This window comes from Mycobacterium sp. IDUB_28, assembly GCF_055419285.1.
On record NZ_JBVAXK010000012.1, the window covers coordinates 77,172 to 170,721 of the forward strand.

Annotated in this window: 82 protein-coding genes, 4 tRNA genes and 3 pseudogenes; 51 read left to right on the plus strand and 38 right to left on the minus strand. The window is 66.8% G+C overall.

The features are described from left to right. Positions 1 to 216: 216 nt before the first annotated feature. The gene (locus ACZYZ9_RS22170; protein ID WP_463828430.1) at positions 217 to 1,128 is read right to left on the minus strand and encodes an alpha/beta hydrolase-fold protein; all 912 of its coding nucleotides are present in this window, start codon (positions 1,126 to 1,128) and stop codon (positions 217 to 219) included. Between the two features lie 55 nt (positions 1,129 to 1,183). On the opposite strand from ACZYZ9_RS22170, the gene ACZYZ9_RS22175 reads away from it, so the two are divergent. Next, positions 1,184 to 1,849 (plus strand): TetR/AcrR family transcriptional regulator, encoded by a 666-nt coding sequence (locus ACZYZ9_RS22175; protein WP_463828431.1) that lies wholly within the window; start codon positions 1,184 to 1,186, stop codon positions 1,847 to 1,849. On the opposite strand, the gene ACZYZ9_RS22180 is transcribed toward ACZYZ9_RS22175, so the two are convergent. Beyond that, positions 1,803 to 2,558 carry a DUF429 domain-containing protein gene (locus ACZYZ9_RS22180; RefSeq protein ID WP_463828432.1) on the minus strand — a complete coding sequence of 252 codons (756 nt, stop codon included), beginning with the start codon at positions 2,556 to 2,558 and terminating at the stop codon, positions 1,803 to 1,805. The genes ACZYZ9_RS22175 and ACZYZ9_RS22180 overlap by 47 nt on opposite strands. A gap of 180 nt (positions 2,559 to 2,738) precedes the next feature. Between ACZYZ9_RS22180 and purB the strand changes: the two genes are divergently transcribed. The 6 genes from purB to ACZYZ9_RS22210 all read left to right on the plus strand — a co-directional run bounded on the left by purB (position 2,739) and on the right by ACZYZ9_RS22210 (position 14,192). Beyond that, positions 2,739 to 4,157 carry an adenylosuccinate lyase gene (gene purB / locus ACZYZ9_RS22185; protein WP_463828433.1) on the plus strand — a complete coding sequence of 473 codons (1,419 nt, stop codon included), beginning with the start codon at positions 2,739 to 2,741 and terminating at the stop codon, positions 4,155 to 4,157. Beyond that, the gene (locus ACZYZ9_RS22190; RefSeq protein WP_463828434.1) at positions 4,154 to 5,404 is read left to right on the plus strand and encodes a cytochrome P450; all 1,251 of its coding nucleotides are present in this window, start codon (positions 4,154 to 4,156) and stop codon (positions 5,402 to 5,404) included. Before purB ends, ACZYZ9_RS22190 begins: the two co-directional genes overlap by 4 nt. A gap of 195 nt (positions 5,405 to 5,599) precedes the next feature. Continuing rightward, entirely contained in the window at positions 5,600 to 7,849 is a 2,250-nt protein-coding gene (locus ACZYZ9_RS22195; protein WP_463828435.1) for a serine/threonine-protein kinase, read from the plus strand. Between the two features lie 119 nt (positions 7,850 to 7,968). Beyond that, positions 7,969 to 9,738 carry a fatty acyl-AMP ligase gene (locus tag ACZYZ9_RS22200; RefSeq protein ID WP_463828436.1) on the plus strand — a complete coding sequence of 590 codons (1,770 nt, stop codon included), beginning with the start codon at positions 7,969 to 7,971 and terminating at the stop codon, positions 9,736 to 9,738. Positions 9,739 to 9,750: 12 nt separating this feature from the next. Beyond that, on the plus strand, positions 9,751 to 10,026 hold the full coding sequence (locus ACZYZ9_RS22205) for an acyl carrier protein (RefSeq protein WP_463828437.1): 276 nt from the start codon (positions 9,751 to 9,753) through the stop codon (positions 10,024 to 10,026). Then, positions 10,026 to 14,192, plus strand: coding sequence for an aminotransferase class I/II-fold pyridoxal phosphate-dependent enzyme (locus tag ACZYZ9_RS22210; RefSeq protein ID WP_463828438.1), 4,167 nt, complete (start codon positions 10,026 to 10,028; stop codon positions 14,190 to 14,192). Before ACZYZ9_RS22205 ends, ACZYZ9_RS22210 begins: the two co-directional genes overlap by 1 nt. 4 nt (positions 14,193 to 14,196) lie before the next feature. Here ACZYZ9_RS22210 and ACZYZ9_RS22215 read toward each other — a convergent pair whose 3' ends face one another. Further along, positions 14,197 to 14,814 carry a hypothetical protein gene (locus ACZYZ9_RS22215; protein WP_463828439.1) on the minus strand — a complete coding sequence of 206 codons (618 nt, stop codon included), beginning with the start codon at positions 14,812 to 14,814 and terminating at the stop codon, positions 14,197 to 14,199. A 95-nt stretch (positions 14,815 to 14,909) separates the two neighbouring features. On the opposite strand from ACZYZ9_RS22215, the gene ACZYZ9_RS22220 reads away from it, so the two are divergent. Both ACZYZ9_RS22220 and ACZYZ9_RS22225 read left to right on the plus strand, forming a co-directional pair. Next, positions 14,910 to 15,803: a phosphoribosylaminoimidazolesuccinocarboxamide synthase gene (locus tag ACZYZ9_RS22220; RefSeq protein WP_463828440.1), complete on the plus strand. Its 894-nt coding sequence runs from the start codon at positions 14,910 to 14,912 to the stop codon at positions 15,801 to 15,803. Next, positions 15,800 to 17,923 (plus strand): S9 family peptidase, encoded by a 2,124-nt coding sequence (locus ACZYZ9_RS22225; RefSeq protein WP_463828441.1) that lies wholly within the window; start codon positions 15,800 to 15,802, stop codon positions 17,921 to 17,923. Before ACZYZ9_RS22220 ends, ACZYZ9_RS22225 begins: the two co-directional genes overlap by 4 nt. Here the strand turns inward: ACZYZ9_RS22225 and ACZYZ9_RS22230 are convergent. Continuing rightward, the gene (locus ACZYZ9_RS22230) at positions 17,892 to 19,490 is read right to left on the minus strand and encodes a DHA2 family efflux MFS transporter permease subunit (RefSeq protein WP_463828442.1); all 1,599 of its coding nucleotides are present in this window, start codon (positions 19,488 to 19,490) and stop codon (positions 17,892 to 17,894) included. The genes ACZYZ9_RS22225 and ACZYZ9_RS22230 overlap by 32 nt on opposite strands. 94 nt (positions 19,491 to 19,584) lie before the next feature. On the opposite strand from ACZYZ9_RS22230, the gene ACZYZ9_RS22235 reads away from it, so the two are divergent. Together ACZYZ9_RS22235 and ACZYZ9_RS22240 are read left to right on the plus strand one after the other, a co-directional pair. Further along, on the plus strand, positions 19,585 to 20,289 hold the full coding sequence (locus ACZYZ9_RS22235; RefSeq protein WP_463828443.1) for a DUF2334 domain-containing protein: 705 nt from the start codon (positions 19,585 to 19,587) through the stop codon (positions 20,287 to 20,289). A gap of 23 nt (positions 20,290 to 20,312) precedes the next feature. After that, complete coding sequence (locus ACZYZ9_RS22240) at positions 20,313 to 22,007, plus strand: FAD-binding dehydrogenase (protein ID WP_463828444.1); 1,695 nt, start codon at positions 20,313 to 20,315, stop codon at positions 22,005 to 22,007. Positions 22,008 to 22,025: 18 nt separating this feature from the next. On the opposite strand, the gene ACZYZ9_RS22245 is transcribed toward ACZYZ9_RS22240, so the two are convergent. Further along, positions 22,026 to 22,664: an MBL fold metallo-hydrolase gene (locus ACZYZ9_RS22245; RefSeq protein ID WP_463828445.1), complete on the minus strand. Its 639-nt coding sequence runs from the start codon at positions 22,662 to 22,664 to the stop codon at positions 22,026 to 22,028. Here ACZYZ9_RS22245 and ACZYZ9_RS22250 point away from each other — a divergent pair. The 4 genes from ACZYZ9_RS22250 to purQ all read left to right on the plus strand — a co-directional run bounded on the left by ACZYZ9_RS22250 (position 22,641) and on the right by purQ (position 25,136). Next, positions 22,641 to 23,369 carry an ATPase gene (locus ACZYZ9_RS22250; RefSeq protein WP_463828446.1) on the plus strand — a complete coding sequence of 243 codons (729 nt, stop codon included), beginning with the start codon at positions 22,641 to 22,643 and terminating at the stop codon, positions 23,367 to 23,369. The two genes, ACZYZ9_RS22245 and ACZYZ9_RS22250, sit on opposite strands and share 24 nt — an antisense overlap. Positions 23,370 to 23,416: 47 nt before the next feature. Continuing rightward, positions 23,417 to 24,163 carry an LLM class flavin-dependent oxidoreductase gene (locus ACZYZ9_RS22255; RefSeq protein WP_463828447.1) on the plus strand — a complete coding sequence of 249 codons (747 nt, stop codon included), beginning with the start codon at positions 23,417 to 23,419 and terminating at the stop codon, positions 24,161 to 24,163. Positions 24,164 to 24,225: 62 nt separating this feature from the next. Further along, the gene (purS, locus tag ACZYZ9_RS22260) at positions 24,226 to 24,465 is read left to right on the plus strand and encodes a phosphoribosylformylglycinamidine synthase subunit PurS (protein WP_463828448.1); all 240 of its coding nucleotides are present in this window, start codon (positions 24,226 to 24,228) and stop codon (positions 24,463 to 24,465) included. Further along, positions 24,462 to 25,136 (plus strand): phosphoribosylformylglycinamidine synthase subunit PurQ, encoded by a 675-nt coding sequence (gene purQ, locus ACZYZ9_RS22265; RefSeq protein ID WP_463828449.1) that lies wholly within the window; start codon positions 24,462 to 24,464, stop codon positions 25,134 to 25,136. The genes purS and purQ overlap by 4 nt, the downstream gene beginning before the upstream one ends. Positions 25,137 to 25,138: 2 nt before the next feature. Here the strand turns inward: purQ and ACZYZ9_RS22270 are convergent, their stop codons facing one another. Together ACZYZ9_RS22270 and ACZYZ9_RS22275 are read right to left on the minus strand one after the other, a co-directional pair. Next, the gene (locus ACZYZ9_RS22270) at positions 25,139 to 26,530 is read right to left on the minus strand and encodes a WS/DGAT/MGAT family O-acyltransferase (RefSeq protein ID WP_463828450.1); all 1,392 of its coding nucleotides are present in this window, start codon (positions 26,528 to 26,530) and stop codon (positions 25,139 to 25,141) included. A gap of 14 nt (positions 26,531 to 26,544) precedes the next feature. Beyond that, positions 26,545 to 27,360, minus strand: coding sequence for a lysophospholipid acyltransferase family protein (locus tag ACZYZ9_RS22275; RefSeq protein WP_463828451.1), 816 nt, complete (start codon positions 27,358 to 27,360; stop codon positions 26,545 to 26,547). A gap of 156 nt (positions 27,361 to 27,516) precedes the next feature. On the opposite strand from ACZYZ9_RS22275, the gene ACZYZ9_RS22280 reads away from it, so the two are divergent. Continuing rightward, on the plus strand, positions 27,517 to 28,608 hold the full coding sequence (locus tag ACZYZ9_RS22280) for an NAD-dependent epimerase/dehydratase family protein (RefSeq protein WP_463828452.1): 1,092 nt from the start codon (positions 27,517 to 27,519) through the stop codon (positions 28,606 to 28,608). Between the two features lie 7 nt (positions 28,609 to 28,615). Here the strand turns inward: ACZYZ9_RS22280 and ACZYZ9_RS22285 are convergent, their stop codons facing one another. The 4 genes from ACZYZ9_RS22285 to ACZYZ9_RS22300 form a co-directional block, all read right to left on the minus strand. Continuing rightward, a complete protein-coding gene (locus ACZYZ9_RS22285) occupies positions 28,616 to 29,074 on the minus strand; it encodes a YbjN domain-containing protein (RefSeq protein WP_463828453.1) in 459 nt (152 codons plus the stop codon). A 95-nt stretch (positions 29,075 to 29,169) separates the two neighbouring features. Then, a complete protein-coding gene (locus tag ACZYZ9_RS22290) occupies positions 29,170 to 30,627 on the minus strand; it encodes a dihydrolipoyl dehydrogenase family protein (protein WP_463828454.1) in 1,458 nt (485 codons plus the stop codon). Between the two features lie 80 nt (positions 30,628 to 30,707). Further along, positions 30,708 to 31,511 (minus strand): family 1 encapsulin nanocompartment shell protein, encoded by an 804-nt coding sequence (locus tag ACZYZ9_RS22295; protein WP_463828455.1) that lies wholly within the window; start codon positions 31,509 to 31,511, stop codon positions 30,708 to 30,710. After that, on the minus strand, positions 31,508 to 32,524 hold the full coding sequence (locus ACZYZ9_RS22300) for a Dyp-type peroxidase (protein WP_463828456.1): 1,017 nt from the start codon (positions 32,522 to 32,524) through the stop codon (positions 31,508 to 31,510). Before ACZYZ9_RS22300 ends, ACZYZ9_RS22295 begins: the two co-directional genes overlap by 4 nt. A 61-nt stretch (positions 32,525 to 32,585) precedes the next feature. Between ACZYZ9_RS22300 and ACZYZ9_RS22305 the strand changes: the two genes are divergently transcribed. Then, positions 32,586 to 33,848 carry a M18 family aminopeptidase gene (locus ACZYZ9_RS22305; RefSeq protein WP_463828506.1) on the plus strand — a complete coding sequence of 421 codons (1,263 nt, stop codon included), beginning with the start codon at positions 32,586 to 32,588 and terminating at the stop codon, positions 33,846 to 33,848. Positions 33,849 to 33,925: 77 nt separating this feature from the next. After that, positions 33,926 to 36,190 carry a phosphoribosylformylglycinamidine synthase subunit PurL gene (gene purL / locus ACZYZ9_RS22310; protein ID WP_463828507.1) on the plus strand — a complete coding sequence of 755 codons (2,265 nt, stop codon included), beginning with the start codon at positions 33,926 to 33,928 and terminating at the stop codon, positions 36,188 to 36,190. Positions 36,191 to 36,193: 3 nt separating this feature from the next. Here purL and ACZYZ9_RS22315 read toward each other — a convergent pair whose 3' ends face one another. Beyond that, complete coding sequence (locus tag ACZYZ9_RS22315) at positions 36,194 to 37,405, minus strand: MCE family protein (RefSeq protein WP_463828457.1); 1,212 nt, start codon at positions 37,403 to 37,405, stop codon at positions 36,194 to 36,196. A gap of 19 nt (positions 37,406 to 37,424) precedes the next feature. On the opposite strand from ACZYZ9_RS22315, the gene ACZYZ9_RS22320 reads away from it, so the two are divergent. The 3 genes from ACZYZ9_RS22320 to purM all read left to right on the plus strand — a co-directional run bounded on the left by ACZYZ9_RS22320 (position 37,425) and on the right by purM (position 40,616). Beyond that, positions 37,425 to 37,823, plus strand: coding sequence for a sterol carrier family protein (locus ACZYZ9_RS22320; protein WP_463828458.1), 399 nt, complete (start codon positions 37,425 to 37,427; stop codon positions 37,821 to 37,823). Between the two features lie 119 nt (positions 37,824 to 37,942). Next, positions 37,943 to 39,478: an amidophosphoribosyltransferase gene (purF, locus tag ACZYZ9_RS22325; RefSeq protein ID WP_463828459.1), complete on the plus strand. Its 1,536-nt coding sequence runs from the start codon at positions 37,943 to 37,945 to the stop codon at positions 39,476 to 39,478. 73 nt (positions 39,479 to 39,551) lie between these two features. Then, positions 39,552 to 40,616 (plus strand): phosphoribosylformylglycinamidine cyclo-ligase, encoded by a 1,065-nt coding sequence (gene purM / locus ACZYZ9_RS22330; protein ID WP_463828460.1) that lies wholly within the window; start codon positions 39,552 to 39,554, stop codon positions 40,614 to 40,616. A gap of 61 nt (positions 40,617 to 40,677) precedes the next feature. Here the strand turns inward: purM and ACZYZ9_RS22335 are convergent, their stop codons facing one another. Both ACZYZ9_RS22335 and ygfZ read right to left on the minus strand, forming a co-directional pair. Continuing rightward, positions 40,678 to 40,851, minus strand: a complete 174-nt coding sequence (locus ACZYZ9_RS22335) for a DUF3073 domain-containing protein (protein WP_463828461.1) — start codon at positions 40,849 to 40,851, stop codon at positions 40,678 to 40,680. Positions 40,852 to 41,020: 169 nt separating this feature from the next. Further along, on the minus strand, positions 41,021 to 42,118 hold the full coding sequence (ygfZ, locus tag ACZYZ9_RS22340) for a CAF17-like 4Fe-4S cluster assembly/insertion protein YgfZ (protein WP_463828462.1): 1,098 nt from the start codon (positions 42,116 to 42,118) through the stop codon (positions 41,021 to 41,023). A 129-nt stretch (positions 42,119 to 42,247) separates the two neighbouring features. Here ygfZ and ACZYZ9_RS22345 point away from each other — a divergent pair, with 129 nt between their 5' ends. Next, complete coding sequence (locus ACZYZ9_RS22345) at positions 42,248 to 43,111, plus strand: aminodeoxychorismate lyase (protein WP_463828508.1); 864 nt, start codon at positions 42,248 to 42,250, stop codon at positions 43,109 to 43,111. 270 nt (positions 43,112 to 43,381) lie between these two features. On the opposite strand, the gene ACZYZ9_RS22350 is transcribed toward ACZYZ9_RS22345, so the two are convergent. The 6 genes from ACZYZ9_RS22350 to lmeA form a co-directional block, all read right to left on the minus strand. Then, a complete protein-coding gene (locus ACZYZ9_RS22350) occupies positions 43,382 to 44,890 on the minus strand; it encodes a sensor domain-containing protein (RefSeq protein WP_463828463.1) in 1,509 nt (502 codons plus the stop codon). Positions 44,891 to 45,028: 138 nt separating this feature from the next. Then, positions 45,029 to 47,398, minus strand: a complete 2,370-nt coding sequence (locus ACZYZ9_RS22355) for a hypothetical protein (protein WP_463828464.1) — start codon at positions 47,396 to 47,398, stop codon at positions 45,029 to 45,031. Positions 47,399 to 47,401: 3 nt separating this feature from the next. Beyond that, positions 47,402 to 48,070: a heme-binding beta-barrel domain-containing protein gene (locus ACZYZ9_RS22360; protein WP_463828465.1), complete on the minus strand. Its 669-nt coding sequence runs from the start codon at positions 48,068 to 48,070 to the stop codon at positions 47,402 to 47,404. A 138-nt stretch (positions 48,071 to 48,208) separates the two neighbouring features. Then, positions 48,209 to 48,511 (minus strand): DUF1416 domain-containing protein, encoded by a 303-nt coding sequence (locus ACZYZ9_RS22365; protein ID WP_463828466.1) that lies wholly within the window; start codon positions 48,509 to 48,511, stop codon positions 48,209 to 48,211. A 1-nt stretch (position 48,512) separates the two neighbouring features. After that, complete coding sequence (locus tag ACZYZ9_RS22370; protein ID WP_463828467.1) at positions 48,513 to 49,346, minus strand: sulfurtransferase; 834 nt, start codon at positions 49,344 to 49,346, stop codon at positions 48,513 to 48,515. A 342-nt stretch (positions 49,347 to 49,688) separates the two neighbouring features. Then, a complete protein-coding gene (lmeA, locus tag ACZYZ9_RS22375) occupies positions 49,689 to 50,501 on the minus strand; it encodes a mannan chain length control protein LmeA (protein WP_463828468.1) in 813 nt (270 codons plus the stop codon). A gap of 205 nt (positions 50,502 to 50,706) precedes the next feature. Here lmeA and ACZYZ9_RS22380 point away from each other — a divergent pair, with 205 nt between their 5' ends. From ACZYZ9_RS22380 to pstB, 5 genes are read left to right on the plus strand one after another with little or no spacing between them, the layout of a single operon-like run. Then, on the plus strand, positions 50,707 to 51,465 hold the full coding sequence (locus ACZYZ9_RS22380) for a winged helix-turn-helix transcriptional regulator (protein ID WP_463828469.1): 759 nt from the start codon (positions 50,707 to 50,709) through the stop codon (positions 51,463 to 51,465). Continuing rightward, positions 51,462 to 52,391 carry a mycothiol synthase gene (gene mshD / locus ACZYZ9_RS22385; RefSeq protein ID WP_463828470.1) on the plus strand — a complete coding sequence of 310 codons (930 nt, stop codon included), beginning with the start codon at positions 51,462 to 51,464 and terminating at the stop codon, positions 52,389 to 52,391. The genes ACZYZ9_RS22380 and mshD overlap by 4 nt, the downstream gene beginning before the upstream one ends. An 8-nt stretch (positions 52,392 to 52,399) precedes the next feature. Further along, the gene (pstC, locus tag ACZYZ9_RS22390) at positions 52,400 to 53,434 is read left to right on the plus strand and encodes a phosphate ABC transporter permease subunit PstC (protein ID WP_463828471.1); all 1,035 of its coding nucleotides are present in this window, start codon (positions 52,400 to 52,402) and stop codon (positions 53,432 to 53,434) included. After that, positions 53,431 to 54,345, plus strand: coding sequence for a phosphate ABC transporter permease PstA (gene pstA, locus ACZYZ9_RS22395; RefSeq protein ID WP_463828472.1), 915 nt, complete (start codon positions 53,431 to 53,433; stop codon positions 54,343 to 54,345). Before pstC ends, pstA begins: the two co-directional genes overlap by 4 nt. Before the next feature lie 32 nt (positions 54,346 to 54,377). Then, positions 54,378 to 55,154 carry a phosphate ABC transporter ATP-binding protein PstB gene (pstB, locus tag ACZYZ9_RS22400; protein WP_463828473.1) on the plus strand — a complete coding sequence of 259 codons (777 nt, stop codon included), beginning with the start codon at positions 54,378 to 54,380 and terminating at the stop codon, positions 55,152 to 55,154. Positions 55,155 to 55,160: 6 nt separating this feature from the next. On the opposite strand, the gene phoU is transcribed toward pstB, so the two are convergent. From phoU to ACZYZ9_RS22425, 5 genes are all read right to left on the minus strand, one after another. Continuing rightward, positions 55,161 to 55,799 (minus strand): phosphate signaling complex protein PhoU, encoded by a 639-nt coding sequence (phoU, locus tag ACZYZ9_RS22405; protein ID WP_463828474.1) that lies wholly within the window; start codon positions 55,797 to 55,799, stop codon positions 55,161 to 55,163. Between the two features lie 54 nt (positions 55,800 to 55,853). Beyond that, complete coding sequence (locus ACZYZ9_RS22410) at positions 55,854 to 57,974, minus strand: LCP family protein (protein ID WP_463828509.1); 2,121 nt, start codon at positions 57,972 to 57,974, stop codon at positions 55,854 to 55,856. Between the two features lie 227 nt (positions 57,975 to 58,201). Continuing rightward, a complete protein-coding gene (gene dusB, locus ACZYZ9_RS22415) occupies positions 58,202 to 59,335 on the minus strand; it encodes a tRNA dihydrouridine synthase DusB (RefSeq protein WP_463828475.1) in 1,134 nt (377 codons plus the stop codon). 5 nt (positions 59,336 to 59,340) lie between these two features. Continuing rightward, entirely contained in the window at positions 59,341 to 60,363 is a 1,023-nt protein-coding gene (locus ACZYZ9_RS22420; protein WP_463828476.1) for an acyl-ACP desaturase, read from the minus strand. Between the two features lie 132 nt (positions 60,364 to 60,495). Beyond that, positions 60,496 to 61,122, minus strand: a complete 627-nt coding sequence (locus tag ACZYZ9_RS22425) for a TetR/AcrR family transcriptional regulator (protein WP_463828477.1) — start codon at positions 61,120 to 61,122, stop codon at positions 60,496 to 60,498. A gap of 68 nt (positions 61,123 to 61,190) precedes the next feature. On the opposite strand from ACZYZ9_RS22425, the gene ACZYZ9_RS22430 reads away from it, so the two are divergent. Next, positions 61,191 to 62,207 (plus strand): oxygenase MpaB family protein, encoded by a 1,017-nt coding sequence (locus ACZYZ9_RS22430; protein WP_463828478.1) that lies wholly within the window; start codon positions 61,191 to 61,193, stop codon positions 62,205 to 62,207. A gap of 10 nt (positions 62,208 to 62,217) precedes the next feature. On the opposite strand, the gene ACZYZ9_RS22435 is transcribed toward ACZYZ9_RS22430, so the two are convergent. Next, the gene (locus ACZYZ9_RS22435) at positions 62,218 to 62,715 is read right to left on the minus strand and encodes a nucleoside deaminase (RefSeq protein WP_463828479.1); all 498 of its coding nucleotides are present in this window, start codon (positions 62,713 to 62,715) and stop codon (positions 62,218 to 62,220) included. A 145-nt stretch (positions 62,716 to 62,860) separates the two neighbouring features. On the opposite strand from ACZYZ9_RS22435, the gene ACZYZ9_RS22440 reads away from it, so the two are divergent. Further along, positions 62,861 to 63,700: an SAM-dependent methyltransferase gene (locus ACZYZ9_RS22440; RefSeq protein ID WP_463828510.1), complete on the plus strand. Its 840-nt coding sequence runs from the start codon at positions 62,861 to 62,863 to the stop codon at positions 63,698 to 63,700. A gap of 4 nt (positions 63,701 to 63,704) precedes the next feature. Here ACZYZ9_RS22440 and ACZYZ9_RS22445 read toward each other — a convergent pair whose 3' ends face one another. Both ACZYZ9_RS22445 and ACZYZ9_RS22450 read right to left on the minus strand, forming a co-directional pair. Further along, positions 63,705 to 64,526, minus strand: coding sequence for a TIGR04255 family protein (locus ACZYZ9_RS22445; RefSeq protein WP_463828480.1), 822 nt, complete (start codon positions 64,524 to 64,526; stop codon positions 63,705 to 63,707). Between the two features lie 83 nt (positions 64,527 to 64,609). Then, positions 64,610 to 64,682, minus strand: a tRNA-Lys gene (locus ACZYZ9_RS22450). A 124-nt stretch (positions 64,683 to 64,806) separates the two neighbouring features. Between ACZYZ9_RS22450 and ACZYZ9_RS22455 the strand changes: the two genes are divergently transcribed. From ACZYZ9_RS22455 to ACZYZ9_RS22465, 3 genes are all read left to right on the plus strand, one after another. After that, positions 64,807 to 64,879 (plus strand) — tRNA-Glu (locus ACZYZ9_RS22455). Positions 64,880 to 64,911: 32 nt separating this feature from the next. Next, positions 64,912 to 64,988 (plus strand) — tRNA-Asp (locus ACZYZ9_RS22460). 33 nt (positions 64,989 to 65,021) lie between these two features. Continuing rightward, positions 65,022 to 65,095: transfer RNA gene (locus ACZYZ9_RS22465), tRNA-Phe, on the plus strand. A gap of 141 nt (positions 65,096 to 65,236) precedes the next feature. Here the strand turns inward: ACZYZ9_RS22465 and ACZYZ9_RS22470 are convergent. Both ACZYZ9_RS22470 and ACZYZ9_RS22475 read right to left on the minus strand, forming a co-directional pair. Beyond that, positions 65,237 to 66,754, minus strand: a complete 1,518-nt coding sequence (locus ACZYZ9_RS22470; RefSeq protein ID WP_463828481.1) for a MutS-related protein — start codon at positions 66,752 to 66,754, stop codon at positions 65,237 to 65,239. Next, positions 66,751 to 68,268 carry a MutS-related protein gene (locus tag ACZYZ9_RS22475; protein WP_463828482.1) on the minus strand — a complete coding sequence of 506 codons (1,518 nt, stop codon included), beginning with the start codon at positions 68,266 to 68,268 and terminating at the stop codon, positions 66,751 to 66,753. The genes ACZYZ9_RS22470 and ACZYZ9_RS22475 overlap by 4 nt, the downstream gene beginning before the upstream one ends. Before the next feature lie 483 nt (positions 68,269 to 68,751). Here ACZYZ9_RS22475 and ACZYZ9_RS22480 point away from each other — a divergent pair, with 483 nt between their 5' ends. Next, entirely contained in the window at positions 68,752 to 69,036 is a 285-nt protein-coding gene (locus ACZYZ9_RS22480; protein ID WP_463828483.1) for a GlsB/YeaQ/YmgE family stress response membrane protein, read from the plus strand. 114 nt (positions 69,037 to 69,150) lie between these two features. Here the strand turns inward: ACZYZ9_RS22480 and ACZYZ9_RS22485 are convergent, their stop codons facing one another. Continuing rightward, positions 69,151 to 69,801, minus strand: a complete 651-nt coding sequence (locus ACZYZ9_RS22485; protein WP_463828484.1) for a biliverdin-producing heme oxygenase — start codon at positions 69,799 to 69,801, stop codon at positions 69,151 to 69,153. A gap of 93 nt (positions 69,802 to 69,894) precedes the next feature. Then, positions 69,895 to 70,461 carry a TetR/AcrR family transcriptional regulator gene (locus ACZYZ9_RS22490; RefSeq protein WP_463828485.1) on the minus strand — a complete coding sequence of 189 codons (567 nt, stop codon included), beginning with the start codon at positions 70,459 to 70,461 and terminating at the stop codon, positions 69,895 to 69,897. Between the two features lie 142 nt (positions 70,462 to 70,603). Between ACZYZ9_RS22490 and ACZYZ9_RS22495 the strand changes: the two genes are divergently transcribed. Genes ACZYZ9_RS22495 through ACZYZ9_RS22505 form a run of 3 tightly spaced genes read left to right on the plus strand, consistent with a single transcriptional unit; the run spans position 70,604 to position 72,810 of the window. Beyond that, entirely contained in the window at positions 70,604 to 71,197 is a 594-nt protein-coding gene (locus tag ACZYZ9_RS22495) for a sensor domain-containing protein (RefSeq protein ID WP_463828511.1), read from the plus strand. Positions 71,198 to 71,250: 53 nt separating this feature from the next. Next, positions 71,251 to 71,985 carry a M15 family metallopeptidase gene (locus ACZYZ9_RS22500; protein ID WP_463828486.1) on the plus strand — a complete coding sequence of 245 codons (735 nt, stop codon included), beginning with the start codon at positions 71,251 to 71,253 and terminating at the stop codon, positions 71,983 to 71,985. 12 nt (positions 71,986 to 71,997) lie between these two features. Beyond that, positions 71,998 to 72,810, plus strand: a complete 813-nt coding sequence (locus ACZYZ9_RS22505; protein WP_463828487.1) for a class I SAM-dependent methyltransferase — start codon at positions 71,998 to 72,000, stop codon at positions 72,808 to 72,810. A 15-nt stretch (positions 72,811 to 72,825) separates the two neighbouring features. Here the strand turns inward: ACZYZ9_RS22505 and ACZYZ9_RS22510 are convergent, their stop codons facing one another. Further along, complete coding sequence (locus ACZYZ9_RS22510) at positions 72,826 to 73,506, minus strand: cutinase family protein (protein ID WP_463828488.1); 681 nt, start codon at positions 73,504 to 73,506, stop codon at positions 72,826 to 72,828. A 462-nt stretch (positions 73,507 to 73,968) separates the two neighbouring features. Here ACZYZ9_RS22510 and ACZYZ9_RS22515 point away from each other — a divergent pair, with 462 nt between their 5' ends. The 4 genes from ACZYZ9_RS22515 to ACZYZ9_RS22530 are packed head-to-tail and all read left to right on the plus strand — an operon-like array spanning position 73,969 to position 77,962. Beyond that, positions 73,969 to 75,546, plus strand: coding sequence for a methylmalonyl-CoA mutase family protein (locus ACZYZ9_RS22515; protein WP_463828489.1), 1,578 nt, complete (start codon positions 73,969 to 73,971; stop codon positions 75,544 to 75,546). Next, a complete protein-coding gene (locus tag ACZYZ9_RS22520) occupies positions 75,547 to 75,984 on the plus strand; it encodes a cobalamin-dependent protein (RefSeq protein ID WP_463828490.1) in 438 nt (145 codons plus the stop codon). Then, a complete protein-coding gene (locus ACZYZ9_RS22525; protein ID WP_463828491.1) occupies positions 75,969 to 76,925 on the plus strand; it encodes an LLM class F420-dependent oxidoreductase in 957 nt (318 codons plus the stop codon). Before ACZYZ9_RS22520 ends, ACZYZ9_RS22525 begins: the two co-directional genes overlap by 16 nt. Beyond that, entirely contained in the window at positions 76,922 to 77,962 is a 1,041-nt protein-coding gene (locus tag ACZYZ9_RS22530; RefSeq protein ID WP_463828492.1) for a CaiB/BaiF CoA transferase family protein, read from the plus strand. Before ACZYZ9_RS22525 ends, ACZYZ9_RS22530 begins: the two co-directional genes overlap by 4 nt. Before the next feature lie 112 nt (positions 77,963 to 78,074). Here ACZYZ9_RS22530 and ACZYZ9_RS22535 read toward each other — a convergent pair. Continuing rightward, positions 78,075 to 79,000 (minus strand): annotated as a pseudogene (locus ACZYZ9_RS22535) (IS1634 family transposase); the annotation flags it as partial. Between ACZYZ9_RS22535 and ACZYZ9_RS22540 the strand changes: the two are divergent. Then, a complete protein-coding gene (locus tag ACZYZ9_RS22540; protein ID WP_463828514.1) occupies positions 78,915 to 79,283 on the plus strand; it encodes a hypothetical protein in 369 nt (122 codons plus the stop codon). The pseudogene ACZYZ9_RS22535 and the gene ACZYZ9_RS22540 overlap by 86 nt on opposite strands. Before the next feature lie 857 nt (positions 79,284 to 80,140). Continuing rightward, a pseudogene (locus ACZYZ9_RS22545) lies at positions 80,141 to 80,257 on the plus strand (helix-turn-helix domain-containing protein); the annotation flags it as partial. A gap of 565 nt (positions 80,258 to 80,822) precedes the next feature. Here ACZYZ9_RS22545 and ACZYZ9_RS22550 read toward each other — a convergent pair. Then, on the minus strand, positions 80,823 to 81,137 hold the full coding sequence (locus ACZYZ9_RS22550; protein ID WP_463828493.1) for a hypothetical protein: 315 nt from the start codon (positions 81,135 to 81,137) through the stop codon (positions 80,823 to 80,825). Between the two features lie 18 nt (positions 81,138 to 81,155). Continuing rightward, positions 81,156 to 81,422, minus strand: coding sequence for a 2Fe-2S iron-sulfur cluster-binding protein (locus ACZYZ9_RS22555; protein WP_463828512.1), 267 nt, complete (start codon positions 81,420 to 81,422; stop codon positions 81,156 to 81,158). A gap of 106 nt (positions 81,423 to 81,528) precedes the next feature. Here ACZYZ9_RS22555 and ACZYZ9_RS22560 point away from each other — a divergent pair, with 106 nt between their 5' ends. From ACZYZ9_RS22560 to ACZYZ9_RS22575, 4 genes are read left to right on the plus strand one after another with little or no spacing between them, the layout of a single operon-like run. After that, complete coding sequence (locus tag ACZYZ9_RS22560) at positions 81,529 to 82,941, plus strand: class I adenylate-forming enzyme family protein (protein ID WP_463828494.1); 1,413 nt, start codon at positions 81,529 to 81,531, stop codon at positions 82,939 to 82,941. Then, on the plus strand, positions 82,919 to 83,824 hold the full coding sequence (locus ACZYZ9_RS22565) for an acyl-CoA dehydrogenase family protein (RefSeq protein WP_463828495.1): 906 nt from the start codon (positions 82,919 to 82,921) through the stop codon (positions 83,822 to 83,824). Before ACZYZ9_RS22560 ends, ACZYZ9_RS22565 begins: the two co-directional genes overlap by 23 nt. Beyond that, entirely contained in the window at positions 83,811 to 84,899 is a 1,089-nt protein-coding gene (locus ACZYZ9_RS22570) for an acyl-CoA dehydrogenase family protein (RefSeq protein ID WP_463828496.1), read from the plus strand. The genes ACZYZ9_RS22565 and ACZYZ9_RS22570 overlap by 14 nt, the downstream gene beginning before the upstream one ends. A gap of 1 nt (position 84,900) precedes the next feature. Then, positions 84,901 to 85,668 carry an enoyl-CoA hydratase/isomerase family protein gene (locus ACZYZ9_RS22575; RefSeq protein ID WP_463828497.1) on the plus strand — a complete coding sequence of 256 codons (768 nt, stop codon included), beginning with the start codon at positions 84,901 to 84,903 and terminating at the stop codon, positions 85,666 to 85,668. Here ACZYZ9_RS22575 and ACZYZ9_RS22580 read toward each other — a convergent pair. Together ACZYZ9_RS22580 and ACZYZ9_RS22585 are read right to left on the minus strand one after the other, a co-directional pair. Then, positions 85,665 to 86,471, minus strand: coding sequence for a transglutaminase-like domain-containing protein (locus ACZYZ9_RS22580; protein WP_463828498.1), 807 nt, complete (start codon positions 86,469 to 86,471; stop codon positions 85,665 to 85,667). The two genes, ACZYZ9_RS22575 and ACZYZ9_RS22580, sit on opposite strands and share 4 nt — an antisense overlap. 107 nt (positions 86,472 to 86,578) lie before the next feature. After that, complete coding sequence (locus tag ACZYZ9_RS22585; RefSeq protein WP_463828499.1) at positions 86,579 to 87,454, minus strand: proline iminopeptidase-family hydrolase; 876 nt, start codon at positions 87,452 to 87,454, stop codon at positions 86,579 to 86,581. Positions 87,455 to 87,589: 135 nt separating this feature from the next. Here ACZYZ9_RS22585 and meaB point away from each other — a divergent pair, with 135 nt between their 5' ends. The 5 genes and pseudogenes from meaB to ACZYZ9_RS22610 all read left to right on the plus strand — a co-directional run. Next, positions 87,590 to 88,465, plus strand: coding sequence for a methylmalonyl Co-A mutase-associated GTPase MeaB (gene meaB / locus ACZYZ9_RS22590; RefSeq protein ID WP_463828500.1), 876 nt, complete (start codon positions 87,590 to 87,592; stop codon positions 88,463 to 88,465). Between the two features lie 229 nt (positions 88,466 to 88,694). Continuing rightward, a complete protein-coding gene (locus tag ACZYZ9_RS22595) occupies positions 88,695 to 89,807 on the plus strand; it encodes a PPE family protein (RefSeq protein ID WP_463828501.1) in 1,113 nt (370 codons plus the stop codon). Positions 89,808 to 89,900: 93 nt separating this feature from the next. Then, positions 89,901 to 91,418 carry a glycosyltransferase gene (locus tag ACZYZ9_RS22600; RefSeq protein ID WP_463828502.1) on the plus strand — a complete coding sequence of 506 codons (1,518 nt, stop codon included), beginning with the start codon at positions 89,901 to 89,903 and terminating at the stop codon, positions 91,416 to 91,418. A 97-nt stretch (positions 91,419 to 91,515) separates the two neighbouring features. Further along, on the plus strand, positions 91,516 to 92,757 hold the full coding sequence (locus tag ACZYZ9_RS22605; protein ID WP_463828513.1) for an MFS transporter: 1,242 nt from the start codon (positions 91,516 to 91,518) through the stop codon (positions 92,755 to 92,757). A gap of 13 nt (positions 92,758 to 92,770) precedes the next feature. Continuing rightward, positions 92,771 to 93,550 (plus strand): annotated as a pseudogene (locus ACZYZ9_RS22610) (sensor histidine kinase); the annotation flags it as partial.

Below are 93,550 nucleotides of genomic sequence, written 5' to 3' on the forward strand. Positions count from 1 at the left end.
ACGCTGGCGTGACGGCTGGGCGATCGGCGAGGGTGGCGGCGCCGAGTGTCACGCTGGCGTGGCATTCACCGCCGAGTGTCACGCTGGCGTGACGGCTGGGCGATCGGCGAGGGTGGCGGCGCCGAGTGTCACGCTGGCGTGGCATTCACCGCCGAGTGCCACGCTGGCGTGACAGACAAAAGAGTCAGTCAGGTAGCCCGCGGCGTACCCAACCCATTACGCCGTCAGCAGCGGCGCCATCCACGTCAATTCGGCCGGCAACTGCGAGCTCCAGAATCCGCCGTTGTGCCCGCCCGGCGAGAAACCGCCTGCCGGCGGGTTGGGCAACTGGGCGATGAACTGCTTGGTCGCCGCATAGAACTGGTCGCTGTCGCCGCAGTCGATCCGGATCGGGATCGACGCCAGCGCCGGCATGCCCCACACCGAATTGGCCGCGTAATCCTCGGGTCCGTCGAACGCGCCCGGCGCGGCCGCCCCCGGCGAGGTCCATAAGGCCGGGCTCACCGCACAAATCGCCGCGGTGCGCCCCGCTCCCAATCGCCCGCCGAGCAACAGCGCGCCGTAGCCGCCCATGGACCACCCCAGGAATCCCACCCGCGAGGTGTCCAGTCCCTGCGCGTCCAGAATCGGCATCAGCTCGTTGAGGACCATCGCCCCGGCATCCTCGCCGGAGGCCCGCTTGTGCCAGTAGCCACCGCCGCCGTCGACCGCGACCACCGCAAACGGCGGCAGGCCGGCGTTGACCGCCTGCGCCACGCCCTGCTCGACGCCTCCGGCCATCACCGTGGCGGCGTCGTTGCCCTTGCCGTGCAAAGCGATGATCGGCCGCAGCGGCTTGGTCTGGCCCGGCGGCCGGGCGATCGCCCAATTCGTGGACACCCCACCGCGCGCGGCCGACACGAACGACCCGGTCGTCATCGTCGGAGCCACCTGTCCGGACGGCGCCGGATCCAGCGGCCGTGCCGGGGCCAATGGAACGTTTGTCCCAGTCTGGGCCATCGGTGCAGCCGCGGACTCACGGGCCTGAAACAGCATGTCGAACGCATATGCGCCGACTGCGCCGCCTACCGCGCTGACGCCGAGGCCCAACACGGTCCGACGGCTGATGTCAGGCATGCGGGCCATCATGCCATGTCCGTTTCGCGAAAATGGCAATGCAGTACCACTTTGACTGGCAGCATGGGTGGACGTGACAGCAGCAGTTACTCCAAAAGGAGAACGTCGGCGGTACGCGCTGGTGAGCGCTGCCGCCGAGCTGCTCGGCGAGGGCGGGTTCGAAGCGGTACGTCACCGGGCTGTCGCCCGGCGGGCGGGCCTGCCGTTGGCGTCCACCACTTACTACTTCTCCTCGCTGGATGATTTGATCGCCCGCGCGGTCGAACACATCGGGATGATCGAGGTGGCGCAACTGCGCGCCAGGGTCAACGCCCTGTCGCGGCGCCGCCGGGGGCCCGAGACCACCGCCGAAGTGCTGGTTGACCTGTTGGTGGGTGATGTGTCCGGCCCGGGACTCGCGGAGCAGCTGATTTCCCGGTACGAGCGTCATATCGCCTGCACCCGCCTGCCCGCGCTGCGGGAAAGCATGCGCCGCAGCCTGCGGCAGCGCGCTGAGGCGGTCGCCGAAGCAATCGAGCGGTCCGGCCGGTCGGTGCAGATCGAGCTGGTGTGCACGTTGATCTGTGCGGTCGACGGGTCGGTGGTCTCCGCGCTGGTCGAGGGTCGCGACCCGCGAGCGGCGGCATCGGCGACGGTGATCGACCTGATCGACGTGCTCGCACCGGTCGACCAGCCGCCGGTGCGGATCAGCCTCGCGGCCCCGGAGCCAAATCCGCCGGTAGCGACGGCGTAACGATGTGCCCGGTGGCCGCGTCCCCGTAGATGGTGATGTCGGCCGGGCGCCGGCTGGCATACAACGCCACATAGGCACAGACGACGGCGTCCACCGGATCCTCGGCCCGCCGTAGTTCGCTTTTGCGTTCGGCCGCAATGACTCCGCGTCGCAATGAGGTCCACTCGACGTTGCCGGTGACGTGCAGCGGCACCGGCGCGGTCGCCAGCGACTCGACGGCGTCCATCAGCCGCAGCAGTTCGGACTTCAGACCCTCGACGTCGCGCCCGGGCTTTGCCTTGTACTTCAGCGTCCGCGTCAGCCGAAACAACGCCACTGTCGCCGCGTGCGGGTAGACCTCGATCGCACGCCGGGCAGCTGTTGAGTACGGATCCAGGTCCAGCTGCAGCGCCCCGGCCAGGCGCGCCGCGCGCGGACCGTTGGAGAACTCCGGCTTTCCGGTGTTAGCCGGATGCGCACCCGCCTCGAACCTGCGGAAATCCCGGTTGAGTGCGGTCTCGGCGGGGCGCTGGCCCGTCGGGTTGGTCACCACCAGGGGCGCGTCGAAACCGACCAGGCAGTCGGCCTGAACACAGCGCCCCAGCGCCGCCAGCACCTGCGCGTCGTCGCGGACAGCACCGACGCTCAGCAGGACACCATCGTCATCCAGCACCGCCACACCGGTCGGGTTGCGGCCCGCCCAGGCCAGGTCCACGCCGGCGAAGAACATGGTTAGAGGTAACTAGCACGCGTTGGCGCTGCGTTCAGGGTGGCGCTTACTCGAACTTTTGCGCCACCAGCGCAGAGTCAGCCACGAGGCCGAGCGGCCGGCGCCATCAGCGCAGGGTCAACCCCGCACGCGCCACCAGCGCAGCGTCAACCGGGCAAGCGAACCGTAAGCTGTGTGCCTGTGAGCATTCCGAATGTGCTGGCCAGCCGCTATGCCAGCGCCGATATGGTGGCGATCTGGTCGCCGGAAGCCAAGGTGGTCGCGGAGCGGCGCCTGTGGTTGGCCGTGCTGCAGGCCCAGGCCGAGCTGGGGGTGGAGGTTCCCGCCGAAGCGATCGCCGATTACCAGCGGGTGCTCGAGGTCGTAGATCTCGTCTCCATCGCGGAGCGCGAACGGGTGCTGCGCCACGACGTCAAGGCCCGCATCGAGGAATTCAACGCGCTGGCCGGTCATCAGCAGGTGCACAAGGGGATGACCAGCCGCGACCTGACCGAGAACGTGGAGCAGATGCAGATCCGGCAATCGCTGGAACTGGTGTTCGCCCACGGGGTGGCGGTGGCGGCCCGGCTCGCGGAGAAGGCGGTGTCCTACCGCGACCTGGTCATGGCAGGGCGCAGCCACAACGTCGCCGCCCAGGCCACCACGCTGGGCAAGCGGTTCGCCTCGGCCGCGCAGGAGACGCTGATCGCGCTGACCAGACTGCGGGAGCTGATCGACCGCTACCCGTTGCGGGGCATCAAAGGGCCGATGGGCACCGCGCAGGACATGCTCGACCTGCTCGACGGCGACGCGGCCAAGCTCGCCGAACTGGAACGGTCCGTCGCCGCATTTCTCGGCTTCTCGACCGTGCTGACCAGCGTCGGGCAGGTCTATCCGCGTTCGCTGGACCACGACGTGGTCTCCGCGCTGGTGCAACTGGGTGCCGGACCGTCGTCGTTCGCGCACACCATCCGGTTGATGGCCGGCCACGAGCTGGTCACCGAAGGCTTCGCCGAGGGCCAGGTCGGCTCCTCGGCAATGCCGCACAAGATGAACACCCGCAGTTGCGAGCGGGTCAACGGACTGCAGGTGGTGCTGCGCGGTTATGCGTCCATGGCCGCCGAGCTGGCCGGCGCACAGTGGAACGAAGGGGACGTGTTCTGCTCGGTGGTGCGCCGAGTCACCCTGCCGGACAGCTTTTTTGCTGTCGACGGCCAGATCGAGACGTTCCTGACGGTGTTGGACGAGTTCGGTGCCTACCCCGCGGTGATCCAGCGTGAGCTGGACCGGTATCTGCCGTTCCTGGCCACCACGAAAGTGTTGATCGCGGCGGTACGCGCCGGGATGGGCCGCGAGTCGGCCCACCACGTGATCCGCGAACATGCGGTGGCCACAGCGCTGGCCATGCGCGAACGCGGCGCCGAACCCGACCTGCTCGACCGCTTGGCGGCGGACCCCCGACTACCGCTGGACCGGCCCGCGCTCGACGCGGCGCTGGCCGACCGGAACGCATTCACCGGTGCCGCCGCTGACCAGGTCGACGAGGTCGCCGGACTGGTGGACCAACTGGTCGGGCGTTATCCGGAGGCGGCCAAGTACACGCCGGGGGCAATTCTGTGACTGCTACTCGTGCCGACGCGCTGTCCGCGATCGATTTCACCGATCTGGACAACTTCGCCCACGGGTTCCCGCACGAATTGTTCGTCGTACACCGCCGCGAGGCGCCGGTGTACTGGCACGAGCCGACCGATAACACCCCGGACGGCGAAGGCTTCTGGTCGGTGGCCACCTACCCGGAAACCCTTGAGGTGCTGCGAGATCCAGCCACCTACTCGTCAGTGACGGGTGGTGACCGGCCATTCGGCGGCACGTTGTTGCAAGACCTGGCCATCGCCGGCCAGGTGCTCAACATGATGGACGATCCGCGGCATGGGCAAATCCGCCGGCTCGTCAGTTCCGGACTGACGCCGCGGATGATCAGGCGCGTCGAGGACGACCTGCGCGCCCGGACCCGGCGACTGCTCGACGCGGTAGTGCCGGGTGAGCCGCTCGACTTCGTCGTCGAAATCGCCGCCGAACTGCCGATGCAGATGATCTGCATATTGCTGGGAGTGCCGGAGTCCGAACGTCATTGGCTGTTCGAGGCGATCGAGCCGCAGTTCGACTTCGGTGCGTCGCGCAAGGCGTCGCTGGCGCAGCTCTCGCTCGAGGAAGCCGGGACGCGGATGTTCACCTACGGACAGGAGTTGATCGCCGCCAAACGCGCTGAGCCCACCGACGACATGTTGTCGGTGGTCGCCAACGCGACGGCAGCCGACGCCGATACCCCGGTCATGACCGATCTGGAGTTGTACCTGTTCTTCAGCCTGTTGTTCAGTGCCGGCGCTGAGACAACCCGCAACGCGATCGCGGGCGGGCTGTTGGCGCTGGCCGAGCATCCTGACCAATTCCATTCGCTGCGTTCAGATTTCGACCAGTTGCCGACGGCGATCGAAGAGATGGTCAGGTGGACCTCGCCGTCGCCGTCCAAGCGGCGCACCGCCACGCACGACGTCACCCTGGGCGGGCAGGTCGTCTCGGCGGGACAGAAGGTGCAGATCTGGGAAGGCTCGGCCAATCGCGACGACAACGTCTTCGACGCCGCCGACGTGTTCGATATCGGCCGAAAGCCTAATCCGCACTTGGGTTTCGGGCAGGGCGTGCACTACTGCCTGGGGGCGAATCTGGCCCGTTTGGAATTGCGGGTGCTGTACGAGGAACTGTTGTCGCGGTTCGCCGCCGTGCGGATCGTCGAACCCGTGGAATGGACCCGCAGCAACCGGCACACCGGCATCCGGCACCTGGTCGTGGAACTGCACGGGGCCTGATCCGGCTCGCGGTATCGAGTCCGGCACCGGAGCATGACCGGGACCGGCAACCAGATTTTCAGCCCGTGACCCGGCTAATAACGCCTTTGCCGGTTTAGGATGCCACTGCGGCGTGGGCACGGTGGTGGTGCGTGCGCCGTCGAGAAGTCGCCGGGGCTGGTGGCCGGCGAGCGGTGCCCGGTAGCAGGAGCAGCGATGGACGAGACACGGTTAGAAGCCGGTACGCAATTCGGCCCGTATCTGCTCAAGCGGGTGATCGGCAGCGGCGGTATGGGGACTGTGTACGAAGCACAGGACACCACCATGGACCGAGTTGTTGCGCTGAAACTCATTTCGGGTCCCTACGCCCAGGATTCGGCTTACCGGCAGCGGCTACAGCGGGAGGCCCGCATCGCCGGACGGCTGCAGGACCCGCATGTGGTGCCGATCCACTCGACCGGCGAGATCGACGGGCAACTCTATGTCGACATGCGGCTGATCAACGGCACCGACCTGGACACCCTGTTGCAGCGTTCCGGTCCGTTGCCGCCGCACAAAGCGGTGTCAATCGTGCGCCAGATCGCCTCGGCACTGGATGCCGCCCACGCCGCCGGAGTGCTGCACCGCGACGTGAAACCGGGAAACATTCTGATCACCGCCGACGATTTCGCGTATCTGGTGGACTTCGGTATCGCCAACGCGGCCACCGAAACCAAGCTGACCCAGATGGGTGACGTGCTGGGCACGTGGACATACATGGCGCCGGAAAGGTTCCGCGGCGACGGGAGCGCAGTCACCCCGCGATCCGATACCTACGCGCTGGCGTGCGTTCTGGTCGAGGCGCTCACCGGGAACCCGCCGTTCTCCGGCGATACCGCGACGCTGGTCGGGGCGCACTTGACCGAACCGCCACCCCGGGTGAGTTCCCGCATGGGACTGCCCCCGGCGCTGGACGAGGTGATTTCGCGCGCCCTGGCCAAGAACCCCGACGACCGATACGCCACCAGCGGCGAGTTCGCCCGCGCGGCGGAGGAGGCTCTCGCCAGCCTGGGCAGCGCGACGGCGACCTTCACCATTCCGGGTAGTTCCGCACCCACGGTGCAGACCACACCCGGACAGCAAACATCATCCACGCAACCGCCGGTTCAGCAACCCTGGGCACAGCCGACTCCCCAGTATTATCCGCCCGGCCCCGCCGGGCCCGGCGGCCCATCGACCTTCGGGCCACAGGCGCTGTCGGGCAAGCGTAATCGATGGCTGCCGATCGCAGCTGCCGTCGTGCTCGTCGTCGCGATCGTGGCGGGCCTGGCTATCTGGCAGCTGACCAAAGGTGATTCCACTGCGGATTCCACCGATATCAGCAAACTCGATGTGGGGCGCTACGGCACGAAGCCGCGGTCCCTGCCCGGTCCGGCCACTGCAGATGAAGGCCGCTTTTTGGAGGCCTACCGCCTTGCCGAGGGTGTCACCGACCCTTATGCCGTCGACCCCCTGCTGGACCATGTCTACGGACAGGCGGTCCCAGACCCGGAACTGGCTGCCACCGCAATTTCGGGTACCGGAACGCCACTGACGCAACCGGTTCTGCAGAAGTACGGGATGATCTCCGGATATTTCATCGAAGGGATCTCCAAGCGCTTCCAAGAGTTCGTCCGCGACCGCACCGGGGATCTGGCGGTGATCATGTTGACGAGCTTCCCCAACGACGACGCCGCCGCCCGGGCCGCCGTGGAGATGGACTCAGTGGACTTCGCCGTCAACCCCGAAAACCAGGCCACTCCCATACCTGGCTATCCGCAGGCCAAGGCTCATTATCGGCCCGGGTCCCCGTCGGTCGGCGCCACCATGGCCTCGGGCAGGCTGGTGATGTCCATTGCGGTTCGCAGCGACAACAACCCCGACCTGTCTTATCTGACCAATCGCGTGCAGCGGATCTTGGACCTGCAGTTGCCGCTGGTGGGCAGACTCATTCCGGGTGCCGGTGTCGACCTCACTTCGATGCCGATCGATCCCGATCGGATGCTCAGCCGACTTTTCTTCGCCGGAGACCAGCCCAGAGTGTCACTCAATTTCGGCAGTATGGGCCCGCATGCTGCCGGTTTCTGTGCAGACAGCCAAGCCCGCAAAGACGGTTTGTACGCTGAAGCCGGAATCGACCGGTGCGCGTTCAGCTCTGACAGCGTCTTGCTGCGGACCAAGGATGAAGAGGCCGCCAAGACGTTGCTGCCCAAGCTGGTCGAGGCCGAGCGGGGGGAGTACATGGACCACGAGGTGCCGCCGCCCAACGACATTCCCGGCGCCCGCTGTTACGAACAGAAACAGGAAATCGTGGCCGACAACGCCAACAGTCGGTTCGAGTGTGCGGTGAATTTCGGACGTTACATCGGGTGGGTGCACAGCAACGAGGACAAGGACGCGCGCCAGCGTGCGGCGGCGCAGTACGCCATCCTCGTCAACAGCGCCTGAGCCTGCGGGCATACGCCTGCGTGCCGAAACCGCAGGACGCCAAGAAATTGTTGAGAATGCTTTGAGGCCCGCCCACCAGATTGCTGTTCAACAGTGCAGCGAATCTGGGGAGTGCGGAGATGGTGGGTCCGGAAGCAACCGGGATAGCACAGGCCGTTCGGCCGCCGTTGCCGGCAACCGCGCACCTTGATCTGGTCTGCTGCCTGCGGTCGCAATTCGAAACCTACGGCGCTAGCCGGCATTTCGTCTTTCTGCGCGAGTCCGGACGAAGGATGATCGAAGAACGCGTCACCTTCGCTGACCTCGACCGCGGTGCCCGTGCGGTGGCGGTCTGGCTGAAGTCCCGCCCGGAGACCAGCCGGCCGGTACTGCTGTTGTTCGAGCCAGGCATCGAGTTTTGGATGACGTTCCTGGGCTGCGTCTACGCCGGTGTCGTGGCGGTCCCCGCGCCGTTGCCGCACGACGAACGCAGCTTGCAACGCGTCGCAGCTATCCTCCGCGACTCCGACAGCAGTCTGGTGCTGACTTCCGCCGAGCTGCGGGCCGTGATCGCCACGGGCATCGGCGCCCTCGGTCTCGATCGCCCGATCACCTGCAGCGCCGACGACGACCGACCACCCGTGAATGCCGATGCGTGGACGATGCCTGAAATCACGCCCGACACAGTCGTCCTGCTCCAGTACACGTCCGGGTCGACCGGTGACCCCAAGGGCGTCGCCGTCACCCATGACAATGTGTTGCACAACGAGGCGGTTATCGCGCACGCGCTGGACGTGACTGACCAAGCCGTAGTGGTCGGTTGGGTCCCGCACTTCCACGACATGGGTCTGTTCAGTGTGCTGCTTTCCTTCGTCACCGGCGCAAACGCTGTCACCATGTCGCCGCTGGCATTCCTCAAACAACCGCTGCGAATGCTGTGGGCCATCAGTGACTACCGCGGAACACATTCCGCTGCGCCCAATTTCGCCTATGACCTGATCGCGCGCCGGGTGACGCCGGAGCAACTCGCCGGGCTGGACCTCGCGTCGTGGCGAGTCGCGTTGAACGGTGCCGAGCCCATCCGGTGGCACACCATTGAACGGATCACCGGATTGCTTGCCCGGAACGGCTTTTCGCCATCGGCACTACGTCCGGCCTACGGAATGGCCGAAGTGACCCTACTGGCCACCGTCAGTCGCGGCGCACCGCGCCATCTCGACGCCGACACCGATGCCCTCGAACGCAATCGCTATGAAGCCGGCACGGACCACAGTGTGCGTCTGGTCAGTTCCGGTGAGCCGGGGCCGGGAATCGAGGTGCTCGTCGTCGACCCCGACACCCGCACGGTACTGCCCGATGGTCGGGTCGGCGAAATATGGTTGCGCAGTCGAAGTGTCGCCGCCGGCTACCACGGCAAGCCGGTCGAGACCGCAGACAGGTTTGCGGCATTGACCGACTACGGCACCGGCCCGTACCTGCGGACCGGCGACCTCGGATTCCTGCATGACGCGCAGCTCTACGTGACCGGCCGCCGCAAAGATCTGCTGATCGTCAACGGACGCAACCTCTACCCCCAGGACATCGAGGACTACGTCCAGACACTGCACCCGGCGTTGACGGGTGCACGGGGGGTCGCGTTCTCGGTCGACGTGGACGGCGGCGAACGACCGGTGGTGATTCACACCGTCAAGAGCAGCTTGCTCGGCGAGGTCACCTACGCCGAGCTGGCCGCCACAGTGAAGCGGTCCGTGGCAGGGGCTTTCGAGGTTCCCGCGCCCGTCGTGGTGTTCGTCGAACGCGGCGGCATCCACCTCACCACCAGTGGGAAGGTGCAACGAGCTTCGATGCGTACGGCGTTCCTACGTTCCCACCTGTCCCACGTACTGCACCACAGCCACAACGCCATCTGATGAGGAGCTTCGATGACTGCCCAACACCGTAACACTCTGCGCTGGTTGACTATTCGACTGGCTGCCGCCCTCGAAGTCGCACCGGCACTGGACCCCTTCGTACCCCTGGCGGACATGGGTGTCGACTCGGTGCGCGCGGTGAGCCTGGCCGGCGAGATCGAGACGCACTTCGACATCGATGTCGAGCCGACGCTGATCTTCGACTATCCCACCTTGTCGCACATCGCCGAATTCATCGGCACGGCCGTTGCAGAGCGAGTCGGCCGCGTCGACGAAGCAGTCGCATGATGACCGACATCGCCGTTGTCGGCCTCGACTGCCGTTTTCCCAGAGCAACTGACCCGGCCGCACTGTGGCAGCTGCTGCTCGAAGGCGGCGACGGGGTGGACGAGATCACCGCGTCCGAGCGCTGGGATGGCGCCGCACTGCAGAACTCCGGAATCCTCAACCACCGCAATGCCGGACTGATCGCCGAGGCCGACGCCTTCGACAACGACTTCTTCGGCATCACGCCGCGGGACGCCGCGGCAATGGACCCGCAGCAACGCCTGCTGCTGCACACCGCTTGGCGGGCAATCGAAAACGCCACGCTGGACCCGCGCGGACAGGCTGGTTCCCACACCGGCGTGTTCGTCGGTGTGATGGCGGCCGAATGGGCACATCTGCAGATGCGCGACTACACCCGGATCACCGCTCAAACCGGTTCCGGCAACGGCCACTTCATGACCGCCAATCGGCTGTCCTACCAGTTGGACCTCAAAGGTCCCAGTCTCGCGGTGGACACCGCGTGCTCATCCTCACTTGTCGCGGTGCACCTGGCGGCTCAGGCGCTGCGGCACCACGAATGTGACCAGGCCTTGGCCGCGGGGGTCAACCTCACCCTCACCCCGGCCATCAACGCGTTCTATACGCAGGCCGGGCTGGCCGCCCCGGACGGTCGCTGCAAACCGTTCAGCGCGGCGGCCGACGGGATCGGGCGCGGTGAGGGCGTAGCCGTCATCGTATTGCGCCGACTGGCCGACGCGGTGGCCGAAAACTTGCCCGTCTATGCCGTGATCAAAGGCAGCGCGGTCAACAGCGACGGCCGCAGCAACGGCGTCACCGCGCCGAATCGGTGGGCGCAGCAACAGGTTGTCGAAGCGGCCTGTCGTGCCGCCGGCATCGTCCCCGCCCAGATCAGCTTCCTCGAGGCGCACGGCACCGGGACGTTGCTTGGCGACATGATCGAGGTGAAGGCGCTGGCCCACGCCCATCGGCGGGGACGCGAAGAGCCCTGTGTGATCGGGTCCATCAAGGGCAACCTCGGTCACACCGAAGGCGCCGCCGGGATCGCCGGCCTGATCAAGGTGGTGCTCAGCCTGCATCACCGGATGGTGCCGCCCACGCGCTTCGCCGACGACGAGAACGCTGCGCTACGGCTGGGCGACGGTGGACTGCGATTGCTGTCCGAGCCCATGGCACTGCCGGCGGACGTGGTCTACGCCGGGGTGTCCAGTTTCGGTATCGGCGGCACGAACAGCCACGTGGTGCTCGCCAGCGCCGCTTCCGCGGCGCCCGTCCCGGCCACTACCGGTGGCGGGATCGTGACGCTGTCCGCTGACTCACCGGAAGGACTGCACCGCAACGCAGTTCGGCTTGCCGAGGACCTGGAGAACAGCACCGCACCGCTCGCGCAGTTGTGCTGGTCGACGAACAAGATCAAGGCGACCGGCAAGGTGCGCCTGGCATTGGCCGCCCGCGACCGCGCCGCAACCGTCGCGGCACTGCGCGCAGGAGACTTCGACACCGGTGCCGCCGGCGGGATTTCGGCGGGCTGGCTGTTCAGCGGACAGGGCACGCAGTATCCGGGCATGCACCGGGCGCTGTACGAGGACAGTGCCACATTCCGCGACGCGTTCGACCGGGTCGAAAGCACGATGCTGCCGTATCTCGGCGCACGCATCGGCCGGCTGATGGATGACGACCGCGTGCATCGCACCGAATTCGCACAGCCGGCGATCTTCGCCGCGCAGTATGCGCAGACGCAGGCGCTCGCCGCGGTCGGTGCCGAACCGGCTTGGCTGCTCGGCCATAGCATCGGCGAGTACGCCGCCGCGGTTGTCGCCGAGGTGTTCAGTCTCGAGGATGCCTGCCGACTGGTCGTGGCACGCGGACGTTTGATGCAGCGGCTGCCCGCCGGCGGCGGCATGTTGGCGATACACGCATCGGTCAACGAACTTCCGTTCCGCACAATGGATGTCGCGGCCGTGAACGGCGACGGCGAAATAGTGCTGTCCGGTGCGTTGGACGCCATCGAGCGCACGGCGGCATGGTGTGCCGAGGCAGGTATCCGCGCACGAAGGCTGGACGTGTCGCACGCCTTCCATTCGGAGTTGATGGAGCCGATGGTCGCGGAGTTCGCGGCCGTAGCCACGCAGTGCCGCTACCAGCTGCCGTTGATTCCGATGTTTTCCACTCTGCGCGGTGGCATTCCCGATCGCGACGAACCGATGGACGCGCAGTATTGGACGGCGCACGTCCGGGCCACCGTCCGGTTCGGTGCCGCGGTCACCGAAGCGCTACAGACGCACCCGACCCACCTGGTGGAGTTCGGTTCCCGGCCTACGTTGGCGCCGATGATCATCCGATCCCATCCGGATGCGCCACCCGTCCTGTCGGTGGCTCGCGGTGTGGCCGAAACCGCCGCGGCGCTGTACCGCGACGGACTGAACCCCGACTGGGACACCCTGTATCCCGCCGATGCCAGGGTGGCGCACCGACTCGGCGGATATGAATTCAGCACCGCGAACCGCTACCGGATCACCGAACAAGCCGGTCCAACGTCCCGGCACGACACCGGCACCGACACCGATAAGGAGCCCACGATGGAAAGTCTGGTGGCACTGTTCCGCGAGCAGGCGGCCGTGCTCGCCGCATATCGCGGTATCGACCTGCCGGCCGAGCTGACTACGCATCTCGAATCACCGTCGCAGGTGGACATCAGCGCCGTGGTGCGGGCCGAGATCGCCCGCGTCAGCGGGTTTCCCGCGGCGCGGCTACATCTGTCGTCGACCATCGTCGGCGACCTTGGATTCGACTCCATCATGGTGACCGATCTGATCAGCGGCTTGAAACGCAAGCTGCCCGGTCGCCAGGTTGATCTGGCGGCCTTCGGACCGGACACGATGATCGCCGATGTGGTTGCCATGGCCGGCGGCAGCGTAGGCGAGCCGGCCGAGGAAGCGACGCAGCCGCCCGCGGTCACCCCGCAATTCCGGATCAGCGATTTCGAGGAGGTCAAAGCGCTGGCAGAGCGGATCTCACTGGTCGACACCGCCGGCGTCGACAATCCGTACTTTGTGGTGAACGACGGCATCACCACCGACACCTCGATCATCAACGGTGTCGAGGTGATCAACTTCGCCAGTTTCAACTACCTGGGCCTGTCGGGTCACCCGGCAGTGGCTGAGGCCATGGCCGACGCAGTGCGCCGATATGGCAGCTCCTGCTCGGCGTCCCGCATGCTGTCCGGCGAGAAGCCGATCCACCGTGCGCTCGAACGCGAACTGGCCGATCTGCTCGGAACCCAGGATGCGCTGGCTCTGGTCAATGGGCACGCCACCAATGTGACGGTGATCGGACACCTGCTCGGCGACCGCGACCTCGTCATCCACGACAGTCTCGCGCATGACAGTATCGTGCAGGGCTGCAAGCTATCTGGGGCCACTCGCCGACCCTTCCCGCACAACAATGCCGCCGCGCTCGACGAGCTGCTGACCGAAATCCGGCACCAGTACCGCCGCGTGCTGATCGTGATCGAGGGCGTCTACAGCCAAGACGGGGACGTCGCCGACCTGCCCGCCTTCATCGAGGTCAAGAAAAAACACCAGGCGTTGTTGATGATCGACGAGGCGCACAGCATCGGTGTGCTCGGAGCCGCTGGCGGTGGCGTCGGGCAACACTTCGGCGTCGACCGCGCCGACGTCGAATTATGGTGCGGCACAATGTCGAAAGCGTTGGCCGGCTGCGGTGGTTACGTGGCGGGAAGCCGGGAGCTGATCGAATATCTCAAATACACCACGCCGGGGTTCATCTTCAGCGGTGGCCTACCGCCGGCCATCGCGGCCGCGGCACTTGCTGCAATCACGGTGATGCGCAGCGAATCAGGCCACCTGCAGCGTCTGCACGAGTCGTCGGCGCTGTTCTTGAGGCTGGCCCGGGAAGCCGGCCTGAACACCGGAGACAGTCAGGGCACCCCGATCATTCCGTGCATCGTGGGCAGCTCGATGACGGCGCTGCGGTTGTCGCACGCACTGCTCAGGCACGGCGTCAACGCCAACCCGATCCTCTACCCGGCCGTGCCCGAGGATCAAGCGAGGCTGCGGTTCTTCATCACCAGTCAACACACTGAAGAGCAGATCCGTTACGCGGTGCGGGTTCTCGCCGGGGAGCTCGCGCTCGTGCCGGCGGCGTGAGGACCTATTCCATCCGGAGCCTGACCCCCGCCGCGCGCAGTTCCAGCACGGCCAGCCCCCGGATCACGACGGGATCCTCGTAGCGCCACCCCCCGACCGGATCCGCGCTGACGGCGGCGAGCTTGGCCGGTGAGCGGTTGGCCAGTGCGCGCAGCGCCAACAGCTGCTGGCCGGCTGCGGTGGCGGCCAGCGCGGTCACGACCCACTTGCGCCGGAAGAACCGGATCCGCAGGTACAGCCACGGCATCGTCACCGCCAGGATCGGTGGCAACGCGACCGCCAGCGCCAGCACCCACGCCAGCCAACTGGCGGTGGTGTCCAGTTCGTGCCCGGCTCCGGCGATGTCCATCGCCGCCTGGCTGGCCGCGTTCAGGGGCTGGCCGAGCGCGTCGCCCAGCAGGGGAATGTTGTGCGCGCTGTGCCCGGCCGACGCCAGGTTGCCCGCCACTCCCTTCGAGCCGACTTCGACCTGCCGCCCGGCTTCGGCGATCGTGGCAATCGCCTCGTGGACGGCGAAACCGACGAAGACCCAGATCACCGTCCACAACGAGATGGTGATGTCGCTCATCAGTTGGCCGAAAAGACGGAAGGGCCGGGTCGAGTAAGGCAAGTACCGCGTCATGACACCGATACCAGCACAGCTCGCAGCAGAATGACATCGTCTTGCCGGGTCTCCTGCGGGTCTGCCCGGCCCGGCCTGCCCGATAGGCTGACCCGATGCGACCCGCATTGTCCGATTATCAGCATCTGGCCAGCGGCAAAGTCCGGGAGATCTACCGTGTCGACGACGACCATCTGCTCCTGGTCGCCAGCGACCGGATCTCGGCGTACGACTTCATCCTGGACAGCACCATCCCGGACAAAGGCCGCATCCTGACCGCGATGAGCGTGTTCTTCTTCGGCCTGGTGAGCGCCCCCAACCACCTCGCCGGGCCACCAGACGATCCGCGCATCCCCGACGAGGTGCTCGGCCGTGCCTTGGTGGTGCGACGGCTGGAGATGCTTCCGGTGGAATGCGTGGCCCGCGGTTACCTGACCGGGTCGGGGCTTGTCGACTATCAGGCCACCGGAAAGGTGTGCGGCATCCCGTTGCCGCCCGGGCTGGTGGAGGCCAGCAAGTTCAGCACGCCGCTGTTCACCCCGGCGACCAAGGCCGCACTGGGCGATCACGACGAGAACATCGCATTCGACCGGGTCATCGAATTGGTCGGCGGGGTACGCGCCAACCAACTGCGCGATCGCACCCTGCAGATCTACGTGCAGGCCGCCGATCACGCCCTGAACAGAGGAATCATCATCGCGGACACCAAGTTCGAGTTCGGCACCGACGCGCACGGAAACCTGTTGCTGGCCGACGAGATCTTCACCCCGGATTCGTCACGGTACTGGCCGGCCGCGGACTACCGGCCCGGGGTGGTGCAGACCGCGTTCGACAAGCAGTTCGTCCGCAACTGGCTCACCAGCGCCGAGTCCGGATGGGACCGGCACGGCACTGAGCCGCCGCCACCCCTGCCGGACGACATCATTGTCGCCACCCGAAACCGGTACATCGAGGCATACGAACGGATTTCGGGTAAGAGCTTCGACGACTGGATCGGTCCCGGCGCATGACCGAACGGCTGGCACCACCCGTGGCCAAACGGGTGGAGACCCGACGCGAGCACCATGGCGACGTCTTCCTCGATCCCTACGAGTGGTTGCGGGACAAGGACAGTCCCGAGGTCATCGCCTATCTGGAGGCGGAGAACGCGTACGTCGACCAACAGACGTCTGACTTGGACACATTGCGGCACCAGATATTCGACGAAATCAAGGCGCGGACCAAGGAAACCGACCTGTCGGTGCCCACCCGCCGCGGCGCCTGGTGGTATTACGCCCGCACCTTCGAGGGCAAGCAGTACGGTGTCCACTGCCGTTGCCCGGCAAGCGATCCCGATGACTGGAACCCGCCCCGGTTCGACGAACACACCGAGATCCCCGGTGAGCAGGTGCTGCTCGACGAGAACGAGGCGGCCGACGGTCACGACTTCTTCGCGCTCGGCGCTGCCAGTGTCAGCCTCGACGCGAACCTGCTGGCTTACTCCGTCGACACCGTCGGTGACGAACGTTATACGTTGCGGTTCAAGAACTTGAATACCGGCGAGCTGTATCCCGATGAGATCGCCGGGATCGGCGCCGGCGCGAGCTGGGCCGCCGACAACCGCACCGTCTACTACATCACCGTGGACGACGCCTGGCGGCCGGATACCGTGTGGCGCTACCGACTCGGCGCGGGGCAGCCCGCCGAGCAGGTCTATCACGAACCCGACGAACGGTTCTGGCTGGGGGTCGGACGCACCCGCAGTGACGCCTACATGATGATCGCGGCAGGTTCGTCGGTCACGTCCGAGTACCGCTACGCCGACGCGGCCGACCCCGAAGCGCAGTTCACTGTCGTGTTGTCCCGCCGCGAAGGGGTCGAATACTCGGTGGAGCACGCCGTGGTCGGTGACGAGCAGCGGTTCCTGATCCTGCACAACGACGGCGCGGTCAATTTCACGCTGGTGGAAGCCCCGGTCGACGATCCGTCCCGGCAACACACTCTGATCCCGCACCGTGACGACGTCCGCCTGGACGGTGTGGACGCCTTCGCCGGTCACCTGGTGGTCAGCTACCGACGGGCAGCATTGCCCCGAATTCAATTGTGGCCGTTCGCCACTGACGGCGGCTATGGTGATCCCGAAGAAATCACCTTTGACTCCGAACTGATGGCGTCGGGGTTGGGCGCCAACCCGAACTGGGCTTCACCCAAGCTGCGGGTGGGCGCCGGGTCGTTCGTGACACCGGTGCGGATCTACGACATGGACCTGCGCACCGGCGAGCGGACCCTGCTCCGAGAACAACCGGTGCTGGGCGGCTACCGTCGGGCCGACTACGTGGAGCGACGCGACTGGGCCATCGCCGAGGACGGGACCCGGGTCCCGGTCTCCATCGTGCACCGAGCCGACATCGAATTCCCCGCTCCGGCACTGATCTACGGCTACGGGGCCTACGAGATGTGTGAGGACCCGCGGTTCTCCATCGCCCGGTTGTCGCTGCTGGACCGCGGGATGGTCTTCGTCGTCGCCCACGTGCGCGGCGGTGGCGAGATGGGCCGGCTGTGGTACGAACACGGCAAGTTGCTGGAGAAGAAGAACACCTTCACCGACTTCATCGCGGCGGCACAGCATCTGGTGGAATCCGGTCTGACCCGCCCGCAGCAGTTGGTGGCACTCGGCGGCAGTGCGGGTGGTCTGCTGATGGGGGCGGTGGCCAATATGGCGCCGGAACTGTTCGCCGGAATCCTTGCCCAGGTGCCGTTCGTCGACCCACTGACCACCATTCTGGATCCTTCACTGCCGCTGACCGTCACGGAGTGGGACGAGTGGGGAAACCCCCTGCAGGACAGCGATGTCTACGCGTACATGAAGTCGTACTCGCCGTACGAGAACGTCGCCGGCCGGCCTTACCCGGCGATCCTGGCGATGACCTCGCTGAACGACACCCGGGTGTACTACGTGGAACCGGCCAAGTGGGTGGCGGCGCTGCGACACAGCAATCCAGACGGAAACCCCATCCTGTTGAAAACCCAGATGAAGGCCGGCCACGGCGGTATCAGCGGCCGCTACGAGCGGTGGAAGGAAACCGCGTTCCAGTATGCGTGGCTGCTGACGACCGCCGCTAACCAGCGGGCGTCTTGGGCAGAAACTTAGCCGGGATGAGCGTGATCAGCACCAACGCGGTCGCGATCACCCATACCACTGTGTAACAGTGCGAAAGGTCGTGCACGAGGTTCGTGCCGAAATTCGGGTCGAGGGTCCGCGGCGGTACCGCTGCCGGGTCCAACGCAGCGTGGCGTCGCACCGCCTCCTCCTGTAGCCGACCGAGTTCGTTTGCCGCGGCGATGTTTTCACTGCGGTTGAACTGGCTGGTGAGCACCATCGACATCAGTGCCGTCCCGATCGAGCCGCCCACCTGCAGATTGACGCTGATCAACGTGGAACCGCGGGCGATCTGATGCGGGGCCAGGGCCTGCACTGACGCCCCCGACAGCGGCATCATCGTGCAGCCGGTGCCCATGCCCATGATAGTCAAACCCACCGCCAGCAGCGGCAGGTAGCCGGCCTGGCGGGCGACACCGAAGGTGAAGATGCCCAGCCCCACCGCAATCAGCGTGATGCCGACTAGCACCATCTTGCCGGGACCCTTGCGGTCCATGAACACCCCGGCCCACGGCATGGTGAGCATCGCCCCGATGCCCTGGGGGATCAGGTGCAATCCGGATTGCATCGGCGTCTGGTGCAGCACCTGCTGCAGATAGCTCGGGAGCAGCAACACCGAACCGAAGAACGCGATGGCGAACAGGAATGCCGTCACATTGGCATTGGTCACCACGGGGTTCTTGAACAGCCGCAGGTCCACCAGCGGATGCTCGGCGCGGAACCAGGCGTGCAGCAGGAACGCCCCGATCAGCACCAGGCCGGCCACTGCCGGTATCAACACCTGGCGATCAACCACGGTGCCGTGGCCGGGAATGGCGGACACCCCGAAGAGAAAGCTCGCCAATCCCGGGGACAGCAGCAGGGCGCCGACCGTGTCGAATGTCTCAGACGGTGCCGGCTGATCCCGCGGAAACACCAGCGCCGCAAGGACGAACGCGCACAACCCGATCGGCAGGTTGATCAGGAAGATCCACGGCCAGCTGAAGTCACCGATCAGCCAGCCGCCCAAGATGGGGCCGCCGATCGGACCGAGCAGCATCGGGATCCCGAGCACCGACATCAACCGGCCCAGCCGCTTCGGACCGGCCACCCGGGTGAGGATCATGAATCCCAGCGGCATGAGCATGCCACCGCACATGCCCTGTACCGCACGAAAGACATTGAGCAACAGGATGTTGGGGGCGATCGCGCACAGCATCGAGCCCGCCATGAACGCCAGCACCGACCCCATCCACAGCCGTTTGGTGCCGAACCGGTCGGCCGCCCAGCCCGCCAGCGGGATCACCGTGGCCAGCGCGAGGGTGTAGCCGGTCATGGTCCAGCCGACGACGGCCTGGGTCGACTCGAACTCGACGATGAACGTGCGTTGCGCGACGCTGACGACGGTGCTGTCCAGCCCCATCATCAGCGAGGCCAGGATGCACACCCCGGCGGTTCGCAGGGTCGGCGCATCCAATTTGTCGGGGTAACCCCCGACCTGGGCCGGCCCCGCGGCGGCGGTTCGCAACGCGGGGTCGACTGGTGGGGAAAATGCCTCATCCATGGCGTTGCTGAGCATATCTAACGGCCTGCCTCCGGCGACGGGGCCGATAGACGTCTGCCGTCAGTGTGTCCTTCACCGTCTCGACATCTGGCATCGGCAAACTACCTGCGTGTCTGGAAAACTGATCGTCTCGGTCTCAGGGATTGGCGAGCACACCCTGGCCGACGTGGCCGACTTCTGTGCGCAGATGGATTCCCGCGCTGTTCCGGTGTCCTTCCTGGTGGCGCCGCGTCTCGGTGACCGCTACCGACTGGACCGCGACCCCCGCACCGTGGACTGGCTGACCGACCGGCGCGCCCACGGCGACGCCCTGGTGCTGCACGGCTACGACGAGTCGGCGACCAAGAAGCGGCGCGGCGAGTTCGCGACCCTGCACGCCCACGAGGCCAGCCTGCGACTCAAGGGGGCCGACCGGGTGCTCGAGCACCTGGGGCTGCGCACCCGACTGTTTGCCGCACCCGGCTGGCTGGTCTCGCCCGGAGTCGTCAAAGCGTTGCCGCGCAACGGATTTCGACTGCTCGCCGACGCCTACGGAGTGACCGATCTGGTTCGGGACACCACGGTGCGGGCCCGGGTGCTCGGTATCGGCGAAGGATATCTGGCCGAGCCGTGGTGGTGCCGGATGGTGGTGATGTCAGCCGACCGGGTCGCCCGGCGCGGCGGGGTGGTCCGAATCGCCGTCGCCGCTCGCCACCTGCGCAAGTCCGGTCCGCGGCAGGCCATGTTGGACGCCGTCGACCTGGCTCTGCTGCAGCAGTGCACCCCGATGGTGTACCGCTGGCAGGCCGACAAGGCGGTCCTGGACGCCGCTTAGCTCGATGCGGGCCGCCCGCACCGGTGGCACTAACGTGTATCGACATGAGCGATGCGAGTCCTGGTTCCGACGGGTTCAACGCCGACGCGATCATCGTCGGAGCCGGGCTGGCCGGACTGGTCGCAGCGTGCGAACTGGTGGACCGCGGGTTGCGGGTATTGATCGTCGACCAGGAGAACAGCGCCAACCTCGGCGGGCAGGCCTTCTGGTCGTTCGGCGGCCTGTTCTTCGTCAACAGCCCCGAACAGCGCCGACTGGGCATCCGCGACAGTCCTGAACTGGCCCTGCAGGACTGGCTGGGGACGGCTGCGTTCGATCGTCCCGAGGACTACTGGCCAGAACAGTGGGCACATGCCTATGTCGACTTCGCGGCGGGGGAGAAGCGCAGTTGGCTGCGCACCCGGGGCCTGAAGATCTTCCCGCTGGTGGGCTGGGCCGAACGCGGCGGTTATGACGCGCAGGGGCACGGTAATTCGGTTCCGCGCTTTCACATCACCTGGGGGACGGGGCCGGCGCTGGTCGAGATCTTCGCGCGACAACTGCGTAACCGGCCGAATGTGCGGTTCGCGCACCGGCACCAGGTCGACCGGCTGATCGTGGAAAGTGACGCGGTGACCGGGGTCCGGGGCACCGTGCTGGAACCGTCGGACGAAGCCCGTGGCTTCCCGTCATCGCGAAAAGCAGTGGGAAAATTCGAATTTCGTGCCTCAGCGGTGATTGTGACCAGTGGCGGTATCGGCGGCAATCACGATCTGGTGCGCAAGAACTGGCCGCGACGCATGGGCCGGGCGCCCAAGCAGTTGCTCAGCGGGGTTCCGGCACACGTCGACGGCAGGATGATCGGCATCGCGCAGAAGGCCGGCGCGCGGGTGATCAACCCCGATCGGATGTGGCATTACACCGAGGGCATCACCAACTATGACCCGATCTGGCCGCGGCATGGCATCCGCATCATCCCGGGGCCGTCGTCGTTATGGCTGGACGGGGCGGGAAATCGGTTGCCGGTCCCGCTCTATCCCGGCTTCGACACGCTGGGCACCTTGGAGCACATCGCCCAGACCGGCTACGACTACACGTGGTTTGTGTTGAACGCCAAGATCATCGAGAAAGAGTTCGCCCTTTCGGGTCAGGAGCAGAACCCCGACCTGACCGGTCAGAGTGTCCGCCAACTGTTGCGGTCGCGGACCCGATCCGGGCCGCCCGGTCCGGTGCAGGCATTCGTCGACCAAGGAGTGGATTTCGTCACCGCTGACTCGTTGGCGGAGCTGGTGGACGCCATGAACGCGTTGCCCGACGTGCAACCGCTGGACTACGAGACGGTCCACGCCGCGGTCACCTCGCGGGATCGCGAGGTGGCCAACAAGTTCACCAAGGACGGGCAGATCACCGCGATCCGCGCGGCCCGTACCTACCTGGGCGACCGGCTGGGCCGGGTGGTGGCGCCGCACCGGCTGGTCGATCCCAAGGCCGGACCGCTGATCGCGGTCAAGCTGCACATCCTCACCCGAAAGACGTTGGGGGGCATTGAAACCGACCTGGACTCGCGGGTGCTGAGGTCCGATGGCAGCGCAGTGGCCGGGTTGTACGCCGCTGGTGAGGTCGCCGGCTTCGGTGGAGGCGGTGTGCACGGCTACCGGTCCCTGGAGGGCACCTTCCTGGGTGGCTGCATCTTCTCCGGACGGGCCGCCGGCCGCGGCGCCGCCGCGGACATCAGTTAGCCGGAACCCCCGCGCAACTCAGAAGGTGACGCCGTCCTCTTCGCGGAGCACCTGAAAGTCGGTGCTGGTCATCTCGGTGAGCCGGCCGTAGTAGATGCCGCGGGCGTCGGGAGCCACGATGCCCTGATGGATGGGCACTGCCCGCGCGGGGTTCACGGCCCGCAAATAGTCCACGGCCTCCGAGATCTTCATCCAGGGCGCCGCGGCGGGCGTGGCCAGCACGTCCACCGGCTCGTCGGGTACGAACAACGCGTCACCCGGATGCATCAACCTCGCGGGATGGTCACCGTCGCCCACCAGATACGAAATGTTGTCTATCACAGGGATTTCCGGATGGATGACGGCGTGCCGGCCACCGACCGCTCTGATGGTCAGCTGCTCGACAGACAGTTCGTCCCCCACGTGCACGGCGTGGCACGGCTCGCCCAGCTGCGCCGTGGTCTGGGGGTCGGCATACAGCGTGGCGGCCGGGTTGCCCTGCAGCAGTGCCGGCAACCGGGTGACGTCGACGTGGTCGGGATGCTGGTGGGTGATCACGATGGCGGCCAGGCCGGTGATCCCCTCGAAACCGTGGGCGAAAGTGCCGGGATCGAAAAGCACCTTGGTGTCCCCGAACTCGGCGAGCAGGCAGGAATGCCCGAAATGCGTCAGTTGCATGCTTACGATTGTGCCCTGATGGGGGCCGTGCAGTTGAGGATGTTGGTGGCGACGATGATGGTCGCCGGTTGCCTGGTGATCGCACTGGTCGCGGTGCCGGCGGCGAACGCCGAACCGGAAACCTGTCCGCCGATCTGCGATCAGATCCCGGGGACCGCGTGGATCCAACGCGAATCGGTGCCGCTGCACGGCGTGTACCGGTGGCCGTCGTTGGCAGCGGTGGCGGTGCCCCTGACCGGCGGGCCTGCCACGCCCCAGTTCCGGTTCGAGCAGGTCTGTGGCACCGCGGCCCTGCCGCAGGACCCCCGCAATTCCGCCGTGGCGGCCCGCGCGCTGGTCACCCGGGACCACTGGCAGCTGCAGGCGCTGATCCTGCACTGGCGCGGCGACACCGCACGCGGGGGCGCGAATGCCGCAGCGGTGTTCAGCACTGCGCTCGCAGCACTGCGCGCCTGTCAGCTCGGTGCGCCCGCGCAGTCGCCGTCGGTCACCGACGAGGAACCGACCCGGATGGCCGCCGTCATCAGCGGACCGGTCATCGTGCACACCTACCTGGTCGCACATGTCGCGAGCAGCACGGTCAGTGAACTGACGCTGTGGTCGTCGGGGTCTGACCAGGTGCCCTGGCCGGTGATCTCCGACGCCGGGGTCCTGGACGCCCTCACCGCTCCGCTGTGCGATGCGTACCTCGGCTCCTGCCCGTGACGGACGAAATTCGCTCTGGCACTGCGTATTTGCGGTAGGTTCGGCGGATGGTCACCCTCGATGTCCTCTACAGCGCGGCTCTGCATCCGTGGCCGGAGCTACGGGAGAAGGTGCTGCGCGCAGAGGCGGAGGGCTTCGGTACCGCGTACGTGTTCGACCACCTCTCCGGTGCGATGTTGTCCGGCAGCCGAATGCTGGAGTGCTTCACCCTGGTCGGGGCGCTGGCCGCAGCCACCTCCACGATCCGGATCGGCACCCTGGTGGTGAACGCGGCCAATCGGCCCGCCGGGGTGACGGTTGCCGCCGCCGCCTCGGCGCAGGAGATCAGCGGCGGGCGGTTCGTGTTCGGTCTCGGCGCCGGCGGCGCACCGGACAGTCCGTGGTCGCGCGAGCAGCGGCTGGTCGATATCACCCTGGCCGACTCCCTGCGGGCGCGGCACCGGCACCTGGTCGACGTGCTCGACCTGTGCGACAGCCAGTGGGACCCCGCCAGGGCGGCCGCGTGGGCCGGCTTTCCGTTGCCCAGGCCACCGGTGTTGCTCGGCGTCAACAGCGTCGCCCTGGCCGAGATCGGCGGTGACCGCTGCGACGCCGTCAATGTGCGTCTGGACCATCCCCGCATCGGTGAGTTCTTCCAGGCGGCCCGGGCCGCCCGCGCCCGATCCGCCCGGGCCGGGACCCCGCTGGTGCTCAACGCCTGGACGGCGCTGTCCGATGCCGCGCTCGACCCGCACGGTGCGGTGCAGCACCGGATCAGCGACCTGGGCGGCCACGGGCTGATTTTGGTCGGGTGATCACACCTGGTCCATCGCCGGTAGAGTCGCGGGCGGAGCGATCTGAGCTGAGGAGGAGCGCGGTGGCCCGGGTGGTCGTGCATGTGATGCCCAAAGCGGAGATTCTCGACCCGCAGGGCCAGGCCATTGTCGGTGCCCTGGGCAGGCTGGGTCATCCGGGGATCTCAGATGTGCGTCAGGGCAAGCGGTTCGAGTTGGAGGTCGACGACACTGTCGACGACTCGGTGCTCGCCGACATCGCGGAGTCACTGCTGGCCAACACCGTGATCGAGGAGTGGACGATAAGTCGGGACCCGCAGTGACGGCCCGGATCGGAGTGATCACCTTTCCCGGCACCCTCGACGACGTGGATGCCGCGCGGGCGGCACGGAAGGTCGGCGCGGAGGCGATCAGCCTCTGGCACGCCGACGTCGACCTCAAGGCGGTCGATGCCGTGGTGGTGCCCGGCGGCTTCTCCTACGGCGACTACCTGCGGGCGGGTGCGATCGCCAGGTTCGCCCCGGTGATGGGCGAAGTGGTGGCGGCGGCCGGTCGCGGCATGCCGGTGCTGGGCATCTGCAACGGCTTCCAGGTGCTCTGCGAGGCTGGTCTGTTGCCGGGTGCGTTGACCCGAAACGCCGGCCTGCACTTCATCTGTCGCGACGTGTGGTTGCGGGTGGCGTCGACGTCGACGGCCTGGACGTCGCGTTTCGAGAGCGACGCGGACCTGCTGATTCCGCTGAAGTCCGGCGAGGGCCGATACGTGGCACCGCGGGAAACCATCGAAGAACTCGAGGGCGACGGGCGGGTGGTGTTCCGCTACCGCGACAACCTCAACGGCTCGCTCAACGACATCGCCGGCATCAGTTCAGCCAACGGCCGCGTGGTCGGGTTGATGCCGCATCCCGAACATGCCATCGAAGCGCTCACCGGCCCCTCCGACGATGGCCTCGGATTGTTCTATTCAGCGCTGGATTCGGTGCTGGCCGCCTGATATCAGGCCGACAAGACCGCGTAAGGTGCTGCGGCACGACGCAATTCGTCGAATTCAGCGGTGATCGCAGCAGTCGCGTCATGCACGTCGGCGAAGGTCTGGTCGTCGGTCAGCACCGCGATTCCCAGTTGGTCCGCGTAGCTCCACACGGTGATGTTGACCGGTGCGCCCGGCGACAGCACGCCCGTGGAGTAGATCTCGCTGACCGGCGCACCGCCGAAGTGACCCCGCTGTCGCGGTCCCATGACGCTGGAGACAGCAACATTCATGATCTTGTTGTGGCCCTCGCGTCGACCCAGCCAGCGGAACATCGCCGGGGCGATCGCGGCCGGCAGGTAGTTCATCAGCCGGCCGTAGAGCCGGGAGCCGAGTATCTCGTGGTCCTCCTTGGCGTACCTGGACGCCCGTGCTACCAGCCGCACCCGCTCGAGTGGATCGGCGACGTGCACCGGCAGCGACACCGACAGGCCGCTGATCTCGTTGCCACTGATCCGGTCGGACTTGTCGGTGGCAGTGGGGACCGACGCGATGATCGGGCGGTCCGCGCTGCCGTCGTAGTCGAGCAGCAGGGTCCGCAGACCTCCGGCGGCCATGGCCAGGATCAGGTCGTTCATCTTGACGCCCAGTTCGGCGGCGGTCGCTTTCACGTCAGCCAAAGGCAGTGCGGCGCTGGCGAAGCGGCGCTGTGGTGACACCACGTGGTTGAGGAAGGTCGGTGGAGCGTCGAACGTGTCGGCCAGATCGGGGTGGCTGCCGCGTTCCCGTGCGCGACGACGCATCCGGACCGTGCCCGAGACGGCGTCCCGGATCAATCCGGGCAGCGCGGCCAGTTGCCGCACGTGGTCACGTGCGGCCGCACGCAGCAGGTCCGCGGAAGTCGCTGTGGCGCTGTCGTTCTGAATCGGCGCGACGGTCATGTCGACGAGATCCATGGCCCGGGCCAACAGGTTCGCCGATGCGACACCGTCGGCCAGCGAGTGGTGCACTTTGCCGATCACCGCGAAACGGCCCCCGGCCAGGCCCTCGGCGAAATGGAACTCCCACAGCGGGCGACTGCGGTCCAGCGGTGTGGAGGCGATCTCGCCGATCAGCTGATCCAGTTCGCGGCGCCCGCCCGGCGCCGGAACCTGCACGCGTCGTAGGTGGTAGTCCAGGTCGACCGCGCAATTCTGCTGCCACACCGGGTGATTCAAACGCCAGGGAATCTCGACCAAGCGGTATCGCAACGGCTCCAGCAGGTGCAATCTGGCTTGCAGGTGCTTGCGGAATACCTCGAAGCCGAACTCGCCATCGAATGTCGATGCGTCGACGACGGTGACCTTCAGGGTGTGGGTGTGCAGGTTGGGCGTCTCGCTGTAGAGCAGCATCGCGTCCATCCCGTTGAGTCGTTTCATCTGACACCCCGTTCTCAGCCGACGATGGGCAGTCGGCGCTCGCCGGCCAGGCGGTCGAGCGCGGTCTGCATCACCGCGCGGACATGGGCGTCGACCTCGGCCACGTCGGGATCCGCACCGAACTGGGCGACGACGTCGATGGGTTCGAGCACCTCGGTGACGACCTTGGCCGGCATCGGGAGGTTGGGCGGGAAGAAGACGCTGAAGCCGAAGGGAAAGCCGAAGCTGACCGGCAAAATATCCGACCGCAGCTTATTGAGGCCGAGTCGGCGGGCCAGCCAATTGCCGCGGGTGAGGAACAACTGTGTTTCCTGCGCGCCGATCGACACCGTCGGCACGATCGGAACCCCGGCTTCGACGGCGGTCCGGACGTAGCCGGTGCGCCCGTTGAAGTCCACAGAGTTGGCCTCGAAGGTGGGCCGGTAGGAGTCGTAGTCACCGCCGGGGAAGACCAACACCACCGCGCCGGAGTGCAGGGCGGCCGCGGCGTTCTCCCGGCTCGCCTCGATGACGCCGAGGCGCCGCAACCAGCCGTCCATCGGCCCCATGAACAGCGCGTTGTGCCCCAGGGTGTAGACCGGCCGGTCGTAACCGAAGGTGTCGTAATACTGCGGCGAGAAGATGAACACATCCGGGGTGAACATGCCCCCCGAGTGGTTGGACACCACCAGCGCGCCGCCGACCGCGGGCACGTTGTCCATGTGGCGCACTTCGGCGCGATGCCACCGCTTGATGACGGGTGCGACGGTGTCGATGACCTGTTTGGTGAACGCGGGGTCCCACTTGGCGATCTCGCGGTCGTCGCTGCTGTTACTGACATCACCCGTCATGGCTTCTCCGATTGCGTTTAGGACCCCGCCTGCGCTGGGGATTCCTGAAGTGAGCGCTCTCTACATCCGTAGAGGATATGCTACTCTCATTTTAAGAGAATGTCATTATCGTGCGGTTGTGGCATACCGCACACATCGCAAGTGCAGGGAGCGAGAATGTCCGAAAAAGTTCTGGTTACAGGTGGATTCGGGTTGGTCGGTGCGCAGACCGTGCGGCGGCTGGCCGCCGACGGGCATCAGGTAGTCGCCACCGACCTCGGCACGAAGCCGCACCGCAGGGCGGCCGCACAACTGCCGGCCGGCGTGGCAGCGCGCTGGGCAGACCTGACCGATCCGGACGCCGTCGCCATGCTGGTCGCACAGGTCGAACCGACCGTGATCATCCACCTGGCCGCGGTGATCCCGCCGGTGATCTACGGCATCCCGGACCTGGCGCGCCGGGTCAACGTCGACGCCACGGTGGCATTATTGCGGGCCGCCGAAGCGTGCGCCCGACCACCGCGGTTCGTGCAGGCATCGAGCAACGCCGTGCACGGTGCCCGCAACCCGCACCGGCATACCGAGTTGCTCAGTGCCGACAGCCCGGTCGCGCCGTCGGATCTGTACGGAGCCCACAAAGCCGAGGCGGAGCAGCACGTTCGGCTGTCCAGCCTGGACTGGGTGATCCTGCGCCTCGGCGGCGTCATGAGCGCAGACCCGGGTGCGATGCCTTTCACCTTCGATGCGCTGTTCTTCGAGAGCGCGCTGCCGACCGACGGGCGGATGCACAGCGTGGATGTCCGTGACGTAGCGGCTGCGTTCGCCGCGGCGACCATCGCTGCGCGGGAGGACGTGGTCGGTCAGATTCTGCCGGTCGCCGGCGACGAAACGCACCGGTTGCGCCAAGGCGAGGTCGGCGCTGCGCTGGCGGCCACCCGCGGTCTGAAGGATGTGCTGCCCGGCGGCCGGCCCGGTGATCCCGCGAGCGACGAGGACTGGTTCGTCACGGACTGGATGGACACCACGCATGCCCAGCAGGTGCTGGCTTTTCAGCAGCACAGTTGGCCGGACATCCTGGCCGAGATGCGTGCTGCCGCAGGGTGGCGGCGGTACCCGATGCAGTTGGTGGCTCCGCTGGCGCGACTGGTGCTCAAGCGCCGCGCAGCCTACCGGGACGCGCCCGGCCGCTACGCGGATCCGTGGGGTGCTTTCCGTAGGAAGCTGGGCGAGCCACGGCCGGACCGGGTGCTTGCCGGCCGGATCGGGTAGCCGCTACTCAGCCCGCCGCGCGCAGCAACGGTGCCGAGGGCAGCTCGGCGACGGGGTTCAACCTGCTGAAGAGATCGACCGCCGCGGTCAGCGCGCGGTCGACGTACGCGGCGAAGTCGTCGAAACCGACCCGTTCGCCGATCCATCGTGACTGTTCTGCGGTGACGCCGACGCGCCGCGGATCTGACGATCCGTGCACCGTCGCGGTGACGTCGCGGTTCTGCTCGTTCCACGTGTCGGCGACGTGCACCAGGCGCTCGTGTTCGGTGCTGGGATAGAAACACGCAGGCGTGATGCGCACGGTGACGACATCCGGGTGCAGCGTCGGGATTTCGAGGTGCACATGCAGGCGGCGCTCGGCGTTCAGGACGAAGAAGAATTCGGCATCGTGGCGGCCGCGGAAATACCGCCGTCCGCGGGTGCGCAGGTAGCGCTCGATCAGGTCGGCGGTCAGCGGCTCAGTCATAGTTCTCCATGCTCCGGCAGGTGACTATGCGGGTCCTGGTTCCAGAGACAGGAAAACTGAAGAAACAGTTGAGAATCGGCTGAGCGACGGTGCCGTCAGACAACGACGAAAAACGAATCCCGGTACGCCTCGAGTAGTCGCAGCCACAGCTCGCTGATGGTCGGGAAACAGGGCACCGCGTGCCACAGCCGATCGATCGATACCTCGCCGGCCACGGCGATGGTCGCCGCGTGCAGCAGTTCGGTCACGCCCGGGCCGACGAGAGTCACCCCGAGCACATGACGGCTGTCGACGTCGACCACCATGCGTGCCCGCCCGGCGTACCCGTCGGCGAAAAGCTTGGCGCCGGTGACGACGTCGCCGATCTCGATATCGATGACTTTGGTGCGGTGACCGGCCTGCGCGGCCTGCTCGGCGGTCAGGCCCACCGCGGCGACTTCGGGGTCGGTGAAGAACGCCTGCGGCACCGCGTGATGATCCGCGGTGGTGGCGTGTGCGCCCCACGGCTCGGTGTCCAGCGCTCGACCGGCGGCGCGGGCACCGATGGCGGCGCCGGCGATTCGCGCCTGGTACTTGCCCTGATGGGTCAGCAGTGCGCGGTGGTTGACGTCGCCGGCGGCGTAGAGCCAGCCGTCCTCGACCGCCTTGACCCGGCACGTGTCGTCGACCTCCAGCCAACTGCCGGGGGTGAGCCCCACAGTTTCCAAACCGATGTGGTCAGTGAGGGGTTTGCGGCCGGTGGCGAACAGGATCTCGTCGACCTCGAGGCCGGTGCCGTCGCTCAATGCCAGCGATACCGGGCAGTACGGGTAAGCCCGGCTCAGTTCCTGCACCGAGACGCCCAGGCGCACGTCGACTCCCGCGTCGGTGAGTCCGCGGCCGACGAGTTCCCCCACGAAGGACTCCATCCGCGGCAGCAATTGCGATCCGCGGGCCAACAGGGTCACCTTTGAGCCCAATCCCTGCCAGGCCGTTGCCATTTCAACGCCGACACCGCCGCCTCCGACGACGGCCAGCCGATTGGGCACGTCGCTGCTGTCGGTGGCTTCGCGGTTGGTCCAGGGCCGGGCGTCGTAGAGGCCGGGCAGGTCGGGCAGGGCGGGGCGGGTGCCGGTGCACACGACGACGGCATGCCGCACGGTCAGCACCATCTCGGCACCGCCCGGGGTGGTGACCACGACCCGCCGGGGCCCGTCCAACCGTCCGTGTCCGCGGATCAGGGTGGCGCCGATGCCGTTCACCCAGTCGACCTGGCCGCTGTCGTCCCAGTCGCTGACGTACCGATCGCGGCGGGCGAAGACGCCACCCGGGTGGATCGGACCGATGATCGCCTGACGGGCACCGTCGACGCGGCGGGCCTCGGCGACGGCGATGACCGGACGCAACAGTGCCTTGCTCGGCACGCAAGCCCAGTAGGAGCACTCGCCGCCGACGAGTTCGCGCTCGACGACGATGACGCTCAGGCCCGCAGCGCGCGCCCGGTCTGCGACGTTCTGCCCGACCGGACCCGCGCCGAGCACCACGACGTCGCATTCCTGCTGCTCTTCCGGCATGGTTCAAACAATCCTTTCGGCTCGGTTCTGCCAACGAAGCTACTCGGGCCGCAGCAGCCCGCTGACCATCGCGCGCCGCGCTACGCCGGCGGACTCAACGCCACCGACGCCTCAGCGGTGTAGCACAGGAAGGTGAGTGTCTCCTGCAGGTAGAGCTGCACGGTGTCGGCGTCGTGGCGCAGGTAGCCGATCGACACGTCGGTTCCCAGTTGCAGGTCGAAGTCGCCGCCCCGGGTGGTCAGCACGAACGCGCCGTCGATGGCCGGCGCCCAGATGATGTCGCCGTCGACCAGGCGGTTCAGGTGTTCGAGGATCGGATAGCCACCGGCGGTGGTCTCGCTGACCTGGGTGTAGGTGTCGGCCGACAGCAGCACCGAGTACGGTCCGTCCACGCCGGCCAGCCGCAACGACGTCAGAGCCTGCGTGATCACATCGGGAATGTCGCGGGGGTCGTCGGGCAGGGTCAGGGGCGGATTGGAGCTGGACTTGCGGATGCCGTCGATCGAGGCCGGCGCGTAGCCCTCGAAGATGCCACGGTCCTCCACGAAGGCGAGCTTCTTGGCGGCCGCCTTGACCGGCTCCCAGTCGGGGTCGTTGGATCCGCGCTCGACATCGTCGATCTCGTTGCGGGACAAGGTGAATGGCACGCGCAGCCGTACCAGCGGTCTGCTGTCGCGAAGATGGGCGATCACCCCGTCGGCGGGCGACGCCAGGTCGATCAGCCGGCCGGTGCTGACCGAGGCGGTCACCGGGCCGCCGGGCTCGCTGACGTCGACCACCCTGCGGCCGGCGATATGCCGCTTGAAGGTGCGGGTGGCCTCCAATTCGATGTCCGCCCAGGCGACTTCGGTGACGGGTGCCAGATCGCGGTAGAGATTGTTCATCCGGAGTGTCCTTTCAGGCTGCCGATCGAAAGTGAACCGTCCTGGCGCGCCGGGGCCGGCGGCGCGTCGGCGCCGGGTTCGGGCAAGGGCGGCGGGTCGTCGAGGAAATCGACCGTGGGGGAGAAGAACAATCCCCCGGTGACCGCGGTGGAGAAGTCCAGAATGCGATCGGTATTGCCCGGCGGGTCGCCGAGAAACATGTTGCGCAACAGCCTTTCGGTCACCGCGGGGGCGCGGGAGTAACCGATGAAGTAGGTGCCGTATTCGCCCTTGCCGACCTCCCCGAACGGCATGTTGTGCCGGACGATCTTGAGTTCGGTTCCGCTGTCGTCGGTGATCACGTTGAGCGCGATGTGCGAGTTTCTCGGTTTGACCTCGTCGGCCAGTTCGATGTCTTCCAGCTTGGTGCGCCCGATCACCAGCTCCTGCTCGGTGACCGACAATGACTCCCACGACGTCATGTCGTGCACGTACTTCTGCACGTGCACGTAACACGAGCCCGCGAAGACGGGATCCTCGTCGCCAATCGCCGTGGCGCTGCGGGCAATCGGTCCGTCGGGATTCTCGGTGCCGTCCACGAAGCCGAGCAGGTCGCGGTTGTCGAAGAATCGGAAGCCGTGCACCTCGTCAACGACGGTCACCGCACCTGCCATCGCCTTGAGGATGCGCCCGGCGAGCTCGAAGCACACGTCGAGGCTTTCGGCGCGGATGTGGAACAGCAGGTCGCCCGGTGTCGAGGGGGCGTGGTGGCGCGGTCCGTCCAGCGCCACGAACGGATGCAGCTGCGCCGGCCGTGGCCCGGCGAACAACCGGTCCCAGGCCTGGGAGCCGATCGAGGTGATCACCGACAGGTGCTTGGCCGGGTCGCGGAATCCGATCGCGCGGACCAGCCCGGAGATGTCGGGCAGCGCGTCGTGCACCGTCGCTTCGCCGCCATCGTCGATGGTCGCGACGAGGAAGATCGCGGCGGGCGTCAGCGGTGCTAGAACGGGTTGGGGCTGTACCGGCGGCACTCTGCTGACCCTATCGTCATCAGTGGCGTTCCGAACAGCGAAGATGGTGGACATGTCCGGCATGTCGGCAACCGCAGCAGGTCTCGGCCAGTTCATCGACGCTTCTCCCTCGCCCTTTCACGTCTGCGCCACGACGGCTGCGCGGTTGCTCGCAGCCGGCTACACCGAACTCGACGAAACCGATCGCTGGCCGGCGCAACCCGGCCGGTACTTCACCGTGCGCGCCGGATCGCTGGTGGCCTGGCGTGCTGGGGAGTCCGTGACCGCGTTCCGCATCGTCGGCGCGCACACCGACAGCCCCAACCTGAGGGTCAAGCAACACCCCGACCGGGTGGTCGCCGGCTGGCAGGTGGTGGCACTGCAGCCCTACGGCGGCGCGTGGCTGAACTCCTGGCTGGACCGGGATCTGGGCGTCAGCGGACGCCTGTCGGTGCGGGACGGCACCGGAGTCGGGCACCGGCTGGTGCGGATCGACGAACCGGTGCTGCGGGTGCCGCAGCTGGCCATCCATCTGGCCGACGACCGCAAGTCGCTGACGCTGGATCCGCAGCGACACCTCAACGCGGTGTGGGGGGTAGCCGACGAGGTACCGCCGGGCGGGTTCGTTGAATTCGTTGCGCAACAAGCCGGGATCGCCGCCGTCGATGTGCTGGCCGCCGACCTGATGACGCACGATCTGACCCCGTCGGCGGTGATCGGGGCGGATTCGAGCCTGCTGAGCGCGCCGCGGCTGGACAATCAGGCCAGCTGCTATGCGGGTCTGGAGGCGTTGCTGGCCGCCGAGCCCAGCGATGTGGTGCCGGTGCTGGTGTTGTTCGATCACGAGGAGGTCGGCTCGACGTCGGATCACGGCGCCCAGTCCAACCTGCTGATCACCGTGCTGGAACGCATCGTGCTGGCAGCCGGGGGAAGTCGGGAAGACTATCTGCGGACGCTGCCCGCCTCGCTGCTGGCGTCGGCGGATATGGCGCACGCGACGCACCCCAACTATCCGGAGCGACACGAGCCGGGCCACCTGATCGGGGTCAACGCGGGACCGGTACTCAAGGTGCACCCCAATCTGCGTTACGCCACCGACGGACGCACCGCCGCCGCCTTCGCGATGGCCTGCCGGCAGGCCGGAGTTCCGTTGCAGCGCTACGAGCATCGGGCGGACCTGCCGTGCGGCTCGACGATCGGGCCGATGACGGCAGCCCGCACCGGTATCCCGACCGTCGACGTCGGGGCCCCGCAGCTCGCCATGCACTCGGCGCGCGAACTGATGGGCGCGCACGACGTCGAGACGTACGCGGCTGCCCTGCACGCGTTTCTCTCGCCGCGCTGAGCACGCTGAGCTGACGCTTCGCCATCAAGTCAGCCCCGTTTCCGGGGTGAACCTAGAATGTGTCCGTGACGAGCCCTGTGACTGACACCGTCGAGCACGCCGCAACCACCCCCGACCAGCCGCAACCGTTTCACGAGTTGGGCCTCAAGGATGACGAGTACCAGCGCATCCGGGAGATCCTGGGCCGCCGGCCCACCGATGCCGAGCTGGCGATGTACTCAGTGATGTGGAGTGAGCACTGCTCCTACAAGTCCTCCAAGGTGCACCTGCGTTACTTCGGTGAGACGACCACCGATGAGATGCGCACCGGCATGTTGGCTGGAATCGGCGAGAACGCCGGCGTGGTCGACATCGGCGACGGGTGGGCGGTCACCTTCAAAGTGGAGTCGCACAACCACCCGTCCTACGTCGAGCCGTACCAGGGTGCGGCCACGGGTGTCGGCGGCATCGTCCGCGACATCATGGCGATGGGCGCGCGGCCGGTCGCTGTGATGGACCAGCTCCGGTTCGGGGCCGCCGAGGCGCCCGACACGCGCCGCGTGGTCGACGGAGTGGTTCGCGGTATCGGTGGTTACGGCAACTCACTGGGCTTGCCCAATATCGGCGGCGAGACCGTCTTCGACGCCTGCTACGCCGGCAACCCGTTGGTCAATGCGTTGTGCGTCGGCGTATTACGCCAAGAAGACCTGCACCTCGCCTTCGCGTCCGGGACCGGCAACAAGATCATCCTGTTCGGTGCGCGCACCGGCCTGGACGGGATCGGCGGGGTGTCGGTATTGGCCTCGGACACATTCGACGCGGAGAACTCCCGCAAGAAGCTGCCGTCGGTGCAGGTCGGCGACCCGTTCATGGAGAAGGTGCTCATCGAGTGCTGTCTCGAGCTCTACGCCGGCGGGCTGGTGATCGGCATCCAGGACCTGGGTGGTGCGGGATTAGCCTGCGCCACATCGGAATTGGCGTCCGCTGGAGACGGAGGCATGGCGATCGACCTGGACGCCGTCCCGCTGCGAGCCAAATACATGACGCCCGCCGAGGTGCTGTGCAGCGAATCCCAGGAGCGGATGTGCGCGGTGGTGGCACCGGAGAACGTGGATGCGTTCATGGCGGTGTGCCGCAAGTGGGAAGTGCTGGCCACGGTGATCGGCGAAGTCACCGACGGTGACCGGTTGCGCATCACCTGGCACGGCGAGACCGTCGTCGACGTGCCGCCGCGCACGGTGGCCCACGAAGGTCCGGTCTATCAACGTCCGGTCGCCCGGCCCGACACACAGGACGCCCTGGTCGCCGACACCTCCGCCGGGCTGCCCCGGCCCCGGACGGGCACCGAGCTGCGCGCGACTTTGCTTGCGCTGCTTGGCAGCCCGCATCTGTGCAGCCGCGCGTTCATCACCGAGCAGTACGACCGCTACGTGCGCGGCAACACCGTGCTCGCCGAACATGCCGATGGTGGCGTGCTGCGCATCGACGAGGCGACCGGGCGTGGTATCGCGCTGTCCACCGACGCGTCGGGGCGCTACACCCAATTGGATCCCTACACCGGCGCGCAACTCGCACTGGCCGAGGCCTACCGCAATGTCGCCGTCACCGGCGCCACCCCGGTTGCGGTGACCAACTGCCTCAACTTCGGCTCGCCGGAGGATCCCGGGGTGATGTGGCAGTTTTCCGAAGCAGTGCGCGGACTGGCCGATGGTTGTGCGGCACTGCGGATTCCGGTCACCGGCGGCAACGTCAGCTTCTACAATCAAACCGGGTCGTCGCCGATCCTACCGACACCGGTGGTCGGCGTGCTCGGCGTGATCGACGACGTGACCCGGCGCATCCCCACGGCGCTGGGCACCGACCCCGGCGAATCCCTGATCCTGCTGGGCGACACCCGCGACGAATTCGACGGCTCGGTCTGGGCGCAGGTCACCGGCGATCATCTCGGCGGGCGACCGCCCGCTGTCGACCTGGCACGCGAGCAACTGCTGGCCGAGATCCTGAGCGCGGCATCGCGGGACGGGCTGGTGACCGCCGCCCACGACCTGTCCGAGGGTGGCCTGGCCCAGGCCGTCGTCGAAGCGGCGTTGGCCGGTGAAATCGGTTGCCGTCTGGTGCTTCCCGAGGACGCCGACCCCTTCGTGACGCTGTTCTCCGAGTCATCGGGCCGGGTCCTGGTCGCGGTGCCGCGCACCGAGGAGAGCCGGTTCCGGTCCATGTGCGAAGCGCGCGGGCTGCCCGCCGCCCGCGTCGGGGTCGTCGACCCGGCCTCGGACGCGATCGAGGTGCAGGGGCTGTTCACCGTGTCGCTGGCCGAACTGCGGGAGACGTCGGAGGCGGTGCTGCCCCGATTCTTCGGGTGAGCCTCAGGGATTGATGGTGTAGTCGCCGAGCTGACGTCCCCACACGTAGTCCAGCACCAGCGGCGACGGCAGCTCGAAGTGATTGTAGGGCGCCAGGCTGGCACCGACGTCCATCACCAATAATGGTGCAGGCCACAGGGTTCGGGTGATCGTCTGCCAGCAGCCCGGTTTGCCGCCCGGCCCGCCGCGGGCGTTGACCCTCGGCAGGTTCTCCGGATAGAAGTACGGGGGCGGGGCCCCGGTGATGGCGCCCGCGGACGTCGCGCCGAGCGAATATCCGTTGGAGCCCAGGGCGGCCTTGATCCGCGGCGCCACCTGGTTGTAGTTGCGCAGCGTGCAGAAGACCTCCGGGCTGTACTCGTCGAGCAGCTCCGCGGTGGGTCTCAGATCGACGGCGCCGCGGGCCAGATACGGTCCCGCGCGCTCGAACACCGGGGCGCCGATCTGGCCCAGCCCGGCGGACGCCAGCAGCGCCGCGTCCAGTTCGCTGCGCTGCCGGTCCACGGTGCGTGCGGTGGTGGCGGCCCGGTTGAGCGCATCGAGCAGATCGGGCGCGGCGTCGGCGTAGACATCGCCCAGCGCCGCCAACCGCTGAACGTCCAAGCGCGCCTGCGGCAGTTGCGGATTGAGGTCCGCGAGGATGGCATCGCCGGTGGACAGCGAGGCGCCGAACTTGCCACCCAAGCCGGTCAACCCCTGGGCGGCCGCACTCAGCGTCAGGTTGAGCTTGACCGGATCGACCTTGTCGGCGAGGGCGCTCAGCGTCTCGAACAGGCTGTTGAACTCGGTGGTGACATGCGTGGCGTTGATCACCGTCGCAGACGTGATGTGTTGTGGCGATGGGGTTTTCGGTGAACTCAGCGCGATGTACTTGTTGCCGAAGACGGTGGTCGCCTTGATCTCGGCGGCCACATTGGCCGGGATCTGCGGGACATAGCGCGGGTAGATGTCCAGCGTCACCTGCGCCGCCGGTCTCCCGTCGCGGGTGATCTCGGAGATCGCCGCCACCCGGCCGATCTGCACACCGTTGTAGGTGACCTTCGCGCCGGGGTCCATCACCAGGCCGGCCCGCGGGGCGATCATGGTCAGCTTGGTCTTCGCGGTGAAGTTGCCGCGGAACTGCCAGTACAGCGCCCCGAAGACGAGCATCAGCACCACCAGCGTCAGCAGGCCGATGGTCTTGAACGGCGGTCGCGCGCCCGAACGACGACCCATGACTCTGAGACCCTAAGGTATGACCGCCCGGAATAGCGCCGATCCGGTGAAGACCCGACAGGCCGTGTTGGCCGTTGCCGACTGGCTCCGCGACCCCACCCGCCCCGCCCCGGACCGCGCCACCCTCGGATCGGCGGTGCGTCTCACCGCCCGCACTCTGGCTGCTGTCGCGCCGGGCGCGAGTGTGGAGGTCCGGGTCCCGCCCTTCGTCGCGGTGCAGTGCGTGGCGGGGCCCCGGCACACTCGCGGCACACCACCCAATGTCGTCGAAACCGACCCCCGGACGTGGCTGTTGGTGGCAACGGGACTGATGGGGTGTCAGGATGTGTCGGCGACGGGCGAATTGGCGCTGTCCGGCTCGCGGGCCAGTGAAATATGTCACTGGTTGCCGCTCGTGGATTTAGGCCCTGAGCACTGAGTTTGCCGCGACACGAAGATTCGGTGAACAGCAACACGCGGGTTTGATTCGGCACGGGGGCGTCGCGGCCCGTAGACTCCGTAAGCGTCACTAACCGCGCCCTAGGGAGCCGCCACATCGTGACCGCGCAGCAGCCTGAAGAAGACTTCAATTCGCCTCGTGAAGAGTGTGGCGTATTCGGGGTCTGGGCCCCCGGCGAGGACGTCGCCAAACTCACCTACTACGGCCTCTACGCATTGCAGCATCGCGGCCAGGAGGCGGCGGGCATCGCGGTTGCCGACGGATCCCAGGTGCTGGTCTTCAAGGACCTCGGTCTGGTCAGCCAGGTGTTCGACGAGCAGACGCTGGCGGCCATGGAGGGCCACGTCGCCATCGGCCACTGCCGCTACTCCACCACCGGCGACACGACCTGGGAAAACGCGCAGCCGGTCTTCCGCAACACCGCAGCCGGTACCGGGGTTGCGCTGGGACACAATGGAAATCTGGTCAACACCGCAGAACTTGCCGCCCGGGCCCGTGATGCGGGGTTGATCGCCAAGAGGTGCCCGGCGCCGGCGACGACGGACTCCGACATCCTGGGCGCGCTGCTGGCCCACGGAGCTGCCGACTCCAGCCTGGAGCAGGCGGCATTGGAACTGCTGCCGACCGTACGTGGCGCGTTCTGCCTGACTTTCATGGACGAGAACACCCTGTACGCCTGCCGCGACCCGCATGGCGTGCGGCCGCTGTCGCTGGGACGGCTGGATCGGGGCTGGGTCGTCGCCTCCGAAACCGCGGCGCTGGACATCGTCGGTGCATCCTTCGTCCGTGACATCGAGCCCGGCGAGCTGTTGGCGATCGACGCCGACGGGGTGCGCTCCACCCGGTTCGCCAACCCCTCGCCCAAGGGCTGCATCTTCGAGTACGTCTACCTGGCCCGGCCCGACAGCGTCATCGCCGGCCGGTCGATCCACGGTGCGCGCCTCGCGATCGGCCGCCGCCTGGCGCGGGAGCGCCCGGTGGACGCCGACCTGGTGATCGGCGTGCCCGAGTCCGGCACACCGGCCGCGGTGGGTTACGCGCAGGAATCGGGCATTCCCTACGGCCAGGGCCTGATGAAGAACGCCTACGTGGGCCGCACCTTCATTCAGCCGTCGCAGACGATCCGGCAGCTCGGCATCCGGCTCAAGCTGAATCCCCTCAAAGAGGTGATTCGCGGCAAGCGGCTGATCGTCGTGGACGACTCGATCGTGCGCGGGAATACCCAGCGTGCCCTGGTGCGGATGCTGCGCGAGGCCGGGGCGGTGGAGGTGCATGTCCGCATCGCCTCGCCGCCGGTGAAATGGCCGTGCTTCTACGGCATCGATTTCCCGTCGCCGGCCGAGCTGATCGCCAACGCTGTCGAGGACGAAGACGAGATGCTCGAAGCGGTACGGCACGCGATCAATGCCGACTCACTCGGTTACATCTCGTTGCGCGGCCTGATCGCCGCCACCGAGCAGCCGGCTTCGCGCTTGTGCACGGCGTGCTTCGACGGGTCCTACCCGATCGAGTTGCCCAGTGAAAGCGCGTTGGGCAAGAACGTCATCGAGCACATGCTTGCCAACGCCGCGCGCGGCGCCGGACTGGGCGAGTTGTCCGAGCCGGAAGTCCCCGAAGTTCCCGTCTCGCACTGACGAGAGCGACTCGGGGCGGGCAAGCGGTGGTAACGCTCACTGACGTCACCCCCTACCGGTAGCCTTTATCGCGATGACGGAACCCGAAGGCGTTACCTACGCATCGGCCGGGGTGGACATTGAAGCCGGTGACCGCGCTGTCGACTTGTTCAAGCCGCTGGCAACCAAGGCCACCAGACCCGAAGTACGTGGCGGTCTCGGCGGATTCGCCGGCCTGTTCGCGTTGCGCGGTGACTACCGCGAACCCGTGCTGGCCGCGTCCACCGACGGCGTGGGCACCAAGATCGCAGTCGCTCAGGCGATGGACAAGCACGACACCGTCGGCCTCGATCTGGTCGCCATGGTGGTCGACGACCTCGTCGTGTGCGGGGCCGAACCACTGTTCCTGCAGGACTACATCGCAGTCGGTCGCACCGTTCCGGAACGGGTGGCAGCGATCGTCAGCGGCATCGCCGAAGGGTGCGTGCGGGCGGGGTGCGCGCTGCTGGGCGGTGAGACCGCCGAGCATCCCGGCCTGATGGAGCCGGACCACTACGACATCTCGGCCACCGGCGTCGGGGTGGTCGAGGCCGACGACGTGTTGGGCCCGGACCGCGTCAAACCCGGTGACGTGATCATCGGGATGGGCTCGTCGGGGTTGCATTCCAACGGTTACTCGTTGGCCCGTTCGGTCCTGCTCGACATTGACCGGATGAACCTGGCCGGCTATGTGGAGGAATTCGGTCGCACGCTGGGCGAGGAACTACTGGAGCCCACGCTGATCTACGCCAAGGACTGCCTGGCGCTGGCCGCCGAGACCCAGGTCCGCACCTTCTGCCACGTCACGGGCGGCGGGCTGGCCGGCAACCTCGCGCGCGTCATCCCGCACGGGCTGGTCGCCGAGGTGGACCGCGGCACCTGGACACCCGCGCCGGTGTTCGCGATGATCGCCCAACGCGGCCGGGTTTCTCGGCCGGAGATGGAAAAGACCTTCAACATGGGGGTGGGCATGATTGCCGTCGTCGCACCCGAGGACACCGACCGAGCCCGGGCGATTCTGACTGCGCGCCACGTGAACTGCTGGGTGCTGGGCACCGTCTGCAAGGGCGGGAAAGAAGGCCCGCGGGCCAAGCTCGTCGGGCAGCACCCACGGTTCTAGGCGCAGACGCTGAATCGACCGTGCCGCTGCATGGGGCAGAGGCACGGTCGATGTGTCTGACCTAGGGTCGCCAGCCGTCCTCGTCGTCGTATGAATCGTCATCCCCACGGTCCGATTCATCGGTGCTCGTCCCGGACAGCTCGCGCTGAAGCCGCGTGAAGTCGGTTTGAGGGGAGCTGTATTTCAGTTCTCGAGCAACCTTGGTCTGCTTTGCCTTAGCCCGGCCGCGGCCCATGGGGGAACCCCCTCGCGAAATAACGGAGCGGCCTAACACGTAGGCGGCTCCGATCTCTTAGTGTCATTGTCCTGCCGATAGCTTACCGTGCCGCGCCGCTGCGCGTGGTCGCGCCCTGCCAGCCGGTCGCGAGATGGCGGATGTCACAGCCGATGCCCAGCATCGGACATCATCGGCTGCCGCCGCGCAGCCGTTCGACCGCCAGCCGCCCGGCACCCACCTCATCGAGGGGCGGCAACGATTCGGCGTCAACCACCGCGGCCACCTTGCCGTCGGCCCCGGTCGACAACTCCGTATCGGCCGGTACGCCCCGTTTCAGCAACGCCAGTGCGACCGGGCCCAGGTCGACATGGTCGACCACCGTTCCCAGTCGTCCGACGGCGCGCCCGCCGGCGGTGACGGGGTCACCGGTGGACGGCCGATCCCCGGAGCCGTCCAGGTGGAGCAACGCCAGCATCCGCGGCGGTTTGCCCAGATTGTGCACCCGCGCGACGGTCTCCTGGCCGCGATAACAGCCCTTGTCCAGGTGCACCGCTCCCTGGCCGGGGCCGCCGATCCACCGCACCTCATGCGGGATGGTCCGCTCGTCGGTGTCCACGCCCAGACGTGGACGCAGCGCGGGCGCCGGGTTGGTCACTCGATGCGCCTCATAGGTCCACACCCCGGCCGGCTGCACTCCCGCGCTGTGTAGCCGCTGCTGCCATCGCACCGAGTCGGCGCGCGGCACCAGCAGGTCCAGCGCGGTGGTGGCACCGGGCATCCGGCGCACGAAACCACCCCCGGCCAGCGGGACCGCCTGCCAGTCGGCGGGCAGGACGTCGATGCCCAGCACGTCGAGCACCGCTTTGTCGGCGAGTCGCGGACCGAGCAGCGACAACACCGCCAGGTCCGCGGCGGCCACCGTGACATCGGACCAGAAGACCATCTTGCTCAGGTAGGCCAGCAACGGCGGGCCCCGCCAAGGCTCGGTGTCGAGGTAGGTGATCCCGCCCAGTTCGGTCTGAAGCCAGTGGTCCTCGACGCGGCCCTGACCGTCCAGGCTGAGGTTCTGGGTGCCGGCGCCCTCGGGCAGCGCGCTGACGTGTTGGGTGGAAATGTTGTGCAGCCACGGCTGCCGGTCGTTACCGGCCAGCGTCAGCACGGCCCGATGCGACCGGTCCACCAGGACGGCGTCGGTGTCGCCGGCTCGCTGTTCACCCAGCGGGTCGCCGTAATGCCAGATCGCGCCGGCGTCGGGCCCGGGATCGGGGGCGGGGACTGGATTCACACATCAACTCTACGGCGGGTCGCCGTCGCCCTCGCCGAGCGTCACGCCAGCGTGACGCCCGCCCCTGAGCGTCACGCTGGCGTGACGCTCGGCGGGAAGTAATCGCTAGGCTGACCCCTCATGGCTGGTGTGGTGGTCACCCTCGACGGCACGATCGTCGATCCCGGGACGCCGTTGTTGCACGCCGACGACCTGGCCGCGGTTCGCGGCGACGGGGTCTTCGAGACGCTGCTGGTGCGCGATGGCAAGGCCTGCCTGGTCGAGTCGCACCTGCAGCGGTTGACCCAGTCCGCCAAGTTCATGGACCTGCCCGCCCCCGACCTGCCCGGGTGGCGCCGTGCGATCGACGTGGCGACCCGCCGGTGGGTGTCGACCACGGCCGACGAAGCGGCGCTGCGGCTGATCTACAGCCGCGGCCGGGAAGGAGGTTCGGACCCTACCGCGTATGTCGCGGTCAATCCCGTCCCGGACCGTGTGGCCGCGGTGCGCTGCGACGGCGTAGCGGCGATCACGCTGGATCGGGGGTTGCCGGCCAAGGGAATCGACGCGATGCCGTGGCTGCTGGCCGGTGCCAAGACGCTGTCGTACGCGGTGAACATGGCGGTCCTGCGCCACGCCGCCCGCCAAGGCGCCGGCGACGTCGTCTTCGTCAGTACGGATGGCTTCATCCTGGAGGGTCCGCGCTCGACGGTAATCATCGCGGCCGCCGGCGAGAACGGCAGTCCACTTCTGCTCACACCGCCGCCATGGTTTCCCATCTTGCGGGGCACCACCCAACAGGCGCTGTTCGAGGTCGCCCGCAGCGCCGGCTACGACTGCGACTACCGCGCCCTGCGCGTTGCGGATTTAGTTGCCGCCCAAGGTATTTGGCTTATCTCGAGCATGACGCTGGCCGCCCGGGTGCACACCTTGGACGGGCAGCGGTTGCGCCGTTCGCCGTTCGCCGACACCTTCGCCGAACTCGTCGACGCCGCGATCATCAGCGATCGGTGACCGCGCCTGCCCTGCGAAATTAAAAGGCTGGCAACCCTTTCGGAGTCGATGGTAGTTTCGTCAGTACACAGGAAAGGAGGTGGTCCGCGAATTGATAGCGTCATGGACATGTGAGGTGGCTGCGCGCTAGCTGCACGGCTCGGAAGAGTCAGCGAGCAACGCGCGCTGGCGAATTTCCCGCAGCCACCCGGCCCCCGAGCCTCCGGTCTGTCCAACCGGAGAACGGCTCGGGGGCCGCTCCATCTGTGGGCCGGGCGGGCCGGTGCGCCGCTACCTGGCCGCCTTGGCCGCCATCTGTTCGACGAGCCGGCCGGCTTGATCGGTGACGTCGTTGTTGCCACACGCCTCGACCTCGACCACCAGCGCACCGGTTGCGCTGAGGGCGTGCTGGCATGTCCGGCCGCTGGGCTCGGTGCGGGTCTGGCTGATCTTTGCTTCGGCGCCGGTGACGTCGCCGAAAGTCCATTCACCGCTCTTGCCCGAGTTGGTGATCTTGACAGTCTTGGTGGCGCAGGCACGCCATCTCGTAGCAGACCCCTCCACGAAGGCGCGTGCCTTCTCAGCCGAAGGGAACTGCGCCACCGCTTGAATGACCCGGTGCGCCGGGTTCTCTCCGCGGGTATGCACGACCTCATTGCGCGTCGCGGTGGGCCCGTGCGGGCGATACACCGATTCCTGGAACGGCTCGAAAGCCGACAGGCACTCCTGATCCGACAGGGTTCCCTGCGGCGCGCGCAGTCCGTCGGCGCGCTGACCGACCTCCATGTTCGGATCACCCAGGACATTCCCGATGTCGGCTACGTCGAGCAGGACGGACTGGATTTCAGCCGGCGCTGACGCACCGGTCTCCGCGGCGGTCGAGGCAGCGCCGGGTTTTGCCGCGGGCCTCTTACTGCCTCCGCCGCCGGCGAACACCACGACCAATACGATCGCCACCACCGCGGCCACCGCGGCACCGCCGATGAGCAGTAGCTTGCTGCCAGACTTCCCGCCGGTGCCGGGCGCGGGGCCGGGACTGACCGCCGGGGGCGGGGGCGATTTGGGCAGGGCGGCCTGGGTCGCGGCGTCGGCCGCGGGTGCCGGCCGTGGTCCGGCTACGGACGGTCCGGCCGGTGAACCGTCTCTGGCCTCGATCTCGGCCAGCACGTTGTCGATCTCGGTGCGGGTGCGGTAGGTGACGTCGTGCCGCATCCGCAACATACGCAGGAGTTGGGCGATGTCGCTGCGGGCGCTGGGATCCGAGCCGTCCTCATCGAGCCCGGACCGCAACTCGACCAGCAACTGCATCTGCTGCTGCGGAGTGAGCTCCTTCTCCGACAGGGTGTTGCCCAGCCGCATGATGTAGCCGAACGGCAACGGCGGCTCCTCGGGCAGCGGTGCGGGCAGCGGCGGCGCCTTCTCCTGCAGGGCGTGAATCGCGGTGACCAGTCCGATGCCGGCCTCGACCGTCGGGTTCTGGTAGTCGATGATCTGCAGCGCCGAGACCGGATTGACCCGCACGCTGTCCACCGGCCCCACCTGGACGGGCAGGATCGGACGGTTCAGCGCCTGGGCGTAGCGCAGCTCGGCCTGACTTGGCTTGGACTGCAACCAGTTGTTGGACAGCGCGACGATGAAGACGTCGCAGGAGCGGATCTGCTCCAGGATGGAGTTCCACCACGCGTCCCCACCGCCGAGTTCCTGGTCGAACCAGACCTTTTGTTGGGCTCTTTTCAGGGCGGTCGTCAGCGCTTCGAGCGACGTCCTGTCTTGGCTCGAGTAGCTGATGAAGATGGCCACAGCGGACTCCTCAACGGAAGGGAAGGGAAGGGTGCGGGAGGCAGATACGCCGAAACCGTGAGGCGACGGTAGCGCATGGCATCAGCAGCAGCAATCGATTCCGGCAAACTCTCGGACACGACCCGGCACAGTGGCGGGTCAGTCGCCGTCGTGGAGCTGCGCGTCGACGGGCGGGTGATATTCGGCGTAGCGCTGACCGAACTCGTGCCCCGGCACCGGCCACTGCTCACCCTCGCCGCCGCGGACCACCCAATCACCCTCCGCGGCCGTTGTCGGACCCTCCAGGGTGTTGATCGTCTCCCCGGCCTGGGCCGGGCGGGCCTGCACACGTCCCTTGCGGCGCCACTGGCCGTCACCGGCCGGCTCGTAGGTGAGCTGGAAGATGTCGTCGCGCACCGACCAGGTCTTGCCATCGGAGTGCACGGCCCAGTCGCCGGGCTCGGCCTGCATCGTGGCACCCGCATCCGACTGCCAGGTCCACGGTTCGTTGCGCTGCTCGGCGGCCACCGTCCCGGTCCGGGTGAAGGGGCGCCACAGTGGGCGGGACCGGTAGCCGAGCTGACGCAGGCTCCACAGGGTGGCGGCCAGGCTGCGCACCGCGGCGTCCAGCAGGTCGGGGTCGCTTTCGACCTCGGACCAGTCGACGAGCTTGTTGTGGATTTTGCGGGCGTCGTCGCGCGGTACCCCGTATTTCCAGCCGTTGCGCCGGTAGTAGCGGCACCAGTCTTCGTGCTCGGCACGTGCCATCGCCAGGGCCGCGGACCGGTCGAACCCCAGCAGCGAAAGCTGTTCCAGCGCAGGAGAATCCGCCATATCTTGACCGGAAAGCTGGGCGGGTGGATTGCCCCAGGTGTTCCAGGTGTGGCCGGCGATCTGCTCGACCATCCACAAGGCGTTGCGCACCTGGCGGCGGTTCGAGCCCCGGTAGAATTCGTCGAGTTCGCTCCACGGCACCGCCGCGGGACCCCGCGGCCAACTGGGATCGATGGTTGCGACGTAGCGCTCGTGAATGAGCCGTGCCGCCCGCTCCCAGGCGTCCTGGATCTGGCCTTCCCGGGTGTCGAGCACCAGCGAGTAGGACTGCAGCATCCCGACTACCTGAATCGAATCGTCGGCGATGCTGGTGTTGAGGTCGGAGGTGAAAATGGGCATGTCGGGGAAGCGGGCGGCCAGCCTGGTGCCGGTGGTTGCGGTGTGGGTGTCCACCAGGATCAGCGCGCACGAGACGGAGTCGGTGTCGCCGATCAGACTCAGCATGGTCGGGATGGTCGGCGCCTCCGACACGGCGTCGATCGCTGGGCCGTCGGAAGCGAAGCCGGCCTGCCGGCGATAGAAGTGATGGTCCCTGAGGTACTCCTCGGCGTCTCGTTCCACCAGGGTCAGCGCTGGCAGCGGGTGCGCCCCCGGCGGGGTGTAGAACTCGCGCTCCAGCGCGCGGCGGGTCAGGTCCGCGCACAGGGCCAACGTCAATTGCGAAGTGCCGCAGACGAATACACGTTTGGTATGGCCGGTGGCGATGATGCCGTCCAACAGTCGGCTCGCGGTGACCTCGTACTTGCCGACTACGTCCGCGGCCCACCGGGTGTCAGAGCCACCGAACTGCTGGGCCCGCCATGCCTCAGCCAGCCACGGGTCGTCGATGCGCACGATCAGCGGCAGGCGCCGCTTGTCCGCCACCTCCGCGAGCCGCCGACCGATCAGGTCGAGCCACAACAGGTTGACGGCCGGATCGGGGGCCATCAGGTAGAGCCGGCCCAGGTGACGCCACAGCCGCAGCGACACCAGCGTCGATGGTGTGTTGAAGTCCACCAGCACCACCCGGGCGCCGAGTCTGCGGACCCGTTGCACGCGATCGTCGCCGGCGCTGGTGATGACCACCAGGGTGCTGCGCCGGTCCAGCGTGCGTGCCACGCCGCTGACCATCGATTCGGTGTCGTCGTCGACGCCGACGATCGCGGTGACCGAATTGGCGAAGTTGGCCCGCAGCCGGTCCACCTGCGCCCGGAACACGCCGACCAGCGCTCCGCCGAGGCCGGTGAAGATCGCTGAAACCGCTGCCATACGGGCTAATTCGAGGCCGACCGGGGTGGGCTCGGGACAGACGTGACCGGCCAGGGAGTAGTCGCCGCTGCTGCCTTTGATCAGCTGGGCGGTCAGCATCAGCGGCGTGAAGACGGCCGGGTGGTTCGCGTCGTGGCAGTTCCAGTAGGCGCTGAGGCCCAGGATCGCGCTCACGCTGATGAGCACCGCGATCACGCTGAACGAGACACCCACCACCCGGTGGCTGGCGTTGGAGCGGAAGGTCAGGACGCAGACGGCGACCAGCACGCCCACCGCGATCGCGGTCGTCGACATCGATCCCGGCCGGCCGAACCAGCGCAGCTCCGGGGGCAGCGCGGCCAGGATGCCGGGCTCGAACGCGACCGCGGCCAGATAGGCGATCAGCACCACCGCCACGGTGGACAGGGTCCAGCGCAGGTGGCGCGGTACGGTCCTGGTCTGCCGCATCCGTCAGCCGACGTAGCGGGCCAGCCGTGCCGACAGGTGCGGCACCAGGGCGCCGTCGGCGTCTACGCGCTCCTCGACGTAGCCCAGATCGCCACCTTCGACGATGCCGTAGAGCCGTTTGGCGCCGCCGACCAGCACGCCCGACCGGCTGCGTGCCAGCGCATCGGTGGCCAGCTCCCACGACGACTGGGTGAGCGGCCGGCCGTAGAACAGTTCGACGTATCCCGACGAGTGCGCCAGCAGCAGCTCGATCGCCGTGGACTCGGTCGGGTCGTCGGGGTCGCTGACGAAACGCCAGAAACCCGACTCGCGCAGCCCGGGCTCGTCGTAGCCGCCCGATTCGTTCAGGCGCCACGAGCGGGCTTCCCAGTTCAGGTAGTCGCCGCCGTCGTGCGAGACCACGATCTGCTGGCCGAATCGGTAATCGCCGTGTGTTCCGCGGCCCTCACCCTCGCCGCGCCACACCCCGACCAGCGGCAGCAACGCCAGCAGCGCGTCGTTCAGGCTGGCGCCCTCGCGCAGGTTGGCGGTGTCGGAGGGGAGCGGCAGGTCGTCGAACGCGGGAATGTTGCGGGCAGCGGTCAGCTTGGCGCGTTCGGCCGCGGCGGCGACAGCACGGTCCGCCGAACCCGCCGCGTCGTCTGCCGCGGCATCGCCGTCGTTGGGGGTCACGACTCGTCGGTGATCAACCGGTACAGCGCATACAGCGCAAACCAGGAGATGACCCCGGTCGCCAGGACCAGCATGATCTCGAAGAACAGCACCACGACGCCGAGTCTATTCGCCGCAGCCGCGTGACTTCGCAGGCGGTCAGGCGATCTTGATGTCCACCTCGTGGACGCCGGCGCCCTGCGGTGCCACCGCGGCGTCTCCGTTGCCCAGCTTGGACAGCGCCCGCAACGTCCACGAACCGGGCGCGGCGAAGAACCGGAAATCGCCGGTGGCCGAGGCGACGACCTCCGCGGTGAACTCGTCGGAGGCGTCCAGCAGACGCACGAAGGCGCCACCCACGGCTTGACCGTCCCGGTCGACGACCCGACCGGTGATCACGGTTTCCTTCTCCAAGTCGACGCTGGCGGGCAACGTCAGTCCTTGCTTTGGCGCAGAGCACATGTCAGCTTCCCAACTCGATCGGGGCACCCACCAGGGAGCCGTATTCCGTCCAACTGCCGTCGTAGTTCTTCACGTTCTGGTGTCCGAGCAGCTCCTGCAGCACGAACCAGGTGTGCGACGATCGTTCCCCGATTCGGCAGTAGGCAATCGTTTCCTTGGTGCCGTCCAGGCCGGCGTCGGCATACAACTTGGCCAGCTGATCGTCGGACTTGAACGTGCCGTCCTCGTTGGCCGTCCTGCTCCACGGCACGTTGATGGCGCTGGGGACGTGGCCGGGCCGCTGGCTCTGTTCCTGCGGCAGGTGCGCCGGGGCCAGGATCTTGCCGGAGAACTCGTCGGGCGAACGCACGTCGATGAGGTTCTTGGTGCCGATGGCCGCGATCACCTCGTCGCGGAAGGCGCGGATCGAATTGTCGGGCGCGGCGGCCGTATAGGAGGTCGCGGGCCGGTCGACCGGATCGCTGGACAACGGCCGGCCGTCGAGTTCCCACTTCTTGCGGCCGCCGTCGAGCAACTTCACCTTCTCGTGGCCGTACAGCTTGAAATACCAGTAGGCATAGGCGGCGAACCAGTTGTTGTTGCCGCCGTAGAGGATCACGGTGTCGTCGTTGGAGATGCCGCGGTCGGAGAGCAGCTTGGAGAACTGCTGTGCGTCGACGAAGTCGCGCTTGACCGGGTCCTGCAGGTCGCTGCGCCAGTCCAGCTTGATCGCGCCGGGCAGGTGACCGCCGTCATATGCGCTGGTGTCCTCGTCGACCTCGACGAAGACGACGCCTGCGGCATCCAGATTGCTCTCCGCCCAGTCGGCGGAGACCAGGACGTCGGAGCGTGCCATGGTGGGATCCTTTCGATTTCTCTTTGTGAATTTTCGAGCGCTAGCCGACCGCTGGGCGGCGCGGACGTCCACGCACTCGGGCGGTGGTAGTGCTCGACACGGACTTACTCCTAGGTATGCCTGTTGCGCATGGGGAGATGCCACGGGGGGATTCCGGGCTGCTCCGAGTGCTGCGCAGATGAGGCGCGGCTACTCAGCAGCTACAGCAACAGCAACAACCCGCTGTGCGGCACAGGTCGACTGTGCGGCACTTGGTGAGCAGAAGCTCGGCGCGGGCTGACACGTCGGTCAGCTTACCCAATGACATAGTGATCAAGCCAACAGCGATAACCGGACCGAAGCTCAGGACTGTTTGAAGTCGTCGAGTCGGATGGTGACGTTGTTGGTGATGCCTTCGATGATGACGTCGGATCCGCGGGCCCCGACGGTGTTCGGCGCCACGCCGAACGGCAATTTCTGGCTGTACAACCTACCGGTGAAGGCGCGCAGTACCGCGGTCAGCTTGTCATCCGGAACGCGCTGGTCGGCGGTGTCGGGGCCGGTCAGCACACCGGTGGGGGTGATGACCAGCGTCGCGGGGTCCTCGGGGGCGATGGACAGGTCCACCGACACGCTGACGCGGTGGTCGAAGTCCGCCGATTTCGGGGTGCCGCTGAACACCAGTCCGTGGCTGTCGGATATTCCGGACTCGGTGGTCCCGCCGGTGGCGTCGTTGGACTCCTGCGGGGGTGCCTCCACCATGAGGTCGGTGATGCCCAGGTAGCGGCCCAGGTGCACCGAGTCGATGATGATGCGGCTCTCCAGCTCGCCCACCGGGATTTTGGCGTCCGGCCTGATCAGCCAGGATGCGTCGGTCAGGTCCACCGCGTGCATGGTGGCCTCGAGCAGTGCCCGGCCGACCGCCGGCTGGTCTCCCGTGTAGGCCTTGATCTCCAGCTCGTTGTAGCGGTGGTTCATCGCCTGCGGAATGAACGGGAAGGCCAGGATCGCCACGAACGGATCGGAGCCCAGGTCGGCGGCGTGGCGAACTGCGGTCGAGAGCCGGTATTCGGCGTAGATGCTGGCGCCGTAATCGACGCTGAGGGCACCGAACCCGACCACACCGACAGTGATCGCCGCGGCGGTAGCACCGACCAGCATCTTGCGCATCGCCATATTGTGACATCGCCGCGGGCCATGTTGCATTGGTCACAACCGCCGCGCGGCAGCGAATCCGCTGGTCTAACCGCTGGTACCGGTGGGCCGCGACGCCCTGTCAGAAGGCCAAAGACCAGGTGGCACGTTATCGTTAGATGTTCTGGCCGCTAACGCGATGTGTCGCGATGTGCCTGGAGGCCTTACCCACGAACGCTGGAGGGGCTTGTTGGAGCTACTACTGCTGACCTCGGAGCTGTATTCCGATCCGGTCCTACCGTCGCTGTCGCTGCTCCCTCACTCCGTGCGGACGGCGCCGGCGGAAGCTTCTTCGCTGTTGGAGGCAGGCAACGCGGATGTCGTCCTGGTCGATGCGCGTAACGACCTGTCGGGGGCGCGCGGTCTGTGCCGGCTGTTGAGTACGGCCGGTAGGTCGGTCCCGGTGCTGGCCGTGGTCAGCGAAGGCGGGCTGGTGGCGGTCAGTGCCGATTGGGGTCTGGACGAGATCCTGTTGCCCAGTACCGGGCCGGCCGAGATCGATGCCCGGTTGCGGCTGGTGGTCGGTCGGCGCGGAGGTCTGGCCGATCAGGAAAGCGTCGGCAAGGTCAGTTTGGGCGAATTGGTGATCGACGAAGGCACCTACACCGCCCGACTGCGCGGCCGTCCGCTCGACCTCACCTACAAAGAGTTCGAACTGCTCAAGTACCTGGCCCAGCACGCCGGCCGGGTGTTCACCCGTGCTCAGTTACTGCACGAGGTGTGGGGATACGACTTTTTCGGCGGCACCCGCACTGTCGATGTGCATGTCCGCAGGCTGCGCGCCAAATTGGGCTCCGAGCACGAAGCCCTGATCGGCACTGTCCGCAACGTCGGTTACAAGGCGGTTCGGCCTGCGCGCGGTCGTCCGGCGGCCGCCGAGTCCGAGGACGAAACCGAGGCAGACGGTCTGCAGGACCCGCTGGCCGACCCGTTGCGCAGTCAGTGACCACCCTGACCTGGCGCTCGGCGCTGACCGCCGAGGACCAACGCGCGATCCGTGAGATCATCAGCGCGGCAACAGAATTCGATGAGGTCGCGCCGGTCGGAGAACAGGTGCTGCGGGAGCTGCCGCAGCAGCGCACTCATCATCTGCTGGCCGTCGAGGGTGATGACGGCGGTGCCGTCGTCGGGTACCTCAATCTCACGCCCGCGCGAGATGACGCCGCCGCGATGGCCGAACTGGTCGTGCACCCGCAGCACCGGCAGCGTGGCATCGGGACCGCGCTGGCGCGCTCGGCCCTGGACAAATCGGGTGGTGGCAACCAGTTCTGGGCGCACGGCACGCTGGCGGCGGCCCGGGCCACCGCCGCGGCGCTGGATCTGGTCGCCGTGCGGGAACTGCTGCAGATGCGACGTCCGCTGCGCGATGCGCCCGCCCCGGTGCACCCCGATCGGCTGCGTGGGTTGCGGATCCGTACCTACGCCGGCCCGTCCGACGACGACGAGTTGCTGCGCGTGAACAACGCTGCGTTCTCCTACCACCCGGAGCAGGGGGGTTGGACCGAACGAGATCTCGACGAGCGGCGCGGCGAGCCGTGGTTCGATCCCGACGGGCTGTTCCTGGCGTACTCGGCCGCCCCCGCGGACGGAGACGAGAGACTGCTGGGCTTTCACTGGACCAAGGTGCATCCCGGCACCGCGGGATTGGGGGAGGTTTATGTGCTGGGCGTCGACCCCGCCGCGCAGGGCCGTGGACTGGGGCAGACGCTGACGTCGATCGGCCTGGCCTCGTTGGCGCAGCGGCTGGCTGACCGGCCCGATCCCACCGCGCTGCTGTACGTGGAATCCGACAACAAGGCCGCGGTGCGGACCTACGAGAAGACGGGTTTCTCCGTCTACAGCGTCGACACCGCCTACGCGGCCGCCACCTGAGCATCGCCATGACGACGCCGAACCCAGCCGACGCAGGTTCGGGCGAGGTCGTGGCCGCGCCCTTTCCCGAACCACCGGTCATTCCGCTCAGTTCACGGGGGCTCCCCGAACCCCGCCTGGCGGATCGGCTTTTTCGTCGGCTGTCCGCGGCCTCCGGGGCGCTGATCGTCGTCCTGCTCTCAGCCATCGGCGTCGTCCTGCTCCTGCAGGCCTTACCGGCGCTGTCGCGCAACCGGGAGAATTTCTTCACCTACGCCGGCACCTGGATCACCACCGATGCCGCGACGCTGCGATTCGGCATTCTGGAGCAGCTGCAGGTTACGGTCTTCGTGTCGTTGTTCGCGCTGGTCGTGGCGATGCCGGTGGCGCTGGGGGTGGCGCTCTACCTCACCCACTACGCGCCGCAGTCACTGGTCGCGCCGCTGTCGTACCTGGTCGACCTGCTGGCTGCGGTGCCCTCGATCATCTACGGCGTGTGGGGCCTGCACGTGCTTGCGCCCCAGCTGCGTCCGGCGGCCGGCTGGCTCAACGCCCACCTGGGTCAGTGGTCTCTGTTCGCCGCCGGTGACGGGTCGATCAGCGGTGGCGGCACCCTGTTCACCGCCGGGATCGTGCTGGCGGTGATGATCCTGCCGATCATCACCGCAGTCACCCGTGAAGTGTTCGCCCAGACACCACCGGACCAGATCGAGGCCGCGCAGGCTCTCGGCGCCACCCGCTGGGAAGTGGTCAAGTCGACCGTGCTGCCCTTCGGGCGATCCGGCTTCGTCAGCGGCGCGGCCTTGGGTCTGGGCCGCGCCCTGGGGGAGACGATGGCGCTGCTGATCATCCTGCGTGGCACCCGCGAGGAGTTCGGCTGGTCGCTGTTCGACGGCGGCTCGACCCTCGCCACCAAGATCGCCGCCAACGCACCTGAATTCGACAACCATTACCGCGCCGGTGCCTACATTGCTGCCGGGCTGGTGCTGTTCCTCCTCACGTTCGTGGTCAACGCGCTGGCGCGGCGCGCCGTGTCCGGGTCGCGGGCCGGGGGAGCGCGATGACCTCCTTCCTGGACCGCCCCCTGAAGTGGCGAAAAATCTCGGGTCTCAGTCGGCGCCGCCGATTCGCCGACCGGGTGGCCACCCTGCTGGTGAACGCGGCGATGCTGCTGGCCTTGGCGCCGCTGGTGTGGGTGCTGTGCGCGGTGGTGGTCCGCGGGATGAAGGCACTCGGCTCCAGCTGCTGGTGGACGCATTCCCAGGCGGGTATCTCGGTCTCTACGGCCGGCGGCGGGGCTCTGCACGCGATCGTCGGCACGCTGCTGCTGGGGCTGGTGTGTGCGGTGATCTCGATTCCGCTCGGGATCTCGATCGGGATTTATCTCGCCGAGTACGGGGGCGACGGTGTGATGGCGCGCCTGGTCACGTTCACGGTGGACATCCTGGCCGGGTTGCCGTCGATAGTGGCGGCCCTGTTCATCTACGCGGTGTGGGTCGCGGTGTTGGGTCTGCCGCGCTCGCAGTTCGCGGTGGCGCTGGCGCTGGTGGTCCTGATGTTGCCGGTGATCGCACGGGCCACCGAGGAGATGTTGGGGATCGTCCCGGTCGACCTTCGCGAAGCCAGTTACGCGCTGGGAATACCGAAGTGGAAGACCATCTCCAGGGTGGTACTCCCGACCGGCCTGTCCGGCATCCTGGCCGGCATCATGCTGGCCTTGGCCCGGGTGTTGGGCGAGACATCACCGCTGCTGGTCCTGGTCAGTTACTCGAGCGCGACGAAGTTCGATATCTTCGGCGGGTTCATGGGCTCGTTGCCCGGCATGATCTATCACCAGACGAATGCGGGCGCCGGTGAGAATCCGGTTCCCACGGATGCACTGTGGGGTGCCGCGCTGACACTGGTCCTGTTGATTGCGATGATCAACGTCGGGGCCAGGGTGGTCGCGAGAGTTCTCGCCCCGAAGAAGGCGTGACCCGAAGCAGTATCGAGGCGGGAGCTGTAGCAGTGGCCAAACGGTTGGACCTCAACGAGGTCAACATCTACTACGGGTCGTTTCACGCGGTCGCAGACGTGTCATTGTCGGTGCTGCCGCGCAGCGTGACGGCGTTCATCGGCCCGTCCGGCTGCGGCAAGACGACCGTGCTGCGCACGCTCAACCGGATGCACGAGGTCATCCCGGGTGCACGGGTCGAAGGCAGCGTGTTGCTCGACGACGAGAACATCTACGGCACCCGCATCGATCCGGTGGGAGTGCGCCGCGCCATCGGAATGGTGTTTCAGCGGCCGAATCCGTTCCCCGCCATGTCGATTCGCGACAACGTGGTGGCCGGTCTGAAGCTGCAGGGCGTGCGCAACCGCAAGCTGCTGGCCGAGACCGCCGAGCATTCACTGCGCGGCGCCAACCTGTGGGACGAGGTCAAGAACCGGCTGGACAAACCGGGCGGCGGATTGTCCGGTGGGCAGCAGCAGCGGCTGTGTATCGCCCGGGCCATCGCCGTCCAGCCCGACGTTTTGCTGATGGATGAGCCGTGTTCGGCTCTGGACCCCATCTCGACGATGGCGATCGAAGAACTGATCAGCGAACTCAAGCAGGACTACACCATCGTCATCGTCACCCACAACATGCAGCAGGCCGCGCGGGTCAGCGATCAGACGGCGTTCTTCAACCTGGAGGCCACCGGCAAGCCCGGCCGCTTGGTGGAGATCGACGACACCGAGAAGATCTTCTCCAACCCGAGCCAGAAGGCCACCGAAGACTACATCTCCGGCCGATTCGGCTGAGGTCGACTACAGCGTGCCGGTGGCCTGGAAAATGACCCGCCGGGCCACCTCGACCGCATGGTCGGCGAAGCGTTCGTAAAACCGGCCCAGCAGGGTCACGTCGACGGCGGCAGCCACACCGTGCTTCCACTCCCGGTCCATCAGCACGCTGAACAGGTGCCGGTGCAGGTCGTCCATCGCGTCGTCTTCTTCGCGGATCCGCGCGGCCTTTTCAGGATCGCGGGATATCAGCACCTCTTGCGCGCTGTTGCCCAATTCGACTGCGACACGGCCCATCTCGGCGAAGTAGCCGTTGACCACTTCGGGTAGCGCGTGCTGGGGATGGCGACGCCGAGCGATCTTGGCGACGTGCAGGGCCAGCGCCCCCATCCGGTCGATATCCGCCACGATCTGGATTGCACTGACGATGGACCTCAGGTCCCCGGCGACCGGCGCCTGCAGCGCCAGCAGTACGAAGGCGCTCTCCTCCGCCTGCGTGCTGAGCGCCGAGATCTGTTCGTGGTCGGTGATCACCTGTTCGGCCAGCACCAGATCGGCCTGCAGGAGCGATTGCGTAGCACGCTCCATTGCCATCCCGGCCAGCCCGCACATCTGACCGAGGCGCTCAGAAAGTTCCGTGAGCTGCTCGTGGTAAGCGGTCCGCATGGGTAGAGCCTACGTTCTACCGGCCGGAATCGGAGTGAAGCACCGCACGTCCTGCTACTCGCACGTGGTGTCTGCGGCGTTGGTCACCGTCAGATCCTCCGGCAGCCTGGTCGGAGTGCTGCCGGACGCGCGACTGATCTGCATGCTCACCGAGGAGCCGCTGGGCGGCGGCGTGTTCACCGCGTTGAAGTCCGAGCCGATGACCACCTGAACCACCGAGCCTATTCCGGTGACCCGTTCCACCTTCGAGTTTCCGAAGGCGGCGGCGACCGTCGCCGCGGCCTGCTCGTTGCCCGGCGAGAAGAACACCGTGGTGGCCTTCAACGTGTTGGGGTAGTCGTCGGGCGTCATGACGTTGAACCCGTTGCGTTTGAGCTGGCCGGCGGCGGTGGCGGCCAACCCGGTGGTGCCGGTGCCGTTGGACACCTGCACGGTGACCTCTTGCGGCGAGGTGGTGATGACCTGCTCCCGGCGCGTCTCGTTGGTCGGAGTCGCCTCCGGCGCCTTGCTGGCGGTCGAGGGTGTGGTGGTGGTCCCCGACGTGCGCGGCCGGAGCGTCTGCGCGTTGTGGTCGTTCTCCAGCGGCAACGGATCGTCGTTGATGATCGCTGTGAACAACGCCTTCATGTCGGCCGTGCGCGGCGGCTCGTTGCCGTCCTGGTCGGTGATCCCGGTCGGAACGGTCACGAAGGTGACATGCCCGGCCGCCATGTGCTGCAGTGATCGACCCAGCTCGACGAGGTCCTTGGTCTTGACGTTGTCGACGTAGCTGTTGCCGATGAACATGTTGACGACGTTGTTGAGCTTGTTCAGGTCCATCAGCGTGTCTTCGGAGATCATCGTTCGCAGCAGCGACGACAAGAACAGCTGTTGACGCTTGATGCGACCGTAGTCGCCGTTGCTCTCGGTGGTGACCTGGCGCGCGCGCACATAGTTCAGCGCGGTGGGCCCGTCGATGATCTGGCGTCCGGCGTGGTCGAGGACGGTGCCCAGCTCGTAGTCCTTCAACGCCGTGGTGCTGCACACCTCGACGCCGCCGAGAGCCTCGACCATGCGCCCGAAGCCGACGAAGTCGATGGCGATGAACCGGTTGACGCTCAAGCCGGAGAGCTTCTGGATGACTTTGACCAGACACTTGGGCCCGCCGAAGGAGAACGCCGAGTTCAGTTTGGTCTCGGTGTAGACCATGCGCGGACCCGTCTTGCCGGTCTTCGGGTCGTAGATGGGGCCGTACTTACCCGTCTCGGGGTTCCAGGCTTCGCACTGGATCGGATTGATCGCCAGGTCGCGGGGAAACGACACCGCTACCACTCGTTTGCGGTCGGCCGGGATGTTGACCAGCATCACGGTGTCGGACCGGGCGCCGCCCGCATCCTCGGTATCGCCGGCCCCGACGTTGGCGTTGGCACCCAGGCGGGAGTCCATGCCGACGATCAGGAAGTTCTCGTCGCCGTATTGGGCATTGGGGTCGACGATGTCCGCCGATTGCGGATCCAGCGCACTCACGGTGTTCAACCGGTTGTTCTTCGATGCGCTCCACTGGTAGGCGCCACCGGTCATCACCAGAGCCAGCACCGCGACGACGGCGACCGCGGCGCGGCCCGCAATCAACAGGCCGCGGTGGTTCCGCCGCTTCGCCTCGCGCGTTCTCGGGCCGTTGTCCTTAGCCGCGGAGATCCTTCGGAATCGTTTGCGTCGCGGCTTTGCCGAGCCGGCGTCCTCGTCGTCGGGGTCGAGCGGGTAATGGGCGGACCCCAGGTCGGGCAGCTCCGACTGCAGTTGCAGCGAGTAGGCGGGGATGGGAAGGATCTGGGTGTCGGTCAGGTCGTCGCGGTCGGGTGCTTCGTCGGATTGCGGCACGGGCCGCTGGACTTCGGCAATCTCGGGCGATGCCGGCGCCGCCGGCTCTTCTTCGGGCTCGTCAGCGACCTGCGGCTCGTCAGCGTCCTCGGGCTCCCCGGCGACGTGATGGTGCCGCGGGCGCTCGGAAACAGTCGCACCGAGCTTGGCGATCAGATCGGCGACACTGAGCGGGCCGCGGTCGTGGCCGGCCGCGGTGTCGGCCTGCTCCGGACGCTGATCAGTCTCGACGGCTGGGGGTTTGCCCGACCATCGGCACAGGTCCTCATCCACTGCAGATTCGGTGAAGCGCTCCCACGGCGCGGCGCCTGGCATTGCCGACGCTTCTGCGGTAAGCCAGTCATCATCGCGGCCGGAGCTGCGCGGGAGGCCGGGAGTGGCGTCCTTCTCGCCGTCACTCATTCTTTGTTGGCCTCCGAACGTGCGCATGAGTAGGCGCAGCACCATCGGACAAGTGCCGCGCAACTGCAGTAGGGCTCATATCGTACTGATTTCTTGGCTGAGGCGCGATTTCAGTAGCGTCTCGGTTCGGCTACCCGAACTCAGCCGCCGGAGTGCATGACGTCGGCGCCCTGGGGCACTCGGCAGTCTTCGGGGTCCTCCAGCCAGCCCGCTGGGAGCGCCACCTTGGCTGCCGACCCCTGCCGACCGCGTGGGCCACTGCCGACCTCCGGGAAGGGGACGCTGCCGTCCAGGCGTTCCAGCAGTTCGTCGAGTTCGTCGAGGGACGTGACCAGAGCCAATGCCCGTCGTAGGTCGGACCCGGCCGGGAAGCCGTGCAGATACCATCCGACGTGCTTGCGGATGTCGCGCATGCCTTTGTCCTCGCCGAAATGCGCGGCCAGTAGCACGCCGTGCCGGCGGATGATGTCGGCGACTTCGCCGAGGGTGGGCGGGGTCGGCGCCGGGCGGCCGGTGAAAGCTGCCGACAACTCGGCGAAGAGCCAGGGCCGGCCGAGACAGCCGCGGCCGATCACCACCCCGTCGCAGCCGGTGCTCGCCATCATGGCCAGGGCGTCGCTGGCGTCGTAGATGTCGCCGTTGCCCAGCACCGGGATCGTGCGCACCTGCTGCTTGAGCGCGGCGATCTGCTCCCAGTCGGCGGTGCCCGAGTAACGCTGCGCGGCGGTGCGGGCGTGCAGCGCCACCGCTGCGGCGCCTTCGGCTTCGGCGATCCGTCCCGCGTCCAGGTGGGTGTGGTGCTCGTCGTCGATCCCGATGCGGAACTTCACCGTCACCGGGATACCGCTGCCCGCGGTGGCGCGCACCGCGGCGGCGACGATGCGGCCGAACAGCCGCCGTTTGAACGGCAGGGCCGCCCCTCCGCCGCGCCTGGTCACCTTGGGCACCGGGCAACCGAAATTCATGTCGATGTGGTCGGCCAACCCCTCGTCGGCGATCATTTTCGCCGCGGCGTAGGTGGTGTCCGGGTCGACGGTGTAGAGCTGCAGCGAGCGCGGTGACTCGTCCGGCGCAAAGGTCGTCATGTGCATGGTGACCGGGTGGCGCTCGACGAGCGCGCGGGCGGTCACCATCTCGCACACATACAACCCGCTCACCGTGCCGACTTTGGCCAGCTCCTGTTCCCGGCACAGGGTGCGGAACGCGGTATTGGTCACGCCGGCCATGGGTGCCAGCACCACCGGGCTGGCCAGCGTGATCGGACCGATACGCAAGACCCCTACCGGCGACTCATCGTCAGCTTGCCCGCGGTCTGGTGCAGTTCGAACGCAGTGGTCCTCTTGCCGGTGCGGAGCTCCCGGTCGAGTTGACGCTGCTTGGACACCTCGAACTTGTCGCAGGACTGCTCGAGTTCCTTGATCAACAGGGCCAGGTCGTCGCGCAGCGCGGCCGCCTCGCCGGTGATGTCCTCGCGCTCGAAGAACCGCCACTTCTTCAGCACCGGCATCACCACGTCGTCGAGGTGGATGCGGGGGTCGTAGACGCCGCCGACGGCGATGAACACGGCCTTGCGACGGAATTCCGGAACCTGGAAGCCGGGCATCTGGAAGTTGCGCAGGATCTTGTGCAGCGACTTCGTTGCCTGGTTGGGGCAGATCTCGAAACCGGCCTCGCTGACGTCGCGGTAGAAGATCATGTGCAGGTTCTCGTCGGCGGAGATCTTGGCCAGCATCTGATCGGCGACGGGCTCGTTGCAGGCCTTGCCGGTGTTGCGGTGCGAAATCCGGGTGGCCAGTTCCTGGAACGTGACGTAGATGACGGAGTCGAAGAGGCTCTCGGCGAACAGGTCGTCGCGGACCTGGTGGTTCTGGCCTGGGCTGAAGCCCCGGTTGACCACCTCCATGCGCAGCTTCTCCAGCTCATAGGGGTCGACCGCACGAGTCACCACCAGGTAGTCGCGCAGCGCGATGCCGTGCCGGTTCTCCTCGGCGGTCCACCGGTTGACCCAGTGTCCCCAGGGTCCGTCCAGGCCGAAGTTCATGGCGATTTCGCGGTGATAAGACGGCAGGTTGTCTTCGGTCATCAGGTTCTGGACCATCGCCACCTGCGCGAGGTCGGACAGCTTGCTTTCCTCGGGATCCCAGTCCTGCCCGCCGAGAGCGTAGAAATTCTTGCCATCCGACCACGGAATGTAGTCGTGCGGGTTCCAGTCCTTGTGCATCTTCTCGTGCCGGTTGATGTACTTCTCGACGACCGGCTCGAGCTCGTGCAAAAGCTGCAGGTTGGTCAGCTCGGCTGACATGATCCCTCCAGTTATCTGTGTCTTTGGGTTGCAGTCAATATATCTGTGTCTATCAGTAGCATCAAGTTTCTCGGCGGTGTGGCGTATCACGCTCGGGTCACATTCGAAACGGGTGCCCGAGGGCGTCCGGCGCTAATCCTGGGCAGCGTCGCCGGCGGGGAAATCAGCCAGCGGAACGTAGGTAGCGGCCGTGCTGAGCAGCATGTCGACGCAGTAGTCGATGAACTGTTCGCGACTGGCGCCCAGCTGCCCGCTCAGGTAGGCGGTGAACAAACCGGTCAGCGCGCCGATCAGGCTGGTGGCGACCAGTTTCTGGACGACGGGGTCAGCGATGCGGGACAACTTGCGCTGCAGCAGGGCGATGAAGTTAGGCATCCACTCCGCGCCGGACTGGGTCAGTATCGGCTCCACCGCGGGAGCCAGCAGCAACACCCGGCCGCGCACCGGGTCGTCGACCATCAGCGCGACGAATTGCTCGACGGCTTCGCGTGGCGTTTTCGCTGAGGTGAGAGCGGCCATCGCCTTGGTGCAGACGTCGTCGTAGACGGCGCGGACAAATTGGTCGCGGTCGGCGAAGCTCTCGTAGAAGTAGCGCTCGGTCAAACCGGCTTTCCGGCAGACGGCGCGCACAGTGAGCGCCGGGCCGTGTTCCCCGCCGAGTAACTGCACGCCCGCGGCGACCAGGTCGTCACGGCGCAGGGCATGGCGGTCCTGCACGGGAACACCCGACCAGCGCCCCCGCCGTTGACCCGCCTGCACTTCTGCTCCTAAGATTGATTCTGACAACGCGCGTAGTCAGAATGGTCGAGAACCGAGGTTGAACACTTGTGACTCAAGATACGTCTGCCGGCTGCCCGCTGACCAGCGATGATGCCCCATCCGATGAGGTGGTGGCCGCCGGTTGTCCGGTGTCGTCCGGCTACGACGCGCCGCCGACCCCGCTCGGCCCGGGTTCGCTGACCTGGAAGTATTTCGGCGACTGGCGCGGCATATTGCAGGGCCCGTTCGCCGGGTCCATGCAGAACATGCACCCCCAACTGGGTGCGGCGGTCGAACAACACTCGACGTTTTTCCAAGAGCCGTTGCCGCGGGTCTTGCGGTCGCTGTACCCGATCGGCGGGGTGGTCTTCGACGGTGACCGGGCGCCGACGACGGGCGCCGAGGTGCGCGACTACCACATCGGCATCAAGGGTGTCGACGATCAGGGGCGGCGCTACCACGCGCTGAATCCCGACGTCTTTTATTGGGCGCACTCAACATTTTTCATGGGCACCATCCTGGTGGCCGAGCGGTTCGGCGACGGACTGTCCGAGGCGGACAAACGCCAACTGTTCGACGAGCACATCCAGTGGTACCGCATGTACGGCATGAGCATGCGGCCGGTGCCCAAGACCTGGGAGGAGTTCCAGGACTATTGGGATCACATGTGCCGCAACGTGTTAGAAGACAACTATGCGACGCGCGCCGTACTCGATCTGACGATCTACGACAAGCCGCCGATCGCGCCCTGGATTCCGGATCGGGTGTGGGCAGCGCTGACCAAGCTGTCCCGGCCGATGTTCGTCTGGCTCACGCTCGGCTTCTACCATCCGGCTGTGCGGGAACGGTTGGGTTATCAGTGGTCTGCCCGCGACGAGTGGCTGCATCGGCGCTTCGGGAATCTGGTGCGGGCCATCTTCGCCTTCGTCCCGCCCAGATACCGCAAGCATCCGCGGGCCCGCGCCGGTCTGGATCGTGCCAGCGGGCGCATTCCGGCCGACGCGCCGCTGCCTCAGACGGCCGCGCGCAATCTGCCGCCGCTGGAGCGGCGCGGCAGCCCCAATCACTACTGCCCAGAGGTCTGACCGGATCCGCTCACTCCGGCAGGGCGGTTGCCTGACGCTGCCCGTCGTTGCGGTCCTGCCAGAGCCGGTAGACGTCGACCGCGGCGTCGCGCGGCTCGTACCGCATGGGCAGTCGCCGGTCCTGCCAGTCTTTGGCGAATTCGTCGTAGAAGGTGGCCAGTTCGAAGTATTTGCGGTCGTCGACGTAGTGCGGTTCGTAGGCATCGCGGGTGGTGAGGAAGACGACCTCATCAGGTGAGCAGTAGTAGAGCGAGCCCAGGCACATCGGGCAGGGATGGGCCAGCACGTAGATGGTGGTGCCGACCAGGTGCTCGGTGCCCAGCCTGGTGCAGGCGTCGCGGATCGCCAAGATCTCGGCGTGTGCGGTCGGGTCGCTGGTCTGAGCCACCTTGTTGGCGCTCTCGGCGAGGACTTCGCCGTCCTTGACGATCACGGTCGCGAACGGGCGACCACCTTCTTCGACGTTGCGGCGCGCGAGATCGATGGTGCGTTGGGCGAAGTCGGTCACAGATCGCAGCGTAGTCCCGATCGTGCCGGTCTCGACCGAACGTGATACTAACTAGATTATCTATATTTTTTGCTGAGGGGAGTTGGTCGTGCGTAGCGATCGCGATCGTTGGGATTTGGCTACGAGTGTCGGCGCGACGGCCACCATGGTCGCGGCTCAGCGTGCGCTGGCCTCCGAGCGTGCCCTTATCGACGACCCGTTCGCCGCGCCCCTGGTGCGTGCGGCCGGCCTCGACGTCTATGTCCGGCTGGTGAACGGCGAGATTCCCGCCGACGCCGAGGCTGGGTTCGATCCAGACCGGATGGCCCAGGGAATGGCCTGTCGCACAAGGTTTTACGATGATTTCTTCCTGGACGCCGCCCGCAGCGGGATCGCACAGTTCGTGATCCTGGCCTCCGGCCTGGACGCGCGCGCCTACCGGCTGCCGTGGCCGGCCGGCACCGTCGTCTACGAGGTCGACATGCCTGAGGTGATCGACTTCAAGACGCGGACGCTCAGCGAGTTGGGTGCCGAGCCGACCGCAGAACGCCGGACCGTTTCGGTCGACCTGCGCGACGACTGGGCAGCGGCACTGCGCGCGGCGGGTTTCGACGCCCAGGCGCCGGCGGCCTGGAGCGCGGAAGGACTGCTGGTCTACCTGCCCGGCGACGCGCAGGACGCGTTGTTCGACAACATCACCGCGTTGAGCGCGCCCGGTAGCCGGCTGGCTTTCGAGTTCGTACCCGACACCCGGATCTTCGAGGACCGGCGGTGGCGGGAACATTACGACCGGATGGCCGAACTCGGGTTCGAGGTCGATTTCAACGACCTCGTCTACCACGCCGAGCGCAGCCACATCCTCGATCATCTGTCCGGCGAGGGGTGGCAGACGTCGTCGCGCACCGTCAAGGAACTGCAGGATGCCAACGGCTTCGCCTACCCCGACGACGAACTCTCCCAGGCGTTCGCCGACATGACCTACAGCAGCGCGGTGCTGGGGTCGTAGAGCGCTACTGCTGCCCGCGCAGCAGGTCGTCCTTGAGGCGCGTGGTCAGCATGTCCTGGAAGACCGTCTGCGCCGGGGCATACAGATCCCGGAAGGTCGAGAGCAGCGCCTCGCGGTTGTACTCGGGGATCGCGCCGGTGGGCGGCGTCCAGAAGCTGTCGATATCCATCAGGAAGAACTGGCCCGTCCCGGCCGGTGCCACCCGGCGCAGGTGGTAGCTCTGGTCGAGGGCCTGGCCGACCCCCGGCCCGTACCGGACGATCAGCGACCTGCCGGGCTGCGCCTCCCGGAAGACGCCCGCGCCCTGCCATTCGGTGAGCGTCAGCCCGCCGGGAGCCAGCCGCTGCGGCCCCAGCAGGCTTTCGTCGATCCAGTTGGTCCATTCGATGCGGCCGTCGACGCCGGCGGGTACCCGGATCTCCAGGACGTAGCGCAACCCGATGCGCTCGACGCCGACAATCGAGGAAATGCGCGAGCGGGCGTCGACCACGCGCATCGCAACGTCGAGGAACGTGTCGAAATTGGTGTAGGCGGTGGTCTCGACGACGATCGCCTGGTTCTTCAGCGACGCCGCCGTGGTGTTCTCGCGGTTGGAATAGCGCACGAAGCGGTCGGCGACGGGCTGCGGGGGCTGGCCGGGAGCCGTCATACCCCACTGGACGTCCTGTGCCTGGCGCTCGATCGGCAGGTCGGCGAGCAGTTGTTGCTTCAGCTCGCGGCTCGCCGATTCGGTGAGGGTCTCTGCGGCCGGATGACGAATTTCCAGCGTTACCAGGGCTACGGGGGCGTTTGGTTGGGCATCAACGGAAGTCACGTCCGGAAGCATAGCCGCGAGCATAACCGTGCGGGGCGGCATTCGAACGGTGCGCCCAACTTCGCGTCGGCAGCGGGACGTGACCAGCGCCGCGGTGCCCCCAGCAGGGCTCGAACCTGCGACCTGCGGATTAAAAGTCCGTAGCTCTACCAACTGAGCTATAGGGGCGTGGAGACTCAGGATACTGGGTGGCCGGTTGGGCCTCGTTTGAGGATTAGGCCCGGGGTGCCCTAAGCTGACTTGGCTCCCAACGGTGATCTCGTTGCGAGTGCCCCGGAGAGATTCGGTTCTGGCCCCCTTCGTCTAGCGGCCTAGGACGCCGCCCTTTCAAGGCGGTAGCGCGGGTTCGAATCCCGTAGGGGGTACTTGCGACGCGGGTGACCGCGGAGCAGAGCAAGGCCCTGTGGCGCAGTTGGTTAGCGCGCCGCCCTGTCACGGCGGAGGTCGCGGGTTCGAGTCCCGTCAGGGTCGCCAGCACGGCGAGGCACACGCTGCCTGCCGGCTTCCGGCCAGGTAGCTCAGTCGGTACGAGCGTCCGCCTGAAAAGCGGAAGGTCGGCGGTTCGATCCCGCCCCTGGCCACGTCAGAGGTCCAACGCATGAAGATCCACCGCCAGTTCGCCTGGATCCCCCGAAAGGACCTCCTTGCGACCCTGGATCGGTGGCTGAGTAGGCGGTGACGCCCACCCTTGGTGGCGCTCCCCGGTTGTGGTTGTTCGTCGTTCACAGCGTCCCGTCCCGAGAGATCCCGAAGATCCGCCGGAAAGAATCCTCGCCGTAGCTGGTGGCTTCGGGCCTGCCGGCGGTCAACCGGAACGTCCGCGAACCATCGGTACGCCGCTCGGCCCGCAGAAACAGGTCAGTCGGATCCTGACGCGCGTACAGACTGTCCGCGAGGTCGTAGAGGTGGGTCACGAAGAACACCCTGACTCCGCTTTCGACCATGGCGTGCACGATGCCCCGCGCGATCTGAGATCCTTCGAGCTCGTTGGTCGAGGCGAACGACTCGTTGCACAGCAGCAGCGACCCCGGCCCCATGTGCTCGACCATCGCGCTGAGCCGGGCCAATTCCTCCTCGAGCTTGCCGTGCCGCAGGCTGGCATCCTCTTCCCGCTTGAAATGGGTGAAAACACCGTCGCGGACGTTGGCACTGAACGCCGCTGCGGCGACGAACATGCCCGCCTGCATCATCAACTGGGCGACACCCACGCTGCGCAAGAAAGTCGACTTACCGCCTTCATTGGCCCCGGTGATGACGATCAAGTTCTTGCCGTCGGCGTCGACGTCGTTTCCGGTGATTTTCCTCGTGGTGGTCAGACAGAGTGCAACGTCGCGCAGACCCCGGGTGTCGAATTTGACCGTCCCGATCGGTGCTGGTACCGGAACACACAGTGGCACAGACCGTTTCGTCAGCGCATCATGCAGATTCAGGCAGCCGAGGTAGAACGCCAGTTCCAGCCGCAGGCGTCCGAAGAACGTCTGGAAATGTTCGGCTGCCTGGGTGACCACGCTGGCGACGTCGTTGACTGCCTGACCGGCCAGCTTGTCCAGCGCTTGCTCCCCGGCCATGTCCTCCTTGTCGACGACGAATCCGTACCCGTCGCGGGAACCTCCGAGCGGCCTGCCCCACCGATTGCGCTGGGGCGGTTGGTGTAATTCGTGGTGTTCTCCTCGGTTGCCGAGTCCGAGCCGGGCGCTGAGCAACACCCCGCGGGGCAGATTCAATTCGGCCAGGTATTCCTCGAACCGGTCGAGATAGTCGTCGGGCATCAGTTCGGCGAGCATCGCGAAGAACTGCCCGAACCCGGCCGAACGGAACCGACCGGCTGATGCGTCGGCCAGACCACGCAGCCCTCTGAACGTGGTGACGAGCAGTTCCAGGATCCGGACCGAGCGGCGCAGCATCAACGCGGGGTCGCCTGAACTGAGACCGCCGAGAAACACCTTGTGTCGCAGCTCGATTCCTTCAACGGCGGAGGCGATGTCGTACATCTTCTGCACCACACCGCGATTGGCCAGGCAGTCAGCGAGCACCTGTTGGCGGTAGCGGATGACCTCCGGCTCGCTCACGCTCCATGGGACCACCTTCTTGGCGGTTTCCAGCAGAAAGGGATCGCCGGCTGCCATTGCGTCATAGAGTCTGCCCAGCTCCAGGTCTTCTTCGGTGAGAATGCTGAGCCGCCAGGGCAATCGGGCCTTGAGGTCGAAATCCGACTCGGGATGGAGCAGGCGGACTTTCACCGGCCGATCCTCTGTCGCAGGGCCTGGTGGGTGAGTCCGTACTTGTTCGCCAGCGCGGCGGCGTAGGCCAAACCGTCCGCGGGTCGACGGGTGAACTTGAACGTCCGCCGCGCGGGGTCGTCGGGTGCAACCTCGCCCACCATGCTGACGCACGCGCGATCCACGCTGGCCAGCTGATCGAGGAAACTGACATAGACTGCAGTGCAACGTATTCCCACAATGCGCCGAACAACCTTCGTAGCGATCAGCAGAGCATCGTTGAGGGTGGTGGAGGCGAAGCTCTCGTTCAGGATGACCAGACTGGTGGCGGTGGCACTCGACAGGATCTCGTGGATCCGGACCAGTTCGTCCTCGAGTTTGCCGTGCAGGGTCGTCAGGCTCTCCTGTCGTTCGAAGTGCGTGTAGATCGTGTCGGGCACCGTGAACCTGGCATGTACGGCGGGTACCGGGCAGCCGAGGGAGGCAAGATAGGCGCACTGGCCGATGGTCCGGGCGAAGGTGGTCTTGCCGCCCTGATTGGGGCCGGTGATGACCAGCACCCGTTCGGCCTCCGAGAACCGGAAATCGTTTCCCACCAACGGATGATCCGACTTGATCGCCAACGCGAGGTCGACGGCGTCGTCGGCGGCCAGCACCCCCGGCTCGGCGGTGACCTCGGGGTAGCTGAAGCGCAGGCCGGCTGCGGACATGCGACGCACGAAGGTCAGATAGTAGAGATAGAACCGAATTTCGTGGTCGAACCGGATCACGGTGGACTCGGTGAAGCCGGTGTTACGGCGGCAGAATTCCGCAAGCTGTTTGAATGCGTTCGGGTAGAGCTTCGCGACGCACTCGAGGATCTGCCGTTCAACGTGGTTCATGTCGGCCGAGTCCCGATGGGTGACGTGGTAATCGATCGCTTCTTCGGTCGCGAATCGCTCGAATGTCGCCACCGCGTCGGGACTGTAATCGGTTTGGCCGGAATATTTTTCGACGTGCACGCGGCGGTCTTGGATATGCACGGTGTAACGAACGTCATGCAACGCAGCCCGGACCGTCGAGGTATCGGCCAGCAGGCTCTGGAAGGTGTCGCTGTCGACGTATTCGGTTAAGTAGGAACAGAACTCGGACAATCCGCGAGAGGTCGGTGCTACTCGGCCGAGTGCTTGGCGCAGTGTCGCCACGGTTTCGCAGTAAGTCTGCACCGCGTAGATGAACCATCCTTGCCGCTGCAACGGATGTCGGAGTTCCCTCGCCTGCTCACGCCGGTGCCGCATCGTTCGCAGGCCGTTGACGAAATCCGTGATGGGCTGGCGAATGCGCTCGTCCTGCAGATCCCGGAACACCTGATGGCGGTGCTCGATGGCGGCGACATCGGGCAGCGGTTGGCGAAAGTATCGATCGACGTCGTCGGCGTGCCCCGCGTTGATGGCCGTGATGATTTCGTCGAGGTGCAGATCGGAGAGGCAATCGGGCGCCGCGTCTGCTCCCGTTGCGGCATCACCCGCTGGGAACAGGATGCTGAAGCGGGCCATCGAGCCCCCTTCGGTCGTGAGCATTGAGGTCGGTGCGGAACGTGGGCCCGCGTCAGCTCAGTCTACGACCGGCGGCAGCTGCAACTAGCTGGCCAAACCCGACCAGACAGGTCCTTGGGTGACCAGATCGGCGCCACCGGCCCCGGCCCACGTCGACTCCCTCGCCATCGTGGGGATCAAAGGGGCTCCGAAAATGTTGTTCCCGGAGAACACTTCTCCGGGGCAGCAGAACGCGCATAGAGCCGGTTTGAGCGTCGGATAACCGCACGCCGGGCAGACATGGGATGTCATGCGCGCTGCCTCCCTAGTGGACGTCTGTGGAACGAATCGCGTTTACCCCTCCTGAGGGTGTTCAAACCCTTCTGGCGCAACGGTTGCCGGACGAATCAACCGAATCAACATGCGTGTTATAAGCGGCTCGGTTCGGGGAACTCGCGTGTCAGGAGGTGCTCAACAGGAGCGCCGCTGTGCACAGGAGTTGAAATGATCGGAACTATTCTCATGGCCCTGGTTGTCGGCGCCATCATCGGTCTCGTGGCACGGCTGGTGATGCCGGGCCGGCAGAACGTCGGGTTGCTCATGACCGTGCTGCTCGGCGCTGCCGGCGGACTGCTCGGGTCCGTGGTGGCGAGCCAGTTCGGTTACCACAACGCCAATGGCGGAATCGCCTGGATTCCGTTCTTCATCGGTGTGGGTCTGGCCATCGTCTTCATTGCTGTCTACGAAGCCCTGACCGGTCGCCGTACCCGCACCGGCATGTTCCGCTAGTTCAAAAGGCCCCGGCCGCAACTCATTTGCGGTGGGACCGAATGGATGACGAGCGTAACGCTGCGGCGAAAAGTTGAGGGGAAATTTCGCCGCAGCGTTACGCTCGCATCCGTTTCAGCGTCGGTAGGCGGATAGATTCTGCGCCAGCTCCGCGAACAACGCCTGATTCAGGTTGAAGGCGATTTTCACTTCGTCCACCGCGCGACCGATTTCGTCGGTGTCGAGTCCGAGCCGGTCGAGGCGGGCGCGGTAGGCGTCCTTGTACGGCTTCGGCCGCATCGGAAACTCGTAGAACGACAGGCCGGCGCCATCCAGATCGAAGGTGCGGTTGAGGATCTTGCCGATGGCCTGTCCGCCGGACAGATCGCCGAGGTAGCGGGTGTAGTGGTGGGCCACCAGTTCGCCGCCCCACGAGGCGTTGGTCAACCGGTCGCGGTAGGCGCGCGCAGCGGGGGAGTCGACGTCGTGGCCCGCGCCCGGCGCCCAGTACTGCAGGTCCGTGTCGATAGCCTCGAGCCGCTCCAGCGCGGGATCGTAGACGGCAGCCACCAGTGGGTCTTCCCGGTGACTCCGCACCGCCCGCTCCAGGGCTTCGTAGATCATCCGCAACCGCAGCAGGTAGTCGGCGTAACCCTGACGGTTGACGCGGCCGGCGAGCAGTTCGGACACGTAGGGCGAGTGCTCGGCGGCCTCGTGCTCGGCGGTCGAACCTTCCTTCATCGCGACCGAGAAGGGTCGGACGGCCTCGGCGGTGCTGACTGACACGTTCTGCTCCCGGTACTCGGCTACTGCTCCAACGGCTCTGACAACATGTCAAAACGATGCTGACAATCTGTCAGAAACATAACACAGGCCGCACTACGGTGTCGCTCCCAGCGCGCGCAGTACGAATCGCTCAATAGCGGCGGTCGGCAGGTCGCGCGGCGCCAGACAGGCGTGCAGCAACGACATGGTGGCAGCTTCGTCCTCGACCACGAACTGGCTGGAACGAACCCCGTCGGCCAGGATTTCGCGCAACACGTCTTCGATGGCCACCACGTGCTCACGGATGGCGCGCATGGTCTCCTGCGACAGCGCGCCGTAGAGCTGCGGCCCGAGACCCATGTGGAATTGCTCACCCGCACCGAGCTGATGGCGGACGTAGATCCTGAGCCGCTCGGCCGGGTCGTCGACATCGGCCAACTCGGCGCGCAGCCCGTCGATGTAACGGCTTGTCTCGTGCGACGCGAATGCGACGACAACGGCTTCCTTGTCGGCGAAGTGGTGGTAGATCGCGGTGCGCCCGATGTCCGCGGCGGCGGCCAGCTTCGCCATCGTGATCGCGTCGAAACTGTGCTCGGCCATCAACGTGGCGAACGCCTCGAACACACGTCGTTGCACCTGCTCGCGGTGCTCCTCCACCGACGAAGCGCTGATCTTGGGCACACGCGACTCTAACTCCCGCGTGCGCCGCCGAGCGTGTGACGCACTCGCCCGTAGGATGACCAGTGGGCCGCGACCGGGGAGGGTGGATTTGCTCAGACCACGAACCGCGCGCGGTGGCTGGCATCTGATCGTCACCTGCGTGATGGTCGCGCTGACGGCGTGTTCGTCGCACAGCACGTCGGCCAAACCCACCACCAAGCCGGGCTCGCGCGCCGATTCGCTGATCGTCGGCATCGAAGAAGTTCGTCGCATCGCCAACTACGAGGAACTCACCGCGCATGCGCACGCCGACCTGCATCAGCCACCACCGAGCGACCTCAACGCGCCGGCGCCGTGCCGAGCCGCGGGCATCAGCGACGTCACCTTCGGTTCCGGCTGGTCGGAGTTCCGCAGCGCGGGCTACCACGGCATCACCGATGACCTCAAACCAGGCCCGCCCGCATTGATCCAAACGGTCAGCCAGGCCGTAGCGGTGTATCCCGACTCCAGCATGGCGCGCGGTGTCCTGCACCAGCTGGAGACGTCGTTGCAGGCCTGCGCCGACTTGCACGACCCCCGCTACCAATTCACCCTCGACCGGCCCGACGGCGCGACGGTGCGGATCAGCGCCAACGCGTGGAGCCACCTCTACCGGGAGAAGTCCTCGGTGCTGATGTCGGTCGGTGTGGTGGGGCTGGAACCCGCCGCCCAGATCGCACAGGTCATCCTGCAAACGGCGACCGATCGCATCGGTTGAGACCCGCGCGCCGGCTCCCCGTTTCCGGGGTCGCGACCCGCGACAATGAAGCAATGCGTCGAACAGTGCAGTTCCAGCTGATCGTGGCCATCGTGTGCCTGGTGGCCGGGTGCGGTGCGCCATCGTACGGCGCCTCGGTGCGACCGGTGGGCACCACGATTCCGCTCAGCCCTGGCGTGCCTCCGGTGAGTCCCGAGGCGGCCGCGGCCGGACTCGTCGACGTGCGCAGCATCGTGGGCGACGCAGTGATCGATCTGCGATACGCCACCACCGACAACTTCACCCACACGCAGCTGTACCCCCCGGGCGCCCGTTGCCTGGTGCACCACACCATGGCGCCCGGGCTCGAAGCGGCCGCCAATTCGCTGCGCCCAGCCGGGCAACTGCTGGTCTTCTGGGATTGCTACCGGCCGCACGAGGTTCAGGCCAGGTTGTATCAAGCGGTGCCCAACCCGGCGTGGGTGGCCCGTCCCGGCCCGTACGCCACCAGCCATGAGGCCGGACGGTCGGTGGACGTCACCTTCACCACCACCCAGCAACCGTGTCCGACAGTACGGCGGGCGGCGCAGTTCTGCGTGGCTGACATGGGCACCGATTTCGACGACTTCACCGCGCGGGCAACGGCTTTCGCGACCAAAGATGTCAGTCCCACCGCGCAGGTGAACCGGTCCCGGCTGCGGGATGCGATGAAGTACGGTGGGCTGCAGGTGTATTCCGGTGAATGGTGGCACTTCGACGGCCCCGGGGCCGGGGTGCAGCGGCCGATTCTCGATGCCCCGGTCGACTGAACGGACCACTTCATGAACGAGGAACCCCAGGCGATCTACACCCACGGACACCACGAGTCGGTGCTACGCGGACACCGGCGACGTACCGCGGCGGACTCCGCCGGCTACCTGCTGCCGCACTTGCGGCCGGGCCTGTCGCTTCTCGATATCGGCTGTGGCCCAGGCACTATCACCGCAGACCTCGCGCTGCGGGTCGCGCCCGGCGCAGTGACCGCCGTCGAGCAGACCGAACAGGCGCTGGGCCTGGCGCGCACCGAGGTCCAGTCGCGCGGCCTGTGCAACGTGTCGTTCACCACCTCCGACGCGCATGCGCTCGACCTGCCCGACGACGCGTTCGACGTCGTGCATGCCCACCAGGTGCTGCAGCACGTCGCGGACCCGGTGCAGGCGCTGCGCGAGATGAAGCGGGTGTGCGCACCGGGTGGGATCGTCGCCGCTCGGGACGCCGACTACGCCGGGTTCATCTGGTACCCGCGTCTGGCGCCGCTGGACCGCTGGCTGGACCTGTACACACGCGCCGCCCGCGCCAATGGCGGCGAACCGGATGCGGGCCGCCACCTGCTGTCCTGGGCTCGCCAAGCCGGCTTTGACGACATCACGCCGACCGGCAGCCTGTGGTGCTACGCAACCGACGAAGCTCGGCGCTGGTGGGGTGGCATGTGGGCCGATCGGATTCTGCACTCGGATCTCGCCCGGCAGCTGGTCGAGTCAGGCCTGGCCGTCAGCGCCGAGCTCGACGAGATATCGGCGACCTGGCGGGCGTGGGCCGCGCACCCGGATGGCTGGTTCGCCATCCCCAACGGGGAAATACTGTGCCGCGCATGATGGTGCGCGGACTGCTCAGCGAGACAGGATCGCGTTGCGGGTGAAATCGGCGGCTTGGTTGGCCATGCCGTTGTCCCGATAGGTGCTGTGCGCGGCGCGGTCCCGGCCGCCGGGGAAGCACACCGGATCGCCGTCCGCGCACAGTTGCAGCGTTTTGGCCGTGTACAGCGGACCGATCGCGATCGGCGGAGCGCTGCGGTCCACAATGCTCAAGAATCCGTCCGACGGGGCCGCGAACAGTACGACCGCGGCGACCTTGGACGCGACGGCGGGCGGCATCGGCCCGGTCCCGTCGGGCAGCGCCACGCCGTCCGGGACGGAGTCGGCCGTGGTGTATGCGGCGACGGCCGCACCCTGGGAGTAACCGCCGAGCACGATCTTGGTGTTCGGGCAATTCGCGGCCGTGGTCTCGACCTTGCTGCTCGCGTCGGCAACACCGTCGACCGCCCTGGCGAAGTCCAGCGACGCGGGATAGTTGACCGGGTCGACGGCGACGTTCTTGCCCACCAGCCGAGCGTTGAGGGCATCGACGAACGCCTGTCCAGTAGCGCCGACGCCGGGAGCCTCGAAGGTCCCGCGCGCGAACACCACACTGACATCGGGACATCCCGGATCAGCGCCGGCGCGGGCCGGCTCGCCGAGCGGCGACATGAGTGCGGCTACGGCGCCGACGATCACGGCCAGCCTGGGTGCCATCCGCCGAAGGGAAGGGTTTCCGGTGCGGCGCAAAGTCAGCTCTTTTCCGTTGATTTGGGGGCTCCGCCGATACGAACTCGCGTCGGGAGCAGTTTGTTCCGCGCCCGTGATTTCCGGGGCGATGTGCTGAGCGTAAAACACAGGTTGAATTGGCGCTGCCGGCAGCGGCCCGCGGCCGGGGCGCGCCATAGCTGCGCTCGAAGCGCATTTCCGCACTTGATCGGCGATGACAGGCGCCGCCGGGACCGGACTTCGGCCCCGCCGCGATGTGCTGATGTTCACACATCCGCAGCCGCGGAATCGCTGGCTCGGTGCGGCGAGCGGACAACTCCGAGCCGACCACCCTGCTGGGCCCGAATAGCCGGGGCCGTGTGGCCCCAGACGCTGCTGGCGCGGCACCGTTTCAGCAGGTCAACACTATGGTATTGGCATTCTCTTTTTTTGCAAGTACGTTATTCACCGATGGATAACGCAGCCCACACCCCATCAGGCATACCGCTGGCCCCGGTGTATGGCCCGCAGGACCGCGGCACCGAGCCCCCGCCTCCGGGTGAGTTCCCGTTCACCCGGGGTAACTTCGCGTCCGGATACCGCGGCAAACTGTGGACTTTCCGGCAGTACTCCGGTTTCGGCACCGCTGAGGAATCCAATCGTCGCTACCGCTACCTGCTGGACCAGGGCGGTACCGGTCTCTCGGTCGCGCTCGACCTGCCGACTCAGTGTGGCTATGACTCCGACGATCCTGATTTCGGTGAGGAAGTGGGCCGGGTCGGGGTCGCGGTCGACACCCTCGCCGACTTCGAGATCCTGTTCGACGGGATCCCGCTGGACAAGCTGAGCACCAGCATGACGATCAACGGCACGGCGGCGATTCTGCTGGCCTTCTACGTTGCGGCCGCGGAGAAGAAAGGCATACCGCGCGCCAAGCTCACCGGCACCATCCAGAACGACATCCTCAAGGAATACGCCTCGCGGGGAACTTGGATCTGGCCGCCGGAGCCGTCGCTGCGGCTGATCGCCGACACCATCGAGTTCTGCGCGGCCGAAGTCCCGCGTTTCAACGCGATCTCAGTGGCCGGCGCCCACTTCCGTGACGCCGGCGCCACCGCGGTACAGGAGATGGCCTTCACCCTTGCCGACGGGGTCACCTACTGCGACACCGTGGTGGAGCGCGGCCGGATGAGTATCGACGAATTCGCGCCGCAGATCTCGTTCTTCTTCTACACCCACGGCGACTTCTTCGAAGAGGTCGCGAAATACCGTGCGGGACGCCGACGTTGGGCCACGATCGTGCGGGAGCGGTACGGGTCGACAAAGGACAAGGCGTCGATGTTCCGGTTCGGCTGTGTCTGCGGCGGTGCGTCGTTGTACGGTCCGCAAGCCCAGAACAACGTGGTGCGGGTGGCCTACGAGGCGATGGCGGCGGTCCTGGGCGGTGTCCAGTCCATGTTCACCGCGGCCTGGGACGAACCCTTCGCGCTGCCCTCCGAGGACTCCACCACGCTGGCCCTGCGCACCCAGCAGATCCTCGCCTACGAGACCGGCGTCGCGCAGGTCGCCGACCCACTGGGTGGCTCCTACTTCGTCGAAGCACTCACCGACGCCACCGAGACCCGCATCATCGAAATCATGGCCGACCTCGAACAGCACGGCGGCATGGTCAGCGCGATCGAGGACGGCTACCTGCAGGGGCTGATCGCCGACGAGGCTTACCGGATACATCAGGACATCGAGAGTGGCGCCAAACCGGTGGTGGGGGTCAACCGATTCGTCTCCGAGGAACCCGAACCCGATATCGACACCTACGAACTCGACGCCGAGGGCCGCGACCTGCAGCTCAAGCGGCTGGCCCAGGTGAAAGCCGAAAGAGACAGCGGCGCAGTGGAATCCACCCTGGCTGCGCTGGCCCGCGGCGCCGAAGGAGACGACAACCTGATGCACCGGCTGATCGACTGCGCCAACGCCTACTGCACGGTCGGTGAGATGGTCGCCACGCTCAAGGCGGTCTGGGGCGAATTCCAGCAGCCGGTGGTGTTCTAGATGGCCGCCCGCATACTGGTCGCCAAACCCGGTCTGGACGGACACGATCGTGGCGCCAAGATCGTCGCCCGTACCCTGCGCGACGCCGGCTTCGAGGTCATCTACACCGGTATCCGGCAGCGCATCGAGGACATCGCGTCGATCGCGGTTCAGGAAGACGTCGCCGTCGTCGGCTTGAGCATCCTGTCCGGAGCCCACCTGACGCTGACCGCCCGAACGATCGCAGCGCTGCGCGCCGCCGATGCGGCTGACATCGCGGTCGTGGTCGGTGGAACCATCCCGAACGCCGACGTGCCCAAGTTGCTGGAAGCCGGTGCCGCAGCGGTGTTTCCGACCGGCACACCGCTGGACGCGTTGGTGCGCGAGATTCGCACGCTGACCGGAACACCCGAACCGGCTGCCCAGACAGCACAGGAGGAACCGTGCGTGTCGGAGTGATGATCGGCGCCGAGCGTGGCGACATGTCCCGCAAGGTGACCAAGCTGGTCGCCGACATCGAATGGGCCGAATCGGCGGGTCTGGACACGGCCTGGATGCCGCAGGTTCCCGACGACTTCGACTGCTTGACCATGGTGTCGCTGATGGCCGCCCACAGCTCACGCATCGAGCTGGGGACGGCGGTGGTGCCGCTGCAAGCTCAACATCCCATTGCTCTTGCCCGTCAGGCACTCTCGATACACGCGGTGGCCGGGGGGAGGCTGGCGCTGGGTGTCGGACCGTCGCACCACTGGATCATCCGGGACATGCTCGGGCTGCCCTACGAGAAGCCGGCCGCCTACACCCGCGACTATCTCGAGGTACTCAACGCCGCCGTCGCCGGACCGGGACCGGTTGACGTACAGAACGATTCGTTCACAGTGCACAACCCGCTGGCGATCGGAGCCGATACCCCGATGCCGGTGCTGGTCGCCGCACTGGGTCCGGTGATGCTGCAACTGGCCGGTGAGCATGCCGACGGCACCGTGTTGTGGATGGCCGACGAGCGTGCGATCGGTGACCACATCGCACCGAAGATCACCAAGGCCGCCGTGGATGCCGGCCGCCCTGCGCCGCGGATCATCGCGGGTATCCCGGTATGTCTTTGTGCGGCATCCGAAGTCGACACGGCCCGGGAACGGGCCAACCGCATCCTGGGGGAAGCTGAAGTCTCGCCCAACTATCAGCGGCTACTCGAACGCGGTGATGCCCGCGACGTCGGTGACCTGTGCGCGGCCGGCGACCCCGAGCAAATTCTCTCCCGGATGCGGGGATTCGCCGACGCCGGGGTGACGGATCTGTCGGTGCGGCTGCTGCCGATCGGTGACACCCGCGAGGAACTCATTGCTTCCAAGCGACGCACGCGGGAGATGATCGCCGAACTCGCCCGGGAGTTGCGGTGAGCAGTGCCGGTCCGCTGGCCGGCATTCGGATACTCGAGGTCGGCACCATGTTGGCCGGACCGTACGCCACCATGTTGCTGGCCGACCTGGGCGCCGACGTCACCAAGATCGAGCCGCGCGGCGGGGAGATTTCCCGTGGGGTCTCCGACAGCTATTTCGCCAGCCTCAACCGCAACAAGTCCAGCATTTGTCTGGACCTCAATTCGCAAGGCGGACAACAACGCTTAGGCGAACTGGTTGCCGACGCCCACGCGCTGCTGGTGAATCTGAAGCCGTCGGCGATCCGGCGGCTGGGATTGACCTACGAGACGCTACGGCAGCACAACGAAAAGATCGTCTGCGTGGCCATCACCGGATTCGGACTCGACGGCGGAGACGACCCGGCCTTCGACTACGTGGTGCAGGCCGGAGTCGGTATCGCCGCGCTGACCGGCGATCCGCAAGGCCCACCGACCCTGCCGGGATATTCTTCGGCGGACAATTCCACCGGCATGACCGCTGCGCTCGGACTATTGGCCAAGATCATCTCGGGCAGCGGTGGTCAGGTGGACGTGTCGTTGCGCGATGTGATGTTCTCGCAGCTGAACTATCACGCTGCCGCCTACCTCAATGACGGTGTCGTTCCCCAGCGCCGGCCCTACGGTGCGCACTCGTATTATGTTCCCGCACAGCTCTTCCCGACTTCCGATGGGTTCCTGGCACTGTTCATCACCCACGACGGTTTCTGGAAATCCTTTGCCTCCGAGGCAGGTATCGGCGGCTTCGAGACGATGGCCGAGCGGGTATCCCGGCGCGACGAGGTGCTGGCGGTCGTGACGGCGATGCTGGCGACCGACACTGCCGTCAGCTGGGAGCAGCGGCTGCGTCCCCTCGGGGTGCCGGCCGCGGCGGTGCGGACGCTGCCCGAAGCGCTGGAAGCGACACCGGAAGTTGTTGTCCAGGCTGGAGATTCGCGCTTGGTGGGCAGTCCGATTCGGGTGTCCGGTTACGAACCGGACTACCGGCCGCCGCCGAAGCTGAACAGTTCTCGACCGTAACCGCGCGTCGCGCTGGTCACGGAATATCGCCTGAGCGCCGTTCGCAAGCCTCCTTGGGATAGTCCAATCGATGTGCGGCGACATCAACGGCGCCCTCGCCACCTATCCAACAAGAACCGGCGAACCACCGCTGGGTCAGCACCAGCTGATCGGGCGTCTCCTGGCCGGGGTGTGTGTGCTGCCATTCGGTGACCACCGACGGCAGATGCGGCATTCGCGCGCCGAGCACATAGGTCAGCCCGGCGGCGGCCGGCGCGGTCTGGTTGCCCTCCGAGATCATCCGGCGTCGGCGACCACGGTGACATCGGCGAGCTGATGGGCCTTCTTGAACGCGGTGATGACCGGCAGCATGGACGCGGTCTCGGCCTTGTTGCCCTCGAAGGCCTCCACCATCAGCGGCAGCCCACAGGCGTCGGTGAGCAGCCCGAGAGTGATTTGCGCTCCAGCCGGCGTTCCTTGGAGAACCCGGGTTCGCGGAACCCGTCGCCGGCATCGGTCTCGAAATACAAAGTGCTGACATCGAAAAACTCCAGGCTGGCCGGGCCGAGCTGCGCGTGGGCGGCGCAGGCGACTGAAAGTGCTTGCCGGAAGCCGGGTTTGGCGAATACCGGCAGGCGGCGTTTCAGTGTCGATACGACACCGCGGTGATGCCGGCTTCCTCGATCACCCGCGGGGAGTCAGCCTTGCTGGTGGGCTCGATGATCCGGGCCAACACCAACTGGCGGAACACCTCGTCACCGCCGGCGGCCTCCTCGAAACCTAGCATGTCATAGACATCGGACAGCGCCGACCACAGATGATGGGCCCGAGAGGACGTGATCGGCAACGGCTCGGCGTCCACGCCGGAGTCCAGTCCCAGATCGAGCTGGTCCTGGCCTCCGGCGATCCGCTACGCTCCAGCGGCTTCAGCGCCGCGACACCGACCTCGTCATGGGCAGATCCGAGGTGCTCGATGTTGCGGGAACCGCGCCGGTTGGACCACACGATCTGCACCGCAGTCACCCCCGAGGCGGTCTTCACCGTGCGGACATGGGCCACCCGGGCAGCTTACGACCCACGACTAGTGCTCAAATTCCTACTCCCCGCCACCCAAAACAACAGGTCACAGGCCTACATCGTCGTAACCGCCGCGATAGTGATAAAAGTCAGGTTTGAGAAGCTTCAGAACTACAACAGTTCAAGGATCGCGGCTGTAGCGGCAATGACCGTCATGCTTACCATTCGAGTTGCGGCCCCCGCGAGTGTTAACTCCACGGCGACGGTGAAGGCGAAGACCACGCAGCGCATGAACGGCCCGAACCCGAACTTCGGCCAGGACTGAACTTCACACCACGGGCATGTTATTTCAGCTTCGATATGTCGAACGGCGGCTGGGATGACCTATACAAGACATCTGACGGACACTTCGTTCCTGACGTCGACATAGAGACCCACACTTTGAACACGTTGGGCCCGGATTGCGGTAATGGTGGGGGTGCGCCCGCCCCAGCTCGGGCGCCCGCAGCTGCTCCGGCGGGTGACAAGGGGGACAGGTGCCTACCTCGACTCGTAATCAATGGCCAATAATCCGACCGGCGCCGCTTAGTGCGAGTTGTTTGTCGAGGACTCGCCACGTTCAGTGCCACAGGTGATTTCTGAGGCGTAGCGTCTCAACAGTCAGAAGGCGGTTTCGAAATCGGAGGTTCACGTGGCCAGACAGAGTTGGAAAGAGTACTTGGCCGAGCAACGCGCGCGGCGGGAGAGGGCTAGCGGACTGAATGTGTTCGGCCAGCGGGCGGATGCAGTGGCCGCTCACCTCGCCCAAATCCCCTCAATTATTCGCGGCAACTGTCCTGTCTGCTACCACGACGTAAATGCACAAGTGCAGAAACAGTTCATGCGAACCACCGTTGCATGCGGGTGCGGGCACACCGTATCGATGAGTTCCTGGCAACAACAGAACAACTACTGACCTCAATCGGCGGAAACTGGCCGGGCTCGGCGAAGCCGCGCCGGCACCGTTTCACGGTGCCGCTAGGTGACGCGCGGAACGTTGACGACGCCGCCAAAGACGCGCAACCACCGCTTCCACGGTCCCTGCCGAGAGTCGTTGCGGTTGTTCTGGCGTGTTCCCGCTGAATTTGTCCAACTGGTTTTAGTGTCCTGTGGCCTGATATCGGGCCGCGGGACGATGAAATCGTGCGCAAGTTACGCCGTGCGGATGATCCTGCCGCAGAAGATAAGACCGGCGAGGAGATCGCCACCGAACTCGGCGTCTCGCCGGCCACTCTGTACAACTGGCGTCGCGCCTACGGCGGCGGGGTGGACACCGACGCCGGCAAGGAACTCAAGAGATGCGCGAGCAGAACGCCCGCCTCAAGCGGCTGCTGGCCGAGGCCGAGCTGGAGAAGGACGCCCGGGAGGGTCGCGAAGGACGCTCCTACAGATGTCAAGTGCTGAGTTGGGCGTAAACGGCGCGCAGGGTGTGGAAGATTTCGCGGGCGAGGTAGCGCTTTGGCAGCGGATAATTTCGGGCATGGATAGGCCCTCGGTGGTGCGACGGTCGGCGTAGGCGCGGCTGCGTGGGTCATAGCGCTGCCGGACGACTGCGGCAGAATGTAGGGCGCTGTTGGCGGCTCGGTCGCCGCCGCGGTGCAGTCGGTGTCAGTGGGTTTTGCCCGAGGATGCCGCATACGGTGGTTGCGGTGTCTGCACGCGTGTTCTGCATTGCGAATGCAAAGATTGCGGCAAAGGATGCGGCGAGCCGGTTCATCGCTAATTTTCAAGGCGATCGCAGCCGCCGCGCAGAAGTCGGGGCCCTTCATCTACGCGCCTCATCAACGTCGGATTGAGCAACTCCTGTAGAAGCTGAGCGCGGCAGCTAGTCCGACGGGTTGTGGTCGGTGATCACCTCGAGCAATCGCGGTATCGGCGGCGGATCGAGTTGCAGCGCACTGGACATGGTCAGCTTGGCAGTGCTCATGCCCTGCAATATGGCCGGCAGGTCGTCACCCTCGATCTCGTACAGCGCGACGTACGGCCCGTCACCGTCGATCGGGCGTAACCGGCGTGCCGAGATGATGCCGTCGAGCGCCACGAGTTCGCCCAGGTGCACCTCGTCGTACCAGGTGTTGTACTCCTGCTCGCGGTCCGGCGCACTGGGGTAGGTCTCGACGTAGATGATCCCTCTGGCCATGTGCCGCCTCCCTGGTGGCTACTCGTAGTGCACGGTGATCGGTGCCGCGTCCGGCACGGCCTGGCAGGTCAGAATGTAGCCGTCCTCGACCTCGTCGTCGTCGAGGGCGTCGTTGATCCGCATCGTCGCGGTGCCTTCGGTGAGGTGCGCCATGCACGTCCCGCAGTTGCCGGCCTCGCAGTTGAACGGCGGTTCGAGCCCGGCTCGTCGCGCGCTTTCCAGCAGCGTCTCGCCGGGGACCAACGGCACCGACACCTTCTTGCGGTCGAGGTGAATCGTCACCATGCCGGCCTCCGTCACGCGCACCTCCCTGCACTTTGTATTCTTCACTATAGAGAATAGTATTCTCATTAGACGATAGGGTCTTCTCAGACGGTTGGAGGATCGAGACGTGACCGAGCCGGCCGCGCTCGCGTTCGAGGACCGGCAATACAGCCTGTCTGACCTCGACGCGCTGACCGACGGACTGGCTGCCACGCTGCGGAAGCGGAACGTCCACGCGGGTCAGCGGGTCGCGGTGATGGCGTCCAACCGGCCCGAGTTCTTCATCGCCCTGCAGGCGATCTGGCGGCTGGGGGCCACGGCGGTGCTACTCAGCCCGGCCTGGAAGCGGGCCGAGGTCGAGCACGCCCTTGCGCTGACCGACCCGGCCCATGCGATCGGGGACAACCCGGTGCTGGCCGGTCTGATGCCGATGCTGCACCTGGACGAACCGGTCGGTCCCGGTGCACCGGGGAATGCCGGGTCGGCGCCCGGCGATGCGGTCCTGGTGTTCAGTTCCGGCACCACGGGACTGCCGAAGGCGGTGCGACACACCCATGCTTCGCTGGACGCCTCGGTGCAGCACTGGCGCGAAGCGCTGCAGCTGACCGGTCGCGACCGGATCCAGGTCGCCACCCCACCGTCCCACATTCTGGGCCTGTTGAACATCCTGACCGCATTGCGCACCGGGACATGGTTGCGGCTGCACCGCCGATTCGACATCGACCGGATGCTGCGGCACATCGAATCCGATCGCATCACCGTCGAAATGGCCGTCGCCCCCGTTGCATTGGCCATCGCCTCCCATCCCGGCCTCGAGTCCTACGACCTGTCGTCACTGCGTTACATCATGTGGGGTGCCACACCGGTGACGGCCAGCATCGCTGAAACCGTCACCCGACGCACCGGCATCTGCTGGGTCCCCGCCTACGGCACCACCGAGCTCCCGGTCATCGCCTGCAACCCCGTCGTCGGATCGAGGCTGGACTCGGTCGGCCGGGCGGTGTCCGGCGTGCAACTGCGGGTGGTCTGCCCGGACACCGGCGAGCCCGTCGGCCCGGGTGACGTCGGCGAGATCCAGGCGCGGTCGAATTCGATGATGGCGGGCTACCTGCCGGCCGAGGCGACCGCCGAAGTGCTCAGTGACGGTTGGTATCGCACCGGGGACGTCGGCGCGCTGGACGATGGCGGCTGGCTGCGCATCACCGACCGTCTCAAAGAGATGATCAAGGTACGCGGATTCCAGATCGCACCGGTCGAGATCGAGACCGTGTTGCACGGTCATCCCGCCGTCCACGACTGCGCGGTGTTCGGTGTGCCCGACGGTGTCAACGGCGAAGCTGTGGTGGCGGCCGTGACCACCCACGCGGCCGGCCAAAGCACCGCGCTCGCAGCCGAACTCGCTGAACGCGTCGAAGCGGAACTGGCGTCCTACAAACGATTGAGCCGGGTGGTGTTCGTGCCCGATATTCCCCGCCTGCCCTCGGGCAAGGTGCTCCGCAGAGTGCTCAAGGAGAGCTATGGATGTACGTCTGACAGCTGAACAACAGCAACTACGTGACGCCGCCGCCAAGATGGCCGACGACCTGGGCGCCGGGGCGGTACAGGACCTGGCCGACCAGAGCCGAATCGGCAGACTGGACAAGCAGATTGACCTGACCGGATGGCGATCGCTGCGCTCGGATGAGGCCTCTGGGGTCGAAGTAGCCATCGTCGCAGAGGAATTCGGCCGCCGGTTGGTCGACGCACCCTTCCTGGGGCCGGTGCTCGCCGGCGACCTGGCCCGCCACCTCGATGCCGACGTCGGACCGGTGACCATCGCGGTGGACGATCGCGCCGTCGACGCGCGCGGCTATCAGCGGGCGTTGCTGCTCTCCGGCACCACGGTCTCGGTCGTCGATCTCGGCGGCGACGACGGTGGTGCCGATCTGACCCGGACGTGTGCGTCGATTGCCGGATCCCCGACGCCGCTGGGGGAGGTGTCCGCGGAGGCCGCCGGCCGATGGCGGGCACTTGCCTTGGTGGCCACGGCCGCCGACCTGGTCGGAGCCGCCCGCGGCGCGCACGCCACCGCCTGTGACTACGCCAAGCTGCGGGAGCAGTACGGCAAACCGATCGGGTCGTATCAGGCCGTCGCCCACCTGCTGGCCGAAAGTCTGGCGCTGATCGAAGGTTCGGTGAGCGTGCTGCGCCACGCGGCATGGGCGGTCGACGAACTCGACCCCGCCGAAGCGATCCGGGCCGCGCAGGTGGCCAAGGTCTACTGCGCCCGGGCCGCCCGCACCGTCTGCGAGACCGCGATACAGGTGCACGGTGGCATCGGCAACACCTGGGAATGCCTGGTGCACGTGTACCTGCGCCGGGCGCTGACGTCGACCGAGCTGTGGCCGGTCACCCTGAAGGAGGTCGGTCGTGGACTTTCGTGATTCGCCGCAGGAGGCCGACTTCCGCAACCGGCTGCGGTCCTGGCTTTCGTTGCACGCCAAGGAGTTCGGCGGGTCGGGCGACGAGTACTGGGCCCGGCAGGCCGACTGGCACCGCGCGTTGTACGAAGAGGGTTTCTTCGGTCTGTCGTGGCCGCGCGAGTACGGCGGCCGGGAGTTGCCGCCGGTGTACGACGTCATCGTCGACGAGGAGCTGGCCCGCGCCGGTGCTCCGCCACGGCCCAGCGTCGGCTACCTGGTCATCGGCATCGGCCGGCACGGCAGCGACGAACTGCGGCAACGCTTCGTGCCCGGCATCATCAACGGCACCGAGCGCTGGTGCCAGGGGTTCAGCGAGCCGGGTGCCGGTTCGGACCTGGCGTCGTTGACCACTACCGCCACCCGCGAAGGCCACGAGTACGTGATCAACGGGCACAAGATCTGGACCAGTTACTCCGACGTCGCCGACTGGTGTCTGCTGCTGGCGCGAACCGACCCCGCCGCCAAGCGGCACCGCGGCCTGTCGGCTTTCATCGTTTCGATGAAACAGCCTGGTGTACAACAACGTCCGCTGCGCATGATCAACGGCGTCACCAACGAATTCGGCCAGGTGACTTTCGACGGTGCCCGGGTCCCGGCGGACCGCATGGTGGGTGCCCCCGGCGATGGGTGGGCAGTGGCCATGACCGTCGTCGGGCACGAACGCGAACCGTCCACCCTGGGTTACGCGGCCCGGTACAACAAACTGGTCGCGCAACTGGTGGCGCGCAGCGACGGTGAGGTCGACGACGACGTGGCATGGGCAGCTGTCCAGGCGCAGATGCTCACCCACCACGTGCGGCGGCGGCTGTCCGAACAACTCGACGGCGTGTCGCACGGACCTGAGGGCTCGCTGGATAAGCTCTTGATGACCTGGGTGGAACAATCCGTCGGACATGCGGCGCTGGCCGTCGGCGGCACCCGCGATCCGGACCTGCTCAGTGCCTACCTGTACAGCCGCGCGCAAAGCGTGATGGGCGGCACCTCGCAGATACAGAAGAACATCATCGCCTCGCGAATCCTGGGACTGGGAGTCTGAAATGTACGACATGCCAAGCGAAATCGATGTGCGCGCCGACGGTCCGCTGCGGATCATCACGCTCAACCGTCCCGATGACCTCAATGCGGTCAACGACAATTTGCACGTCGGGCTGGCGCGGTTGTGGCAGCGACTGACCGACGACCCCACGGCGCGTGCGGCGGTGCTCACCGGCGCCGGTAAAGCATTTTCGGCCGGTGGCGACTTCGCCTACCTCGCGGAGCTGGCCGAGGACGCCGACCTGCGCGCCAAGACAATTCGGGACGGACGCGAAATCGTGCTGGGTATGGCACGGTGCCGGATCCCGGTGGTCGCGGCGGTCAACGGACCCGCCGTCGGGTTGGGGTGCAGCCTGGTCGCGTTAAGCGACATCGTCTACATCGCCCCGCACGCGTTCCTGGCCGACCCGCACGTGCAGGTGGGATTGGTGGCCGCCGACGGTGGGCCGCTGACCTGGCCGCTGCACATCAGTCTGCTGTTGGCCAAGGAATATGCCTTGACCGGCACCAGGATTCGCGCCGAAAGGGCAGTCGAGCTGGGCCTGGCCAACCATGTGGTCGAGGACCCGGTGGCCGAAGCGGTGGCGTGCGCCACACGCATCCTCGAGTTGCCGCAGCAGGCTGTGGAAAGCACCAAGCGGGTGCTCAACATCCACCTGGAGCGTGCGGTGCTGGCCAGCATCGACTACGCGCTGTCGGCCGAGCACCAGTCGTTTGTGACCGAGGACTTCCGCTCGATCGTCAGCAAGCTGAACGCGGGCAAGAACTAGCCGAGCGAGACCAGGTCCTCGACCGAGTCGCGCGGCAGGTCGTCGCTGCTGATCGCGGTGACGACCATGTTGGTCAGGTCGATCCCGCCGCCATGGTTGTCCAGGAAGGCGGTGTCGGCCGCGTCCCGGCCCGTGGCGATGCGCAGCATGGTCTGGCGCGGCGCCAGGCACGTCGCGTCCACTACCCGCCACTGTCCGTCGATCAGCGCTTCGGCCACGGCGTGGAAGTCCATCGGGTCACACCCGGGCGCGTACACCGAGACCAGTCGGGCGGGCACGTTGACAGCGCGCAGCAGCGCGATCACCAGGTGCGCGTAGTCGCGGCACACGCCGGCACCGGCCAGCAGCGTGTCGGTCGCTCCGTCGATCGGATCGCTGGAGCCCGGAACATACTGCAGCCGCGTCCCCACCCACGACGACACCTTCTCCAGCAGTGTCACGGACTGGTTCGTGTACTGACCGAACTCGGTGGCGGCGAATCCGAAGAACTTGTCCGCCTCGGCGTAGCGGCTCGGCCGCAGGTAGGTCGAGACTTCGATCTCCTTGACCGGAAGTGGCTCGGCACGTCCGACGACGGTGGCCTGGTACTCGACGTTGAGCTCACCGGCGCCGAGGTCGGCGGTGTGGATGCGGGTGCCGTATTCGCCGTTGATCTCACGCAGCGAGACGGGTTTCCCGTCCAGGGTCGCGGTCAGCGACTCGTTCACGTCCAGGCCCGGCAGCCGGGCGACCGCGATCTGGAATTCCAGCGCGGTGGGTTCAGAAATACCGACCTGCAGACTTGCCGCAACCTCACGCTTCATCGACGCGCCCCCCTTGTTTCGATTCCGTCGCAACTTCATGGCGTGCAGCCAATCATGCGTGGCCTATACCCGCACCTGGGCACTTCACGCACACCCGGGAGCTTTTGTCAGCAGTCGTGCTGCCGGAGAAACTCCCGCATCACCCTATCGAACCGAGTCGGCTCTTCGATGAATGGCAGATGCGCGCTGTTCTCGAAGAACTCATAGCGCGAACCGGGGATGCGCTCATGCATCTCGCGCATGTGGTCGGGCGAGCATTCGTCGAACCGGCCCGCCAGCAGCAGTGTCGGCACTGTGATCTCGCTGAGCCGATCGAGCACGTCCCAGTCGCGGATGGTCCCGACGATATGAAAGTCGCTGGGGCCGAACATTGTTTCGAAGATTTCGGTGCCCATGTTCTGGAAAGCCCGATAGAGATCTGTCGGCCACGGCAGGCGGCGGCACAGGAAGGTTTCGTTCCAAGTGGTGACGGCGGCCCGGTACTCGGCCGAATCGGTGGTACCGGCCGCCTCGTGACGATCGATGGCGTCCCGGGTGGCAGGGTCCAGCTCGCCCTTGAGCCGTGCGACGTTGGCGGCGAACGCAGGGATGGAGGCGGCGCTGTTGGAGATGGTGAAGCTGACGGCGCTGCAGGCGATGTCCAGCAGATACTGCTGCGCCAGCATCGCGCCCCAGGAATTGCCGAAGATGTGAAAGTCGTTGAGACCGAGAGCCGTTACCACCGCATCCAGTTCGGCCACGGACCGCTGCATGGTCCACAGGTCGGGGTTCGACGGTCGCTCGGAGTTGCCGCAACCGAGTTGATCCCAGAAGACCACCTCGCGGTCGTCGGCCAGCCGCTGCAACGAACTCAGGTAGTAGTGCGGCAACCCCGGGCCGCCGTGCACGACGAGCAACGGTCGACCGGAGGCTGTCTCGTTGGACGGGCCCACCCGCTTCGCCCATACCGTGCCGCCCGGCACCGCGATCCTCGACTCGGTCACCGGCAGCCTCCTTCGGGACGGGCACCCAGGATCGCACGGAGCACCCCGGCGGCGCGCGGGCAACCTTGCAACTCGTACTCTCTAACTGAGAGAATAGTGTTCTCATTTTGGCGCGGAAGGGCGTAGCGCACCACCATGGACGTATCCGATCTGATCGGCAAGGCCCGCAACGGATCTCCACGTGCCGCGGGCCGGTTGCTGAGCCTGGTCGAAAGCGAGCGCCGCGACGAGGTATTGGCCGGCATCGGCGCGGCACAGCCGGTCCGGGTCATCGGCATCACCGGCCCGCCGGGTGCGGGTAAGTCGACGACCATCGGCGCGTTGGTCGGTGCATACCGGCAGCGCGAATGCCGGGTCGCGGTGTTGGCCGTGGACCCGTCGTCACCGTTCAGCGGAGGCGCACTGCTGGGCGACCGGATCCGAATGACCGCGCACATCAACGATTCCGACGTGCTGATCCGCTCGGTGGCCAGTCGCGGTCACCTCGGGGGCCTGGCCGCGGCCGTGCCTGCCGCCATCGCGCTGCTCGGGGCGATCGGCTACGACGTGGTGCTCGCCGAAACCGTCGGGGTGGGACAGTCCGAGATCGAGATCGCTGCGGTGGCCGATCCGACCATCGTCATCCTGAACCCCGGGGCCGGCGACGCGGTGCAGGCCGCGAAAGCCGGCGTGCTGGAGGTCGCTGACATCGTGGTGGTGAACAAGGCCGACCGCGAGGGTGCCGAGCAGACCGTGCGGGACCTGCGCGCGGAGACCAAAGCTCCGATCGTGAGCCTGGTCGCTGCCCGGGGCGAGGGTCTGACCGAACTGGTGGACGCGATCGACGCTCACCATCGCGCCGACAACCGCGCCCGTCGGCTGGCCCGCGCCCGGGCGCAGATCCTCTCGCTGGCGCAGACCAGGTTGCGTGCCCGCACCGACCTCGATCGGCTCGCCGAGTCGGTGGTCGACGGCCACGACGATCCCTATGCCGCGGCCGAACGGTTGCTGTCGCCCCAGCAACAGGATTGAACCTGCGGGGCCTGCCCTCCCACGATCGGGGGACATCCCGATTCAACCGGCGGGTGGCCGCTCACCCGACAGACAGCAACACCGCCGGGCGGCACGCTGAACGCCATGTCGCCAATCGTGCCGCACCAGTCCTACCTGTTGATCTCGGCCGCGGGAAACCGAGGGTCGGTCGACACCACGATGACCGCCGGCAACGCCGCAGCGGATCGCTGAAAGAGCACGGCAGCAGATGGTTTACGGGGCATTGCCGCCGGAGGTCAACTCCGGGCGGATGTACGCAGGGCCGGGTGCCGGATCGATGCTGACGGCCGCCGCCGCCTGGGACGAGCTCGCGGTCGAATTGAGAGTCACGGCAACAGCTTTCGAATCGGTGATCACCGATCTGGTCAGCGGTCCCTTCCTGGGGGCCGCGGCCACCGCCATGGTTGCCGCTGCCACACCGTATGCGGCCTGGCTCGATGCGACCGCCGCGCAGGCCGAGGCGACCGCCGGCCAGGCCAAAGCCGCCGTCGCCGCCTACGAGACCGCCTACGCGATGACGGTGCATCCCGCCCAGGTGGCGGCCAATCGCGCGCAGCTGGCCACCCTGGTCGCCACCAATTACCTGGGTCAGAACATGCCGGCTATCGCGCTCGCCGAGACCCGGTACGGCGAGATGTGGGCACAGGACGCAGCCGCCATGTACGGCTACGCCGCCGCCTCGGCCGCCGCCGCCCGGTTGACCCCGTTCGCCGAGCCGCCGCAAGTCGTCAACCCGGCCGGGGTGGCGAGTCAGACAACCGGGGCGGTGGCCGCCGCCGGAAGCGTCGTGACGGTGTTGACCCAACTGGGTTCGATCGGCGACACCGTGCTGCCCGGGTGGATCACCGATCTGGACACCCTGATGAGCATCTTCGGCACGCCGTTCTTCGTGTGCACGTCTTCGGCCGGCCTGATGATGTCGATGATGTCGACGATCAACGGCCTGTTCCCCGCGGTCGCAGGCGTCGGCGGTCAGATCGCGGCATCGGTGGGATCCGCTGCGGCAAACGCACTGGGTGCTGTCTCGGCCTCGTCGGTAGGCGCAGCCGGATCGGTGTCCGCGGCGCTCGGTGAAGCCTCGTCGGTGGGGGCGCTGTCGGTCCCGCGAGCCTGGGCCGCATCGGCACCGACCCTGAGCCACGCCGCGGTGGGGGCGCTGCCGGGCACGGTCAGCGGAGTCGCACCGTTGATGGGTTCGGCTGCTCCGGAACTGCTGGGCGGGCTGCCGGTGGGGGCCGGCTCCGGACGCGCCCAGGCGGCCGGAGTCGCGATCCAGGACGGAATCGCACCGCTGCGAGTGCTCCCCTCGCTGGTCGGATAGCCGTGGTGTCCCCCGATCGTCCGACCGGCCTCCGCCCCCGCACGGCCCGATCGGTGGAGTTGCCGAAATGTGATCGTCAATACCGTTCCAGGCGTGACGACAATCGCCCCGCTCGCAGTCCCCGCTCACCCGCCCACAACGTTGGCTGATCTGCACTTGCGGCCGGCCCCACTGCAGGACCAGGTCTTCACCGAGTGTGCGACCGAAGTCGCGCACACCATCCTGCACGACTTCGCCGAGACCCATCCGCAGATGTCCGCTCGGCATGGAATCCTGTTGTGGCAGAAACGTTTTGCCCAGACTGTCGGGGCAGCGTGCGTCGTCGCTGCGGTGGTCGCGCCGTCGGCACTGCTGATCACCCTGCTGGCGGTCACCTCGCTGATTGTGGCGGTGTCGGTCGCCGTCGCGATCGCAGGTCGGCGACGCTGCGCGGATCGGGCCCGTCAACCCGGTCCGGTGCTGACCGACGAACAGCTACCCAGTTACACCGTGCTGGTTCCGGCCTACCGCGAGGAAGAGGTCATCGGCGATCTGGTCGGATGCCTGGCCAAGCTGAACTACCCGGCCGAGCGGCTCGAGGTCCTGTTCCTGGTCGAACGGACCGACGTCGAGACCCAGGCGGCGATCGCCGCCGCGCAGCCGCCGTCGCACATGCGCGTGCTGCAGGTGCCGCCCGGGCCGCCGCGCACCAAACCGCGCTCGTGCAACGCCGGCCTACTGGTGGCCAAGGGCGAGTTGCTGGTGATCTTCGACGCGGAGGACCGTCCCGAGCCCGACCAACTCCGCCGAACCGCGGCGGTCTTCGCCGACGACAATGCCGAACTCGCCTGTGTCCAAGCGGTTTTGCAGACCAGCAACGTCGAGACCAGCCTCCTGGCGCACTGCTTCGGGGTGGAGTATGCGCGCCGCTTCCGCATGACGGTGCCGGGTCTGGCCGCCCTGGGTGCGCCGTTTCCACTCGGTGGCACCAGCAACCACTTCCGCACGGAGGTGCTGCGCAGGGTGGGCGGCTGGGACGCCTGGAATGTCTCCGAAGACGCTGATCTGGGGATGCGCCTGCACGCGTTGGGCTACCGGTCGGATGTCGTCGACTCGGTCACCTACGGCGATGCCCCGGACCGGTTGCGTGACTGGATCTCCCAGCGCACCCGCTGGCACAAGGGGTTTCTGCTCACCGGGCTGGTCCACACTCGGTCGCCCCGCGACGCGATGCGACGGTTCGGTCCCCGCGGGCTGCTGACCCTGCTGATCTTCGTGTTCGGCATGCCGGTCCAATTCCTGGCGCAGACAATGATTTTCGGACTCGGCGTCGCCGACATGCTCGGCTACGGGGGGCTGGTGCAGGTCGAGGCCGATCCCTTGCTGATCGGTGGGGTGCAGGCGGTGAGCACGCTGGCCTGGCTTCTCACCACCTACCTGGCGTACGGCGAACGCCGCTGGAGCCACCTCCGCGCGATCCTTGCGCTGCCGCTGTACTGGATCGCGCACTGGGTGGCGGCGTGGCGGGCGCTCTATCAACTGGTCACCGCCCCGTTCCTGTGGGAGAAGACCGCGCACCGCGGCTCCGTCCCGGCCCCGCAGCCCGCGGTGCCGCAGGCCCTGGCGGCCTGATGTCCCCCGATCGGCGGACAGGCGGTCAACCCGTTGTCGGGCCGATCGGAGGTACTGCGGCCGCGTTGCACTTTCTACCGTCAGTTACGTGAGCACAGTGGCGGTCGAGGACCGGATCCCCAGCGTCGCGCAGCAGACCCACACCGAAGATCATTCGACGGTGATCTGGCTGCTGCTGGGCGGGAACCTGGTGGTTCGTTCGGCCGGATTCGCCTACCCGTTCATGGCCTACCACGTCGCGGGCCGCGGTTACGCCGCAGGCGCTGTCGGTGCTGTGCTGGCGGCCTACGGCGTCGGCTGGGCGGCAGGCCAACTGCTGTGCGGCCGCCTGATCGACCGCATCGGTACCCGAACCACGCTGGTGTCCACCATGTCGGTCGCGGCCGCGGTGCTCGTCGTGCTGGCCGGGGCCCACGACTTGGCGACGCTGCTGCTCGGGGCCGCGGTCGCCGGCCTGGTCTGCGATGCTCCGCGCCTGGTGCTGGGCGCCGCCATCACCGAGTTGGTGACAGATCCGCAGCGGCGGGCGCGGTTGGACAGCTGGCGTTACGGGTGGGTCCTCAACGTGGGTGCCGCCATCACCGGTGGCATCGGTGGTCTGACCGCCGACTGGTGTGGCACTCCCGTGCTGTACTGGGTCAACGCCCTGGCCTGCGCGGCCTTCGCACTGGTGTCGGCCCGATGCATCCCGGCCGGCACCCGTCGCCCGACCGACTCGCCACCCGGGCCGAGCAGCTACCGGCAGGCGTTCTCGGACCGCCGCCTGCTGCTGTTGTTCGCATCCAGCCTGGCCAGCCTGACCGCACTGATGGGCATCTTCGCCGCGGTGCCGATGCTGATGGCCGAGTCGGGTCTGGGGGCCGGCGCCTACGGGTGCGTGCAACTCGTCAACGCAGTGGCGGTCATCGCGTTCACCCCGTTGATCACGCCCTGGCTGAGCGCGCAGCTCGCCGCCGGCCCGCGACTGGACATCCTGGCCGGCGCGGGTGCCTGGGTGACGGTCTGCATGGGCGTCTCGGCGCTGGCCCACACCACGCTGGCGTTCAGCGTGACCGCGATCGCGTGCTCGCCCGGTGAGATCATCTGGTTCGTGGTGGCCGCCGGCGTCGTGCACCGCATCGCGCCGGCCGCGAACCGGGGTCTCTATCAAGGGATCTGGTCGATGACCACCGCGATCGCCTCGGTCGTCGCGCCGGTCCTGGTCGCGTGCAGTCTGCCCCTCGGGGGGCGCGCCACGCTCGCGGTCGCGACACTGGCCATCGGTTTGCTCGGCGCCGCGCTGTGCAAACCGCTGGCGGCCGTTGTGACCGGCGCCGGCTGCCCGCGGGTGCTGTCCTGAGTACGGTGTTCCGGTGGCGATCGCCAGTGACACAGAAATGGACCGGGTGCGCAACATCCACCGGTTGCGCTCCTATCGTGTTGTCGCCGTGCTCCGGGTCGGTGTCCTGGCCTTCGTGATCGGCGCCATGGTGGTGGCCACCCCCCGCTCCGAATGGAGAGGGCAAATCACCCTGGTGATGCTGTACGCCTTCGCCACCGTGTGCGCCCTGATCTTGGCTTTCACGCCGTTTCGGCGCCTGGGGATGAGCCGGTTCGCCGAGCTGAGCCGACTGGAGCCGTTCGTCTTCATCGCCATCGACGTGGTGGTGCTGACCGCGCTGCAGTTGCTGTCCAGCGACGGGATCTATCCGTTGCTGATCATGATCCTGCTGCCGGTGCTGGTGGGCGTGGACATGTCGACCCGCCGGGCGGCGGTGGTGCTGGCCTTCACCCTGGTCGGGTTCGTGTTCGCCGGAATTCAGGACCACGTGCAGAAGCGGGCGATCGGCTGGCCCGACACCGCGTTTCTGTTCGGGCTCTACGGATTTCTGTGTGCGGCGGCGCTGGTGATGGTGCGTATCGAAGAACTGCATGCTCGTTCGGTGGCGGGGTTGAGTGCGTTGCGCGAGGAGTTGTTGGCGCAGACGATGACGGCCTCGGAGGAAATGCAGCGCCGGATTTCGGAGGCGATTCACGACGGGCCGTTGCAGGATGTGCTGGCCGCCCGGATGGAGGTCGTGGAGTTGGCGGCCGACGATCCCGATGACGATCGGGTGGATCGGGCGTTGGCGGGGTTGAACAGTGCCTCGGAG

Coding starts and splice junctions, on each gene's coding strand:
- ACZYZ9_RS22475 (WP_463828482.1), bottom strand. CDS start 68,268: ATGGCCCGCTTCAGCATCCTGTTCCCAGCGGGTGATGCCGCAACGGGA.
- ACZYZ9_RS22335 (WP_463828461.1), bottom strand. CDS start 40,851: ATGGGCCGCGGCCGGGCTAAGGCAAAGCAGACCAAGGTTGCTCGAGAA.
- meaB (WP_463828500.1), top strand. CDS start 87,590: ATGGACGTATCCGATCTGATCGGCAAGGCCCGCAACGGATCTCCACGT.
- ACZYZ9_RS22315 (WP_463828457.1), bottom strand. CDS start 37,405: ATGGGTCGTCGTTCGGGCGCGCGACCGCCGTTCAAGACCATCGGCCTG.
- pstA (WP_463828472.1), top strand. CDS start 53,431: ATGACCTCCTTCCTGGACCGCCCCCTGAAGTGGCGAAAAATCTCGGGT.
- ACZYZ9_RS22355 (WP_463828464.1), bottom strand. CDS start 47,398: ATGCGGCAGACCAGGACCGTACCGCGCCACCTGCGCTGGACCCTGTCC.
- ACZYZ9_RS22555 (WP_463828512.1), bottom strand. CDS start 81,422: ATGGTGACGATTCACCTCGACCGCAAGAAGGTGTCGGTGCCGTTGGTC.
- ACZYZ9_RS22520 (WP_463828490.1), top strand. CDS start 75,547: ATGGCCGCCCGCATACTGGTCGCCAAACCCGGTCTGGACGGACACGAT.
- ACZYZ9_RS22370 (WP_463828467.1), bottom strand. CDS start 49,346: ATGGCACGCTCCGACGTCCTGGTCTCCGCCGACTGGGCGGAGAGCAAT.
- ACZYZ9_RS22225 (WP_463828441.1), top strand. CDS start 15,800: ATGACCGAACGGCTGGCACCACCCGTGGCCAAACGGGTGGAGACCCGA.
- phoU (WP_463828474.1), bottom strand. CDS start 55,799: ATGCGGACCGCTTACCACGAGCAGCTCACGGAACTTTCTGAGCGCCTC.
- ACZYZ9_RS22215 (WP_463828439.1), bottom strand. CDS start 14,814: ATGACGCGGTACTTGCCTTACTCGACCCGGCCCTTCCGTCTTTTCGGC.
- ACZYZ9_RS22445 (WP_463828480.1), bottom strand. CDS start 64,526: ATGCTTCCGGACGTGACTTCCGTTGATGCCCAACCAAACGCCCCCGTA.
- ACZYZ9_RS22170 (WP_463828430.1), bottom strand. CDS start 1,128: ATGATGGCCCGCATGCCTGACATCAGCCGTCGGACCGTGTTGGGCCTC.
- ACZYZ9_RS22200 (WP_463828436.1), top strand. CDS start 7,969: ATGGTGGGTCCGGAAGCAACCGGGATAGCACAGGCCGTTCGGCCGCCG.
- ACZYZ9_RS22290 (WP_463828454.1), bottom strand. CDS start 30,627: ATGCCGGAAGAGCAGCAGGAATGCGACGTCGTGGTGCTCGGCGCGGGT.
- ACZYZ9_RS22250 (WP_463828446.1), top strand. CDS start 22,641: ATGCCCGAAATGCGTCAGTTGCATGCTTACGATTGTGCCCTGATGGGG.
- ACZYZ9_RS22280 (WP_463828452.1), top strand. CDS start 27,517: ATGTCCGAAAAAGTTCTGGTTACAGGTGGATTCGGGTTGGTCGGTGCG.
- ACZYZ9_RS22285 (WP_463828453.1), bottom strand. CDS start 29,074: ATGACTGAGCCGCTGACCGCCGACCTGATCGAGCGCTACCTGCGCACC.
- ACZYZ9_RS22505 (WP_463828487.1), top strand. CDS start 71,998: ATGAACGAGGAACCCCAGGCGATCTACACCCACGGACACCACGAGTCG.
- ACZYZ9_RS22195 (WP_463828435.1), top strand. CDS start 5,600: ATGGACGAGACACGGTTAGAAGCCGGTACGCAATTCGGCCCGTATCTG.
- ACZYZ9_RS22420 (WP_463828476.1), bottom strand. CDS start 60,363: ATGTCAGCCGAGCTGACCAACCTGCAGCTTTTGCACGAGCTCGAGCCG.
- ACZYZ9_RS22305 (WP_463828506.1), top strand. CDS start 32,586: ATGTCGGCAACCGCAGCAGGTCTCGGCCAGTTCATCGACGCTTCTCCC.
- ACZYZ9_RS22510 (WP_463828488.1), bottom strand. CDS start 73,506: ATGGCACCCAGGCTGGCCGTGATCGTCGGCGCCGTAGCCGCACTCATG.
- ACZYZ9_RS22595 (WP_463828501.1), top strand. CDS start 88,695: ATGGTTTACGGGGCATTGCCGCCGGAGGTCAACTCCGGGCGGATGTAC.
- ACZYZ9_RS22410 (WP_463828509.1), bottom strand. CDS start 57,974: ATGCCAGGCGCCGCGCCGTGGGAGCGCTTCACCGAATCTGCAGTGGAT.
- ACZYZ9_RS22515 (WP_463828489.1), top strand. CDS start 73,969: ATGGATAACGCAGCCCACACCCCATCAGGCATACCGCTGGCCCCGGTG.
- ACZYZ9_RS22295 (WP_463828455.1), bottom strand. CDS start 31,511: ATGAACAATCTCTACCGCGATCTGGCACCCGTCACCGAAGTCGCCTGG.
- ACZYZ9_RS22365 (WP_463828466.1), bottom strand. CDS start 48,511: ATGTGCTCTGCGCCAAAGCAAGGACTGACGTTGCCCGCCAGCGTCGAC.
- ACZYZ9_RS22575 (WP_463828497.1), top strand. CDS start 84,901: ATGTACGACATGCCAAGCGAAATCGATGTGCGCGCCGACGGTCCGCTG.
- ACZYZ9_RS22245 (WP_463828445.1), bottom strand. CDS start 22,664: ATGCAACTGACGCATTTCGGGCATTCCTGCCTGCTCGCCGAGTTCGGG.
- pstC (WP_463828471.1), top strand. CDS start 52,400: ATGACGACGCCGAACCCAGCCGACGCAGGTTCGGGCGAGGTCGTGGCC.
- ACZYZ9_RS22565 (WP_463828495.1), top strand. CDS start 82,919: ATGGATGTACGTCTGACAGCTGAACAACAGCAACTACGTGACGCCGCC.
- ACZYZ9_RS22210 (WP_463828438.1), top strand. CDS start 10,026: ATGACCGACATCGCCGTTGTCGGCCTCGACTGCCGTTTTCCCAGAGCA.
- ACZYZ9_RS22205 (WP_463828437.1), top strand. CDS start 9,751: ATGACTGCCCAACACCGTAACACTCTGCGCTGGTTGACTATTCGACTG.
- ACZYZ9_RS22480 (WP_463828483.1), top strand. CDS start 68,752: ATGATCGGAACTATTCTCATGGCCCTGGTTGTCGGCGCCATCATCGGT.
- ACZYZ9_RS22275 (WP_463828451.1), bottom strand. CDS start 27,360: ATGACGGGTGATGTCAGTAACAGCAGCGACGACCGCGAGATCGCCAAG.
- purM (WP_463828460.1), top strand. CDS start 39,552: ATGACGGAACCCGAAGGCGTTACCTACGCATCGGCCGGGGTGGACATT.
- ACZYZ9_RS22270 (WP_463828450.1), bottom strand. CDS start 26,530: ATGAAACGACTCAACGGGATGGACGCGATGCTGCTCTACAGCGAGACG.
- lmeA (WP_463828468.1), bottom strand. CDS start 50,501: ATGGCGATGCGCAAGATGCTGGTCGGTGCTACCGCCGCGGCGATCACT.
- ACZYZ9_RS22550 (WP_463828493.1), bottom strand. CDS start 81,137: ATGGCCAGAGGGATCATCTACGTCGAGACCTACCCCAGTGCGCCGGAC.
- ACZYZ9_RS22255 (WP_463828447.1), top strand. CDS start 23,417: ATGGTCACCCTCGATGTCCTCTACAGCGCGGCTCTGCATCCGTGGCCG.
- ACZYZ9_RS22495 (WP_463828511.1), top strand. CDS start 70,604: ATGGTCGCGCTGACGGCGTGTTCGTCGCACAGCACGTCGGCCAAACCC.
- ACZYZ9_RS22220 (WP_463828440.1), top strand. CDS start 14,910: ATGCGACCCGCATTGTCCGATTATCAGCATCTGGCCAGCGGCAAAGTC.
- ACZYZ9_RS22180 (WP_463828432.1), bottom strand. CDS start 2,558: ATGTTCTTCGCCGGCGTGGACCTGGCCTGGGCGGGCCGCAACCCGACC.
- ACZYZ9_RS22320 (WP_463828458.1), top strand. CDS start 37,425: ATGACCGCCCGGAATAGCGCCGATCCGGTGAAGACCCGACAGGCCGTG.
- ACZYZ9_RS22230 (WP_463828442.1), bottom strand. CDS start 19,490: ATGCTCAGCAACGCCATGGATGAGGCATTTTCCCCACCAGTCGACCCC.
- ACZYZ9_RS22440 (WP_463828510.1), top strand. CDS start 62,861: ATGGTCGCGGCTCAGCGTGCGCTGGCCTCCGAGCGTGCCCTTATCGAC.
- ACZYZ9_RS22540 (WP_463828514.1), top strand. CDS start 78,915: ATGTTGCGGGAACCGCGCCGGTTGGACCACACGATCTGCACCGCAGTC.
- ACZYZ9_RS22580 (WP_463828498.1), bottom strand. CDS start 86,471: ATGAAGCGTGAGGTTGCGGCAAGTCTGCAGGTCGGTATTTCTGAACCC.
- ACZYZ9_RS22500 (WP_463828486.1), top strand. CDS start 71,251: ATGCGTCGAACAGTGCAGTTCCAGCTGATCGTGGCCATCGTGTGCCTG.